We start from the raw sequence: 115343 nt of genomic DNA on the forward strand, positions 1-115343 counted from the left end.
GTCAGCTTTGAACTTTAGTCGGCCCAAAATCAGCTATCCAGACAAAACGATAAAGCGAAATAACATCAACATGTTAGCGCATCGATTTTGCATTGCACCCATGGTGGATTGGACCGGGACAAGCCTCATCAGCATTTAAGCGTGGTCGCCTTGCGCCATGCTGTACCAAATGCTGTACCTCCCGCTGACGCGTTCTCTTAGCGGACAGAATTCGGCCTCTGGCGGCGTTCGGTGGCCCCAGAGAGTCGTAGTCGAATCTGCGAATCTAACGGGTTGGCTCGCAAGTGAACTTCACGCGGAACATTGGAGACGATGTCGACGTGGCATGGTAGCTCCCGCTACCATGCCACGGGATTTTGCACGCCGAACTACGATCTTCCACGATTTCATACGCTCAATGATGGCGCTCGAGAGGGCCAAGGCGCGTGAGCCGCGAACTCAGGCGGAGCGCTTGCGTTCTGATCGAGCCGTCCGAAGCGCCAACGAGCTTCGAGAACGCTCGGCGTCGGGATGTTCGCGTAATGGGCGAGCTTTGATTGCTCTTCACATTTTTTGATAGTGTGCTGTCCGCGACAGCCCAACTGTCAGCGCCCCGCCCGCCGCGCCGGTCATCATTCATACAGTGGTCACTGCAATTCGATCGACGCGTGGTACCCGGCACGAATGGAGGATCCCAATCCGCGAAGCATGACGGCTCTCCGCGACTATGCACGGGTCCTTTTTGGCGAGGCCATCCTGGGCTGAATGTGAAGCCTTGATCGCAGGACGGCGAGAAGCTGAAACCGCCATATGGGTGCTGTTGTGCGCGGAGGGAACGGCACCCTTTGATGGCCTCTGCGAGGATAAGGCAGCGTGCCATCAGTACCGGTTCGATCGTGTTTCCTGCTGTCGGACGCTGCCTTTTTACATCACCGGGCAGCATATTGCTGTGGATGGCGGCTCGCTGTGATCCCTTCGCCTTATCGCGTTCCCGAAGCGGCTGGGCGGTCGTGCAAGGCCCTTTTTGCAGATTAGAAATTCTCATCCTGTCCCGCGGAAGTCGGCCCAAAGGGCTTGATCGAGGCCAGCCCAGATGCTATTGGTTAAACGGTCAGTCGGATTATTATAAAAAGGCCGAGGTTCCCGAGGAGGGGGCGTAAGCGATCCAGGGAGGCAGCAATGAACGTGATGCCGCGCGCGTCGCAATGGGAGGAGTTGATCCGCCCGGACCGGGTGCACGGCTCGCTCTACAGCGATCCGGCGATCTTCGAAGCCGAACTGCAAAACATCTGGTACCGCACCTGGGTCTATGTCGGCCATGAGAGCGAAGTGCCGAAGGCCAACGACTACGTCGTCAAGTCGATCGGCCCGCAATCCGTGATCATGACGCGCGACGAACAGGGCCGGATCAACCTGTTGCTCAACCGCTGCTCGCACCGCGGCAACCAGGTCTGCTCCTATGAAAAGGGCAACGCGCGCTCCTTCACCTGTCCGTTCCACTCCTGGACTTTTGCCAATGACGGCCGGCTGGTCGGCTACGCTTTCCCGGACGGGTACGAAGGCCAGGACAAGTCGCAGCTCGCGCTCGGCCGCGTCAGCCGTATCGAATCCTATCGCGGCTTTGTGTTCGGCTCCTTTGCGGCCGAAGGACCGACATTGAAGGAACATCTCGGCGGCGCTGCCGAGACCATCGACCGCCTGGTGCGGACCTCGCCGGAAGGCGAAGTCGAGATTACCGCAGGCTTCCTCAAGCATCGCGTCAAGGCGAACTGGAAATTCATCCTTGAGAACGAGTGCGATGGTTATCATCCGGCTTTCGTGCACTCGTCGATCTTCGGCGTTGCCGACAGCGCGATCGGAAAACTCTATGGCGGCGCGTCCACCGCGCTGACGCGCGACTATGGTGGCGGCCACACCGAAATCGACCTGCGCCCCGAGTTTCGCAAGCGCGATGCGCCCATGAGCTGGTTCGGCACAACGGCCGAGCGGTTGCCGGACTATGCCGCACGCATGAATGCGGCCTATGGCGACAAGACAGCGCGCGAGATCATGATCGACGGCACGCCGCATGTCATGATCTTCCCGAACCTGTTCATCGCCGAAATCCAGATGTTCGTGATCCAGCCACTCGCCGTCGACGACAGCGTGCAGCATGTCACCGCGCTGCAGTTCAAGGGCGCGGCGGACCTGAACCGCCGCCTGCGGCAGCAGACCATGGGCTCTGTCGGCCCGGCCGGCTTCCTCTTGGCCGACGATTCCGAAATGTACGAGCGCTGCCATCGCGGCGTACTGGCGCGCAACCCGGAATGGATCTACCTCGGCCGCGGCGAGAAGCGCGAGCGCACCGACGAGCTCGGCTACAAGGTCGGCCATGTCACCGACGAGATTCCCTCGCGCGGAATCTGGCGTCACTATCGCGAATTGATGGAGGCGCGCTAATGCTGTCGCGCGAGAGCGACGCCACGCTGTTGAATGCCGTCACCGCCTTCATCTACAGGGAGGCGCGCTTTCAGGACGAGCACCAATATGAGGCCTGGGAAGCGCTGTGGACCGACGACGGGGTCTACTGGGTGCCGGCCAACGGCGTTGACATCGATCCGGAAAAGGAAATGTCGATCATCTACGACAATCGCTCGCGCATCGCCTTGCGCGTCAGGCAGTTGATGACGGGCAAGCATCATACCCAATCGCCGCAATCGCGGCTGCGGAGGCTCGTCTCCAACATCGAACTTCTGGACCGGCAGCCGGGCGGCGACATATCGGTCGCCAGCAACAGCATGATCTTCGAGTCGAGCCTGCGTGACGACACAGTGTGGGCCGCACGTAACGAGTATCGTCTGCGCCCTGTCGATGGCGAGCTGCGGATGGCCTACAAGAAGGTGGTGCTGGTCAACAACGAGAAAGCGCTGTTCACGCTTTCCTTCCTGATCTGATCTCGGGAGAAGCCCGCGATGACCGACAAGGCTCCGGTTCTACTCGATATCAGCGACGGCATCGCTAGGTTGCGGCTTAACCGGCCGGATGTGGCGAACGGCATGAGCGCCGAATTGTTGAGCGCGCTGTGCGACGCCATCATGACCTGCCATGGCCACCCGGATCTGCGCGTGGTGCTGCTGTCGGGTGAGGGCGCCAATTTCTGCGCGGGCGGAGACGTTCGCGCCTTTGCGTCCAAAGGCGACAAGCTGCCGGATTATATTCGTCAGGCGACGGCCTATCTGCAGAACGCGGTGACGGGCCTGCTGCGGCTGGAGGCGCCGGTGATCGCTTCCGTGCAGGGGTTTGCGGCGGGCGGCGGCGGTTTTGGGCTGGTCTGCGCCTCCGACATCGTGATCGCCGCGGAGTCGGCAAAATTTCTTGCCGGCGCGACGCGCGTGGCCATGGCGCCGGATGCCGGCGTGTCGGTGACGCTGTCGCGGCTGGTCGGCCTGCGCCGGGCAATGTCGATCCTCTTGACCAATCCCGTGATCTCAGCGGCGGAAGCCCTGGAAATGGGAATCGTCACGAAGGTCGTGCCCGATGGCGAGCTTGCCGATGCTTCGCTGACGTTGGCCAAAGAGCTGGCCGCCGGCCCGCCAAAGGCGCTGGCCGCGACCAAGCGCCTGATCTGGGCCGGGACCGGCACAAGCGTCGAACAATGTCTTTCGGAGGAAGCGCGTACGGTCGCCGAACTTTCCGGCATGGCCGACGCCCGCGAAGGCCTTGCCGCCGTGATCGAGCGGCGCAAGCCAAAGTTTACGGGACGCTAGCAGGTGACGGCCGGCGGCACATTGCCTTTCGGGCGGCTGGATGGCCGCCGCGCTTTCGTGTCCGGCGGGGCCAACGGCATCGGTGCGGCGATCGTGCGGAGTTTTGCCGGAGCTGGCGCCAAGGTCGTGATCGGCGATCTCGATGTGGCGAATGCGGCCGTACTGGCCGAGCAGGTGGGGGCCGTCGTGGCAAAACTCGACGTCAGCGATGCGGCTGCGGTCGCCGCGGTGGTCTCGCAGCACGGCCCGTTCGACATCGTCGTCAACAATGCCGGCGTCGACCAGCATGCCTTCTTCACCGACACCTCGCCGCAGGACTGGGCAAAGCTGATCGGCATCAATCTCGTCTCGGTTTTTGCCTGTACGCATGCCGCCCTGCCAGCGATGCAATCGGCTCGTTTTGGTCGCATCATCAACGTCACTTCGGAGGCCGCTCGCCTCGGCTCGAAAGGCGGCGCGGTTTATTCCGCGGCCAAGGGCGGCATCATCGCCTTCACCAGGAGCATCGCGCGCGAGAATGCGCGCTTTGGTATCACCGCGAATGCGATCGCGCCGGGCCCTATCCGTACGCCGATGCTGGAGCAGGCGGTCGCCAAAGGCGGCGACAAGCTGCTGGGTGCGATGACGGATGCGACACTGTTGCGCCGGCTCGGCGAGCCCGAGGAGGTTGCCGCCGCAGCATTGTTCCTCGCCTCCGACCAGGCGGCCTACATCACCGGCGAGACGATCGGCGTCTCCGGCGGCATGGGGATCAGCGCATGACGCGGGCCGGTGAACAGATCGCGATGGACCCGGTCGATCGCGCGATCGAACGCATCCGCGCCGTCTATCGGAGCTGGAATCGCGACACGCCGGTCGCGCAGATGCGCCGAGATTGGGACGCGGCCTTCGCCGAGAGTGTGCCTGGCATGTCTTGCGAGCCTGTTTCCATCGGCGGCACTCCCGGTGAGTGGATTGCTCCGGCAGGTGCGCCGCCGGACAAGACGATCCTGTATTTTCACGGCGGCGGATTTCGCATCGGATCGGTGACATCGCATCGCGGCCTGATCGCGCAAGTTGCCGGGGCGAGTGGCTGCCGCGTACTGGCGATCGACTATCGGCTCGCGCCCGAACACCGTTTTCCGGCGGCGCTCGAGGATGCGCTCGGCGCCTGGCGCTGGATGATCGACCATGGCCTCAAGCCGGCCGATATCGCCCTTGCCGGAGATTCTGCCGGCGGCAATCTCGTGCTCGCCGCGATGTGCAGCCTTCGCGACCGGGGTTTGTCGCTGCCGGCTGCAGCGGCGCTGATGTCGCCATGGACCGATCTTGCCGCAACCGGCGCCAGTTACGAAAGCCGTGCCGAAGCCGATCCGATTCACGAGCGCGCGATGATTCTTGCGCTCGCGAAGAACTATCTGGGGGAGCAGGGCGATCCGCGCGATCCGCTGGCCTCGCCGCTATATGCGGATCTCTCGGGGCTGCCGCCGCTCTTCATTCAGGTTGGCGACCGCGAGACGGTGCGCGATGATTCCACGACGCTGGCGGACAAGGCGAAGGCTGCCGGCGTCGATGTCGGGCTTGAAGTCTGGGACGGCATGATCCACGTCTTCCAGATGTTTTCCGAGATCCCGCAGGCAAGGCAGGCGATCGGGTTGGTCGCCAGGTTTTTGCGGCAGCATCTTCAACTCACGGCCGAAAGGACAGCACAATGAACGTCATGGCCGATCCCCGTACTTCGAACGAAGCTGAATTTCATTTCTCGGAGCAGCCCGATCTTTCTGAAGAACTGCGGATGCTGCGCGATCAGGTCCGCCGCTTTGTCGAGAAGGAAGTGGTGCCGCATGGCGAGCAATGGGAACGCGATGGAAAAATCCCGCGCGAGATCTTTCGCCGCATGGGCGCGCTCGGCTTCCTCGGCATGCGCCACGCGGCCGAATATGGCGGCAGTGATATGGGCCCGCTCGCCTCGATGGTGTTCGCCGAAGAACTCGGCCGCTCGAGCTTTGGCGGCTTCACCTCGTCGACCCTGGTCCACACCGACATGTCGGCGGTTCACATCACCCTGCGCGGCACGCCCGAGCAGAAGCAAAAATACCTGCCGGCGATCATCCGCGGCGAGACCATCTGCTCGATCGCCGTGACCGAGCCCGATGCGGGCTCGGACGTGGCTGGCCTGAAGACGCGCGCGCGGCGCGATGGCAATTACTGGGTGATCAACGGCTCAAAGATGTTCATCACCAACGCCGTCTACGGCGACATCATGATCGTCGCCGCGCGCACCGATCCCAACGCCAAGGGCAGCCGCGGCATTTCGCTGTTCATCGTCGAGCGCAACACGCCGGGCATCGCGGTGACGAAGCTCGACAAGCATGGCTGGCTTTGCTCCGACACCGCCGAAATCGCCTTCCAGGACGTCCGCATTCCCGCCGAAAATCTGCTGGGGGAGGAGAACCGCGGCTTCTACGGCATCATGGAGACGTTCCAGAACGAGCGCATCTGCATCGGCGGCATCTGCGCCGGCGAATGCGCCAAGGCAATCGAGCTGACGACAAATTATGTGAAGGCCCGGCAGGCCTTTGGCGGTCCGCTGTGGAACCAGCAGGGCGTGCGCCTGAAGCTGGCAATGCTGGCGACCAAGGCAGCGGCGGCGCGGGCGCTGGCCTATCACGCCGCCGAACTGGCCGAGGCGGGAAAGCCATGTGAGCGCGAAGTCTCGATGGTGAAGGCACTCTCGCCCGAGGTGCTGCATGAGGTCGTGCATGGCTGCCTTCAGCTCCACGGCGGCACCGGCTTCATGCGCGGCACGCCGATCGAGCGCATGGTGCGCGATGCCCGCGTGCTGACCATCGGCGGCGGCGCCACCGAGGTCATGCTCGAAGAGGTCGCCAAGCTGATGTAGCGCCGGAGGATCTTTGGTGATGGAAAGTGAGAAACCTGCTGATTTGGCACGTGCCCTCTACTCGGCACTTGCCACCGGCGACCGTGAGCAACTGGACCGGCTACTCCACCCGGAGTTCGTCGGCCGCACCGCCGAGGGGATGCCCTTCGGCATCGGCGGCCAGCACGATGGCCCGTCCGCGATGCGCAGCAACGGCTGGGGCGCGATCGCCCGCCACTTCGAAGCCCGTGCCGAGCCGGAGCGATTCCTTGATCTCGCCGATAGCCGCTTGCTGGTGACCGGCCGCTACCGCGGTTGCGGCAAGCACAATGGCGCACCTCTTGATGCTGCGTTCGCGCATCTGATCACGGTCGAAGCGGGGCGGATCCGAGCGCTCGAGCAATTCACCGATACGGCGCGCTGGCGTGACGCTGCTGGACCGTTGCGGACCGTGTTGCTCGATATCGCCGATGGCGTCGCTACCTTGCGCTTGAATCGGCCCGACCAGGGCAATGCGATCAATCCCGATATGGCCGACGATCTTCTGGAAGCGGCAACGCTGATTGCTGAAAACGCCAGCGTCCGTGCGGTTCTGATTGCCGGTATTGGACCGAACTTCACCGTTGGCGGCGATCTCGCCGTATTCGCAGGGACCAAGCGAGACGAGCTGCCGAACCGGCTGCGCCGCATGATCGACAGCTATCATCTGGCTATCGAGCGGTTGACCGGCATCGATGCCCCCGTCGTGGCCGCCGTGCGGGGTGGAGCCGGCGGTGGCGGCCTTGGCCTGCTCTATGCTGCCGACATCGTCGTGGCGGCTGACGATGCGCGGTTTGCGCTTGGCTACGGCGCGCTCGGGCTGACGGCCGACGGCGGCAACACGTGGTTCCTGCCTCGCATGGTAGGAATGCGGCGAGCACAAGAACTCTTCCTGCTCAACCGCCGTTTGACCGGGCAGGAGGCGCTCGAATTCGGACTGGTGTCGCGCCTCGTTGCCAGCGATGCCGTCGAAGCGGAGGCGGCCGGGCTTGCAATGCAACTCGCGGCGGGGCCGACGCTTGCCTACGGTGCGGTCCGCCGCATGCTGCGCCAGTCCTTCGAGACCGGCCTTTCGAACCAGCTCGATGCGGAAAAGGAGTCGATTGTCGCCGCGAGTTGCAGCGACGATGCCGGCGAGGGCATTGCCGCTTTTGTGGCGAAGCGGCGCCCGCAGTTTAAGGGCCGATAATCAATCAGGATCGACGGAGCCCCGAGGAAAGCATTGCATCCTTCGCCAGGGCTCCGCCGGTCGCTAGTTCACCGGCTTGAAGCTGAGCGTCGCAGTGTCCGTCTGCATGATCTGCAGCTTCTGGTTCGAGAAGCGCACGCCGGGACCGAAGCTGATCGGCGCCATCACGCCGGTCTCGACGTTTTTGGTCTTCTCGAGTTCGGCGATGGTGCAGGTCCAGGTCGGCTGCTTGCCGCAGCGTTCGATCGCCGCGATCAGCAGCTTTGCCGCGGCATAGCCGGTCATGGTGTAGCGGTTGATGCCCTTGAACTCGTTCTCCGACACCAGCGGCTTTGCCTTCTCCAAAAAGGCCTTGCCGGCAGCACTTGCGAACGGCTCGACATAGTCGACCGCATAGATGCCGTCGCCCGCCGGACCCATCAGCTTCAGCACCGGCTCGACGCGGCCGGGCCAGAAGATACCGGTCACCGGCTTCACGTTGAGCTTTTCCAGTTCCTTCATCATGGCGATGTTCTCGGCGATGATGCCGCCGGCCAGGAAGACGTCCGCGCCGGAGCCTTTCAGTTGCAGCATGTCGGACGAAAAGTCCTGCTGGCCCTTCTTGTAGTTGCCGCTGTAGACGACGTTGAGCTTCTTGGCCTTCACCACGGTGTCAAAACCGTCGCGCACGGTGATGCCGTAATCGTCGTCCTGCGTGATCAGGCCCCATTTCTTGCCGGGGTTCTTGTCGGCGAGATAGTTCACGAGATGGATGATGCCTTCCTCGTAGGACTGGCCGACCACGAACACGTTCTTGCGCGGCGGCTCCCACAGGAATTTCACCGGCGCGACGTCGATCACGGTCGGAATTCCCGCCTTTTCCAGCACCGGCATCACGGCAATGGATTGTCCGGAGCCGGAGATGCCGAGCAGGGCAAAGGCCTTGTCGACGTCGATGACCTTCTTGACGCCCTGGATGGTGCGGGCGGTGACGTAGCCGTCGTCCTCCAGCACATATTTGATCTTGCGGCCGTTGATGCCGCCGGCGTTGTTGGCCTCCGCGATCGCGATCTTGTGGCCGATCGAGGCGGCGACGCCGAGCAGCGCCGGCGGTCCGGTTAAGGGTTCGACGTCGCCGATCACGATCTCGGTGTCCGTTATTCCCTGTTCGGCGGCGAGCGCCCCGCTGCCGAACAATGCCCCGGCGAGCAACAGCGACGCGGTCGTCAGATATGCCTTCATTGTGTCCTCCCTCTGGTTTGTTGATTTTCCGGTCAGTAACGCAGCGGCCAGTGAACCCATGTCCGCCTTATGTCGTGCCAGGCGCCGACCAGGCCGCGCGGCTGGAAGCGCAGGAACAGGATGATGACGAGACCGTAGAGCATGCTCTTCAGTTCCTGTGCGCCGGTCGAGAACATCGCGTCCATCTGCGCGCTGAACAGGCTGAAGATCATGCGCGTGGCTTCCGGCAGCAGCACGATCAGCACGGTGCCGAGCACCGCGCCGAGCGCCGAGCCGAGGCCGCCGACGATCAGGATCGCCAGCGCCTCGATGCTGAGCAGGAACGGAAAGCCTTCGACGCTGACAAAGGAGAGGTAGATGCCGTACAGCGCCCCGGCGATGCCGGTGATGAAGGCGGAGGTGACAAAAGCGAGCAGCTTGTAGGCATGAAGGTTGATGCCCATGACGCGGGCGGCGGTGTCATTGTCGCGGATCGCCACAAAGGCGCGCCCGACACGGCTGCGGCGGATGTTGAGCGCGGCGAACAGCGTGACAAGGGCAAAGCCGAGGCAGAGATGGGTGAAGGCAGCATCACTGTCAAAGCTGATACCGAACAGTTCCGGGCGCTGCACGGCGATGCCGCGTGCGCCGTTGGTAAGCCAGCGTGCCTCCAGGATCACCGTATTGATGATGAAGGAGAACGCCAGCGTGGTGATGGCGAGATAAAGCCCCTTTAGCCGCAGCGACGGCGCGCCGACAATGAGGCTTGCGATTGCCGGCACGAGCCCGGCGCCGAGGAAGCCGGCTAGGGGCGGCATCTGGTATTTCGAGACCAAGATGGCGTAGGCGTAAGCGCCGGTGACGAGAAAGCCGACGTGGCCGAGCGAGATCAGCCCGGTATATCCGGTGAGGATGTTCAGCCCGAGCGCGCCGACGACGGTGATCAGGATGATCGTGACGAAAGAAAGGGCGTAGGAATTCAGAGCGTAGGGCGCGACGATGAGGGCCAGCACCAGCACGGCCGACCACAGCCAGACGGGAGGCGAATCGACCAGCGCGACCAGTTCGCCGTAGGTTTGCTTGTAATCGCCGGTGCGCATCGGCTAAACCCTTTCGATGTCGCGTTCGCCGAAAATGCCGAACGGGCGGATCATCAGCACCACGATGATCATCAGAAACCCCGCGACCTCCTTCATGCCGGAGCCGAGATAACCGCCGGCGAGATTTTCCGTGATGCCGATCAGGAGCCCGCCGATGCCGGATCCGAGCACGGCGTCGAGTCCGCCGAGGATGGTGGCGGGGAACGCCTTCAGGCCAAGTTGGAACATAGCGGGTGAAAGATCGTAGGAGATGGCGAAGAACACGCCGGCGATCCCTGCGATCACCGACGATGCGGCCCAGGCTGCCGCGTGCACGCGCGGCGCGCTGATGCCCATCAGAAGTGCGGTTCGATCATCGGCGGCGACCGCGCGCATGGCGACGCCGAACTTGCTGTAGCGGAAGAACGCCCAGATCGCGACAAGCATCAGGAGCAAGGTCGTGATGACGGCGATCTGGCCGGTGCGGACGCCGATGGTGCCGATGCGGACGATGTCCCGGCCGAAGCCGACATCGAGGCCGTGCGGATAGGCGTCCCAGATGAAATTGATCGATGAGCGCAGGATCACCGCGAGCCCGATCGTGACCATGACGGTGGCAAACACCGGCTCGCCCAGCATGGGGCGCATGACCACGCGCTCGATGACGAGCCCCAGCAGGATGGCGGCGATGATGGCGCCAATGGAAACCAGGAAGAGATTGCCGCCGACCGTGGTCGAGATGGTCCAGGCGATGTAGGCGGTGATCATGGTCATCTCGCCCTGGGCGAAATTGACGAGGCCGGTGGATTTGTAGATCACCGAAAATCCCATGGCGATCAGGCCGTAGATGGCGCCGATGGCAAGGCCGGAGATCAGGAGCTGCATCAGGTACTGCATCAGCCCTCCGCCGGATAAATGATGGCAAGCTCGCGCGCGAACTTCTTCTCGATCATGGCGCGCCGGACTTTTTGCGTCGCCGTGAGCTCGCCGTCGTCGTGGTCGAGCTCCTTTTCCAGGATGGCGAAGCGGCGGATGTTCTCGACCCGCGCAAAGCGCTTGTTGGTCTCGCCCACAATACGCTCGATCAGCGCGTGCACCTCGGGGAGCTGCGACAGCGATTTGTAGTTGGTGTAGGGCAGCGCCCTGTCGCGCGCCCAGCGGCCGATATTGTCGTAGTCGACCTGGACGATCGCGCCGAGATACTTCTTGGCCTCGCCGACCACGATGGCTTCCTTGACGAATTCGCTGTCCTTCAGTGCGTTCTCGATCTCCGACGGCGCGATGTTCTTGCCGCCGGCGGTGATGATGATCGCCTTTTTTCGGTCGATCACGGCGATCTCGCCGTTGTCGAGGACATCGATGATGTCGCCGGTGCGCAGCCAGCCGCCGGGTTCGAGCGAGGCGGTGGATGCCTTCTCGTCGAGGAAATAGCCTTTGAACACACCGGGATTCCTGAGCAGTATCTCGCCGTCGCTGTCCTGCTTCCATTCGGTGTGCGGCAGCGGCAAGCCGCAGCCGCCGAGCCGGTGATGGCTTTCGGTCTGGATGAAGGCGACGCCGCCGGATTCGGTGAGGCCATAGCCCTGCGACACCGGGCGCCCGATGATGTCGAAGAACCGCAGCGTCTCCGGCGAGATCGAAGCGCCGGCGCACAGCCGGTGGCGGCTGCGGGCAAACCCGAGATGGCGCTGGATGTTGCGGAACATCAGGAGGTACAGCGCTGCATAGGTCAAACGGTGCAGCCAGTTTTCCGATCCGTCCTGCCGGCGGTCCGACAGCTTGCGGCCCCAGGCCAGACAGGCATTGGTAAAACGCTGACGCAGCTTGCCGCTTTCGCCGAGCCGGAACAGAAAGCCCTGCTGCAGCTTTTCGTAGATCCGCGGCACGCCGACGAAGAAGGTCGGCGCGATCTCGCGGATATTGAGCGCCACCGTGTCGATCGATTCGGCAAAGCTGACGGTGCCGCCAAGGACAAGCTGCGTCACCGCCCCGTAGCAGCGCTCGGCGACGTGGCAGAGCGGCAGATAGCTCACCGCCTCAAACGGCTTGTCGGCGATGCCGACCGTCTCGGCATAGACATAGGCGGCGTAGATCAGGTTGCGGTGGGTGAGCATCGCGCCCTTGGGCGGACCGGTCGTCCCTGAGGTGTAGACGAGAATGCAGACGTCGTCGGGCGCACCTTGCGCGATCAGCCGGTCGAGCGTCGCATTGGCGTCAGGATTCTCGCGGGCAAAAGTGCGGCCGCGCTCGCAGAGCTGTTCGAACGACATCAGTTGCGATTGGCGGTAGTTGCGCAAGCCCTTGGTGTCGATGCAGACGATGGCTTCGAGTGCGGGCAGGCCGTCCTGATTGGCCAGCGCGTCGAGCACCTTGTCGGTCTGCTCCTGATCGCCGGTTATGACGGCGCGCGAGCCGGAATGGCGGACGATGTATTGCAGCTCGACCCAGGGGTTGGTCGGATAGATGCCGACCGCGACGGCGCCGATCATCTGGGTGCCGAGATCGGCATAGAACCATTCCGGCGTATTCTCGCCGGCGATCGCCACGCGGTCGCCGGGCTTGATGCCGAGCGACATCAGCCCCAGCGCGACCGCGCGCGCGGTCTCGTAATAGTGGTTCCACGAATAGGGATTCCAGATGCCGTATTCCTTTTCCCGCAGCGCCAGCCTGTCGCCGTGCAGGGCGGCGCGCTGGCGCAGCAATTGCGGAATGGTGATGGCGGCTTCCCGGAGTGCCGCGCGGAGCTGGCTGGAGTCGGACGATGGCGCCGCGGTCTTCGTGGCCGCTTGCAGCGATGGGTGCATCGTTCGCATGGTGTCCAGCGTCGACATCAGGCGTTCACCTTGTCCTGCGCCTCGGCGCGGTGGCCGCCGAGATAGGCTTCCGCTACGGCCGGGCTCTGCCTCACTTCGGCGGGCGTGCCCTCGGCGATCTTGCGGCCGAAATTGAGCACGTGGACGCGGTCGGAGATGTCCATCACGATCCGCATTTCGTGCTCGATCATCAGCACGGTGATGTCGAGTTCGTCGCGGATATCGAGCACGAAACGCGCGATATCCTCGGTCTCTTCCTGGTTCATGCCGGAAACCATTTCGTCGAGCAGCAGCAGTTTTGGCTCGCAAGCCAGCGCACGCGCCAGTTCGACGCGCTTCTGCTGGCCGTACGACAGCGTGCCGACCACGGAATCGCGGATGTGCTCGATCTCGAGGAATTCGATGATGTGCTCCACTTTCTGCCGCGCATCGATCTCCTCGCGCCGGGTGCGGCCGAAGTGCAGCACGGCGTCGAGCACGCCGGAGCGCAAATGGGTGTGGCGGCCGGTCAGGACGTTCTCGACCACGGTGCCGTGCTTGAACAGCGCCAGATTCTGGAACGTGCGGCCGATGCCGATGGCGGCGAAGCGCCAGGGCGAGATGGTCGAAAGGTTGATGCCGTCGAACACGATGCGGCCGCCGCTCGGCCGCAGGACGCCCGATATCATGTTGAATAGCGTGGTCTTGCCGGCGCCGTTCGGGCCGATCACGCTGCATATCTCTCCGGCGGCGACATCGAGGCTGACATCGGCGACGGCCTGCAGCCCGCCAAAGCGCTTGCTGAGATTTTCGGCCTTGAGCAGCGAAGTCACGACAGCCACCTCTTGCGCCGCTTGTAGTGTTTGACGTCGCGCAGGCTCTTGCGGCCGGAGGAGGAGACGCCGAGATAGAATTCGCGAACATCTTCGTTGGCGGCAAGCTTTTGCGCCGGGCCATCCAGCACGACGCGCCCGGTTTCCAGGATGTAGGCGTAGTCGGCGATATCGAGCGCACGCTGCGCGTTCTGCTCGACCAGCAGCACCGTCATCTTCATCTCGCTGCGCAGGCGGACGATCACCTCATAGATGCGGTCGATGATGAGCGGCGCGAGCCCCAGCGACGGCTCGTCGAGCGCCAGCAGGACCGGATCGGTCATCAGCGCGCGGCCGATCGCCAGCATCTGCTGCTCGCCGCCGGACATGTAGCCCGCGATCTGGTCGCGGCGTTCGAACAGGCGGGGAAACAGCGCGAACACCTTGTCGCGGCGCTCGCGCGCCTCGGCCTTGGTCCTTGTATAGCCGCCCATCTGCAGGTTTTCCTCGATGGTCAGCGCGGGAAACACGCGCCGCCCCTCGGGCACCTGCACGATGCCGCGCCGCACTAGCTCGTCGGGGGGGAGGCGGTGCACCTCGTCGTTGCGGAAGCGGATCGCGCCGTTCTCGATGGCGCCTTCCTCGGTGTAGAGGATGCCCGACATCGCCTTCAGAAGCGTCGATTTCCCGGCGCCGTTGGAGCCGAGCAGGGCGACGATGCCGCCCTCGGGGACGGCGATCGACACGTCGCGGATCGCCTCGATCGCGTTGTCGTAGACGATGCGGATGTTGCGGAACTCGAGCAGGGCGGATTTCCCGCGTGCTGTTTCGCCGCCCGTCGCGCCGGTCTGCGTCGTAAGGGTCATCGCAGCGGTCTCAACCGGCGAGCGGCACGCGCGGCCGCCGGGCGAGGATCGCATCGGTGACCAGCTTGGCCGTCTCTGCGCAGGCCTGTGTGCCGCCATTGCCGTATTGCTTGACGGCATCGCCGACGCACCAGAGGCCGTCGATCCCGGTCTCGCGCGGAAGATCATAACCAGCGCAGCTTCGTTGCGCCGGCCAGTCGTCGCGCATCACGCGGATCGACAGGATTTTTGCCTTGTCGAAATTCGCAAACTGCTCGCGCAAGTCCTCCAGCGCCAGCGCGGTTTCTGCTTCCGAGTCGAAGTCGCCGAGCGCCGGGACAGGCACGGCATAAGCGACATAAAGATGCCAGCCGGCCGGCGCCAGTTCAGGGCAGGTCGCGGTGAGGTTCGCCATGTTGCAGAGCCGGCGCGTCTTGCCGAAAGTGACGATGCCGGGATGGGCGATCAGCGGTTCGCGGCTGGCGATATTGATGACGATATTGGCCGCAGGGCGCAGATCCCTGCGCACGCGTTCGACATAATCAGGCGGAAACGCCGCCTCGCCGCCGAGCGCGACGGTTGTCTTCGGGCCGGCATTGCTGATGACGAGGTCGGTATCGATCCGGATTTCCCGGCCATCCCGCATCACGCTGACGCCCTCGACACGGCCGCCGCTGCTGTGAATCTTCACCGCCGGCGTCTCGAGCCAGATGTCGCCATTGCGCCTGATCACCGAGGCCAGCGAATTCCAGACTCCGATCGTTCCCTGCGGACAAAAACCGAAGCGCTTGAACGCGCCCTTGCTGGTGAAGTAGGTGAGGAAGGCGCGGGCCGGCAGTTCGGCCGCGTTGCAGGCGAAGATCGCCGCACAGAGGTTGCGGAACAGGGCGTGCACGGTGGCATTGCTGGTGTAGCCCTTCAGCCAGTCCTCGGTCGATTGGCGCCCATCCGGCAGGTTGCCGGAGCGGGCGTCGGCGAATTTTTCCAGGATGCGTGAAGCCTGCTTGGTGAGTTGTCCAAGCAGCAGCGACCAGCCGCCGCGGCCGACATCGATCAGCTTGCCGTCGATCAGGAACGAACTGGCCGGTTCAGGCGCGCGGATATCGAGGGGCGCGCCGACCGTGTGAAATGTTTCCTCGAACACGCCGCCGAATTCGATGGCGATCGCGCCGATATTAACCTTGAAGCCGTCGATTTCTTCCGTGGAGGCGCGGCCGCCGATCCGCGCTCTTGTCGTCGACGACGATGGTGCGCAGCCCCGCATGGACCAGCCGTGCCGCGGCGCAAAGCCCGCCGGCGCCGGCACCGATCACGACAGCATCCGCCCGTTGCTGGGTCACAGAAATTCCCTCCCGAGAGCCGCGGCCGCCGGTTTTCCCGGCGTGTCCGGCTTGTCTGACGGGAAGGCATGATATTATAATCCGACCGGCCGTTCAAATAATTTTTTGAGGCGTCTAGAATGACAGGACTGCCCAGGTCGACCGCGGCGGGCGCCTGGGCGGTATGATAGTGAAGGGCGAGAAGGGGATTCGGACCGCCGTTCCGCGGCGGCCGGTTATGAGAGGCTCGCATGGCGCGGACGCGCTCTGAAAATTACGACGACATCCAGGGCGGCATTCTGAACGCGGCCTGCACGCTGTTTGCGCAGCAGGGATACATGCGCGCCTCGATTGCCGATCTGGCGGATGCCTGCCGGCTCTCGCGCGGCGCGCTGTATCACTACTTCGATTCCAAGGAAGCGATCCTGTTCGCCATCCTGGACGCGCATGTCCGCCAGATGATCGCCGATGTCGAAGAAGCAATGGCACGCCAGTCGACCAATCTCGACCGGTTCCGCGCCGCGATCCGCGCCATCGTCGAACTCAACGCGCGCTCAACCAACGAGCAGCGCCTAATCCTGAACGATCTGGCGTTCCTTGCCGAAGCCGAGCAAAAGGCCATCAAGACGTTAGAGCGGCAACTGGTCGATACGGTTTCGGACTTGCTGATCCGGCTTGATACCGAAGGCAAAATCGTCAAGCGATCGAAGCGCGTCTACACCATGATGCTGTTCGGCATACTCAACTTCAGCCACACCTGGTACGATCCCAAGGGCGACATCGCGCCGCAGGAATTTGCCGACATGGTGGTGGACCAGTTTTTGTACGGCTTCATCGTGCCAGCAGCAAAGACTGCTGCTCAGCGCAGGCAACGAGCCTGAGACTGAGTGGCCTGCCAATCTTCAGCTCGCGCCGAGCGCGCAACTTCCGATCCGCTAGTTCGTCATTTTTCTCGCTGCGCTTCCCAATTATACGACCAGGCATAAGCAAGCCTTTCTCAAACCTGTGTTGTTGGCTGTCGCAAAGGGGCGCAGGACTATCGCGCAGGAAGAGTTGGCTATAGGGACTGTCAAAGCGCCAAAGCCAGCTCGGTTGTCCGCCGATATGAAAACAAAGCTCCTATAATAGTGAGCATCGCGATGTAGCGAACCACCGACTCGAACCCCCGACACTCAAATGAAACCGCTTGAATGGGGCGGGGCTAACTCCCGAGAGTGATGGTTAGGTTGGCGACTTTGCTGACCCGTGATTTACTCGACGCCGGTTATTCATAGCGAGAATGCAAACGTCCGGCCCGCAGCGCGCAAGTTTTCTTACTCTATCATCGCCAGCACTACGACGGTGGTCCTGAAGCACTGGGCTTCGGGAGAGGGGCAAGCTATTTGCGGCCGAACTGGATGGGTTTTGATCAGGAGGGTACGAACTAGCGCGGTACTGCACGGCCTCATTCGGTACTGCAAAGCTGTACCGGGCGAAGCGCAGCATCGCAAAATTGACGAACGCGAATCGGTCTAAGGGCTTGAAATGAAAGGAAAATGCCTCAACTGTCAGCTTGAACTATTTGTCGGCCCAAAAATCAACTGCACCGAATGAGACAATAAAGCGAAATAACATCAACATGTTAGCGCACCGATTTTGCATTGCCCCGATGATGGATTGGACTGACCGGCATTGCCGCGTGTTCCACCGTCTGATGAGCCGGCGCGCGCGGCTTTATACGGAGATGCTGACGACCGGCGCCATTATTCATGGCGACCGGAGGCGGCTGCTCGGCTTCGACCGAAGTGAGCATCCGGTGGCGCTGCAGCTCGGTGGTTCCGTTCCGCATGATCTCGCTACCGCTGCGCGGATCGGCGAGGATTTTGGCTACGACGAAATCAATCTCAATGTCGGCTGTCCGTCCGACCGCGTGAAGGATGGCCGCTTCGGGGCCTGCCTGATGGCGGAGCCGGCGCTGGTCGCTGAGGGCGTGGTTGCCATGAAGCGCGCGGTCAGGATTCCGGTCACAGTGAAATGCCGGATCGGCATCGACGACCAGGACCCGGAAGTGGCGCTCGACGTGCTGGCGCGCGGCGTGGTTGCGGCCGGCGCGGACGCGCTGATCGTCCATGCCCGCAAGGCCTGGCTCAACGGATTGTCGCCGAAGGAAAACCGCGACATCCCGCCGCTCGATTACGACAGGGTTTATCGACTCAAGGCCGCGCTGCCGGGTGTGCCGATTATCATCAATGGCGGCGTCGGCAGTATTGCCGAGGCGAAGCGGCACCTCGACCATGTCGACGGCGTGATGCTGGGGCGGGCGGCCTATCAGGAGCCGTGGCGCCTACTCGACGTCGATCCGGAATTGTTCGGCGAGGCGGCACCTCACGCGACGATGAAGGACGTCTTCGAAGCGATGTTGCCTTATATCGAAGGCCAGTTGGCCCAAGGAGCAAAGCTGCATTCGATGACGCGGCATTTCGTCGGCGCGTTTCACGGCGTGCCCGGCGCGCGCGCCTTTCGTCGCCATCTGGCGGAGAGGGGCACCAGGCCGGGCGCCGGCGTCGACGTGCTGCGCGATGCGGTCGCATTGATCGAGGATCGCGCGGCGGAGCCGGTCGCGGCGTAAAGCTTAGGCGGCGCGCTCGGCGACGCGGCGCGTTTCGGAATCCGCCTTCTGGCCGAAATCGTAGTTCAGCATGTCGACGTCCAGCCCAGAGGGATCATTGGGCGGTTGGTGGGGCGTCGCCGCGCCAGGCGCGCGTGATCAATTCGCGGATCGCCTCTCGCTCGATCGGGCGCGGATTCCAGTACGGATTCTTCACCGCGAGGTCGGCGGCCTGATCGATGCCGCTCTCGGGCATGCCGATCTCGCGCAGCGACAGCGGCGCGGCAAGCTTTCGCGCCAGATCGTGGAGGCCGAGCGCTGGGTCGCTGACGCCAAGCGCTGTGGCGATGCGTGTCATCGCCTCAGGTGCGGCCGGTGCATTGTAGGCGAGGGCATGCGGGAGAATGACCGTGTGGGTCTCCGCGTGCGGCAGATTGAACAGCCCGCCCAGCGTATGGCAGAGCTTGTGGTGCAGCGCCATGCCGACCGCCCCGAGGCAGACGCCGCAGAGCCAGGCGCCATAGAGCGCGTCGGTGCGCGCGACCCTGTCGCTCGGCTCAGCGCAGATTTTCGGCAGCGCCCGCGCCAGCGTGCCGATGCCTTCCTGCGCCATCAGCGATATGATGGGGTTGCGATCGCGCGCGTAGAGCGCCTCGACCGCGTGCGCGATGGCGTTGACGCCCGATGTCGCCGATAGTTTTGCCGGCATCGTCATGGTGAGATCGACGTCGTAGATCACGATCTCGGGGAGGATCTTCGGGCTCGACTGGGTGGTCTTGATCCCGCCGCTGGTCTGGCCGACCACCGGCGTCATCTCCGAGCCGGCGTAACTGGTGGGCAGCACGATCTGCGGCAGATCGGTGCGCAAGGCGATAGCCTTGCCGAGGCCGGTGGTCGAACCGCCGCCGATCGCGATGACGCCATCGGCCTCGATCTCGCGCACGACTTCCATCGCCTGTTCCGTCACCTCGACGGGCGTATGCATGACCGCTCCGGTGAAGACGCCGGCCAAGCGCTCGCCGATCATCTCCCGGATGCCGGCGACCAGATCTTTCTGCCGCGGGGTCGCCAGCACGAGGGCGCGGGTAACGCCGAGGCGGGACAATTCATCAGGCAATTGACGCAGCGTGCCGGTGCCGAACACCACCCGCATCGGTGCGCTCTGGTAGACGAAGTCTTGCATGGTTGCTCCTTGCGGACGAATGACCGGCTCCAGGATCAGGCCACCCCGGAGCCGGACTTCCGGCTCAAGAGGCAGGCTGTGCAACCTTGCGCAAGCCGGCGCCTCTTCAAGGCTGCTTGCGGGTGCGCTCGCCGGCCGCCTGGCCAGCAAGATAATCATCCCGGCGGCAATCGCGGAGACGCCGATCGACAGGAACATCGGTGTCGGGCTCTGGTAATATTGCTGAAGCGCACCAGCCACGAACGGGCCGAGGATGGCGCCGACGCGGGCGACCCCGAGCTCCATTCCGACAGCAGTGGCGCGCACGCCGGTCTCATAGGAAGCCGCAGTGAAATTGTTCAGCACGAACTGTGCGCCGATGATGAAGAAGCCGGCGGCGGCGACCGAGGTGATGTTGACGATGTGGACGTTCAGTACCACGAGCGACAACACGGCGAGGCCGCCAAAGGCCCACCAGGTCGCGATCAGCCCGCGGCTATAGCCGGACCGGTCGACGAGGTGGCCAAGCACAAGGCCGCCGACGAACGACATGATCTGCATCAGCGCGCCGAAGCCGAAGCTTGCGGCAAAGGTTTCTCCACGCTGCATCATCACCGTCGGAATCCATCCCGAAAGGCCGAAGATGCAGAACAGGCTGAGGAAGGCCGAGGCCCAGATCGCAAATGTGGTCCGTCGATATTTCGACTGCAGCAGCACTGCCACTGAATTGACCGGCTTCTCCGCTTGTCCGATGACAATTTCAGCCAACTTGTAGGCGCTGGCGCGCTCGGGCCGAAGCTTCGTCAGCATGTCGCGGATTTCATCGGTACGGCCCTGGAGTGCGAGGAATTTTGGCGATTCCGGCAGCATCATGTGCATGAACGGCAAGAGCAGGAACGACAGCGAGCCGATCCAGTACAGCGACGTCCAACCGAACACCGGGGTTGCAAACACGCCGGCGACACCGGCGAGGGTGCCGCCAAGCGCCCAGCCAAGTGCGACGCCCCACAGCGCAAACGTGTTCGCCACGCGCCGCGGCGCCAGCTCGTTGATGTAGGTGGTCGCGAGCGGCAGCAGCACGCCGAGGCCGATGCCGGTCAGGAGCCGCAGGATGCAGAAGGAGAGGAACGAGTCCGCCGAAGTCGCGGTGAGCAGCGTGAAGATACTGGTGATCCACAAGCCGCCGAGCAGGGTGCCGCGGCGGCCGAGCCGGTCGGCAATGATGCCGTGGATGGCGGCCCCGAGCAGGAATCCAACCAGGCCGCTGGAAATCAACAGTCCCGCCTGGCCGGCCTGCAGCCCCCAAGGCTTTGCGACGTAGTGAATGACGTAAGCCGGGTTGAACGTGTCATATCCGTCAAACAGTGTTAGCAGTCCCATGATGGCGCCGAGGCGCCAGTGAAATTTTCCTACCTTTGCTTCGGCGAGTTCTTCGTGAAGATCGATTGCCTGCGCGGCCATGGCCGTATCCCTCCCAGATGGTGATTATGTCGTTTGAGGCCGCTTATTCCGCGGCTTGATGGATGCCGTGCTCGGCGATGGCCAAGTCGCCGAGATCGAGCTTGAACAGGTCGATGGCGTTGCGCCGGCCGATCTTCAGGCGATCGTTCTCGCTGATGCTGGCGCTGTTGAACCAGTCGGAGGCGTGGTCCACGTTCTCGAACGGCCAGTCGACCGAGAACAGGATGCGGTCGGCTCCGATTTCGAGAATGGAATCGATCAGCGTTTGCGTGCGGAAATTGCCCGACGTGGTCAGGAAGAAGTTGGCGTTGAAGTAGTCGCAGATCTTCTTTTTCGCCTTGTGTTTCGGCGGTGCCTTGACCCAGCCGTTGCGATGATCGACGCGCCACATGCTGTAGGGCAGGCCTTCACCCATATGGCCGAGGATGATCTTCAGGTTTGGATAGGCATCGAACAATCCCGATCCCATCAGCCGCAGCGCATGAACCGCGGTTTCTTGCCCGAATGCCCAGGTCGGGCCCATTAGCCAGGGATGCCCCTGATAGATTGCGCAGTCTTCCGGCAGCGGATTGCGCGGATGCAGGTAGAAGGGCAGGCCGGTCTGCTCGACAGCTTCCCAGAATGGCCAGTATTGCGGCAGGTCGTAATAGATCGGCCGCTTGCCATCGCCGATTTGCGAGAAGCCGTTGACCAGCGCGCCGCGGAAGCCGAGCGTCTTGATGCAGCGCTCGAGTTCGGCGATCGCGAGATCGGGGTCCTGCATCGGCAGTGCGGCAAAGGCCTGGAATCGCGACGGCCGTTTTGCCACCTGTTCGGCGAGGAAATCGTTGGCGTGGATCGCGATCTCGTTGGCGCGGATGATGTCGGGAATCGCCTGCACCGCCGGCGCGTTCAGCGACAGGATCATCATCTCGACGCCGTGGCGGTCCATCTGCACCAGCCGCTTGTCCTGGATATCAAGCAGGCGGTCCTTCAACTCCGGCCAATAGGAGTCCGGAACGAAACCCGCTGAGTCCATCAGCGTGTCCGGGATGGCGAAATGTTCCTCTAGTGCGATCTTGCCCTGCATATTGTCCTCGCTGATGTCTGATGCTGGTTAGTACTGTCCCTTAGTATTGACCTTGGGGCGTCAGCCCGAGCGCGAGCTGGCCGTACATGGTGCCGACGGCGTCCCAGTTCATGCTGATGTGGCGGCCGACGGCATTGGCATCGCGCCAGGCGCGCTGCACCGGATTGGAAAGGTCGAGGCCGAGCCCGCCGGTCGAGGCGTTCAGCGCCTCACTGGCGCGGATGGCCAGCGCAACTGAAAACGCCTGGCCGCGCCGGCTGACGATGCGGTCCTCGGTCGAGACCGGCCTGCCGTCGCGGATCGTCGCCGCACGGTCCCTGAGATCGCGCAGCAGCACTTCACGCGCCGCATCGACGGAGGCGGCCGCTTCCGCAACACGTAACTGGATGGTCGGGAAATCCGCCATGCGGTTGTTATGGCCCGCCACCGCGCCGCGCGTGATTCGCCTCGAGGTAACGGCAAGATAGTCCTCCAACGCGCCGGCGGCGGCGCCGACTGCGCTAGATGCCAGGCAAGAGGGAATGTTCGACAGCATCGGGATTGAGAAGGTGGGGTTGGCGGCATAGAGCGCAGCGCCCGGCGTCTTGCCGGATGTTGTGTCGGCGAACGACAGCAGGCGGTGCGCCGGCACGAACACGTCTGACAGTACGAGCGTCTTGCTGCCGGTGCCGCTGAGGCCGACGACGTTCCAGGTATCGTCGATGACGTAGTCGGAGGCCGGAACCAACAGGAAGGCCGGCGCAAGCTGGCCGGCTTCCGTCTTCGACGGCAACAGCGCCGCACACAACGCCCATTGCGCGTTGTCGCAGCCGCTGGCAAACGACCAGCGCCCGGTGAGGCGATAGCCGCCCTCGACCTCGATCGCCTTGGCGGCCGGCGCATAGGAGCCGCAAGCGAGTGCGTCTGGATTATCATCCCAGACGTCGCGCTGCGCGATTTCCGGAAATCCCGCGATCAGCCATTGATGCGCCGCCAGCAGGCCGCCGACCCACGCCGTCGAGGCGCAGCTTTTCGCAAGCTCGATGTTCAATTCGACCAGCACGTCGAAATCGTGCTCGTAGCCGCCGAACATCGCCGGCTTGACGATATCGAAATAGCCGATCATGCGCAGCGCCGTGATGTTCTCTTCCGGCACGCGGCCCGTCTTTTCCGTGGTGTGGGCGCGCGCCTTGATCTGCGGCGCGATCTGCGCCACGCGGCTCCGCAACTCGCTAATGTCGGGGCGAGCGGCCGGCGGCGCAGATACATCCTTCAACTGGGCGACTGATACCATTGGTTTGCTCCGTATCTTGGATGGGCTGGAAGGCGGCGGCTTGGCGGATCACGCAGCCTGGCTGTCGTGCGGCACCGAGAAGCAGTAGGTCGCGTCCTGGTAGATCAGGGGCTCGATCGGATCGCGCACGTTCACGGTCTCAGCTTCGCCGATGAAAATCGTATGCGTGCCGTAGGGGACGGCGGCGGCCTTCTTGCAGAAGATGTTGATCTGGGCGTCGGCGAGGTAGGTGACGCCCTCGGGCGAGGTCATCCAGTCGCCAAGCCCGAACCGTTCGTCGGCCGGCACCGCGCCGCTGAAGGCGGATGAAAGTGTGGTCTGGTCACGGCGCAGAACGTTGACGCAAAACCGGCGTGCCAGCAGCATGATGTCGTGCAGCAGCGTTTGTTGGTTGACGCAGACGATCAGCGAAGGAGGGTCGAGCGACAGCGATGTCACCGCGGTCGCCGTCATCCCGTGGCGGCGGTTCTGGTCCGCAGACGTGATCACCGACACGGCGGCAGGAAATCGCCGCAACGCGCGCTTGAACGTTTCACGCAATTCGTCGGATGCCGAATCCAGCGACATGGTTTCCTCCACTGAACAATCCGCTCTTGATCGGCGGCTTAATTTTCGTGAACAATAATTGCATTTGCAAATGACAAGTCAACCAGAAATTTTCAAATGCAACAATTGCCTTGAAAAATGATCGGCGCCCGGCTATTGAAGAGTGCAAAAGTTGCACCAAGGCGGAATGCAAGATCTTGTACCGGCTGACGAATTCCTTGCCCTACATGCTCAACCGCGTCGGCGTGCGGATGGGCGACCTGTTTTCCCGGCGCATCGCGGGTTATGGCGTGACATTACCGATGTACCGCGTGATGGCCGCGCTCTGGGAGAAAGGCGATCAGCGCCTCGGCGATCTCGCCGACATGACGACGATCGAGATATCGACGCTGTCGCGCCTGATCGGGGAGATGAAGCGGCGAGGCCTCGTAACGCGCACGCGGCTGAAGGACAACGCGCGTACGGTCGCGATCAACCTCACGCCGAAGGGACGGACACTGGTGGAAGAATTGATCCCGATCGCCATCCATTTCGAGGAGGTGGCGGTCCGCAATTTTCCGTCGAAGAACGTTTCGGACCTGAAGACGGTGCTCGCAGAAATCTACGAGAGCCTGAATTCGATCGAGCCCGAGATCGCGGAAGTCAACAAGGCGCGCAAGGCGGCGAAGGCGAAAGCGTGACTCTTGCGGCCGACTGGCGGGCGCCTGATGGCAGATCGGCCCGGCCGGCGTCTCTGCCAGCCTTTAGCCGCGCATGACGGCGCGAAAGCCGACGAAGCTCAACGCGCCAGCCACGATGACCGCAATCCAGCTCGGCCAGAACGGAACATCGACGCCATTCAAGGTGACGGACCATCCCATCACGATCCGGATCAACTGCAGAAGTGCGATCAGGGCAAAGATGGCGGCGGCAAGTGTGCAAAAGCTCCTTATGGTCATTGCCGATCTCCGATGGCGCATGACGTGCCCCCGCACCAAAATGGGAGGGATCGGCGCGGCGGCCATTCCCCTTACGCAGGAAATGGCTTCACAAAGCTATTTTCGATGTGTCGTACAATCGCAGTTTCGCGACGTCGCAAGTCGGAATCACTTCCGCCTTGGCGCATTCGAGAACGTCCCGACGGAGACTTGAGGTGCCTGTTTGCCGGAGCAGACCAGAAGTGATCGGTACGCCGTTAAAGCGACGCGAGTGCCCGTTGCAGACACGACAGTTCACGTGGAAATAGCTGCGAAGCTGCGCTAGCATTGGCCCGCTTGGTCGAGATAAGATTGAGGTGCAATGGCAAGGCTGATCGCATTGGCTGGCTTGCCGGGGGTTGGCAAGTCGAGCATAGCGCGGCGTCTGGCGGGGCGTTCCGGTGCCATCTGGCTACGCATCGACTCGATGGATCAGGCAATCTGGGCATCCGGTACGGCGCCGAGCGATCTCTTCGATTGGAGCTATCGAGCGGCTCAGTCGATCGCTGCCGACAATCTAGCCCTCGGCCTAGATATTGTCGCGGATTGTGTAAACGATTGCCAAGAGGCACGGGACGGTTGGGAAGCGGCGGGGCGGCGTGCCGCAGCCGAGGTTATCTGGCTAGAAGTCGTGTGCAGCGATCTTGTCGAGCACCGTCGGAGAATTGAGACAAGATCAAGCGACGTCATGGGGCTGAACTTACCCAATTGGGACGCAGTTGCAGCCCGTGCCTACGACAAATGGAATCGAGATCGTATCATTATCGATACAGCACATCGTAGCTTGGAAGAGTGCGTGGAGGAGGCGTTCGATCTCCTAAGCAGATGATGGCAGCTATTGGCCCGGTGCGTCGATATCGGCACGCCCGCCTTTGTGTCGCTATTAGATGCCAACAAGCGGACATCGTCAGTTTATGAGTCCTCGCCCTAATTCGCAGCCGAGCGGGTGCGTTTGCGGTTGGACGCCGCCACTTCGGGATAGCCGTGCAGCTTCAGCTTGTCGGCCTGCACGCCCCAGCTTTCCAGCCGGTCGAGAAAGCTCATGCCGAGCAGGTTGGTCTTCATCAATCCGCGCGGCACCACCAGCGCCGGGACCGATTTCTCGACGAGGCCGCCGACCGCGAGACGATCGAGGGTCAGCCGCGCCGCCTTGGTATGGCCGCCGGCGGTTTCGACATCGACATTGTATTCGAGCATCTCGATCGGCAGGCCGATCGCCTTCGCCGTCTCCCAGGTCAGCACCACCGAAGTGGCGCCGGTGTCGATCACCATCGGCGCCTTGACGCCGTTGATCTTGGCGTGCAGCGCGAATTCGCCGGCTTTGCCGCGCGCGATCTCCACGGCGGGCGCCGGCTGCAGGCTGCGTTGCCACAGCATTTTCGATACCGAGTTGCTGGCGCGCGCGATCTGGTTCGGATCGCCATAGGCGACCACGGCGCCTGCGGTGGCGGCGAGCATTGCCAGAACGAGCATGATGCGGATCACTGGGCGCCTCCGCCGTTTCCTCCGGTGATCAGCCGCGTTCGGCGCGCGGCGGCATCGGAACCAGGCCCGCATCCACCATGCGCGCCGCAAGCCCTTCCATCACGGCCAATCGCTCCGCCGTTTCCATGCGGTGCCAGCGCGCGATCTCCGGCAACGTTCGTCCGCAGCCGAAGCAGAGTTTGGTTTTGGGATCCATCATACAGACTGCGATACACGGCGTTTCTTTGCTCATTCCTGGATAGTGAAACGGTTTGAGTCCTCGGCGCAAGCGCTCCAACTACAGGCCGGTGCCGGCACTCATGATCGGCTTGTGACGCGGCCGCCGCTTGTCGTCGGCGGATGCGGTGGGTTCCGGCTGCAGCGGCGGTGCTTCCTCTTCGACCATCGGCGCCAGCGCGCTCATCACGCGCTCCGGCGGGAAGGTAACGATGACTTCGGTGCCGATGCGCAGTTTCGATTTCAGCGTGAAGGTGCCGCCATGCATGTCGATCAGGCTCTTGGCGATCGGCAAGCCCAGGCCCGCGCCCTGTTCGGCCGATTTGATCGAGTTGGAGCCCTGGCCAAACGAAGCCAGCACGATCGGGATTTCATCCTCGGCAATGCCGGAGCCGGTGTCCTTGACGCTGAGATATTGTCCACCGGACGCAGTCCAGCCGACCTTAAGCCAGATATCGCCGCCCGGCGGAGTGAACTTGATCGAGTTGGATATGAGATTGAGCACGACCTGGCGCGTGGCGCGCTCGTCGCCCCAGATCCTGGGCATGCCGTGCTCGAACACCTCATGAATGGTGATGCCGCGGCTGCTCGCGCGCAGCTTCAACAGATGGTGGCAATCGGAAACGACATGGACGAGCGAAACCGCTTCCTCGTTGAGTTCGTAGCGGCCGGCCTCGATCCGCGACAGATCGAGAATCTCGTTGATGAGATTGAGCAGGTGGACGCCCGAATTGTGGATGTCGGCGGAATATTCCTTGTAGACCGGCACCGCATGCGCGCCGAAGATTTCGCTCTTCATCACCTCGGAGAATCCGAGGATCGCGTTCAGCGGCGTGCGCAGCTCGTGGCTCATCTGCGCCAGAAAGCGCGACTTGGCGACGTTGGCGGATTCGGCGCGGTGCCGCGCTTCGTCCGAAATCGCCTTGGCCTGTTCGAGCTCGCCGATCAGCGCGTCCTTCTCGGCGCGTGCTTCCAGGGTTTGCAGCGTCGTCGAATGGAGCTGATGGGCGAGTAGCGCAAAATAGCTTTCAGCGGCGACCGCCAGCAGCGCGAGCGCGTAGTTGTCGAAGGTTCCGCCCATCACGAAGTTGAGCGCGATCGCCGCCGTCACCGGCACGGTTGCCGCCACCGCCGCAATGGGCAGCGTCGCTGCCAGCATGCTCGACACCGCGATCACCAGCAGCATCAGGAACATCATCATCGTGTTCGAGACGACGTCGAGGCCGGCCGGGTGGAGCAGGATCGCCGTCCAGCTCAGGCCGTAGAGCAAGTCGAGCAGCACGAAGCGGGTTTGCCATTTGCGCGTGGCGGCGAGCGTAGGCGGCTCGCCTAGGAAGCGCTTGCAGTTGCGAATGATGGCGGCATGGACGCAGAGCATGCCGACGGTCCAGACCGCGGCCGGCACAGCGTACTTCCACAGGCCGAACAACACGCCGGTCGCAACCACCAGCAGCATGACCACGAAGGAAGCCGATACCCGGGTCTGGGCGTATTGTCGGAGCAATTCGGTATCGAAGGCGGGGCGGGTCCCGCTGGTCGACGTTAACCGATCCCGCGCCTCGCGCACCCGCTGCGCCGCCACGCGCCGGGTGCTGACCGCTGGTGCGACCGGCGCTTCTGCCGGAAGCTGGACAACCTCGGGCTTCTCTGCGGGGTTACTCATTGAACAACACAAAATCCTGCCCGCGAACTGCGCGGGCTTTTGCATTGTCTATCTGTGCCGCTAAATCATTAAGCGATGACTTAAAGAGCTAAAAATTCTCGTAAACAGGAAGTTAAAATTAACCTGTCGGGCAGACGGAACCCCCGCTTCTGACTGGATAAGAAGCGGGGGCTTTGCTCGTTGCCTTAACCTCTTTCTTTAACTCACCGCTCCAGCCGGGCCAAAAGGCTCGACGTATCCCAGCGTTTGCCGCCCATCTTCTCGACCTCGGCGTAGAACTGATCGACGAGGGCGGTCACCGGCAGGTTGGCGCCGTTGCGGCGGGCCTCACTGATGCAGATCGAGAGGTCCTTGCGCATCCATTCGACGGCAAAGCCGAAGTCGAACTTGCCGTCGTTCATGGTCTTGTAGCGGTTCTCCATCTGCCAGGACTGCGCCGCGCCCTTGGAGATGGTCTCGATCACGGACGCGACGTCGAGTCCTGACTTCTTGGCGAAATGAATGCCCTCGGACAGTCCCTGGACGAGACCTGCGATGCAGATCTGATTGACCATCTTGGTGAGCTGTCCGGCGCCGGCGGGCCCGAGCAGTTTGCACATCCTTGCGTAAGCGCCGGAAATGATCGGCTCGGCAGCGGCATAGGCGTCTTCCTTGCCGCCGCACATCACCGTCAGCACGCCGTTTTCCGCCCCCGCCTGGCCACCGGACACCGGCGCGTCGATGAACTTGAAGCCGGCCTTGACGGCGGCAGCATCGAGCTCGCGGGCGACTTCGGCGGAGGCGGTGGTGTGATCGACGAATACCGCACCCTTCTTCATGCCGGCGAAGGCGCCATCGGTGCCGATCGTGACCGCGCGCAGGTCATTGTCGTTGCCGACGCAGCACATCACGAAATCCTGACCTTCCGCCGCGGCCTTCGGCGTCGGCGCGGTGCGCCCGCCGAACTTGTCCGCCCACTCCTTCGCCTTGGCCCCGGTCCGGTTGTACACGGTCACCTCGTGGCCGCCTTTTTTCGCCAGATGTCCTGCCATGGGGAAGCCCATTACGCCGAGACCGAGAAAAGCGACTTTAGCCATGTGTGTTACCTTGGAGTTTTCGCCGGCGACGTTGGGCCGGCCGGACGGTGTTTTTGGAGGAGCCGCACCATAACCGCTGCGCAGGGGAGGGCAACGCCTTCGTTGGTGGGCGGGGCCGGATTCGTGCTAGGATAGTTCCTCAAGAACCTCACAAAAAAGGGAGTGACATCGCATGGGCGTCAGCGTGGGCGTGCTCGACCATTTCAACATCCGGACCCGCAACCTTGCCGATACGGTCCGGTTCTATGAGGACATTCTGGGCCTGGAAAAGGGCGCGCGGCCGAACTTCGCATTTCCCGGGGCGTGGATGTACAGCGAGGGCAAGGCGGTGGTGCACCTCGTCGATATCTCCAAGACCGACGAGCCGCAAAAGCCCGATTCCGGCGTTGTCCACCATGTCGCGTTTGCCAGCTACGGCTTTGACGGCATGAAACGGCGGCTGGAACAGAAGGGCATGGCGTACGACTCCCGGCAGGTTCCGGGCGGTGATCTCTGGCAGATCTTCGTCAATGACCCCAATGGCGTGATGATCGAGCTGAATTACGAGGCGGCCAAGGAGCAGGCGGCTGCCGCCCCCGCGGAGCGGCGGGATGACGTCGGAGCGAGATAGCCTTTTGCGCTGAACCGCTCTATGGGTCGCATCAGACTGGCATAGCGTCTTGGAACGCGGCTCCGCTTTCGGACTTGGTCCGGAGCGGGTCGGGTTCGCGTCAAGAATGCGCGTCAAAACAAGCGAGTGGGGCCCGGTTCTCACTCGGAACCGCAAGGGCTTCAGGAGATGCGCGAGTGAGCGTAACACAGCAACAGGTTCTCGATGCCCTTCGCCGGGTGGCCTCGCCGCGCGGCGTGACACTGACCAATGCCAACGTACTGTCGGCGATCTCGGTCACCGACGGCAAGGTGTTCTTCTCCATCAATGTCGACGCCGCAGAGGCTCAAGCCTGGGAAAGCGTGCGCGCGCAGGCCGAAGCCGCGGTGCGCGCGATCCCCGGTGTCAGCACCGCAATGATCGCGCTCACGGCCGAGCGCAAGCCAGGATCGCCGCAGGCCGCGCCCGCGGCGCATCGGCATGCGCATGGCGTGCAACCCGCTTCTGCCCACCGCCCGCCGCAGGGCGCGGCGTCGCCGATGTCGAAGCAGGCGGAGATTCCTGGCGTTGCCGCCATCATCGCCGTGGCCTCGGGCAAGGGCGGTGTCGGCAAGTCGACCACAGCGCTCAATTTGGCGCTTGGCCTACGCGACCTCGGCCTGCGCGTCGGGCTGCTCGATGCCGACATTTACGGCCCCTCGGTGCCGCGGCTCACCGGCATCAGCGAAAAGCCGCAGCTCAACGACGACCGCAAGATGATTCCGATCAAGCGTTTCGGGCTTTCGATCATGTCGATCGGCTTCCTGGTCGAGGAAGACACCGCGATGATCTGGCGCGGGCCGATGGTGATGTCGGCGATCACCCAGATGTTGCGTGACGTGGCGTGGGGCACGCTCGATATTCTCGTCGTCGATATGCCGCCCGGTACGGGAGACGCGCAATTGACCCTGGCGCAGAACGTGCCGCTGAAGGGAGCGGTGATTATCTCAACCCCGCAGGACCTCTCCCTGATCGACGCGCGGCGGGGGCTTGCGATGTTCAGGAAGGTCAACGTGCCGGTGCTCGGCATCGTCGAGAACATGAGCTACTTCCAGTGTCCCGAGTGCGGCACGCGCTCGGACATTTTCGGCCATGGCGGCGCGCGCCATGAGGCGGAGCGGCTGGGTGTCCCATTCTTGGGCGAAATTCCACTGCACATGTCGATCCGGACCACCTCGGATGAAGGTAATCCGGTGGTGGCTAGCGAGCCTGATGGCCCGCATGCCGCGGTCTACCGGGCCATCGGGACCAAGGTTCGCGACCAGCTTCAGGGCGCGATTGCCGCGGCCTGAGGTTGCATTGTCCGCGCCCATACGACTTTCGTTTAATCAGTGCAGTCATGCCTTTGTCGCGTTTTCGAACGCGAACTTCCGTGTTAAAGCGCCCCCGCCAGAGCGCCCCGGATGCCGTGGAATTCGTCCCGCCGGAGGAACGCTCGAGGAAATTTGGGGAACGACCCGAAGGAGAGCTTGAATGAAGCGTCGTGATTTTTTGAAGGTTTCAGCGGCCGGTGCTGCCGCGACAGCCGTTGCCTCGCCGGCGATCGCGCAATCGTCGCCTGAGATCAAATGGCGCCTGACGTCGAGCTTCCCGAAGTCGCTCGACACTATCTACGGCGGTGCCGAGCACCTGGCGAAGCAGGTCGCCGAAATGACCGATAACAAATTCCAGATCCAGGTCTTCCAGGCCGGCGAGCTGGTTCCGGGTCTGCAGGCGCTCGACGCGACTTCCAAGAATACCGTCGAGATGTGCCACACCGTTTCGTATTATTACGTCGGCAAGGATCCGACCTTTGCGATCTTTTCGGCGGTGCCGTTCGGTCTCAATGCGCGCCAGCAGAACTCTTGGTTGGCGCAAGGCGGCGGTAACGAACTCGCCAACGAGTTCTTCAAGAAGTCCGGCGTGATCGGCTTCCCCTGCGGCAATACCGGCACCCAGATGGGCGGCTGGTTCCGCAAGGAGATCAAGACCGTTGCTGATCTGTCGGGCCTCAAGATGCGCATCGGCGGCATCGCCGGCCAGGTCCTGCAGAAGGTTGGCGTGGTGCCGCAGCAGATCGCCGGCGGCGATATCTATCCGGCGCTGGAAAAGGGCACCATCGACGCTGCCGAGTGGGTCGGCCCGTATGACGACGAGAAGCTCGGCTTCCAGAAGGTCGCGAAGTTCTACTACTACCCCGGCTTCTGGGAGGGCGGCCCGACGGTCCACGCCTTCGCCAATCTGGAGAAGTGGAATGAATTGCCGAAGAGCTACCAGGGCATTCTCACCAACGCGGCGGCGAACACCAATGCCTGGATGAATCAGCGCTACGACATGCTGAACCCCGCGGCACTGAAGCGTCTGGTCGCTAGTGGCACGCAGCTTCGTCCGTTCACCAACGAAGTGCTGGAAGCTTGCCTGAAGTCGACCAACGAATTGTGGGGCGAAATCTCCGGCAAGAACGCGGACTTCAAGAAGGCAATCGACGCGATGCAGGCCTATCGCTCCGACCAGTATCTGTGGTGGCAGGTCGCCGAGTATACCTATGACAGTTTCATGATCCGTTCGCGCACGCGCGGCTGATCGGAGCCGGATACCTATCCCAAAGCGCTTACGAGAAAGCCCGGCCTTCGCAGGAAGGTCGGGCTTTTTCGCGTTTCCATCCAATTACTTATGGAAATCGGTGGCCGGATGTTCCATGCTTGATTCCAAGCCTCGACACGAAGGCTGACCGGCACAACCAAAAGGGATGGAATATGAAGCGAAGAGATTTTCTCAAAGTAACCGGCTTGGGTGCGGCAGGTGCTGCAACGATCGCAGCGCCCGCGATTGCGCAGGGCTTGCCCGAAATCAAGTGGCGCATGCCGACGAGCTGGCCGAAGTCCTTGGACACGCTCTATGGCGGTGCCGAATTGATGGCCAAGATGGTCGGCGAAGCCACCGACAACAAGTTTCAGATCCAGACCTTTGCAGGCGGTGAGATCGTGCCGGGTCTGCAGGTTCTGGATGCTGTGCAAAACGGCACCTGCGAGATCGGACATACTGCCTCGTACTACTATTTCGGCAAGGATCCGACCTTCACCTTTGGCTCCGCGGTGCCGTTCGGCCCGAACCAGCGCCTGAACCAGGCCTGGTACATGTTGGGCGGCGGCAAGGAACTGCTCAACGAGTTCTACAAGAAGTACAACGTCACCTCGCTGCTGGCCGGCAACACCGGCTGCCAGATGGGCGGCTGGTTCCGGAAGGAGATCAAGACGGTCGACGATCTCAAGGGCCTCAAATTCCGTATCGGCGGCTTCTCGGGGAAGGTTTTGCAGAAGCTAGGCGCGGTGCCTCAGCAAATCGCCGGCGGCGATATCTATCCGGCGCTGGAGAAGGGTACCATCGACGGCGCGGAATGGGTTGGTCCCTACGATGACGAGAAGCTCGGCTTCTACAAGGTCGCGCCCCACTATTACTATCCCGGCTGGTGGGAAGGCGGACCGATGCTGCTGGCGTTCGTCAACCTCGACAAGTGGAATGCGCTGCCGAAATTCTACCAGAGCGTTCTCGAGCAGGCCGGTCATCAGGCCAATAACTGGATGATGGCGAAATACGACCAAGCCAATCCTCTCGCGCTCCGCAAGCTGATTGCGGGCGGCGCCAAGCTGCAGGCATTCCCGGCGCCAGTCATGGAAGCCTGCTACAAGGCCGCGAAGGAATTGCACAGCGAAGTCTCCGCCGGCAACGCGGACTTCAAGAAGGTCAACGAGTCGCTGAGCAGCTTTACGAACAACGGATATCAGTGGTTCCAGGTCGCCGAACTCGGTTACGACTACTTCATGGCTCGCCGTTCGCAGAGTTGATTGCCGCCGAGAGAGAAATCGGCAGCAAAAACCCCGGAGCGAAAGCTCCGGGGTTCTTTATTTGGGTGAAGCGGATGACGTGAGCGAGGGCGCTACTGTTTGGGCTGCCCGAAATCCAGCGGCGGCAATTCGATCTGCGGCACCTCGATCTTGATCGAGTTCGGATCGATCGTCGACGCCGCGCCCTTGTAGTGCATCACCATCGCCGGGAACATGATGACCAATATCACCATGATGACCTGGATCACGACGAACGGCACCGCGCCCCAATAGATCTGGCCGGTTGTCACCGGGTCCATGCGCTTGCCGGTGACGCGGTCGATATAGGATTCCTTCGGCGCCACCGAGCGCAGATAGAACAGCGCGAAGCCGAACGGCGGGTGCATGAACGACGTCTGCATGTTGACGCCGAGAATGACGCCGAACCAGATCAGGTCGATGCCGAGCTTTTCAGCCGCGGGTCCGAGCAACGGAATAATGATGAAGGCCAGTTCGAAGAAGTCGAGGAAGAAGGCCAGGACGAAGACGAGGGCGTTGACGAAAAGGAGGAAGCCGATCTGGCCGCCGGGCAGGGAGGTCAAGAGATGCTCGACCCAGATGTGGCCGTTCACGCCGTAGAACGTCAGCGAGAAAACGCGCGCGCCGATCAGGATGAAGATCACGAAGGCCGACAGCTTGGCCGTCGATTCCGTCGCTTGCCGGATCAGATCCCAGCTCAGCCGGCGCTTGGCGGCGCCGAGAATGAGTGCACCGGCCGCGCCCATCGCGCCGCCTTCGGTCGGCGTGGCAATGCCGACGAAGATCGTGCCGAGCACCAGGAAGATCAGGAATAGCGGCGGCACCATCACGAAGGTCGTCTGCTGCGCCATCGCCGACAGGAAACGGAAGCCGGTGAACTTATGAATGAGCCAGTTCGCCACCGCCACGAAGAAGGCGAACAGGATGCCGTAGAACATGCTGAGCACGACGTAGTCGGCTCCGCGCGCCTCCGAATGGCGCATCATGAACCAGCCGAAAACGCAACTGACGATGAAGAGGACGCCGAGCGACCAAAGTCCGCGGCTGCCATCAGGCTCGCGAAAACCGACCGCATCCGCTGGCAGACCCGGAGCAGCCTTGGGAAAGATCATGCTTACCAGGAACGCGTAGCCGGCATACAGGCCAGCAAGCACGATTCCCGGGACGAACGCGCCCTCGTACATGTCGCCGACCGACTTGCCGAGCTGGTCGGCCATCACGATCAGGACGAGAGAGGGAGGAATGATCTGCGCCAGCGTACCGGAAGCGGCGATGACGCCGGACGCCATCCTTCGGTCGTAGCCATAGCGCAACATGATCGGCAGCGAGATAAGGCCCATCGAGATGACGGAAGCGGCAACGACACCTGTGGTCGCCGCGAGCAACGCGCCGACGAAAATGACGGCATAGGCGAGGCCGCCGCGGATCGTGCCGAACAATTGTCCGATCGTATCGAGCAGATCCTCGGCCATGCCCGACCGTTCGAGCACCAGTCCCATGAACGTGAAGAACGGAATGGCGAGCAGCGTGTCGTTGTTCATCACGCCGTAGACGCGCTCAGGCAGCGCTTGCAGGAAGTCTGGGCGGAACTCGCCAAGCTCGATGCCGACAAAGGCGAAGATCAGTCCAACCGCGCCGAGCGAAAATGCCGCCGGATAGCCCAGCAGCAGGATAATCACCAGTGACGCGAACATGATCGGCGCCATGTTGGCGATGAGAAAAGCAGTCATCTAGTCCCCCTGAGATCGCGCCGACGATCAGCGTTTTTCGATCGCCTCGACGAGGTGTTCGACCTCGGCTTCGAGAGCATGTATCTGCGATGCGTGTGGATCCGGAATCAGGCCGCGCATCACGGCGATTCGCTTGATCAGTTCGGAAATGCCCTGAGCGAACAGGAACACGAACCCGATGATGATCAGCGATTTGGCCGGCCATTGCGGCAGACCACCGGCATTGCCGGACTGTTCGTTGATTTCAACCGAGCGCATGAAGAACGGACCGCCGGTGACGATCATCACGATGCAGAGTGGCATCAGGAAAAATACATGGCCGATGATGTCGACGATATCCCGCCAGCGCTTGGAAAACATGTTGTTTACGATATCGATGCGGATGTGCTCGTTGTCGAGCATCGTCCATGGCGAGCACAGCAGAAAGACAACGCCGAACAGCACCCACTGCAGCTCCAGCCAGGAATTCGACGACACGTCGAAAGTCTTGCGCACGACCGCGTTGGTGGCCGAGATGAGCACGGCTATCAGAATGAGCCACGCCAGGCGCTTGCCCGTCCACCGCGTGAACGCGTCGATTCCCCGGCTCAATTTCAAAAGCGATTGCAACGATGACCCTCCCAGACTGACGCCTCTGCCGTCTTGACCGCGCGGTTAGGCGCAGCCGGCTTATCCTGCCGAGCTAGCATGAAGCCGATGCACCAAACCAGCGCTCGCTGCTGCCGTCAATCGGAAGTTTGTTGATATTGAAGGGGAATATTTCGTCTGCGGAATACCATTGCGCCTTGGCCTGGGCGGCAGGCTGTGGGCACAATTTCGTCAACGAGTCATTGTTTGCCGGATCAGTTTCTACTGCTGCTTGAGCGGACCTAAATCCAGCGGCGGCAATTCGATCTGCGGAACCTCAATTCTGATCTTGCTGAGATCCTCCGCGCTCACCGGCTTGTCCAGCAACGCGGTAACGGTCCAGGGGAAAGCGATCACCAGCACGACCATGATGACCTGCAGGCCGATCCAGGGGATCGCCCCCCAATAAATGTCGGAACTCTTGACTTCCTTGGGCGCCACGCCGCGCAGGTAAAACAGCGCAAAGCCGAACGGCGGATGCAGGAACGACGTCTGCATGTTGACGCACAACATCACGCCGAACCAGATCAAAGCCGCATCCGCGCCGACCACTGGCGCCAGCACCTTTTGCGCAATCGGCGCAACCATCGGCAGGATGATGAAGGCGATCTCGAAGAAGTCGAGGAAGAACGCCAGGAAGAAGATGAACAGGTTGATGAAGATCAGGAAGCCCCAGACCCCGCCGGGTACCGAGGTCAGCATGTGCTCCAGCCAGACGCCGCCGGAGACGCCGAGGAACACCACGGAAAAGCAGGTCGAACCGATCAGGATGAACACCACCATCGAGGTGAGGCGCATCGTCGACTGATAGCCCTGACGGATGAGGTCGCGGAGGTCGGGAATGCGCACGGCTTCCAGACAAATCCAGATCACGGCGAGATAGGTGATTGCGAAGGCGATCTTGAAGAGAAAGCTGCCCGTGTAGAGGATTCCGAGAATCGTTCCGACGCCTGCGGCGACGATGCCGATCAGCAGAATCCTGTTGCCGGCCGCGCTGAATTCCTTGTGATGTATTGCAGCAAGCACGACGGCGCCAACGGCGCCCATCGCGCCGGCTTCGGTCGGCGTCGCCAGGCCCAGCATCATGGTGCCGAGCACGACGAAGATCAGCACCGCCGAGGGGATGATTCCCATCAGGCATTTTCGCCACAGCGGCCAGCCGGTCAGCGTCAACGCCGACCTCGGCACCGGCGGCACGTGGTCCGGCTTGATGATGCCGAGCACAAAGGTGTAGCCGGCGAACAGCGCGATCTGGAATAATGATGGTCCCCAAGCGCCGAGATACATATCGCCGACCGACTTGCCAAGCTGGTCGGCCAATACGATCAGCACCAGCGACGGCGGCACCAGTTGGGTGATGGTGCCCGAGGCCGCCAGCACGCCGGTGATGTAGCGCATGTTGTAGCCATAGCGGATCATCACCGGCATTGAGATCAGTGCCATGGCGATAACCTGAGCCGCCACCGTGCCGGTAATCGCGCCGAGAATGAAGCCGACGATGATGACGGAGTAGCCTAGTCCGCCGCGCACCGGGCCGAACAACTGGCCCATCGAATCCAGCATGTCTTCGGCCAGGCCGCATCGTTCGAGGACGGCGCCCATGAACGTGAAGAAAGGGATCGCCAGCAGCAATTCGTTGGCCAGCACGCTGCCGAAGATGCGGCCCGGAATCGCCTGCATGAAGCTGAAGTCGAAAAAGCCTAGATGGATCGCGAGAAAGCCGAACGAGAATCCGACCGCCGCCAGCGTGAATGCGACGGGAAAGCCGATCAGCATCGCCAGAATAAGTCCGCCGAACATCAGCGGCGGCATCATTTCCAGCGTGATCATTGCACCGGTCTTTCGTACCTGGCATCGATGGTCACGAGATTCTGCAGCGCGGCGACGCGCTTGATGACCTCCGAGACGCCCTGCAGTGCGAGCATCACGAAACCTGCGGGCACGACGAGCTTGATCGGCCAGCGCAACAGGCCTCCGGCGTTGCTGGATTCCTCGCCGACGGCGTAGGCCTGCAGGAAGAACGGCCAGGACAGCCAGGTCAGCAGCAGGCAGGCCGGGATCAGGAAGCACAGTGTTCCGATCAGGTCGAGCCAGAGCTGGCCGCGTTCGGAGAGCATCAAATAGAAGATTTCGACGCGAACATGCTCATTGCGCTTGAAGGTGTAGGAGGCGCCGAACATCACGAAGATGGCGAACATGTACCACTGCAGTTCGAGCCAGCCGTTGGAGCTATAGCCGAACGCGTAGCGGATCATCGCATTGCCGGCGCTGACCGTGCACGCTGCGAGGACCAGAAGGTTGCAGAGATTGCCGATCTTTTCGTTGAGCAGATCGATGCCGGCACTGAGCGCTAACAACGGCCGCATCATACCTGCCCGGGCGGCGGCCACGACGCCATCGCCGATGTCGCGATCGATTGCATCGATCGTCCTCCCATTTTGCGCTTCCGCCGTCTTTGCCGCTCCGTTTAGGTGCGGTGGCCTGTCCAGCCATGCTGGCGTGAAGCAGCCGCACCATTCCAGCGCGCTGCAACAGCGTCAATCGGAAAATGCGTCGGACGATATGGGGCTGCGGTTACTAGCCGCCCGTCACGCTCATGTGGCGCGAGACGCTCGGGCGATTATGCCGACGGTCGATGATGAAGTCGTGGCCCTTCGGCTTCAGCCCGATGGCGCGATCAATCGCTGCCGAGAGCAGGTCGTCCTCCGCGGAAGCCCGCAACGGCTTGCGCAAATCGGAGGCATCCTCATGGCCGAGGCAGGTGTGCAACGTGCCGGTGCAGGTGATCCGTACGCGGTTGCAGGACTCGCAGAAATTATGCGTCATCGGCGTGATGAAGCCGAGTTTGCCGCCGGTCTCAGTGACGCGGACGTAGCGAGCGGGGCCGCCGGTGTCGTCGTCGAGATCGGTCAGCGTGTAGTGCTGCGCAAGGCGGGCACGGAGCAGCGACAGCGGCACATACTGGTCGATCCGCCCTTCGCCGATGTCGCCCATCGGCATGACTTCGATCAGCGTCAACGCCATGCCCTTGCGGTGCGCCCAATCCATCAGCGAGGGGATCTCTTCCTCGTTCACGTTCTTCAGCGCCACCGCATTGATCTTGACCGCAAGCCCTGCGTTCCGCGCGGCCTCTATGCCGGCCAGAACCTGGTCGAGATCGCCCCAGCGCGTGATGGTGCGGAACTTTGCGGGATCGAGCGTGTCGAGCGAGACGTTGACGCGGCGGACGCCGCAGTCGCGCAGTTCGGCCGCAAAGCGCGCCAGTTGCGAGCCGTTGGTGGTCAGCGTCAGCTCATCGAGTGCGCCGGTTCCGAGATGCCGCGACAGCGAGCGCACCAGCGACATCACGTTGCGTCGGACCAGCGGCTCACCGCCGGTGAGGCGGATCTTGCGCACGCCCTTGGCGATGAAGGCCGAGCACAGTCGGTCGAGTTCCTCCAGCGTCAGGAGATCCTTCTTCGGCAGGAACGTCATGTCCTCGGACATGCAGTAGAAGCAGCGCAGGTCGCAGCGATCGGTCACCGACACGCGCAGATACCGGATGGTCCGGCCGAAGGGATCGACCATCGGACGTATCAGATGATCGGGTGACGGGGAGCCGCTCATTCAAACTGCCTCTAAAGGGGCCGCGTACTGGTTCGCTAGCATAATCTAGGCACCTTGTAAGGCGCCTACAATCGCAACCTCTGAAAGGGGGCCGCGGGGGCAGGCGGGGGGCCTATGGCGATCAAATAATAACTGTAAGATCAAACAGTTAAATCCGTAAAGCGGCCGCTGAGCCCATCCACGGCGGCCGGTAATTCGCGCATATGCCCGATCAGCCGGTCGGGCCTAAGCTGGGCGATCGGAACGTCGGTGTAGCCGAATTCGACGCCAATCACGGGAACGCCGGCCCGCCTGGCGACGCCGACGTCAGGTCCCGCGTCACCCACCATGATGGTCGCGCCAATATCCCCGCCAGCGCGCGCCACCGTTTGCCGCAGGATCACGGGGTCGGGCTTGGCGACGCCGAACGTGTCGGCGCCGCAGATCGCGGCGAACCGTCCGCTCAGGCCCAGTTCGTCGAGCAGCCGCTTCGACAGCCATTCCAGCTTGTTGGTGCAGACCGCAAAACGACAGCCCTGCGCCTCGAGATCGTCGAGCGCGGCCTCCAGCCCCTCGAAGGGGCGCGATTCGACGGCGATATGGGCGCCGTAATAATCGACAAAATCCCTGGTGAGCCGGTCGATGTCGCCAGCGCTTATCGCACGGCCTGCCAGTTCCAGCCCCCGTTCGATCATCTTGCGGGCGCCTGCGCCGATCATGTTGCGCGCGGCACGCAGCGGCAGCGGCGGCAATCCTTCGCGATCGAGCACGAAATTGAGGGCGGCGATCAAGTCGGGCGCGGTGTCGACCAGCGTGCCGTCGAGGTCGAAGACAACAGTGCGGGGAAGGCTCATCCGGAATTCGCTATCCGCAGGCGGGCCTTCATGCAAGTGCAGCCCCGACACAGCGGACAACCTATTTCTGGCAATTTAGACGGGCCACGGCGCTGTTCCCAAGGCCAAAACGACGCTAGACATGCGCCCGCGGATCGGCGGATTCTGGGGAGCATCGTCAACGTGGATATGGACCAACTTAAGCGGCAAGCGGCGGCACGGGCGCTGGAGCATGTGCAGGATGGCATGAAGCTCGGGCTCGGCACCGGCTCGACCGCCAAGCATTTTGTCGAACTGCTCGGCGAGAGGATTGCCGGCGGGATGAAGGTGATCGGCGTGCCGACCTCGGAAGCGACCCGCGCCCAGGCCGAGGCCTGCAAAATTCCGCTGACCACGCTCGATGAAGTCGACCGGCTCGACCTCACCGTCGATGGTGCCGACGAGCTAGATCCCGCCCTCAACCTGATCAAGGGCGGCGGTGGGGCGCTGCTCCGGGAGAAGATCGTGGCGGCGGCGTCCGATCGCATGATCGTGATTGCCGACGATACCAAATGGGTCGATGTTCTCGGCCGCTTCCCCCTACCTGTAGAGGTGATTCCGTTCGGGCTGGCCGCCACCCAGCGGGCCATGGCCGCGGCATTTGCCCAAAGCGGCGTTTCCGGGCAAATGAGGCTCCGCAAGGGCAAGGACGGCCACGTTTTTGTCACCGATGGCGGCCACTGGATTGTCGATGCCCATCTCGGGCGCATCGCCGATGCGCCGCGTCTGGCGGGCCTGTTGAGCCTGATCCCGGGTGTCGTCGAACACGGGTTGTTCATTGGCTTGGCCAGCACCGCCGTCCTGGCAGGTGCCCAGGGAATTCGCGTAGTTGAGCGGCGGTAACGCCGGTAATCGAGGAGAATTGGAATGAAGAGGCTTTCACGGATTTTGTCGGCGGCCGGCCTTGCGGTAGGTCTGGCCCTGACCGGCGCTCCGGCCGGCGCGCAGCAGAAGAACGCGCCCGCGGCGCCTGCGACCGCGCCACTCAAGCCCGGCTCACCGGCGGCGATCGCCGCCGCCAAGGAAATCCTGGCGATGAAGAACGCGGCGGCGATGTATGCCAACGCCGTTCCCAATCTCGTCGAGCAGACCAAGAACGTGCTGATGCAGAGCAATCTGAACTATCAGAAGGATCTCAACGAGGTCGCCGTGATCGTGGCCAAGAATCTCGCCGGCCGCGAAAAGGAGATCGGCGAAGGCATGGCGCAGGTCTACGCCAATGAGTTCACCGAGCAGGAGTTGAAGGACCTCGTGACCTTCTACAAGTCGCCGCTCGGCCAGAAGCTGCTCGCGAACGAGCCCCGCGCCATTCAGTTCAGCATGTCCTATATGAACCAGTGGGCGCAGCAATTTGCTGAAGTCATCAATGGCCAGTTCCGCGCCGAGATGAAGAAGCGCGGCAAGGATATCTGATCTTCAAGCGAAGCATGCCCTCGGACCTTGATCCGAGGGTGGACTTCCGGTTCGCATGAAGAAAACGCGTCAAATACAGATATAAGAGAGCAAACGGGCGACTTCGGGCGGGTTAAGATGGCAAAGTTCGACGTCGATCTGTTCGTCGTCGGTGGTGGTTCGGGCGGCGTTCGCGCCGCCCGCATCGCTGCCGGCCATGGCGCAAAGGTCATGGTTGCCGAAGAATACCGGATGGGCGGCACCTGCGTGATCCGCGGCTGCGTGCCGAAAAAGCTGTTCGTGCTCGGCTCGCATGTCCGCCACGAGATCGAGGACGCAAAAGGCTTCGGCTGGACCATTCCCGAATTCTCCTTTGATTGGCCGACGCTGGTCGCCAACAAGGATAAGGAGATCGCCCGCCTCGAAGGCATCTACGCCGCCAATGTCGAGAAATCAGGCGCGAGCATCGTCAAGACGCGCGCGGTGCTGGAAGACGCCCACACGCTGCGCCTGTTGACCGGCGAAACGGTCACCGCAAAATACATCCTGATCGCGACCGGCGGCGCGCCCAACCATGGGCGGGAGATCCCCGGAATCGAGCACGTGATTTCCTCCAACGAGGCGTTTCACCTCACGGAATTGCCGAAGCGCATCGTGATCCAGGGCGGCGGATATATCGCGCTGGAATTCGCCGGCATCTTTGCCGGCTTCGGCTCCGACGTGACCGTGATCTATCGCGGCGACAATATTCTGCGCGGTTTCGATGAGGACGTCCGCAAGCACGTGCGCGCCGAGATGGAGAAGCAGGGGATTACGATCATCACCGGCTGTACCATCGATAAAGTGGACAAGCACGGCAACGAATACACCACGCATCTGTCCAGCGGTTCGAGCATCGCCTCGGAGAAGGTGATGTTCGCGATCGGCCGGCACCCGAACGTCGCCAATCTCGGGCTCGAAAAGGCCGGAGTCGTCATCAATCCCGCCAATGGCGGCATTGCCGTCGATGAGTGGTCGAAGACGTCGGTCGACAACATCTATGCGATCGGCGACGTCACCCATCGCCTCAATCTGACGCCGGTTGCGATCCGAGAGGGCCATGCCTTCGCCGACACCGTGTTCGGCAAGCGGCCGGTAGCAGTCGACCACGCCACCATTCCGACGGCGGTGTTCTCGCAGCCCGAGGTCGGCACCGTCGGCCTGACCGAAGCGCAGGCCCGTGCGCAAGTAAGCCATGTCGACATCTACAAGGCCGATTTCCGCCCGATCAAGGCGACGATGTCCGGCCGCGACACCCGCGTGCTGATGAAGCTCGTGGTCGACGGCACGACGGACCGCGTGCTGGGCTGTCACATCGTCGGCGACACCGCCGCCGAGATCGTCCAGGCGGTCGCCATCGCCGTGAAGATGAAGGCCACCAAGGCCGATTTCGACGCGACGATTGCGCTGCACCCGACGGCGGCCGAGGAACTGGTGACCATGCGGACGCCGACGGCACGGTATGTGCGGCAGGCGGCGGAGTAAAATCCGTAGGATGGGGTGGAGCGAAGCGATACCCATCGCCTTTCGTGAAGCGCTATAGATGGGTATTAATTCGCTCCTCCATCCAACTCGCTGGCAATTGACCTAGGTTAGAGTCCTGTGTCGCGCGAGCCCGAAATTTTTGCCGTAACGAGTCGGCTCGCAGCGGACATGGCATCGCTTCATCCGCAGCATCGGGCGGCACTCGAAGGCGCGCTGATCCGTCCACGTACAGCCGGCGTGAGTGACTGCCCCGGAGAATTCGTTGTTGTGGTGGCGGTTCTCGACGACAAGCTGCTTTATTGGTCGGACGTCGAGGAGGGGTGGGAGCTCGAGGTGCCCGATGCTCGCGGCAACATTGCCTCTCGCGGTTGCAACCAGTTTGAACTCCGGCATGTGCTCTATCAGGTTTTCGGCGACCCCGATGCGTCCTAGAGGCGGCCGAGTAGGCGTGCCAAGGGCTACCGATGGCTGCGGCACTCTGATAACGGTGCAGGCAACCATTCAATATTCAATAGCGGAGCTATCTCCATGATCGAATCAATCGGTATCGTAGGCGCGGGCACCATGGGTAACGGCATTGCTCAGGTTTGTGCCGCAGCCGGTCTTCCCGTCGTTATGACCGACATCTCCGATGCCGCCCTCACGCGCGGCATGTCGGTCGTCGCCAACAGCCTGGAGCGCCTCGTCAACAAGCAGAAGATGACTGACGCCGACCGGCAGGCGGCGCTGGCGCGCATTACGACGACCACGGACACGGCGAAGTTTTCCACCTGCGATCTCGTGATCGAGGCGGCGACCGAGAATGAGGACCTGAAGATGAAAATCCTGAAGGACCTCTGTCCAAAACTGCGGCCACAGGCGCTGCTCGCCACCAACACATCGTCGATCTCGATCACGAAACTCGCGGCGGCGACCGACCGGCCGGACCGCTTCATCGGCATGCACTTCTTCAATCCGGTGCCGCTGATGGCGCTGTTGGAATTGATCCGGGGCTTGCAAACCTCCGACGATACCCATGCCAAGGCGGAAGCCTTTGCAAAGCGGATCGGCAAGGTCTCGATCACGGCAAAGAACAGCCCGGGTTTTGCGGTCAACCGCATCCTCTGCCCGATGATCAACGAGGCGATCTTTGCGCTGCAGGAGGGACTGGCGACCGCGGAAGACCTCGACGCCGGCATGAAGCTCGGCTGCAATCACCCGATCGGCCCGCTGGCGCTCGCCGACATGATCGGCCTCGACACCATGCTGTCGGTGATGGAGGTGTTCTACCAGGGCTTCAACGATCCGAAATACCGCCCCGCGCCGCTCTTGAAGGAAATGGTCGCCGCCGGTCATCTCGGCCGCAAGACCGGGCAGGGGTTTTATAGTTACGGGAAGTAGGGGAGCGACAGCATCTAGGATGGGTATCGCTTCCGCCTTCGCTGGCGACCTACGGCGGACAAGTCGCTCCACCGATCCTACGAAGTCATTTCGGATTCGGATCGGCAAGACCCCTCGCCGGATTCTCGAATTTGCCTTCACGCGCCAGCCTCACCGCATTTCCCAGCGCGCGTGCCGCGTTGCGCACCTCCTCCTGAAATTCCCGGTCCTCGTCGAGTGCCTGGTGCGAGGTGGCGTAGGGCTCCATGTAGCCGATGTAGCCCTCGGCTTCGGCGGTGCGGCCAGCCGAGATTAACGACATGTCGGTTAGCCAGTCTGAAAGCGAGCGGCGCAGCGTCTCCGTGCCCGCGCTGTCACCGTGCACGACGAGGCCGAAATGCCGGCCGGCCAGATGGCGCGGATAGGACCATCCCTTCAGTTCGAGCGCCTTGGCCTGGTCGGCATGCTTGCCGTGCGTCGAGGTCGGATCGGGATTGCCGCCATCGGCGCAGACCAGGCGATCCATCATCGCCTTCAGCGGCGTCGGCGCGTGATACCAGTTCACCGGCGCCACGATCAGGATGCCGTGCGCGGCCACCCAGAGCGGATAGATTTCGTTCATCCAGTCGTCGGTCTGGCCGAGCGAATAGTTCGGATAGCAACTGCAGGGCCAGTGGCAGAGCGGCATCGCGGTGGCGACGCAGGATTTGCAGGGATGAATCTGCCGTCCATATTCCGACGTTAGCCGCGACAGATCCAGAATGTCGACCGCAAATCCCATTTCGACCAGCACCGGCTCGGCGAGCTTGACCAGCCGCCACGTCTTGGACGCCTCGCCGGGGCAGGTATGCTCGCTTCGCGCCGAGCCGTTGATGACGAGGATGCGCGGCTGCGCTGCAGCATCGTCGTGGCGCCGCTGCGCTTCGAGAATAGCCTCGCGTGCGGCCAGCCAGTCCACCGCGATTTCGTACTCGGGATCGACGAAGCCCGCGCCCGCCTTGCGCGTCAGCGGGGCTTTGCGGGAATGACTATAGGCGTCCCATGCCGCCGCGACGACGGCGTCGAGCTCGCGATGCAGCGGCTGGAAGACCGGATCGACAAAGCGGCCGCGATAGCGCCTCTCGAATTCCTCGCGCGGCAATTTGACGGGCGGCATTTCCTTGCGAACGTCCGGCGCCGCCATGGATCGATCCTTTCGCGCGATGATGGCTGCCGTGTCAACGTTGGAGCCGGAGCGGCGGTTCCGGGGGCTGGCCGGAGATCTAGTCCGGACGCCACATGTCGAACAGTTCCGCGGCGCTGACCAGCTCGATCTGCTCGTTGAACCGCGTCCGGTACATGGTCATCAGCGCATCATGGCCGGTGTCCGAGGAACTACACAGCGCATCCTGCACGATGACGACGCGAAAGCCGAGATCGACCGCGCCGAGCACCGTAGCAAGCACGCAGACATCGGTCTCCGCGCCTGACACCACCACTGTGCCGACATGCCGCTCGACCAGCAGATGACCGAGCCGCGATCCGAAGAACGCCGAATAGGCGGGCTTGTCGACGACCAGAGCCGGCGGTGAATATCGTGCTAGCGCCGGCACGATGTCGAGCGCGCCGGGCGCGAGATCGCTGCGCGTCGCGCGCTGCCATTTGGTGAAGTAGACGCGCCACTGGCCGCGACGGTCTTCCGGCCGCTCGGGTGTAATGAAGCGCGTGAATACCGTCCGCTCCCGATATCGTGCGGCGATTTGCGCGATCACCGGCAATACCTTTTCCATCCATGGCGTTTCCCATACGCCGCCCCTGGCGAAGATGTTCTGCATGTCGATGCACAGATGTGCGGCGTCGCGAAATCCTTCCATGAGTGGCCTCTCGCCTCATTGAGAAGGCTAATTCGGAAAATGGGAGCTGGTTTCAACAGCTGGCCGGGAACGTCCGGCCGTGCCAGGTGCGCGTAACGTCGCGACCGAGGCTCGGCGGCCGAGAGTGAACGGAACTCCCGCCTTTGTGCCACGTTGCATTCATGGTTGATGATGCGTGGATGGAAAGGCCATGGCTTACTTTTCCAGAGGACAGGACGCGATCGAGCGGAGCGGCAAGATCCTGGCGGATGTCGTATGTGCGCTGCTCCTGTTGGGCTTCGCAATTGCGTATTTCGGCTGGCTAGGCGGCGCGGTTGCGTTTCTCATCGTCGAAGGCGGGCTGCTGGCGGTCGAATACGTCTTGCCCGGCGACGACGGTGACGCGGCCGCCGTTGTGAGGTGAACGCGGACCGCCAGGCGAACCATATGCGTGGTCTCACTGCCCGATGGTCAACCTCGCGCAGAGAAGGGACTGTTCATGCCCGTGAAGGTCGATGCCGACGATCTGACAGCAACGGTGCGCTACGCGTTGGAGACCACACGCGCCACGGCAGCATGCCCTTTCCATTGGGATGTGATTGTTCGCGTCGGCGATGACGCCGCCGAGAGCCATGCTTTCGAGCGCGCAAGAAAAATTGTCAGGAGCGATGGCACCCATTGGCCGGTGCAAGCTGTCAGGAGCGAGTTCGCGCGTCAGCTTGGCGAGGCCGCGGACGGCCAATGTCCCCGGTGCGCGGGCTGATCGCAAGTTACGCGCGGACCTCCGCCTGGATCCATTCCGCGGCCCCGCGCCACAGCGTGTCGCGATGCTCGGGCCGGAAAAATCCCATATGCCCGATCTTGCTCACGCCAGTATCCGCAGGCCTCACCGTGATGATCTCAGGCGCAGTCGAGGTAAATCCCGAACACAACAATTCGACCGCCGGCGGCGTTGCCCAGGGATCGTCGGACATGCAGAGGGCACGCAACGCGCCCTGGTATTTCGGGAAATTCTGCACGGCTTCGAGCCTGGCATCGTCGAACAGATAGCGCGGGCTCATCACCCAGCCGACCCATTGCAAAAATGCATCCTTCGGCAGATCCATGCCGAGGCCGGCCTTGCCGGGCATGTAGCCGAGCGCGCGGGTCAACGGAGCGCCGACAAAATTGAGCAGGGCATAGACGCGGTAGCGCTCCGGCGCCGTCATCAGTTTCCAGTAGCCGGCTTGTGCGGCGATCAGGAGTGCACGCGAAATCTCCGAATTGTTCGGCAACAGGCCGAGCGCCTGGCCGCCGAACGAATGCCCGACATAGGCGAAGGGCAGCGCCTTGTAACGCTCCCGCATCCAGGCGACCGCCGCGGTGATGTCCTGGGCTGCCCAGTCCGACATCGAGGCCTTGAAGCCGACCAGCGATTTCGGCCTGATGGAGCCGGTTAGCGCCTGCGGCCTCGAGTCGCCGGTGCCGCGATAGTCGTAGGTCAGAACCGCGCAGCCGCGGTGGGCGAGGTAACTGGCAAAGCCCCGGTAGAGCTTGCGGGGAACGGCGGTCGCTGAATTGACCAGGACCGCATGGCGTTTGGCCCCGCGGGGCAGAAACAGCGTCGCGGCAAGGGGATATCCATCCGTCGCGGGCATCGTGATGTCGTCGCTAAATATGTCGTCCAGCCCCGGCTCGGCCACCGTGTTCTCCTGCCAGCTTTGCGAGCGGCCATAACAAATGCGAATTCGGATTTCGCCGCAAGAGCTTGTCAGGACTACCGGAAATCTAACTGGCGGTCGGCCCGCGGCCTGTGTATAACCCGGCCTTCGTAACCTTCGACCCGGCTCAGCCGCGAGGCTTCGCCTTGGTCTTCCCGACTTTGGTCGCGCCGAAGTTTTAACGAAGGCGGATAAGTTGCGGTTTTTGCTCAGGAGTTAACGTCATGTCCGAGCGGTGGACGCCCGATAGCTGGCGCACCAAGCCGGTGCTGCAGGTCCCCGATTATCCCGATGCCAAGGCATTGGCCGACGTCGAGGCGCAGCTCGCGACGTTTCCGCCGCTGGTGTTCGCCGGCGAGGCCCGTAACCTGAGGAAGGCGCTCGCCCGCGTCGCGGCCGGCGAGGCCTTCCTGCTGCAGGGCGGCGATTGCGCTGAGAGCTTTGCCGAGCACGGCGCCAACAACATCCGCGACTTCTTCCGCGTGCTGCTGCAGATGGCCGTGGTCCTGACCTATGCCGGCGCGCTGCCGGTAGTGAAGGTCGGCCGCATCGCCGGGCAGTTCGCAAAGCCGCGCTCGTCGAACATGGAAAAGGTTGGCGGCGTCGAGCTACCGAGCTACCGCGGCGACATCATCAACGATATCGCCTTCACCCCGGAAGCGCGCATCCCCGATCCGCAGCGCCAGTTGATGGCGTACCGGCAGTCGGCGGCGACGCTGAACCTGCTCCGCGCATTCGCGACCGGCGGCTTCGCCAATCTCGGCAGCGTGCACCAGTGGATGCTGGGCTTCCTCAACGACTCCCCGCAGTCACGCCGGTACAAGGAACTGGCGGATCGAATTTCCGACGCGCTGAACTTTATGCGCGCCTGTGGGCTGGATCTCGAAAGCCATCCCGAACTGCGCGCCACCGATTTCTACACGAGCCACGAGGCGCTGCTGCTCGGCTACGAGCAGGCGCTGACCCGGGTGGATTCCACCACCGGCGACTGGTACGCGACGTCAGGCCACATGATCTGGATCGGCGACCGCACCCGCCAGCTCGACCACGGCCATGTCGAATATTTCCGCGGCATCAAGAACCCGATCGGCCTGAAATGCGGCCCCTCGCTGAAGCCGGATGAGTTGCTCAAGCTGATCGACATCCTCAATCCCGACAACGAGCCGGGACGGCTGACGCTGATCAACCGTTTCGGCTCCGACAAGGTCGGCGATCATCTCGCGCCGCTGATCCGCGCCGTGCAGCGGGAAGGGCGGGTTGTGGTCTGGTCTTGCGATCCCATGCACGGCAACACCATTACCTCGACATCAGGCTACAAGACCCGTCCGTTTGACCGGGTGCTCTCGGAGGTGAAGTCGTTCTTCGCGATCCACGCCGCCGAAGGCACCCATGCCGGCGGCGTGCATCTGGAGATGACCGGACAGGACGTCACCGAATGCATCGGCGGCGCGCGCGCCATCACCGACGAGGACCTCAACGACCGCTACCACACGGTCTGCGATCCCCGCCTCAACGCCGAACAGTCGATCGATATGGCTTTCCTGATTGCCGAACTGCTGAAGCAGGAACGCGCCGGGAAAGCTCAGCCGATGCCGGCCGCAGCGGGACTTTGATTTGCTGCGACTCTGGCGGGCCACGATCAACACGCGTAACGGCCTCGCTTTTGCGATCCGCTCGGAGCAGGCCGTCCGCGAGGAACTGTTCGCATTGGCGCTGTCGGTACCGCTGGCCTGGCTGATCGGTGCGACCACGATGCGCCGCGTGGAACTGGTCGCGGCCGTCGCCTTTGTCCTGGTGGTCGAGCTGCTCAACACCGCGATCGAAAAGCTCGCCGACCGCCTGACCACCGATCACGATCCGAAGATCGGGCAGGTCAAGGATATGGGGTCGGCGGCGGTCGGCGTGGCGCTGTTGATGGCCGGCCTGTTCTGGCTGTTCGCCCTCGCGGAACGCATGGGCGCTATTTAGATATGCGGTTCTGATCAGGATCAGAACTGCATATCTAAGTTTTTGTTTTGACGCGTTTTCTTCGCGCGAACCGGTATCCCCTTCGCTCGACAACGCTATCAAAGCGAGCAATTGCAGTTTGCTCTTGTGCAAGGCACCATCGCTCCCATGACCGACACCTTTACGATCACGCTGGCGCAGTTGAACCCGACGGTCGGCGACGTGCCAGGCAATGCCGCCAAGGCCCGCGCGGCGCGCGACAAGGCTGCGGCCGATGGCGCCGACCTCCTGCTGCTGCCCGAATTGTTCATCTGCGGTTATCCGCCGGAAGACCTGGTACTGAAGCCAGCCTTTCAGGCCGCCTGCCGCGCCGCGGTCGAAGAGCTGGCGCGCGAAACCGCGGGCGGGGGACCGGCTGTTCTAATCGGCACGCCGTGGGTCGAGGACGGCAAGCTCTATAACGCCTGCGCGCTGCTCGATCAGGGCCGCATCGCCGCGTTGCGCTTCAAGGCGAACCTGCCGAACTACGGCGTGTTCGATGAAAAGCGGCTGTTCGCGCGCGGTCCGGCCGCCGGGCCGGTGACGGTCCGCGGCATCCGCGTCGGCGTCCCCATCTGCGAGGACATCTGGCTCGAAGAGTCCGAGGAATACGAGAACGTCGTCGAGTGCCTCGCCGAGACCGGCGCGGAAATTCTCGTGGTGCCTAACGGCTCGCCCTACGCGCGCGACAAGAACGACCTCCGGCTGTCGATTGCGGTCGCCCGCGTCACCGAGAGCGGGCTGCCGCTGGTCTATCTCAATCAGATCGGCGGGCAGGACGAACTGGTGTTCGATGGCGCGTCGTTCGCGCTCAACGCCGATCTGTCGGTGGCGGCGCAACTGCCCGCGTTCGAAGAAAGCATCACCACGCTGCGCTGGACCAAGGGCGCCGACGGCTGGCGCTGCTCGGGCCCCGTAATGCCCCTGCTCGAGGGCGACAAGGGCGATTACGCCGCCTGCGTGCTGGGCCTGCGCGACTACGTCCGCAAGAACGGCTTTCCGGGCGTTTTGCTCGGCATCTCCGGCGGCATCGATTCCGCGCTGTGCGCGGCCATCGCTGTCGATGCGCTCGGCGCCGATCAGGTCCGCGGCGTGATGCTGCCGTTCCGCTTCACCGCGCAGGTGTCGCTCGACGATGCCGCGAAACTCGCCAAAGCACTCGGCATCCGCTACGAGGTGCTGCCGATTGCCGATGCGGTGAACGGTTTCGAGAAAATCCTCTCCGGACCATTTGCCGGGCTGCCGCGCGATATCACCGAAGAGAATTTGCAGGCGCGCACCCGCGGCACGCTCTTGATGGCGATTTCCAACAAGACCGGCGCGATGGTGGTGACGACAGGCAACAAGTCGGAAATGTCGGTCGGTTACGCCACGCTCTATGGCGACATGAACGGCGGCTTCAATCCGATCAAGGACATCTACAAGACCGAAGTGTTCCGGCTATCGAGTCTGCGCAACGAGTGGAAGCCGGACGGCGCGCTCGGGCCGTCGGGCGAGGTGATCCCGGTCAACATCATCACGCGCCCGCCGACGGCGGAGCTGCGCGAGAACCAGACCGACCAGGATTCACTGCCGCCCTACGAGATGCTGGACGGCATACTGGAGCGTCTGGTCGAGCGCGAGGAGCCGCTGGCCACGATCATCGCGGCCGGTTTCCCGGCTGATATGGTGACGCGGATCGATCGCCTGCTCAACATCGCCGAATACAAGCGGCGGCAGGCTGCGCCCGGCGTCAAGGTGACCGAAAAGAACTTTGGCCGCGACCGCCGCTATCCCATCACCAACCGCTTCCGCGACAACGGCAAGGCGCTGCCCGCGCCCGACGAAAAGCTGGTCGCCCGCGCCGGCCGCGCCTCGGCGGATGCATTCGAAGGGTAGGGCGTTTCGCCTACTGCTTCGGCGGGATGAAGGTCGGGCCGACGGTGCGGATCGGCTTGTCCTTGTCGTTGGTCGGGGCCGCCGTGTCAGCCGGAGCCGTCGCCGGTGCAGGCGCGGCGGCGGTGGTGCCTGCGGGCGCGGCACCCTTCTTGGGCGGCGGCGCGCCTTTCGACTGCCCGCGCTGCTGCATCCGCCTCGCACTTTCCTCGGTGACGATGATGTCGCCCTGCTGTTCGACCGCCGCCCTGTCATCGACGGACTTCAGCGCTTCGGACCAGGTCTGGCCCGCAGGCTTGCACGAGCAGGATGCGTTGAACTCGGTGCGGAATTTGAACGCGTTGGGCAGCGATGAATATGGCTGGCCGTTGATCGAGACCGCCTGGTTGATGTCTTCGCCGGGATTGCGGTAGGCGAACAGGTTCGCCTCCGCCGCCGGGCACAGCGCTTTGCAGGTCCGCTCATCGTCCTGGAATCGGGCCTGCACGGTGGCGAACGAGACCGGGAAATAGGCGCCGTCGCAGGTGCGGACGCAGACGGTACGGTAGGTGCCGGATGGCGCGCCGAGATCGGCGCTCGGCGGCGGCAGCGTGTTGTTGTTGTTGCCGAACAGGCTGTCGATGAAGTTGCCGGGGCCGCGCGCGGCAGCGGCATATTGCGGGCCGCAATTGTTCTGCGCGAGCGCCACCAGCACCGAGCGGCGCTGGTTTTCGCGGTCAGCGCCGCCGATGCCGCCGCTGCGCAGGCGCTCCAGGCTGGTGGTGATCTGGTCGAGATTGGCGCGCATCTGCTGAATCTGGTTGTTCACCGGGCCGCACTGGGCGGAACGACCGTTGAACAGCGAGAAGAAGCCCGAGCTGTCGCAGCCCATGCGCTTGGCTTGCAGCGTGACCCGGTCGAACTCGGCCTGCTGCTTGGACTCGGCTTCCTGATAGCGGCGGATCTGTTCATCCTTGGCGGGGTCACCGGTGCCCGCGCCGCGGTCGATCGTCGCCAATTGTCCTTCGAGCCGGATGCAGATCGGATTGGCCTGCGCGCCCTGTTGGGGCGGGGCATCCTGGTTCATCTGCGCCATGGCGTCTTGGTTCGTCTGCGCCAAAGCGGGTGCGTCCGGGGCGGCGATGCCGAGCAGGATGGCGCAGGTCAAAATTCGAAGGGAGAGGGAAGCGTTGCGAATTTTCAGCATATCCGGCCATTGAGAGCTGATCCGCGCGGCTCAAAAAGCCTGATGACGCGGCCAAGGCGGCGTTCTGCGGCCAAGGCCGCATCCAATAGCTGCTTCTCGGGGCAGCGTCACGTCGTTTCCGGGGCGCGGGTGTGGCAAACCGGCCCTTAAAATCGCAGGATTAGGTCTGTTTAGCGCTGGCAGGTAATGGCGACGTATTCGCCGCACGCCGGGCCTGAGCACTTGTTGCCGCCGCCGATCGGAACCGCGCTGGTGACCTCGTCGGGCTCGACGCGACGATAGGCGGTGGCCTGCGCAAATTCCCGTGACTGACAATAGGAGCGGGCGGCGTGGGCGCCACATTTGTCGCCTCTGGCGAGGCACTCGTCCACGCCGTAACCATCGGCCTGGTTGGCCACGATGAAGACGCGGCTGTCGGCGGCAGCGGCCGAGGCGGCGAGCAGGAAGGCACAGACAATGAGTGCGGAGTAAAGTCGCATGGATGGCACCGGCGGCGGGAAGAGACCGCCCTCAGAAATAGGCCCAAAGTGTTAATAATGATTAACCATGAGGGCCGAGGGCGGCTGCGAATGGCGGGGTTCGGCGGCCTGATCGCCCCCAAATCGGGCACAAGCAAGGCCTTGACGCCGTGCTTGCGATACCGCAATGGTTGGAACCATGAACGGTCTCCTCGCCATCTGCGCCATTTGCCGCGAGATTATTAGCTAGCGATTCGCTGGCTGAGGCCGTCTTTTCTCAAAAATGAGATCACTGGACGCCCGGCCGCAAGGGATGGGTACGCCATGGAATTGCGTCTCTACGATACGTTGACCAAGGAGAAGCGGCCGTTCGTGCCGCTCGATCCGAAGAACGTCCGCATGTATGTCTGCGGACCAACCGTCTATGACTTTGCCCATATCGGCAACGCGCGTCCGGTCATCGTGTTCGATGTCCTGTTCCGCCTGCTGCGCCATCTCTACGGCGAGGCGCACGTCAAATATGTCCGCAACATCACCGACGTCGATGACAAGATCAACGACCGCGCCGCGCGGGATTTTCCGGGCCTGCCGCTGAACGAGGCGATCCGCAAGGTCACCGAACTTACGGAAAAGCAGTTTCACGAGGATGTCGATGCCCTCGGGTCTCTGCGCCCGACGGTCGAGCCGCGCGCGACCGAGCACATTGCTGAGATGCGCGCGATCATCGAGAGACTCGTCGCCGGCGGCTTTGCCTACGTCGCCGAAGACCACGTGCTGTTTTCGCCGCAGGCGATGAACGCCGCGAATGCGGTGCTGCCGCGCTACGGCGCGCTCGCCAACCGCTCGCTCGACGAGATGATCGCTGGCGCCCGTGTCGACGTCGCGCCCTACAAGCGCGACAATACCGATTTCGTGCTGTGGAAGCCGGCAAAGCCAGGCGAGCCGTCATGGCCGTCGCCGTCGGGGATTGCGACGCCGGGCCGTCCGGGTTGGCACATCGAATGCTCGGCAATGGCCTGGACGCATCTCGGCGAGCAGTTCGACATTCATGGTGGCGGTATCGATCTGGTGTTCCCGCACCATGAGAACGAACTCGCCCAAAGCTGCTGCGCGTTTCACGCCAATCGCATGGCGAACACCTGGATGCACAACGGCTTCCTACAGGTCGAAAGCGAGAAGATGTCGAAATCGCTCGGCAACTTCATCACGATCAGGGAACTGCTGGCGGATTGGCCGGGCGAAGTGCTGCGTCTCAATATGCTGAAGACGCATTATCGCTCCCCAATCGACTGGACCGTAGCTGGTTTAAGAGAATCGCAAACTGTGCTCGATCGTTGGCGAAGGACGGTTTCAGACAATGGGGTCAGTTCCGACGATGTGGACGGAGATTTTTGCGCTGCTCTCAAGGATGATTTGAATACGTCCAAGGCAATAGCTCGGTTACACGAACTCCACGCGATGATAAAAGGCCCTTCGTCTGGATTGGCGCAGATAGAGCTACAGAGAAAACTCAAAGCTTCGGCTAACTTGATTGGACTAATCGAAGCTCCTTTCAAGGATTGGCATCGCCAGTTGCTAGCTAAGCAAACGAAATTTGATCTGACCTGGGACGAGACCTTAGAGCCGTTCATAGAGACCAAAATCTATGAGCGGACTGCTGCTCGCGCTCGAAAGGATTTCAAGGAGTCTGACCGCATCCGCGACGAACTCGCCGCTATGGGAATCGTGCTGAAGGACGGCAAGGATGCCGACGGCAACCCAATAACAACTTGGGAGATTGCGCGATGACCCGTCCCGATACGCCGTTCCCAAAACATTGGCGCTACTACATCTTCATCAAATGGGCGCTGATCGTTGCCGCGGTCCTGCTGGTCCTGAGATTGTTCGGAGTGCTTTGACGCGATGGGACAGGCATTGCCAAAACCCGGCTTGCGGCCGTTTTTGCCGGCGGATGTTCCAATGCTGGCGGCGATCTTCGTTGCCGCCATCGAGGGGCTGACCGGCGACGATTATAGCGAGGCGCAGCAGGAAGCCTGGGCACAGGCGGCCGACGACGAAGACGCGTTCGGCAAGAAGCTCGCCGGGCAGTTGACGCTGATCGCGACCATCCAGAACGCGCCGGTCGGCTTCGCCTCGCTGAGGGGCGCTGACCATATCGATATGCTCTACGTGCATCCGAGCGTAGCCGGGCAGGGCGTGGCCTCGATGCTGGTCGATGCGCTGGAAAAACTGGCGGGCGCGCGCGGCGCGAAAACCCTGACGGTCGATGCCAGCGATACGGCCGAGCCGTTGTTCAGAAAGCGCGGCTATACCGCCAAGCAGCGCAATACCGTCTCGCTCAACGGCGAATGGCTCGCCAACACCACGATGCAGAAGACGCTGGCGACAAGCGCCGCGCCGGGAGCGCCGACATGAGCCGCGAACGCCTCTATCTGTTCGACACCACGCTGCGCGACGGCGCGCAGACCAACGGCGTGGATTTCACGCTGCACGACAAGCAGATCATCGCGCAGATGCTCGATGAACTCGGCATCGACTACGTTGAAGGCGGTTATCCCGGCGCCAATCCGACCGACACCGAATTCTTCGCCGAAAAGCCGCAACTCGAACATGCCAAATTCACCGCGTTCGGCATGACGCGCCGTCCCGGCCGTTCCGCCTCGAACGATCCGGGGCTGGCCGCGCTGATCGAGGCCAAGGCCGATGCGATCTGCTTCGTCGCAAAGTCCTCGGCCTATCAGGTGCGGGTGGCGCTCGAGACCACCAACGAGGAAAACCTCGCCTCGATCTGCGACAGCGTGGCTGCTGCGAAGGCCGCCGGGCGCGAGGTGATGGTCGACTGCGAGCACTTCTTCGACGGCTACAAGGAGAATGCCGATTTCGCGCTCGCCTGCGCCAAGGCAGCCTATGATTCCGGGGCGCGCTGGGTGGTGCTGTGCGATACCAATGGCGGCACCATGCCGCACGAGATCGAGACCATCGTCGGCGCTGTCACCAAGCACATCCCGGGCAGCCATGTCGGCATCCACGCCCATAACGACACCGAGCAGGCGGTGGCCAATTCGTTGGCCGCGGTGCGCGCGGGTGCGCGGCAGATCCAGGGCACGCTGAACGGGCTCGGCGAACGCTGCGGCAATGCCAACCTCTGCTCGCTGATCCCAACGCTGCGGCTGAAGAACGAGTTCTCCGACGCGTTGGAAATCGGCGTCACGGACGAGAAGATGGCGACGCTGATGAAGGTGTCGCGCACGTTGGATGACATGCTCAACCGCGCCCCGAACCGCCACGCGGCATATGTCGGCGAAAGCGCCTTCGTGACCAAGGCCGGCATCCACGCCTCTGCGATGATGAAGGATCCGCACAGTTATGAGCACGTTTTGCCGGAAGCGGTCGGTAACCATCGCAAGGTGCTGGTGTCCGACCAAGCCGGCCGCTCGAACGTCATGGCCGAACTCGACCGCGCCGGCATCGCCTATGACAAGAGCGATCCGAAGCTGGCGCGCCTGGTCGATGAACTGAAGGAGCGGGAAGCGGCCGGCTATGCCTATGAGTCCGCCGATGCTTCGTTCGATCTGCTGGCGCGGCGCACGCTCGGCCGGGTGCCGGAATATTTCAAGGTCGAGCAGTTCGACGTCAATGTCGAGCAGCGCTACAATGCCAACGGCCAGCGCGTCACGGTGGCGCTCGCGGTGGTGAAGGTCGATGTCGCCGGTGAACGCCTGATCTCGGCGGCGGAAGGCAACGGCCCCGTCAACGCGCTCGATGTCGCCTTGCGCAAGGATCTCGGCAAGTACCAGAAGTACATCGAGGGGCTGAAGCTGATCGACTACCGCGTGCGTATCCTCAATGGCGGCACGGAAGCGGTGACGCGAGTTTTGATCGAGAGCGAGGATGAAAACGGCGATAGCTGGATCACAGTCGGCGTCTCGCCCAATATCATCGACGCCTCATTCCAGGCGCTGATGGATTCGGTGGTCTACAAGCTGGTGAAGTCAGGCGCGCCGGCGTGAGGTGCGCGATGACGGTGTAACCGCCGTCATTGCGAGGAGCGCAGCGACGAAGCAATCCATCCCGCCGCGAAGAAAGTATGGATTGCTTCGCTTGCGCTCGCAATGACGGGGAGAGAGCAGGAGCCATTCCATGATCGATCATATCTCCGTCGGCGTCAGCGACCTCGAACGTTCAGCGCGCTTCTATGAAGCAACCCTCGCAGCCCTCGGCCTCTCACGGCTCGTCACCCGTCCCGCAACCATCGGCTTCGGCAAAACCTACCCCGAATTCTGGATCAACCTGCGCGCCGGCATGGCGTCGGTCGCGCCCGAAAGCGGCACCCATATTTGCCTTCGCGCGAAAACAACTGCCGATGTCGATGCGTTTCACGCAGAAGCGCTGAAGTCCGGCGGCCGTTCCGACGGCGCGCCGGGCATTCGGCCGCATGATCGCGTCAAATATTACGCCGCCTTTGCCATCGACCCCGATGGCAACCGCATCGAAGCGGTAACGTTTCCGAGCGAGTGAGCCGAGGAGGCCTAAAGCCTCCGCGCCACTTCCGGCGCAAGCTTCTTTGTCGCCGCCGGCGTACGGGCGGCGTGGGCACTCAGGCGCGGCAGGATGTCTTCCACGCGGTCGGCTATCAGCACGTCAATTGGGAACGCCGGGCGGATAAATTCGGTCGCGCGCATATGCGCGAGCAGCGAGAGCAGCGGTTCCCAGAAGCCGTCGATGTTGGCGAGCAGCACCGGCTTGGAGTGGCGGCCTAGTTGCTGCCAGGTCATCTGCTCGACCAGTTCTTCCAGCGTGCCGATGCCGCCGGGCAGCGCCACGAAGGCGTCCGAGCGTTCGAACATCAGCCGTTTGCGCTCGTGCATGTCAGGCGTGACGATCATCTCCTGGACACGCGACAGCGCAAGTTCACGCGATTTCAAAAAATCCGGGATGATGCCGGTGACGAGGCCGCCATGATCCAGGGTGGACTTGGCGATCTCGCCCATCAGCCCGACCGATCCGCCGCCATAGACGAGGCGGATACTGTTCTCGGCAAAAGTTTTTCCCAGGGCTTGGGCAGCTTCGACAAAACGGGGATTGGAGCCGGCGCCGGAGCCGCAATAGACACAGACAGTTTTGATTTGATCCATGGAGACCATGTGGCACTGCACCCAGAAAACCTCAAGTCTGATTGATTTCGCTGATGCAGCAGAAATAGGCCCGAAATCAAACCAAACGGGGGAAAGATTTATCTTTCAAGGCTGTACGGGAGAGTTAAACGCTTTATATGACGGGCCTATGCAGATCATCAGAAACCATCTGACGGCGGTCGGTGCGCCATCTTGCGTTGGGCGCGACAGCGATGGCTGATTCTGATTCGCACACCGATATCGCCCAACTGCCGGCCGACAACGCTCCCGAAAAGGCGACCCTGATCGGGACGCTGGTTCACCTGTGGCCCTATATCTGGCCCGGCGACCGCGCGGACCTGAAAATGCGCGTCATCTGGTCGATGGTGCTGTTGCTCGCGGCGAAGCTCGCGACGCTGACGGTGCCGTTCACCTTCAAATGGGCGATCGATGCGCTCAACGGCATGGGCACGGCACCGGTCGAGGCCTCGAACTGGATGCTGTGGCTGATCGCCTCGCCACTGCTAATGACCGCGAGCTACGGCGCGGTGCGGGTGCTTATGGCGGTGCTGACGCAGTTTCGCGACGGCATCTTCGCCCGCGTCGCCATGCATGCGGTACGCAAACTCGCCTACATCACCTTCGTTCACATGCACGAATTGTCGCTGCGCTTTCATCTGGAGCGCAAGACCGGCGGCCTGACGCGCGTCCTGGAGCGCGGCCGCACCGGCATCGAGGTGATCGTGCGGATGGTGATCCTGCAGCTCATCCCGACCATCGTCGAGGTCTCGCTCTTGATGGCGGTGCTGCTGTGGCAGTTCGACTGGCGCTATGTGCTGGTCACCGCGATCACGGTCGTGATCTACATGTACTACACCTACATCGCGACCGAATGGCGGATCGAAATCCGCCGCAAGATGAACGATTCCGACACCGAAGCGAACACCAAGGCGATCGACTCGCTGCTCAACTACGAGACGGTGAAGTATTTCAGCGCCGAGACGCGCGAAGCCGAACGCTACGACCGTTCGATGGAGCGCTACGAGCATAACAGCGTCAAGACCTATACCTCGCTCGCGGTGCTCAACACCGGGCAGGCGGTCATCTTCACCATCGGCCTCACCGCGACCATGCTGATGTGCGCGCTGGGCGTGCGCAACGGCACCAACACGGTCGGCGATTTCGTCATGGTCAACGCCATGATGATCCAGCTCTACCAGCCCCTGAACTTCATGGGCATGGTCTATCGCGAGATCAAGCAGGCGATCATCGACATCGAGAAGATGTTCAACGTGCTGTCGCGCAATCCGGAGATCAAGGACATCGAGGGCGCCGCGCCGCTCGTGGTCAGCGCCGGCAATGTGCGCTTCGAGGACGTGCGCTTTGCCTATGATCCGGAGCGGTTGATCCTCAAAGGCCTCAGCTTCGAGGTGCCCGCCGGCAAGACGGTCGCGATCGTCGGTCCCTCAGGCGCCGGCAAGTCGACGATTTCACGGCTGCTGTTCCGCCTCTACGACGTCTCCAGCGGCAAAATCCTGATCGACGGCCAGGATATCAGAAACGTCACGCAGGCGAGCCTGCGCGCCTCGATCGGCATGGTTCCGCAGGATACCGTGCTGTTCAACGACACCATCCGCTACAACATCCGCTACGGCCGCTGGGACGCCGGCGATACCGAGGTGGAAGAGGCGGCGCAACTGGCGCAGATCGACAGCTTCATTCGCAACTCGCCCAAGGGTTACGAAACCCAGGTCGGCGAACGCGGCCTGAAACTGTCGGGCGGCGAGAAGCAGCGCGTGGCGATCGCGCGCACGGTGTTGAAGGCGCCGCCGATCCTTGTCCTTGATGAGGCCACTTCCGCGCTCGACAGCCACACCGAGCACGAAATCCAGGAAGCGCTGGAGCGCGTCTCGCGCGGCCGCACCTCGCTGGTGATTGCCCACCGGCTGTCGACGATCGTTGGCGCCGATGAAATTATCGTGCTGGATCAAGGGCGCATCGCCGAGCGCGGCACCCATGTCGGGCTTTTGGCAGCCGGCGGGCTTTATGCCAGCATGTGGAATAGGCAGCGCGAAGCCGAGGCGGCGCGGGAGAAGCTCGCGCAGATCGACGACGGCAACGAAGCGCCGAACCGCGCCCCGCCGCCGGTCGATGATCCGCTCAATGAGCCGGCCGGCGATCAGCCAAAATCCAAAGATCCCTTGGCAACCGCCGCGGAATAATCCAAATACGCCGCTACTTCCAAAGGCAGGAAGCTGGCCAGACAACAGTGAGCCTCAATGTCGATTGCGAACTCCATCCGCGCGCAGATCCCACCGATCCACTCGGAGGGCTATCCGTTCATCGGCGGCTTTGCGCTGGCCAGCCTGATCCTGTTCTGGCTCTGGACGCCGCTGGGTTGGATCGGCACCATCCTGACCGTCTGGTGCGCGCTGTTCTTCCGCGATCCGGTCCGCGTGACGCCGGTGCGCGACGGCATCGTGGTGTCGCCGGCCGATGGTCGCGTCTCGATGGTTGCTCAGGTGCTGCCGCCGGCCGAACTCGGCCTCGGCGATAGGCCCTTGCCGCGCATTTCGATCTTCATGAGCGTGTTCAACTGCCACGTGAACCGCAGCCCGGTGACCGGCCGGATTGACCGTATCGCCTACCGGCCCGGCACCTTCATCAATGCCGAGCTCGACAAGGCCAGCGAAGACAATGAGCGCAATTCGCTGGTGATCTCGACCACGAACGGCCGGATCGGCGTGGTCCAGATCGCCGGATTGGTAGCGCGGCGGATTGTCTCATTCGTGCGCGAAGGCCAGTCGATCGGCGCCGGCGAGCGGTTCGGCCTGATCCGTTTCGGCTCGCGTCTGGACGTCTATCTGCCCGAAGGCACGAGATCGCTGGTTTCGGAAGGCCAGACGGCGATTGCCGGCGAGACGATTTTGGCCGATTTCGGCTCGACCGAGCAGGGCCGGACTTTTCGCGCCGATTAACCAATTCGGCGCCTAAATGGCTAGGCGGCTGCCAATGGCAAACCGGGCCGGCGCTTGCTATATAATGGCTGGCATGCTGATCCCGGACCCCAAATACCCTGAACTGCGCCGCCGCCGGTTTCGCCCGATCCCGGTGCGGATGCTGGTGCCCAACGTCATCACCTTGCTCGCGATCTGCGCCGGGCTGACGGCGATCCGCCTGTCGATCGAAGGGCGCATGGAGCTCGCGGTCGCGGCGATCGTATTCGCGGCGGTGCTTGACGGGGTCGACGGGCGCGTGGCGCGCATGATCAAGGGCCAGTCGAAATTCGGCGCCGAGCTCGACAGCCTGGCGGATTTCGTCAATTTCGGCGTCGCGCCCGGCCTGATGCTGTATTTCTGGCAGCTCCAGGAATTGAACAATGGCGGCTGGATCGCCGCGATGGTGTTTGCGATCGCGGGCGGCCTGCGGCTTGCGCGCTTCAACGCCAGCATCGACGATCCGAACAAGCCTGCCTTTGCTGCGAACTATTTCACCGGCGTGCCGGCGCCGGCCGGCGCGATCCTTGCGATGCTGCCGTTCTATCTGGCGTTTCTCGGCGTCCCCAAGCCGCCGGCAATGCTGACCGCGGCCTATACGTTGCTGATCGCGTTCCTGATGGTGTCGCGGCTGCCGGTATTTTCCGGCAAGACGGTGAAGATGCGCGTGCCGCCGGAAATGGTGTTGCCGGTCTTCGTCTCCGTGGTGTTCTTCGTCGCGCTTCTTATCGGCTACCCCTGGCACATCCTCTCGATCGGCTCGGTGCTCTACCTCGTGAGCCTGCCCTGGGGCTGGAAATCCTATCGCGATCATGAGCGCAACGCCGCCCTTGCCGCACAGCCGGCTCCGACGGCTGAAACCACGGCGTCATCTCCGGCGACATTCTCGCCGACCCCCAGCGAAACCGAGGACGAACGGCCGGCGCGGCTGAACTGAGCGTCCTCGCCACTCTCCGATATGGCTGCCATGAGCGCTGCCGAGTTGGGTTCTCCTCCAATCTCGGCTATAGGGCTTAGCGAACTACGGCCTCAAAGAGCCGGGCCGAAAAAATCAGGAGAGAACGCCGTGAACAAAGCCGTTACCGCCCCGCTGCCTGCTTCCGTCCTCGAGGCGCTGGCGCGCTACGACACCCCGACGATCTGCAATGCGATGGAGATCGTGGCGCCGGAGCGCCGCCTGATCGGCTACACCACCAAGCCGCTGGTCTGTCCGTTCCCCGATCTGCCGCCGATGGTCGGCTACGCCCGCACGGTGACGATCCGCTCGGTGCTCAAATCCACGCTTCCCGCCGATGAGCAGGCGAAGCGCCGCATCGCCTATTACGAATATGTCGGCACCGGCTTCGGCCCGCGCATCACCGTGATCCAGGATATCGATGGCGCCGATGTCGGCTATGGCGCGTTCTGGGGCGAGGTGCAGAGCAACGTGCACAAGGCGCTCGGCTGCCTAGGCGTTATCACCGACGGCTCGATCCGCGATATCCCGCAATGGGCGCCGGGCTTCCAGGCTTTGGCCGGTTCGATCGGACCGTCGCATGCCTGGGTCCATGCCGAACATTGGGGCGGCGAGGTGCGCGTCGCCGGCATGACGGTGCATTCGGACGATCTGATCCACGCTGACCAGCACGGCGCCATCGTGATCCCCATCGACATCGCGGCAAAGGTTCCGGAGGCCGCCGAACTCTGCGGCCGGCGCGAGACGCCGATCCTGGAGATCGCGCGCAGCCCGGACTTCACGCTGGAAAAACTGAAAGAGGCGCTGAAGCGCTCGGCGGAGATTCACTGACGAAAAGTCGGATCTAACAAACGGGCGAGGGGGAGCGCTATGAGACGGTTCTGGGCGGCACTGTCATTATCGTTCCTTCTCGGTGTCGCAGCCGTGCAGGCACAAACCTATCCCTCGCGGCCGATCACGCTGATCGTGCCGTTCCCGCCGGGCGGATCGACCGATACCGCCGCGCGGATCATGGGCGAGCGGATGCGGGCAACGCTCGGCCAGTCGGTCGTGATCGAAAATGTCGGCGGCGCCGGCGGTAGCATTGGCGTCGGTCGCGTCGCCCGCGCTGCGCCTGACGGCTATACCTTCGACATCGGCCAGTGGGACACCCACGTCGGCAGCATCATCTACAAGCTCGACTACGATCTCGAAAAGGATTTTGAGCCGATCGCGCTGGTCTCGAACAACCCGCAGCTCATGGTCGCCAAGAAGGACCTGCCGGCGAACACGCTGGCCGAACTCGTCGCGTGGATGAAGGAAAACCCCGGCAAGATCAATTTCGTCAACCAGAATGCGGCGGCGAACGTCACCGGCGTTTTGTTCGAGAACCTGACCAAGCAGAAGGTGCAGTTCATTCCCTATCGCGGCGCCGGGCCTGCGATGACCGATCTCGTCTCGGGCACGGTCGATCTCTTGGTGGTGCAGGGCGCGGTGGCGCTGCCGCAAATCCGCGCCGGCAAGATCAAGGCGCTCGCCAACCTTTCGCCGACGCGCTCGGCCTCGATGCCGGACATTCCGACCGCGGACGAGAGTGGCGTACCCGGTCTCTACATGTCCGGCTGGTTCGGCTTCTGGGCGCCGAAGGGCACACCGAGAGAGATCATCGCCAAGCTCAATGCGGCGACAACAGAGGCGCTGGCCGATCCCGCGATCCAGAAGCGTTTTACCGAACTCGGACTCGACGTCGCTCCGCGCGCGCAGCAGACGCCGGAAGCATTGGCCGCCTTCCAGAAGGCCGAGATCGAAAAATGGTGGCCGATCATCAAGTCAGCCGGCATGGGCACCCAGGCGCAGTGACGACGAGGGAATGCCAGCCGCGTGCCGGCGCATTATGGTTAGCGAATCCTTGCGACCGTGTGGCCGCCGCCCCGCATTTTTACGATCCCTGTTCGAGTTTAACCTTTACGGCTCTTTAATTGCGCGGTCGTAGGGTTCCTCTGCGCCAGCTCCGAATGGAGCGCGCGACCGGTCAGGATGGCCGGTAATTTGCGTACGCGTTGGAGTTCAGAATGGATATCACCACGCTCGTTGGCCTGATCGTCGGCATTATTGTACTGTCGACGCTGATCTTGATGGGCGGTGACTTCCGGATGTTCTACGACATCCATGCCGTCATCATCATCTTCGGCGGTTCGTTCGCCGCAACCCTGATCCGCTTTCCGCTCAGCGCAATCCTGCACGGCATGCCGCTCGGCGCGAAATTCGCCTTCACCATGAGCCGGCTCTCGGCGCGCGACCTGGTCGACGAACTGGCACGCATCGCGGAAATCGCACGCAAGCAGGGCCCGGTCGGACTGGAAAAGGTCGAGACCGACGAGCCGTTTCTCGCCAAGGGCATCCGCTACGTCGCCGACGGCTACGACCTCGAGTTCATCCGCGACAACATGGAGCGCGATCGCGACAACTTTCTGATGCATCTGAACGAGGGTTCGAAGATCTATCGGGCCATCGGCGACTGCGCGCCGGCATTCGGCATGATCGGCACGCTGCTCGGCATGGTGCAGATGTTCTCGAACATGTCGGATCCCTCGAAGCTCGGTCCCTTTATGGCAGTGGCCTTGCTGGCAACACTTTACGGTGCGCTGGTGGCGAACCTGATCTGCCTGCCGATCGCCGACAAGCTGCATGGCAAGCTGATCGACGAGGAAACCAACCGCACGCTGATCATCGACGGCATCCTGATGATCCGCGATTCCAAGAGCCCGGCCTTGGTGCGTGAAATGCTGTTGGCCTATCTGCCCGAAAAGCACCGCCACGAGGAAGGCGAACTGGTTCCGGCCTGATCGGCTGATAGCATCAAGGCGCGGACATAAAGCATGGCCAAGAAAAAACGCGAAGAGGCGCATGGCGGTCACGGCTGGTTCGTGACGTTCGCCGATCTGATGGCGTTGTTGCTGTCGTTCTTCGTGATGCTGGTTGCGTTCTCCAGCCAGGACCAGCAAAAGCTCAAGATCGTCGCCGGCTCGATGCGCGAGGCGTTTGGCGTGCAGACCGAGTCCCGGCATTCGGGAATCGTCGAATCCGACGGCCTGCCGACGCGGCCGAAGCTGAAGAACGTCGAGCATATTCCGCCCGAGGATGCCTCCAATACCCCGACGCCCGACGACAAGGACCGTCAGCGCGAAAACGGCGCCCGCTTGAAAGTCGATCGCGAGTTCGCGCTCGCTGCGGCTTCGTTGCGCCAGGCGCTGCAGGACATGCCGGAATTGACCGAAATGTCCAAGAACATCATGTTCGAGGAAACCAAAGAGGGGCTCAATCTGGAAATCGTCGACCAGGATGGCCGCTCGATGTTCGCCGACGGCTCCAAGGTGCCGTACGACCGCACCCGCCGGCTGATCCAGAAACTGGCCGTGCCGCTGAAGGCGACGCCGCTGCGGCTCAACATTGTCGGCCACACCTCTGCCGGCTTCCTGCCGTCACGCGGCGAATATGGCGCCTTCGATCTGTCGGCGGACCGCGCCAATGCCGTGCGCCAGATCCTCGAACGCGAAGGACTGCCCGCATCCCACATCTACGCCGTCGGCGGCAAGGCCGACAGCCAGCCGCTGTTTCCCGACGATCCGACGCTGCCGGCAAACCGTCGCGTTACCATCACGTTGATGCGCGAAAATCCACCGCTTCCGCCTAACCTGAAGCCGTAATACGGTTCGACTACCATAATACCAGCGTGGCGCTGTGGCTACTTTGCGCCAGTCCCGGATCGCGCGTGGTGCTATGGTCGCGCGATGATTGACAGGCAACGCGGAAGCGCCGATAGCCGCCCGGATCAAATCAACGACGAGAACGTTCCTTCTCCATCATGACTGTCAGCGTCACATCTACCGAAGCAGCCCATGATGGGCATGCCACCTCCGGCTTTTGGGCCCTGACGCTGGGCAGTATCGGCGTGGTGTTCGGCGATATCGGCACTTCGCCGCTGTATGCGTTCCGCGAGGCCGCCACCCACGCGGCCGAAGGCCAGTCGGTATCGCGCATCATTGTACTCGGCGTGCTCTCGCTGATCCTGTGGTCACTGTTGATCGTGGTGACAGCCAAATATGTGCTGCTGCTGTTGCGCGCCGACAACAACGGCGAGGGCGGTACGCTGTCCCTGATGGCGTTGGGTCAGCGGGCGCTGGGCCGGCGGAGCTTGCCGCTATTGGCGCTCGGCGTGGTCGGCGCGTCGATGTTCATCGGCGATTCCATGATCACGCCGGCGATTTCGGTTTTGTCGGCGGTCGAAGGTCTCAAACTGGTCACGCCCGCGCTCGAACACTATGTGGTGCCGCTGACGATCTTCATCCTCGTCGTGCTGTTCTCGGTGCAGAGCAGCGGCACCGCGCGCGTCGCCTCGGCCTTCGGCCCGGTCACGGTGGTCTGGTTCGTGACGCTGGCGGTGATGGGCCTCGTCCATATCTCTGACGATCCCACGGTGCTCTACGCGATCAATCCCTGGTATGGGATCCAGTTCATGCTGTCCCATGGCGTCATCGGTCTGGTGACGATGGGCCTGGTGTTTCTGGCGGTGACCGGCGGCGAGGCGCTTTACGCCGACCTCGGGCATTTCGGGCGCAAGCCGATCCGGGCCGCATGGCTCTTTTTCGTGTTGCCGTCGTTGCTGATCAATTATTTCGGACAGGGCGCGCTGGTCTTGTCCGATCCGTCGGCGATCGAAAACTCATTCTACCGGATGGTCCCGGAGATGTTGTTGATCCCGCTCGTGGTGCTGGCGACCGCCGCCACCGTGATCGCGAGTCAGGCGGTGATAACGGGCGCCTTTTCCCTGATCCGCCAGGCGGTGCAGCTCGGCCTGTTGCCGCGCTTCGAGGTTCGCTACACCTCCGAGGCCCATGCCGGCCAGATCTACCTGCCGCGGGTCAACCGGATGCTGCTGATCGGAGTGGTTCTGCTGGTGCTGCTGTTCCGCACCTCCAGCGGTCTTGCCTCGGCCTATGGCATTGCAGTCTCCACGACCATGGTGGTCGACGGCATCATGGGCTTTGTCGTGATCTGGAAGCTGTGGAACTGGCGCGCGGCGACAGCGGCGGCCGTGATACTGCCCCTCGTCGTCGTCGACATGAGCTTCTTTGCCGCAAACCTCCTGAAGCTGTTGGAAGGCGCCTGGGTGCCGCTGCTGTTCGGCGTTGCGGTCGCCGTGATGATCTGGACCTGGCGCCGCGGCGCCGCGATCCTGACTGCCAAGACGCGGCGCATCGAGGTGCCCTTGATGGACCTGATCAAGAGCCTGGAAAAGCGCCCGCCGCATATCGTCAAGGGCACGGCGGTGTTCCTGACTTCGGATCCGAGCTTCGTGCCGACCGCGCTGATGCACAATCTCAAACACAACAAGGTGCTGCACGAGCACAACGTGATCCTGACCATCGAAACCGCACAAACGCCGCGGGTCGATGTTTCAGAGCGCGTCAAGATGGAAACCATCAGCGAGAAGTTTTCTACCGTCCGGCTGCGGTTCGGCTTCATGGAATCCCCGAACGTGCCCAAGGCGCTGGTGATCGCGCGCAAGCTCGGCTGGCAGTTCGACATCATGGCGACCTCGTTCTTTGTGTCGCGGCGGTCGCTCAAGCCCTCGGCGCAGTCGGGCATGCCGCTCTGGCAGGATCATGTCTTCATCGCGATGAGCCGGTCGGCGAACGATGCCACCGACTACTTCCAGATCCCGACCGGGCGGGTCGTAGAAGTGGGTACCCAAGTAACCATCTGATTTCAGATGGAAAATTGGCCGCAGCCTTCGCCGCCATCTATGCGGAAAGCGCATACCGGAGGCCTGGATTCCGGCTAACCTGCCCATCCGTCCCGGGAGTATAGGGCTGCGCTTCTGCACTTGTGCAGTGCGGTAAGGAACCGAGGCCCCCATCTCATGTCAGTCCAGTTTGCGATCCCCGCGGCGGAAACGCCCGCGGCCAACGGTCATGGCGAAGCGCATTCCACCGCCACCTTCAAGGCGCTGATGCTCGGCAGCATCGGCGTCGTCTATGGCGACATCGGCACCAGCCCCCTGTACGCGCTGCGCGAAGCGGTGGTCGCCGCCAGCGAGACTGCGGCCGGTGCCACGCCACAGGCCGTGCTCGGCGTGCTCTCGCTGATCCTGTGGGCGCTGATCGTGGTGGTGACGCTGAAATATGTCGTCATCCTCTTGCGCGCCGACAACAATGGCGAGGGCGGAACGCTGGCACTGATGGCGCTGGCGCAGCGCGCGGTCGGCAAGGGCGGGGCGGCGATCGTGCTGCTCGGCATCATCTCCGGCGCGCTGTTTTATGGCGACGCGGTTCTTACGCCGGCGCTGTCGGTGTTGTCGGCAATCGAGGGCATCAAGCTCGTCACCGTTACCTTCGAACACTATGTCGTGCCGCTGACGGTCATCATTCTGGTGGCGCTGTTTGCCGTGCAATCCCGCGGCACCGCGCGCGTCGCCGCGTTCTTCGGACCGGTGATGTGCGTCTGGTTCGCTGTCATCGCGGTCGCAGCCGTGCCGCAGATCATGCGGCACCCCGAGGTGCTGCACGCACTCAATCCGCTCTACGCCGTTTCCTTCATGCTCCATCACGGAATGATCGGTTTCATCACGCTCGGCGCGGTGTTTCTTGCCGTCACCGGTGCGGAAGCGCTCTATGCCGATCTCGGCCATTTCGGCAAGCGGCCGATCCAGACCGCCTGGCTCTTCATCGTGCTGCCGTCGCTGGCGATCAATTACCTGGGGCAGGGCGCGCTGTTGATCGCCGACCCCAAGGCGATCGAAAACCCCTTCTTCCTCATGTTCCCGGACTGGGCGCTGATCCCGATGGTGGCGCTTGCGACAGCGGCGACCGTGATCGCGAGCCAGGCCGTCATCACCGGCGCCTACTCGCTGACGCGCCAGGCGATCCAGCTCGGGCTGCTGCCGCGGTTCGAAATCCGCCATACCTCGGAAGCGCATTCCGGGCAGATCTACATTCCCCGCATCAATCTGCTGCTGTTCGTTGCGGTGATTTTGCTGGTGGTCCTGTTCCGCTCCTCGAGCGGGCTGGCTTCGGCTTACGGAATCTCCGTGACCGGCACCATGGTGGTTACGGCCATGATGGGCTTTGTCGTGATCTGGCGGGTCTGGAAATGGTCGCCGATCGCGGCCGCAGCCCTGATCGCTCCGTTCCTGTTCCTCGATGTCACCTTCCTCGCCGCCAATCTGTTGAAGGTGTTCGAGGGCGGCTGGGTGCCGCTCGCGCTCGGCGGCATCGTGATGCTCTTGATGTACACTTGGCGCCGCGGCAGCCGGCTACTGTTCGAGAAGTCGCGCAAGCTGGAATTCCCGCTGGCCGAACTGGTCGCGATGCTGGAGAAGCGTCCGCCGCAGCGGGTCCCGGGCACGGCCGTGTTTCTGACCTCCGATCCCGAATGCGCGCCCACAGCGCTGATGCACAGCCTGAAGCATTACAAGGTGCTGCATGAGAAGAACGTCATCCTCACCATCGAGACTGCGCCGACGCCGCGGATCGACGATGCCGAGCGGGTGCGGATGGAGCAGCTCAGCGAGACCTTCTCCCGGGTGACGCTTCGGTTCGGCTTCATGGAATCGCCCAACGTGCCGAAGACGCTGGCCATCGCCCGCAAGCTCGGCTGGCAGTTCGACATCATGTCGACGTCGTTCTTCCTGTCCCGCCGCGCGCTCAAACCTGCCGCGCATTCGGGCATGCCGCGCTGGCAGGATTTGCTGTTCATCCGCCTCAGCCGCGCTGCCAACGACGCCACCGACTATTTCCAGATTCCGACCGGACGCGTGGTGGAAGTCGGAACGCAGGTCACGATCTAGGGAAGACCTCAATTCGGATTCGAGGAGCTTTTCTTACTTTGTTGTTCCCGGTTAGGCTGCTGGTTTGCCGGGAAGCCGACAGACATCCGGATGCAGCAGCGGCGCCTCCTTCGTCCAGATTTTCGCACCTTGCGAACCAACTCTCGCGTTCAAGTCGACGCCGGCGGGCAGGCGGCCCCAGCTCTGCGGCTCCAGCGCTTCGCTCCCGATCGTTAGTCCCCCCGATAGAACGAAAAACTCCAACCCGCGCGTGTTCGCAACGCTGATGGTTTTACTTGGCTCCCATTCTTCCAGACGCACCTCCTCATGCCCATCTTCGAACAGGACGGTTGCTTTCATTGCGCCAGGCCGCGGCTCGACCTGTTCTCCCTGACCTGGTCGACGCACGATCTGAATCTGGTCCCCGTCACGGAACTGCCACAGCCTGACGAAAATGGTGCAGCCATCCTTCGAGGCGGGGACGTGCGACGTGCCCGGAGGATTACGAAAATAGGTGCCCGCGGGGTAATCGCCATGCTCGTCCTGAAAGGTGCCTTCCAGGACGACAATTTCTTCTCCACCGCTATGCGTATGACGCGGGAAAGCGCTGCCGGGAGCATAACGCACAACCGATGTGGCGCGCGCGACTTCCCCGCCAATGCGGAACAGCATGCGCCGATCAACGCCGGCCGACGGACTGGCTATCCAGTCCATTTTTGCGGCATGAACGAAAACTGGCTTTGATAGGTCATCGTTAATGCGCATCGCTGCTCTCCCTCATGGTAGCACTATCCAAAACTTGGCGCTTCACTACCTCGGCTCTAGCTGCAGTGTGCCCGCTTTAGATTCCGGCGAGCGGAAGTCCGCTCGCCGCATTCTGAGGTCGTCGTAACGCGATCAGGCGCCGCGCTTCGTCGGCGCGACCACTGCGTAGCAAGGCGCAGGTCACGGAATATTCCAAGAGGTCGCGCTGCGCGCGACTACCTCCGACCCTTTCATGGGCCTGCAAAACCGGCTTTAGTTCATCGACGACCCGTGTCCAGTCACCCCTCGCTAAACCGTCGAAGCCGCGCGCAATCGGTACCAGAATGTCCGCAGCGGGTCCCTTTGGGTTCTCGATCATCCTCGCAAGTGCCTCCGCATCGCCAGCCATTGCAAAGGCAAGTGCACTGTGCATATCGGCAAAGATGATCCCTGAATTTGGAAACCACTTCGCCGCATACTGGCTGATTTCTCTCCACAATTCCGGAGATCGCGGCTCACCTGCCATCTCGGCCCGTGCAAGGAACGAAGCGCAGTCGGTGAGAACATTTATCTGTGGGCCCCACGAACCGCCCGGATGCAGCGCTTCGCGATAGATATTCCATGCCTGATCGCGCCTGCCGGTCTCCAACGACCAGAGGGCAAGATGCCAGCTTATATGGCAATGCAGTTGTCCCTCTCGCGGGTAGGCGGCGTTCCATTGGTCGAGATAGGCGAGCCCTTCTTCGCGCTGCCCCTTCTCGTAGAACAGGTGGGCCTTGATATGCGCCGCGTGTGCGTTGCGAGGAAAGCCGCGAAGTGCGGCCTCGATATTCTTGAAACCACTGTCGAGCTTATGCAGCTCGATTTCGGCAAACGCGAGCACCGTTCGAAACCACCAGTCATCGTCATAGTGCGTGGCCAGCGGCTCCAGCAGTGCTAGCTGCTCGACCTCGCGCCCGGACCTACCGGAGAAGCCGATCAGACCGAAAACACCGGTGGCCGGCGCCAGCACCATGGCGTCGCGGGGCCAGTCCTTGATGTGTTCGGTTATCATCGAAACAGCTTCAGCGCCCCGACCGCCCAGGATTTTGGCAAAGATCGCAATATGACTTTGCTCGCGCGCTGTCGTGGCTGGGGCGAGCGTCAACGCGCGTTCGAGCGGAGCTTTTGCTTCGTGGCCCCGACCGAGAACCTGCAAGCTCCGCGCAAGCGCGATGTGTGCAAGGGCAAAGTTTTCATCGGCCGCGATCGCCTCACGGAACGCTTGATCAATGCCCCAGCCGGCCGATAACAGCTTGTCAACGCCGACGATATAAGCGTCGCGGGCATTGCTGGAGCTTGTGCTCAACGTGTTCCCGTATCGGTCTTCAAAAGCGCTCACGAAATTTCTCATCGAGTTCGCAGTCATTCGGATGATTCTCGATTGGCAGCCGCCTGCTTGGATTGCGCCTGCTTACGGCGCCGCTCATCGCCTAGTTTGAGCAGTCGCTCTCGATCTGCGGGCGTGACCCGACCGTATCGAGCCCGCCAGACGGCCCCTTCTTCGTTCCAGGCAAACGGCGCCTTGACAGTTGTTCGCAGCGTCTTCGATGTCTCAAAAAGGGCGAGCGCCTGGCGCACGATCTCGCGCTGCATGTCGGATCGCCAAGGATGCCCGCACGGATTGCCCAGCGGAAAATCCGTGAAGTAGAACCGTGGAACGCCGCAATGCTCGACAACGTCCAGCGCCGAACCGATAATGACGGTCGGAATTCCATTCGCTTCGAGATGACGAGCCACCAGGCTCACGGTCTGGTGACAAACGGGGCAAAGGGGGCAAAGGATTGCAGCATCCGCTCCATCTTGTCGAACGCGCGCCAGGATTTCGGGCGAATCCTTGGTCACCGTTTTTCGCTGGCTGTATTCTGTCGGAACACCGTGAAAGCGCGGCGTCAGTCCGGCGATGACTCCTTCAGCGACTAATTCGAAAACGGCTTCTATCGGCAAGAAGCTGGCCCGGTCATTGGTGTGGGTCGACTCCTTGTCCCACGCAACATTGTCGGTAAACAGCTTCTCCGGCGGCGGCGAAACGACGCCTGACCACACCCGCTTCACCCCATCAAAATCCAGCGGACTAGCCGTGGTAATCAGTGCGATGCGTAGCTCCGACAGTGGCTTGGCAGGCCGGGTGAAGGGGACATCATCAAAGCTCGCCCAGACATAGTCGTTGGCGTAACCGAGAGCACGGTAGAAGTGGCGCGTGCGCTCAATATATTGCACTGGGGCGTCTGTTTCGTTCATGTCGCATCTCCTCGAAACGTTTCTTACGCAAGCCGGCTGGCTTGAACACTTTGTATCGGCAAGGCGGCAAGCGCCGTGCTGGTCAGGTTTGCTGTAGGTTGCCTCGATACGAAAACCCAATTAGCGCCAACAACGCGATCAGCAGTGGTACGAACGACAGAACCAAGACGGTCGACCAGCCGAAGGACGATAGCAGCCCGCCGGAGAGGAATGAACCGACCGTCATCGTGCCAAAGACGACGAAGTCATTGAGCGACTGGACTCGCGCCTTTTCCTCGGGACGATGACATTCCAGCACCATGGCCGAAGCACCGATGAAGCCGAAATTCCAACCGATCCCGAGCAAGATCAACGTCGCCCAGAAATGCGCGACGTCGATGCCGAGCAGACTCACCGACGATGAGGCAGCGATGAGCGCCAGCCCGACGGCGACGACAGCGGATGAACCGAACCGCGTGATAAGGCGTCCTGTCCAAAAGCTGGGGGCGTACATCGCGATGACGTGCCACTGCAGACCAAGATTGGCTGACTCCTGGGACAACCCGCAGAATTTCATCGCCAGCGGGGCTGCCGTCATGATGAAGTTCATGAGCAGGTAGGAAACGACCCCACAGATCACTGCCAGGATGAAACGCGGCTGGTAGGCGATCACAGCGAGCGGCCTTCCAGCGCCTCGCTCAGTTGCAGTCGGCGGAGGAAGCTGAACGCCCGCCAGGATGACTGCGGAGAAAGCCGCAAGCGCCGCTTGGCCAATAAACGTCGCAGCGAAGAGGTAAGGCCCCCACAAGTTCATGGTGTGCGTCACAAGTTGTGGACCTATCACACCAGCGAATACACCGCCGGCCATCACAGCGGAAAGAGCACGGGGCCGCCGTTCCGGCGCTGCGCAATCGGCCGCGGCAAAGCGGAAGGAGAGCACCACGGCGGCGTAGGCGCCCCCGAAAAAGGTCGACGTGCAGAACAGCGGAAACGACCCCTGGAGGACCGCAAGAAACGCGATCAAGCCCGCGAGGATGCCGCTGCCCGCACCGAGCAGGAATGTTGTACGCCGACCATACCGTTCGGCGACGGCGCCCGCCGGCAGTGTGCAGAGTGCCATGCCGACGACAAAAACGGAAACCGGCAGCGTCGCCAGCGTCCTGCTGGGCGCCAGCATGTCGCCAACGACAGCCCCGGTTGCGTAGACGACCGTAGAATTGGCGCCCGCGAGAGCCTGAGCGACAGCAAGCCTTACGACATTGCTGCGCTCTCGGCGAACGGCTATCGCCGCCTCATGGTTGAGCGCGGGAAAATTGAAGTTCATGCTGCGACTGCTCCGCCAGTCTATGAGATGTCCCGCGATCAAGCTCGGCATCGGCGTAGATCCGGCTATTTGCAATCCGCCTTGCATTTCAAGTCCTCGGTGTCGGGTCGCCCATCGGCAATGAAGCCTTCCGCGTTGGGCATCTTCACCTTCTTCAATTCCTGCGCATCCATGACCGCCTGCCGCGGGACGATGTCGTTGACGTAGAGCAGGTAGGCCACGACCGAATAGACTTCGTCCGCCGTCAACGAGTTCGGCGCGGTGAACGGCATGGCTCGATTGACGTAGTCGAAGATCGTTGTTGCGTAGGGCCAGTAACTGCCGACCGTCTGAACGGGCTTTGGCGTCGCCAGCGTACCCTTGCCGCCCACGAGGCGGTCGAAGCCTTTCGCCGGGTTCTGTCCCTTCTCGCCATGACAGGCGGCGCATTGCTCGGCATAAACCTTCTCGCCTTGCTCGACGGTACCCTTGCCTGGCGGCAACCCGGCGCCGTCCGGCCGCACGTCGATGTCCCACCCGCGGATCTGTTCCGAAGTGGCCGGCGTGCCGAGGCCGAGCCGCGCTTGCTGCGCGAGCGCAGAACCGGCGACGAAGAGCAGGGCAACAACGGAGGCGCTAAGTGCTCGCATTGGTGACGACTCCATCAGCAGCGACCTTCCAGCCTTGAATTGCATTGAAGTGGTACCGGGGATTTGTTCCCCGCGCGGCAATCAGGCTCGAACGGGTGGGCTGCATCCAGCCCTTGTCGTCGTAAGCTCTGCTTTGGATCTCCAGAGGCTGGCCCTGCCAGTTGAATGGCAGTCGGAAACGGGTCAGGCATTTGTCGAGAACCGGCTCCTGGAGCCTGGTCCGCCGCCATGTGGTACCGCCGTCAACGGAAACGTCGACACACGTGACGTGGCCGCGTCCGGACCAAGCGATTCCAGAGATTTCGTAGAACCCCGGGGCGTTGAAGCTGCGATCGGCATTCGGGAAGGTCACCACGGACTTTACGTCGAATGCGAATTGATACGCCTTGCCGTTCGCAAGCAGGTTGGTGTAGCGCGCGGTCTCTTCTCGCGTATGCCACGGACGATCGCCGATCTTCAGGCGACGCAGCCATTTCACCGACATGTTTCCCTCGAAGCCCGGAAGGAATAGCCGGACGGGATAGTCTTGCTCCGGTCTCAGCATCTCGCCGTTCTGGGCATAGACAAGGAGCGCATCGTCGAGCGCCTTTTCAATCGGCACACTGCGCGTCATGGCGGCCGCATCGGCGCCCTCGGCCAAGATCCATTTGGCGTCTGACTTCAGTCCGACCTCTCCCAAGATTGTCGAGAGCGGCACCCCGGTCCATTCGCAGCAGGACAACAGCCCGTGCGTGCGCTGGACAGAATGGTAGCCGGACTTTCTCCATTCGGTGGAGCTGTTACCGGAGCACTCCAGGAAGTGAATACGGGTGACCGCAGGAAACCGAAGGAGATCGTCCATCGTCAGGATCAGCGGCCGGTCTACCAGGCCGTGGACAAGCAAGCGATGCTGATCGGGTGCGATTTCGGGCACGCCGGCGTGATGACGTTCGAAGACCAACCCATTTGGGGTAATGATGCCGTGCAGGTTCTGCAACGGCGTAACGCTAAAGGCCTCGGTGTCGGTGGCGCGGGGCTCCCGAATGCGGCGCACGACATCCTTCTCGAATTTCGACGGCAGTCCGTAGGCCGGCGACAGAATCGGTCTACCCTGTTCATGCATCCATTCGGGAACGTTCGGAGGAACGGTGCCGGCTTGGGCCTCGCGGGAATTGGAGGACAAGCCGCCGATTGCGATCGCCGCCCCCGATGCCAGGATTCTTCGTCGGCTTACGCTCATTGCGCTTTCCCTCCCTAGGTCTCGGTAGCGCCTGCGTAGCGCGCTGGACTGAACGGCACTTGCACTGGCCCGCCAGCAGCGGGCTGCCTTCACTCCCCTCAGCCTAAGAACAAACCACTGGTGTTTCCCTCTACAAAATGCCAATTTATATCGATGAAACGTCACAAATCGCGCAAAAACGTTGGATGGAAGCCACTCGATAGCCCGCGAGGTCTTGGATCACCCGAGCCTCTGATCGTCCGGGTCCAGTCGCTTCCTGCGAGAAGCTACTTTGCCGAGCACAGCCACACCTGGAATCAACTCGTCTACGCGATTTCCGGCGCGCTCACCGTCAACGCCGACGGAAGAAGTCTCGTCATTTCCCCAGAACAGGCCGTCTGGCTGCCGACCGGTACCAAACACTCGGTCGGCTCCCTCATGGGCGCGGAATTCCGAAGCCTCTGGGTAGCCGATGACGCAAGCCAAGGAATGACCTCCGGGACGGCGGTCATTCATGTATCCGCGCTTCTGCGGGCACTCATCATAGAGGCCGTATCGCTCAAACAAGAAGATCGTCACTACGCCGACCGCGTTACCGCACTCATCCTCGAGCAGTTGCGACGGGCAACGCCCATCTCGGGAGCCCTCCCATGGCCTACCCACCCGGCCTTGCTTGCACTTTGTGAGAACCTTTATGCCGATCCCGCCAATCCCCGTCACAGTGACAAGTGGGGGCTTGAGATCGGGATGTCGCCGCGAACGCTGACCCGACGCTTTGAGAGCGAAGTCGGCATGAGCTTGCGCACCTGGCGTCAGCGTCTGCGCCTTTTCAAGGCGATAGAAATGTTGGGCAGCGACCTTCCGATCACGGAGATCGCACTACGCCTTGGTTATTCCTCGGCGTCAGCATTCATATTCATGTTTCGCTCGGAAATGAGAGTTAGTCCTCTTCAATATAGACGCAATCTAAGCCACGTAGCTGGTAGTGGGGCCGCATGAAGCGCAGGGTCGAACTCGGCGTCAGAAGTCGGGTGCTTCCTCACGCGCGGTTCGCGCCTGGTGACGCAGGTGCTGCCAGACAGCCAGGGCGACCGATAGCGCCGCACAGAACAGTAGCGCGCCGGAAATCGGCCGCGTGAAGAACAGCAGCGGGTTGTCGTCCGTCATGATCGCCCGAATAAGGTTGATCTCGATCTGATCGCCGAGGATGAGGCCGAGGATGAGCGGAGCCAACGGAAATCCGCCCTTCACCAGCGCATAGCCGAACACACCAAAGATGAGCAGGACATACACGCTCTGCATCGTGTTGTTGAGCGCGTAAGCACCGATCACGCAAAGCACCAGCACGATGGGCGCAAGCACCGCGAGCCTGACCCGGGTGATCTGAAGCATGAATAGCGCGCCCGCGGCCAGGATCAGCACCATAAGCAGGTGTGCCAAAATGTATGCGGCGTAGATACCGTAGGCGAGGGCGGGTTGCTGGGAGACGAACAGCGGCCCCGACTGGATGCCGTGGATCGTCATGGCGCCCAGCATGACGGCGGTCACGGCGTCGCCCGGGATGCCGAACGCCATGATGGTCACCAGCGAGCCGCCGACATTGGCATTGTTGGACGACTCAGAGGCGATGATGCCCTCGGGGATGCCTGTGCCGAAACGCTCGGGGTGGCGCGAGAACTTCTTCGCCTGGTCGTAGGCCAGCATATTGGCGGCGCTGCCGCCGATCGCCGGCAATACGCCGATCAGGATGCCGACGACCGTCGACCACAAGAGCAGGAACGGACGGCCGAGGATTTCGCCGATCACCTTGAGGTGGGAAACCCCAAGGGAAACCCCAAGACTCGGTTGCGCGGCCAGAACGGCCTCGGGCGTCTTTGGCGCTCTTGTCTTCTCGATGTCGGACATGATCTGTGCGAAGGCAAAGATCCCGATCAGCACCGGCAGGAACGGGAAGCCGCCGCTGATGAACTCGGACCCGAAGGTGAAGCGCGGCACGCTGCCGATCGGGTCCGTGCCGATGACGGTGATCAGGAGGCCAATGGCGGTCGACAGCAGGCCCTTGATGAACGAGGACTCGGCCAGACCCGCCACCATCGCCATGGCCAGCACGAACAGCGAGAAATACTCCCACGGTCCGAACTGAAGTGCGATGGCCGCGAGCGGCCCGGTCACCAGGATCAGGAACAGCCCGCCGAGCAGCCCGCCGAAGAACGACGACCACACGCCGAGCCAGATCGCCCGGCCGGGCGCGCCACCCCGCGCCATCGGAAAGCCGTCGAAGGTCGTGGCGATCGCCGAAGGCGTGCCCGGAATTCCGAGCAGACACGCGGTGACCAGGCCGCCGGCGGAGCCGCCGACATAGACGCCGGTCATCGCGGCCAGCCCCTGCAGAGGATCGAGACCATAGGTGAACGGCAGGATGACGATGATCGTCATCGTGATGGTGACGCCCGGCAGTGCACCGCCGATGACGCCAATGAGCGTGCCCGCGAACAGCGGAACGAGATAATTCCACTGCAGCACCGTCAGCAGCCCATGTCCCAAAAGCTCGAACATGGCCTACCAGTTTGTCCAGCTACCGCGAGGAAGCAGCACCGTGAGATACCGCTCGAAGACCAGATACGTCACCGCCGACGTGCCAATCGCTATTGCCGCGAGGACCGCCCATTGGCGCCAGGTCGTAGGCCTCTCGAGTGTCGCTTGCAACGCGGCGACGAACAGGACGGTGGCGATGCGATAGCCGAGCAGAGGCAGAAGTACCAGGTAGAGCGCGACAATGACGAAGGCGAGCGCGACCAGGCCATAGGCCCGTTGCGGCTGCGCCGGAACTGGGACGTCGGCCGGCTCAGCGCGCGGTGCGACCAGATCCTGCACGATCAGCGCCGCGCTGGTCACGGCCATGAAGATCAGAACGATGCGCGGATAGAAGCCGGGACCGACCGGCACCAGCGGCAGTTGCGGAAGTCCAAACGATTGCACGAGCAGAGCCAGACTGACCGCGAGGAAGATCAATCCGGCAAGGCTATCGCGGCCAAGTCTCATTGCTTGGCAAGACCGAGCTCGGTCATGATCACCTTGCTCTCCCGGTCGAGCTTGTCGAGGAATGGACCGTATTCGGCGGCGTTGAGATAGGAGACGCGCGTGCCTTGCTTCTTCATCGCGTCCGCAAACTCCGCCTCCTTGGCGGCTTTTCCGCAGGCCTCGTCCAGCTTGGCGCGTACCGCGGCCGGCGTGCCCTTCGGTACTATCAGGCCGCGCAAAACCGCGTAGACGATGTCCATGCCGAGCTCCTTCAGCGTCGGCACGTCAGGGGCTTCGGGATCGCGCTTTTCGGCAGCAATGGCAAGAAACTTGAGCTGCCCTGCATCGACCTTGCCCTTCTGCGTCAGGTTGGAATCCGTCAAATCGACATGGCCGCCGAGAATGGCATTCATGCGCGGCGCGAGGCCTTCATAGGAGACGTACTTGAACTTGACGCCGGCCGCCTTTTCGATGAGCGCCGGGAATATGTGGCTGGTCGATCCGAGGGTCGCCCCCACGGTGATCTGGCCCGGACGCTTCTTGGCGTCTTCGGCAAGCTCGGCCCAGGTCTTCCAGGGCGTCTTGGGGCTCGCCGTCAGGACCGATGGCGTCGCAGAGAGCAGGCAGATCGGCTCAAAGTCGCTGTATTTGACGTCTGTGACGCCGGCATAGTGCACAAGGTGGATGTAGTCGTGCACCGCATAAAGCGTATAGCCGTCCGGCGGCGAGCCCTTGGCTTCGCGCGCCCCGACGGTGCCGGAGGCGCCCGTGACGTTGGCGATCACGATTGGCTGACCGATATGCTTCTGTAGAAGCGGCGCAAATGGACGAAAGATGTTGTCCGTATCGCCGCCTGCCGCCCACGGCACGATCATCTTGATCGGGCGCTCAGGATAGTTTTGAGCCGCGGCCGGCATGGCCATCGCGGCCAAGGCTGCTGTCAACGCCAAACTGCGGAGCACTGCCCTCATGACGCATCTCCCTATCGCCGTTGATTGTTTTTCTTTCGATCATAGCAAGACGCCAGCACTTCGCAAACAATGATGCGACAAGGATGGTCCGGCGGCGTGTGCAGCGCACCGCCAATCCAAATTCGGGCTGAGTCCACCGGTGCCCTGAGACGCCTCGCGGAGTATCCTAAGCGGCTGCTTGTGCGTCACGCCGCGTGCGGATTTTGGGAATGTCGCCCCGGAGGGACAACACTCACGAGCTTAAGCGGTCCCGGCAGATCCGGGACCGCTTTTTGTTTGGGCCCCCGTTACAACTCATTCAGCGGGTGGCTCACGCCTTTCCCTGAACGGGTCGGCGGCGTCATCGTGACCGCTACGGCTGCTGAAGAACATCAAGGCCATCAGCCCGCAGCCGATCAGGAGTGAAAAGAACGTTCCGAGTCCAAGGGCGATCCAGCCGTGCTTATCCATTACGGCGTCGCTCGTGGCATTCCACACCGATACAGCCCATACGCCAGTGAGGCCAAGCAGGGCTAGCAAGATCACGAGAAGACCAACCTGTCCGAAGCTAAGATTCCGCATGAGGGGACCCTTTCCAGCACACTGGGGAACGTGGGCAGTCAGAATCTAATCCTAGCCAAGACTGATGCTTGGCGCGCCATTTCGGGCCGGGGCCGCGCATGTAGTGCAGCTCGGGCCGGTAGCTATTGCGTATATCCATAACCAGGTTGTGAATGATGCTGGCGAAGTCAGAGACTGTCTCAGCCGCCTTGCGAGCAGAATCAGATATTGCGGACCAGCGCGCAGAATCGGGTGCAATCGCACGGGGTCCGACGATGCTTTTCCAGATCATCTTTTTTCTCCGTCCGGTTCGATGTGGGTACCGTGATGATCTAGCGGATCGGAGCTGTGGCTGCGCCAGAGCGATTGCCCTGCCTGTAGAGCGATTGCTGCTAGCGCCTGCGCCCTCGCGTGCTCTTTGCGCGTCCGCCCTGCAAGACCGCTGCGAGAGACTCGGCCTCATCATTTGCAGACTTGCAGTTAGTTCTCGCAGCAGGGTTCGAAGCCGCTATAATGGGGGCGGTTGCGACATGATTTGGCGAATGGGCCATGGTGGCAACGAACGATCAGATCGTCACCGTGTTCGGCGGAACCGGCTTTCTGGGCCGCCGCATCGTTCGACAACTGCGCTCACGCGGATTTCCTGTTCGGACCGCGTCAAGGCATCCCGATCACGGCTACACCTTGCCTGGCGCCGAAGACCCGCAACTTCAATCCGTAGAGGCGAACATTCACGACGAGCGGTCGGTCGCGGAGGCGCTTGCCGGCGCTTACGGCGTCGTGAATGCGGTCAGTCTTTACATCGAGCGCGGAGCGGAGACTTTTCAATCCGTTCACGTCGAGGCCGCCCGGCGGGTAGCCATTCAAGCGCACAGGGCTGGCGTCAAAAGGCTGGTCCACATTTCGGGAATCGGCTCCGATGCCACCTCCCAATCGCGCTACATCCGGAAGCGTGGCGAGGGCGAACTGGCGGTCCGGACGGCGTTCGCCGAGGCAACTTTGATCCGTCCGGCGGTGATGTTCGGACCGGACGACGCGTTTCTCGTCGTCATCCTCAAGCTGCTCCGCCAGCTTCCCGTCTATCCGATGTTCGGCCGCGGCGTGACCAGACTGCAGCCGGCCTGTGTGGATGATGTTGCTGACGCGATTGGCCGGATCATGCAGCGCGCCGAGACGACTGACATCTTCGAGTTCGGCGGCCCCCGCGTCTATTCTTACGAGGAGTTGCTGAGAGCCGTGGCGCACCAAGCCGGACTCGCACCTCGACTGATTCCAGTCCCGTTTGTCGCTTGGCATGCACTGGCATGGGCCTCCGAAACGCTCCGGATTCCATTCCTCACGCGCAATCAAGTGGAGCTGATGGAAATCGACACGGTGTCATCGCCAGATATGCCTGGATTTGCCGAGCTTGGGATATCGCCGCACTCGGTCGAGGCAATACTCCAGAAGATGCTGTCTGATTCCGGAGCATGAGACGCCTCGACCAATCCGCGTCAACGGACGCCGGGTTGGTCGATGTTGCGCTCAAGATGAGGAACCAACCTTTGGAGACCCCGTTATTGAATTTAATCAATGCGAGGGCGACCGCGTCATAAGTGAAGGCGGACATCATGGCTACATGTGAAACCTGCGGCAATGACTATGACAAGTCCTTTCAGGTCACAATGAACGGCAAGGCGCACACCTTCGATAGTTTCGAGTGCGCCATTCATGCGCTCGCGCCGACCTGCGATCATTGCGGCATCCGCATCGTCGGGCACGGATTGGAGAAGTCCGGCACGTTCTTCTGCTGCGAGCATTGCGCCGAAAGGGAAGGCGTCAAAGGGCTGCGTGATCGAATCTAGGCCCGGGCAATTGGCGCGGGCTGGATCCCTCCATCCGTCCGCGAAGGACGATGCTTCATGCGCATCAGATGCTTCATGCGCGTCATAAGTCTGCAGGCGCTTTGTGCTCGCTCGGGCAAGCCTGCCAACCGCAATGGGTGCTTTGGGACAGCATGACTGCCGGATAACTTTGCTTGCGCCATTGGAAATTTGAGCATTGAATTCGGCGAAGATGCGCCACTACCGTAAGTAGTTTTCACGTGTGTCTATACCCTCACAGGATGACGTGATGAAGAGACTCGGCTTCGGCATGAGGCGAGTGCGATGGCCTCATGCGGTTGAAGGGAGGTATGCCTATCTCGTCCACCTGACTGATCGGGAGTGGCCAAGCGCGGGAAGCTGATGCGCGCACGACCAGCGCCGTCGTAGCCCAACGAAACAGGGAGGAGAACAATGAGCACCTGGCTTAGCGAGCGAGAGCAGCGTCTTGTCGCGGGCGCGGAGGCGGCATCGGCGGCAACGCCGATTCCCACGCAGATTGTTTCCAACGGCGAGTATCTGCCGCCCCCGCAGAGCGCCGTGCAAAAGAAGGTCGAGGCCCGGATCAACGAGCTCGCCGATGTGAACGGCAAGCACCTCGGCTTGAGCCGCAGGCAGTTCCTGCACACGGGTTGCGGCATGGCGGCAGCATTCCTCGCCATGAACGACGTCTACGGCAATGTTTTCCAGGTCGCGACTGCGGAGGCGCGAGAGCCCGAATTGATGCGGGCACGCGCGCAAGGCCTCGCCGACCAGTTCATATTCGACGTTCAGACCCACTTCGTGCGCGACGACTTCGATCACAAGGAGCTGTTGGGGCTGGCGGACTTTGCGAGCCAGCACTGGAACCCGAAGATGAAGGAGGAGGGCGTCTCCTCGCTCGGCCGCTACAAGTTCCAGAATTATGTGAAAGAGATCTACTACGACAGCGACACCAACATGGCGCTGTTGAGCGGCGCGCCGTTCGATGATCCGAGTTGGTGGCTTCTTTCCAACGAGCAGATCGTCAAGGCCCGCGAACTCATCAACGACTTCGCCGGCTCGCGCCGGCTGCTGGCGCACAGCGTCATCACCCCAAAGCAGCCCGGCTGGATGGAGGAGGTCGACAAGGCGATCGAGGTCTACAAGCCGGATTCCTGGAAGTCCTACACGATCGGCGATCCGCTGGCGCCCTCCAAGTTCCCTTGGCGGCTCGACGACGAGCAGGTGATGTATCCGTTTTACGAAAAAGCCGTGAAGTCCGGCATCAACACGCTGTGCATCCACAAGGGACTGCTGCCGCCCGATTACGAAAAATCGTTCGCCGGCGTGTGGGAATACGCAACCGCATGGGATGTCGGAAAGGCGGCGAAGGACTGGCCGCAGATGAACTTCGTGATCTATCACTCGGCGCTACGGGCGTTCCTCGAGCTGCCGGACAAGGCGTGGGCGGAGTTCGAGCAGACCGGCCGCATCCAGTGGGCCACGGATCTTTCGGAAATCCCGCAGAAGTTCGGCGTCAACAATGTCTATGCCGAACTCGGCACGTCCTTTGCCAACTCGGCAGTGGCGCATCCGAAATTCTGTGCCGCGCTGGTCGGCACGTTGATCAAGGGCATGGGGGTAGACCACGTGATGTGGGGCACCGACTCGGTCTGGTACGGTTCACCGCAGTGGCAGATCGAGGCGCTGCGCCGGCTCGAAATCCCGGAGGACATGCAGAAGAAATACGGCTTTGCACCACTCGGCGACGCCAATAGCGCCACCAAGCAACTGATCTTCGCAGGCAACGCCACCAGGCTCTACAAGATCAAGCTGAGAGCGGCTGACAACACCAGGATGCCGGCCTATTCCGAGGACCGTCTCGCCTCGCTCAAGAACGAATATACGCAGGCAGCTAAGGCGCCCTCGAACCTGCGCTACGGCTACGTTCGCGCCGCGTAAACGTTAGACGGCCGCGCCGGTGGACCGAGCAAGCTTCACGGGCGCGGTCGACGTGCGGCTCCAGTGAAGGGTGTAGATCGACAGAGGCAATTTTGGTTTCGGATGAAAACCAAACGCTTCGTGCGATGTTTGCTTTTCGGCCCAGTAGCTCACATCCCGGGACGCCCGTTGTGTCCCCACAACCGGCATAGGATGATTGCGCCGCAACATGCGCCAACACAATTGGTCGCATCCGGGACTGCCAAACCGGGCTTGTAGGACTTTCGATCAATTGTATTCTCAAGGGAAGCATGCGGAACTCGCATGGCTGCTGCCTAAAGTGCGCAGATCACCATAAGCAGGCGCGAACCAACGTGCCGGTTTTTGGGTGGAGACCGACATGGCCGATGGCGGATCGTTTGACACGTTCCCCAAGTTGCTACTGCGAAACGCCGCGAAATTTGGCAACCGTCCGGCGTTTCGGCACAAGGATCTTGGCATCTGGCAGACATGGACTTGGACCGAGGTCGCTGGGATCGTACGTGCCTATGCCGCGGGTTTGCAGCGGATTGGATTGCAGCCAGGCGACACTTTCGCCATCGTCGGCTCCAACCGGCCGAAGCTCTATTGGACCATGATGGCAGCGCAGGCGCTGCGTGCGATTCCGGTTCCGGTCTATTCGGATGCGGTGGCTGACGAGCTTGCCTACGTCCTTGCCCACGCCGACGTGAAGCTTGTTGCAGCGCAGGATCAGGAGCAGGTCGACAAGATTTTGTCCGTATCCGACCGGGTGCGGCATCTCCGGAAGATTGTCTACGATGAACCGCGTGGACTCCGCGACTACGATCACAGCCGGCTGATCGCAATCCATGATGTCATCGAAGACGGCCGAGCCGCGCTTGCGGTTAATGCTGCGCTTGGCGAGCAGATCGATGAGATCATCCGTCAGGGTGAAGGTTCTGACATCTCGATCATCCTCTATACCTCGGGAACAACCGGCGCGTCGAAGGGCGTCATGCTGTCGGCGCGACGGTGCATCGACGCTGTAACTGATACTGTCAGGTTCGACAGGTTGACCGAGAACGACGTGGCGCTTGCTTATCTGCCGCTCGCCTGGGTGGGAGATCATTACCTCAACTATGCGCAGGGCCTTGCCGCCGGTTTCTGCATGGCGTGTCCCGAGAGCGGTGAGACGGTCGAGCAGGATTTGCGCGAGATCGGACCAACCTTCTATTTCGCTCCACCGCGCGTTTTCGAGAACATGCTGACGCGAGTGATGATCCGCATGGAGGATGCTGCGCCAATCAAGCGGCGTATGTTCGACTACTTCCTCCGCATTGCGCGACGACATGGCGAATCGATTTTGACCGGAAAGCCGGTGCCGGTGTCAGGCCGGCTACTCTATGCGCTTGGACGCTTGATACTCTACGAGCCCCTTAAAAACGTTCTCGGGCTGTCTCGCGTGCGCGTTGCCTATACTGCAGGTGAGGCCATTGGTCCGGATCTTTTCGCGTTTTACCGCTCGATCGGATTGAACCTGAAGCAGCTCTACGGTCAGACTGAAGCATTCCTCTACGTCACTTGTCAGCCTGACGGGGAGATCTACTCCGATACTGTCGGGCCGGCGGCGCCGAACGTCGACATTCGCATTGCGGAATCAGGCGAGGTGCAATTCCGTTCACCCGGCATGTTTGTTCGATATTTCAAGGATCAGGCGAAAACTGCGGAGACCCTGACGCCTGATGGTTACGTCAAGACCGGTGATGCCGGCTTCTTCGACGAGAAGACGGGACATCTGAAGATCATCGATCGCGCAAAGGATGTGGGCCGGCTGGCCGACGGAACGATATTTGCGCCGAAGTATCTTGAGAACAAGTTGAAGTTCTTTCCAAGCATCAAGGAAGCGGTCGCCTTCGGCGATTCCAGGGAGTTCGTTTGCGCCATTCTCAATATCGACCTGACTGCGGTCGGGAGCTGGGCCGAACGCAACAACATTGCCTACGGCTCCTATCAGGAACTGGCGGGCCATCCACTGGTCTACGATCTGGTGGCGAAAAGCGTTGCCGAAGCGAACCGCTCCCTCGCGGAGGAAAAGGTGATGGCTGGCGCACAGATTCGGCGCTTTCTGATTCTGCATAAGGAGCTCGACGCCGACGATGGCGAATTGACACGCACGCAGAAAGTTCGCCGCGGAATCATCGCCGAGCGCTATGCGCCATTGGTCACAGCGCTCTACGACGGTTCGCATGAAGCCGACATTTCCACCGAAGTCACTTTTGAGGATGGCCGCAAGGGCGTGATCGCGGCGCAGGTCAAGATCCGCGACGTGCCGGCAATTGGCGCGACGGAACCCTTGGGGAGGGCCGCATGAGGACGCCGGACACGAGCGAAATCCTGCTTCAGGTCGAGGGGGTATCGCTGGCGTTTGGCGGCGTGAAAGCGCTGAGGGATGTTTCGCTTGACATCAGGAAAGGTGAAATTCGCGCCATCATCGGACCGAATGGCGCCGGAAAGACTTCGATGCTCAACGTCATCAACGGATTCTATCATCCCAATCGTGGTGCCATCACCTTCAAGGGACGAACCCGCGCCCAGATGCAGCCCTTCGAGGCGTCCCGTGGCGGCATTGCGCGCACCTTTCAAAACGTCGCGCTATTCAAGGGAATGAGCGCGCTCGACAATATCATGGCTGGGCGCACATTGAAGATGCGGCGGGGCCTGCTGTGGCAGATGCTGCGCTACGGCCCTGCGCTGGCGGAGGAGATCGAGCATCGGCACCGGGTCGAAGAGATCATCGATTTTCTGGAGATCGAACCGATCCGCAAGGTGCTGGTCGCGCGCTTGCCATACGGCCTGCAGAAACGGGTCGAACTCGGCCGCGCCCTTGCGATGGAGCCCGATCTCCTTCTCCTTGACGAACCGATGGCAGGCATGAACCTCGAAGAGAAGAAGGACATGTCGCGGTTCATCCTCGACGTGAACGATTATTACGGCACGACCATCGCGCTGATCGAGCATGACATGGCTGTGGTGATGGATCTCTCCCATCGCGTGGTGGTGCTCGATCATGGCGTGAAGATCGCCGACGGAACGCCGGATGAGGTCAAGAAGAATCAGGACGTCATCGACGCCTATCTCGGCATCGCGCACCAGGGAGCATAGTGTGATCGCATTGGGTCAATTTCTCGAGGTGTTGATCGGCGGATTGATGTCTGGCGTCCTGTATTCGCTGGTCGCGCTCGGCTTCGTGTTGATCTTCAAGGCATCCGGCGTGTTTAATTTTGCGCAAGGCGCAATGGTGTTGCTCGCCGGGCTGGCGCTGGTTCGTTCGCTCGATCTCCTCGTGGCCAACGGCTTCCCGCTTTGGATTGCGATCGTCGTCGGCATCGGCTTTGCCGCCGTGATCATGGCGATAACGGCCTGGCTGATCGAGCGGTTCGTGATTGGACCTCTTGTCAATCAGAACGCTCTCACGCTGTTCATGTCCACCATTGGCGTGACATTCGTCCTCGAGGGTGCGGCGCAGATGATCTTCGGTTCCGATGTTTACCCGTTGCGGCTGTTCCCGACCGACATCTGGCTGCTGTTCGAAAGTCACTTTCCGGGTGGGATTCTGGTCAACCAGCTTGATGTCTGCGGCGGCTTTATCGCCGGCATTCTGGTCGCGGGTCTCGCGATCTTCTTCCAGCAAACCAAGACTGGTCGCGCACTCAGGGCGGTTGCCGACGATCACATGGCAGCGCAGTCGGTCGGGATTCCGATCGGCTGGATCTGGTTTGTGGTCTGGCTTGTTGCCGGTCTCGTTGCGCTCGTTGCGGCGACCGTGTGGGGTACCAAGCTGGGTGTGCAGTTCTCGATCACGTTTCTCGCGCTGAAGGCCCTGCCGGTTCTGATCATTGGGGGCCTTACCTCGGTCCCAGGAGCGATCGTCGGCGGGCTTATTGTAGGTGCGAGCGAGAAGCTCGCCGAGGTGTTCCTGGGGTCGCATATTGGCGGCGGTATCGAATATTGGTTCGCCTATGTGCTGGCGCTGGCCGTGCTGCTGGTGCGGCCGCAGGGGCTGTTCGGCGAGCGCATCATCGAGCGCATCTGAGATGAGGAGTTAGTTGTGCTTTATCGCGAGGCAGGCCAATTCAAGACGACCTACGCGGAGGACATGGCGATTTTCCCGATCCGCCAGGACCGTATGGCGCTCGCGGTCTTGCTTGGTATCGCCTTCATTGGCGTTCCGCTGCTGGCCGACTTCGACATTTGGCCGTTCGGCAGCGACTATCTGCTTCGCGCCATTCTGCTGCCCTTCCTGATCCTCGCGCTCGCCGCTATCGGCGTAAACATCCTGGTCGGCTATTGCGGCCAGATCTCGCTCGGCAGCGGCGCGTTCATGGCCATCGGCGCTTACTCCGCCTACAAGTTGGGGACCGGCGTTCATATTCCGCTCGCCTGGCTTGGCTTCGCGATTTCGATCCCGCCGTTGCCCGTACTGCTATCCATTTTGCTCGGCGGGCTGGCGGCGGCGGTTGTCGGCATCCTCTTCGGTATTCCCAGTCTGCGGATCAAGGGCCTCTATCTGGCGGTCGCAACACTCGCAGCGCAGTTCTTCTTTGACTGGGTGTTCCTGCGGGTGTCGTGGTTCACCAATTATGCGCCGTCGGGGTCGGTCAGTGCACCGACACTGGATTTCTTCGGTCTGAACGTAGGCACGCCGATCGAGCGATATATGCTGTGCCTGATCTTCGTAACGGTGTTCGCCTTTCTGGCGAAGAATCTCGTTCGTGGCAACCTCGGCAGACAATGGATGGCAATCCGTGACATGGACATAGCCGCGGAGCTCATCGGCATCCGGCCACTCTACGCGAAGCTTACAGCTTTCGCGGTCTCTTCATTTATCATCGGCGTGGCGGGCGCACTTTGGGCGTTCGTCTATCTGGGCTCGTGGGAGCCGCTCGCCTTCTCGATCGAACGTTCGCTGCAGCTTCTGTTCATGGTGATCATCGGCGGGTTGGGTTCGATCATGGGGTCATTCATCGGTGCCGCTTTTATCCTGATCCTGCCCATCATGCTGAACCTGCTTCCAACCCAGCTCGGTGTGCCGCTGTCGACAGAGACGATTACTCATCTGGAATTCATCATCTTTGGATCGCTGATCTGTTATCTTCTCATCAAGGAGCCACATGGGTTTGCCCGGCTCATATCGATTGGCAAGGAGAAGCTCAGACTGTGGCCGTTTCCCTACTGAAGGGGCGGGCAGTGCGAAGCAAGCCGAAGATCGCAAATGCGGAGCGGCGGTCGTTGGTAATAGGAGGCAAGGAAGCCCGCGAGAACAAGACCCGGTAAGAAAAAAACGGGCTGAACGAGGAGGAGACTCATATGGTACGCAACAAACTATTAATTGCTGCAGCCATACTTTCAGGCGGGGCGTTTGCCTCTCCTGCTGCAGCGCAGAGCGAGCAGTTCATCCCGATACTATCCTACCGAACGGGCGCGTACGCCGTGAATGGCGTGCCGTACGCAAACGGCGTGGCCGACTATTACAACCTTGTCAACGAGCGCGACGGCGGCATCAACGGCGTCAAGCTCTTGGTCGAGGAATGCGAAACCGGCTACGCCACCGACAAGGGCGTTGAATGTTACGAGCGCCTCAAGGGGAAGGGCCCTACCGGCGCGGCCTTCGTCAATCCGCTGTCGACCGGCATTACATTCGCCCTCACCGAGAAGACCACGACTGACAAGATCCCGATTATCACCATGGGCTACGGCCGCGCCGATTCCAAGAACGGCGCCGTGTTCGCCTACAATTTCCCGCTGCTCGGCACGTACTGGTCCGCGGCCGATATCGCGATCCAGCACGTCGCCAAGGAGGTGGGCGGCTTCGACAAGCTGAAGGGCAAGAAGATTTCGCTGCTCTATCACGATAGCCCATACGGCAAGGAGCCGATCCCGATGCTGCAGGTGCTGGCCAAGAAGTACGGCTTTGAGTTCACGCCGATCCCGGTTACGCATCCCGGTGTCGAACAGAAGTCGCAATGGCTGGGGATCCGCCAGAACCGGCCGGACTATGTCTTGGTCTGGGGCTGGGGCGTCATGAACGGGACCGCAGTCAAGGAAGCTGCGGCCGTTGCCTATCCGCGCGACAAGATGATCGGTGTTTGGTGGTCGGGCGCAGAGCCGGATGTGCAGCCCGCAGGCGATCAAGCCGTCGGCTACAAGGCGCTGATGCTTCAGCATGGCGCGGGCAAATTCCCCGTGCATGCCGAGATCGAGAAGCACGTCTATGCAAAGGGCAAGGGCGCGTCGGAGCCCGGCAAGGTCGGCGAGGTTCTCTACAACCGCGGTATGGTGAACGCCATGCTGGGGGTGGAGGGGATCCGCAAGGCGCAGGAAAAGTTCGGCAAGAAGCCGCTGACGGGCGAGCAGGTTCGTTGGGGTCTTGAGAACCTCAATCTCTCTGAAGCTCGTCTCAAGGAACTCGGCTTCGAGGGCATGTTGAAGCCGGTCAAGATTTCCTGCTCTGATCACGAGGGCGCGCGGGACGGCCGCGTACAGCAGTGGGACGGCAAGGGTTGGAAGATCATATCCGACTGGTATACGGCCAACCAATCCGAGACCGAACCGCTCGTTGACGAAGTTTCCGCGAAGTATGCCGCGGACAAGAAGATTCAGCCTCGCGACTGCTCGAAAGAGAGCTGAGAACATCTCGGAGATCCGGAAGGAGGGTTCGCTTCCTTCCGGGGATTCCGAAGCCGTAACAGTTTGGAGGGAGCAGCGTGTCAATTCCCAAGGCCGCCACAACGACAGAAGCGGCGGCGCCGTTCCTGTCGGTCAACAACATCGAGGTCGTGTACGATCACGTCATCCTGGTATTGAAGGGCGTATCGCTGGATGTGCCGCGGGGCGGAATCGTCGCGCTTCTCGGCGCCAATGGTGCGGGCAAGACAACGACTCTGAAGGCGATTTCCAGTCTGCTGCATTCAGAGCGCGGCGAGGTCACCAAGGGCTCAATCCTGTTTGACGGTGTCGAAGTGCAGTCGCTGTCGCCAAACGATCTAGTGCGGCGCGGCTGCATTCAGGTGATGGAGGGACGGCGCTGCTTCGCCCACCTCACTGTCGAAGAAAATCTCCTGACCGGCGCATTCACGCGCGTGGACGGCAAGTCCGCGATCGCGGATGATCTCGAGCGGGTCTATGCCTATTTTCCCCGTCTCAGGGAGCGGCGCGGTTCCACCGCCGGCTATACGTCGGGTGGCGAACAGCAGATGTGCGCAATCGGCCGTGCGCTGATGTCGCGCCCGAAGATGATCCTGCTCGACGAGCCATCAATGGGCCTCGCTCCGCAGATCGTCGAAGAGATCTTCGAGATCGTCAAGGATCTAAACGTCAGGGAAAATGTCACGTTCCTGCTCGCCGAGCAGAACACGAATATGGCGCTCAAATACGCCAGGCACGGATACATCCTCGAAAATGGGCGCGTAGTTATGGATGGCGAGGCGCGGGCGCTCGCCACAAATGAGGATGTCAAGGAATTCTATCTCGGCATCGCCGGGGACAAGCGCAAATCATTCCGCGATGTGAAGCACTACAAGCGACGCAAGCGCTGGCTCGCTTAGGTCATGGGGATAAAAAGCCATACTGCTGCGCCCGCGGCAGCTCTTGCTCTCGGAATCTTCTTCATTGCGCCGGGTTCCGTTGCCTCCAATGCTATCGTCGGCACGGTCACCTCGCTCGTGGCGGCCGCCATCGGCAATCTCAGCTTCATGTCGCCTGCGATGGGCGAGCCGGCCTCACTCACCAGAAAACAATCGGATGCGCTCAATACATACAATAATGCACGGAGCAATTTTGAGTCGATCCTGGGCCAGCGGCGCGCGCAGATCAATTCGAACCAGCGACTACCGAACTTGCCAGGACAAGCCCTCTACCTTGCACGCAACAACATGATCAGCGCGTACAAGGATCTCACCGACGCTCTTCCGTCCAAGATAGGCGGGCCCAACAAATACGGAATCCCCCCGGCGTATTTTAGCGCCGACAATGAGCCGCTGCTCGACGAGTACAGGAGACTTTTCGACCTGATGCAGGCGCCGCCCGCCAACGCGCAAAACTCGGATACTCCATTCAAGGACGTTGTCGATCTGGGCGCGGCCATTGCGCGAGCCAAGGGCCTTGATGCGGCCAATGCCGAAGCAGCAGGCCGTATCAGCCTGGGCCTGTTCTTTGCCGAGACAAATGGCAATCAGAACATCGGGAATGCGCGCTCGAACAAATATAAGGGCAGCTTGCAAACAGGCGTACCCGAAGATCAAAACGGGCGAAGGAAATGGGCCGCGATAAAGAAGTCGATCGCAGCCTTTGATCCCGCACTAAACGCCCGCGACGACAAGGAAGAGGCACGGGCCGGCAATCTGGACTATCGGTATAACCACTGGACTGCGGTGCGGGATGGCCTCATGAACGCACACGCGGATATTTTCCCGCAAGTACCGGCGATCGTGAAAACGCTGCCGGATCCGATCGATCAAATGAAGCTGTTTGAACTGATCCAGATTATCCCGAGCCCGACCAGGTCTGCGCTCGGCTCGCGCAACCTGGTCGACCACAGAATTTCCGACCCGAAGATCATGGCCTATCTGCGAAATAACAGCGTTTTCACCTTCGGACGGGCTGACCGGGCCAAAACATCCGCGACCTATCGCGAAATTCTCGATGCGATGTGGCTGTTCAACGAAAAATTTGAACGAGCGCTTTCCACATTCGACGAAATCAAGAAGCAGTCAAAGGGTTGAAGCCGGCAGGCGGGGTTCAGATGCGACGCTACCGCGCCGTCAGAGCGGACCGAGCATGGCCCATCGGGGCTCGCAAAATTGCTTCACCGCCGCCGTGACACCGCTGCTGATGATGTCCCGCCGTTCAGGCGAACTCATCTTGAGCTCCTCGTCCCGGTTGATGATCGAGCCCGCTTCCAGCAGGACGGCAGCCATCCGGGTTTTTCTCAGCACGATGAGCTCATCGTAGCGATAGACGCCGGTCTCCTTGTTCAGTAGCTCGCGCTGGTACCTGCCCATGATGGACTGGGAATATTGCTTGGCATAGTCGAGGCCCTGGGCCTTCATTTCCTTGGCGATCAGTTCGGCGAAGGCGAAACTCGTCTTGAAGTCCGGGTTGCTGCGGGAGACGAAGACGGAATATCCGCTGAAGCGGTCGCTGAAATGGCTTTTCTTTCCCTCGAACTCCCAGTCCTCGAGGAATTTGTTGGGCACGGAGTCATGGTGGATCGACAGCAAGAGATCCGCGGGAAGATTGTTGGCGGCGGCGACGCGTTTGAAGAGGCTGTGCCTCGCCTTGCCCTCGGTCACGAGCAACCTGGTTTCAGTAAAGCCCTCGGCCTTCAACTTTTCCTCGATCCGCTTCGCAAGGTGCAGATTGAAGACAAACTCGGGAACGTTGCGGGCGCTGATCGCGCCTTCCGATTCGCCGGTGTGTCCCACATCCAGAACGATCCGGAACTTGGAGGGATCGCACAGGGGGGCGACCGGTTTGAAAGCTGCAGAGGGCAAGGCGACCGGCCCCAGGGCGGCAAGCTTCACGGTGCGGCGCTTTGGCGAGGCGGCTCGCTTCGCCAAAGTGGCTGGCTTGCGCGAAGTGACGTGCTTTGACGGCTTGCCTTGTTTTGGCGATTTGGCCTGTTTTGACGAGCCTTTGAAGACGTCCGACAGCCAACCCGCGTCGCTGACCTCGATCGGCAGAAGCACCATTGCGGCCATCACGGCAATGACGATGCGGCCGCGGCGCCAAAATCGCGAAGCGATACCGCCGAGAACACAAATGAACGCGCGGCGCTTCATGCTCGCCCGGAGACCGAACCCGAAGGCGCGCTAATGCGAATGAGGCTTGCGTTGATGTCGACGAACGAAGTCCTGGCACAGCCGATGGAAAACATATCGTACCCCACCTATCGAATTCGACACGCAAGGGTCGCAATCCAATGAGGGCGGATACAAGTCGGATGAGAGCGATTACGGCATACAATCGCGCGATTTCATATCAGTGTTGTCATTGAGCCACATAACTATGCACTGAAACAGGCTTTCGGCCATTTCTTGGAAACCGTCAAAAGCGATTGTTGGTCTCACTCTAGCGGCGTTGCTTTTTCGGCTTCAGCGATGCCGCCGGCGCCCGTGCGTTGGCATCGAGCGATGTTGATGCCACTGGCGTCTCACCCTTGGCCCCTTCGATTTCACGTCGTGGCCAGGCAAAATCGTCGGCGCGACCGGCTGGCGCCGACAAAGGCTCCCCTGTGATCAAGACCCGCGCCGCCTGCGCATCCATTGTCACCGTCCGCGCCCCCGGACCGCCGAGCAATTGATTCGTGCCGACAGAGGAGGCCGTCAAGGGAACGATCGGCCCGGCCAGCGGACGTGGCGCCGGCTGATCCGGCCGCGCACTGGCGTCGGGCGTGGCCGGCTCAGTGGGCAGCACAACCGGTGCGGAACGCGCAGCCAACAGGCGGTTGATCTCGCGCTCGGCGTAATGCGCGAGCTTGAGCGCGCCGGCCTTGGTGAAGTACACGCCATCGGAAGAGCGCAGCCGGCGGATCTGCCCTTCGAAGTCGGGGCCGTGCTGCAAGAAGCGGCCGGTTTCATCGACAAATCCGTCCCAGACATCGACATAGGTGATACCGGCTTTGCCGGCCGCATCGCGATAGAGCGTATTCAGAAACGCCGTGTCGGCGGTCGACTTGGCGCCACGTACCACCGGCAGACCCACCCACAGCACAGGCACACCCTTGGACTTGAGTACGCCGATCATCTCCTCGATCTTTGCCATGTAGAGTTCGACCCAGCGTTTCTCGCGAAACTCATGGATGTCGTTCGGCGAATGCGCGCTCCTCTCCGGTTCAACCACCGCCCGCGCGCCACTGTTTTCGGCGGCATCGTCCGGCGGCAATTCGGGATCCGGCACCTTGGCTGCGCCATCGGGCTTCGCCTCGGGCTTTGCGCTCGAAGCCTTGCCATCAGGTTTCGCCTTGGCGTCCTTCTTGTTCCCAGCCTTATTGTCGGATTTGTCGACCGCCGGCTCGCGGATTGTGACGCGATCATCGAGCCCGAGCATGACGACAATGGCGTCCGCCTTTTCGGTGGCGAGAATGCCTTTGGCAGCGGCGGCCCAATCGGCGGGATCGCCCTTCGGCTGGTACTTGATCAGGCCGGAAACTGTCTTGTGTTTGCGGATCACGCCCATCTCAGGCTGATCGGCATAGATGTTCTCAAGCCCATAGGCGAGCCAGTCCGCCATGGCGTCACCGAGCACAAGAATGTGGCGCTCCGGTACACCATTGCGTTTTTCGGGCGGCGGCGCCTTTGAAAAATCCTCGCGCACCGGCGGAGGCGCTTGCCGCCCACTCCAACGGGGCTGCGGCGCTTGCTCCTGGTACGGCGCAAACGTATCGTTACCGTACCAGCCGCCGCCACCGCGTTCGTTGCCAAACCAGCCGCCGCCGCGTTGCGGTTGCGGCCGCTGCTGATATCCGCCGAAATTAAAGAACTGTGCAGAGGTTGGGCCGGCCAGGCCGAGCAACATTCCCACCGCCACGGCCAGCGCAATCAGCCAACCACGCTCGGTAAAGATGCATTGCCTTTTTGGTTCCCTTGGCATGCTTCTGGACCGCACACACGCAGAACCTACGTCCGCCAGACTAGCACAAAGGCCCTGTGGCCGGTCTCAGTTTACCGTGAAGCGTGTCATCTCGGTGCGGAACACGCAAGCACGGCCCATATGCGTCGTGCGCACGTCCCATAACAATACACCAATCCGATAGCCTCACTGCGGAGGCCGCAGCTCGATGCCATAGCGAGCATAGATCCGCGCGATGCTGCCATCGGCCAGGAGCGCCTCGATCGCCGCATCGACACGCTGTTGCAGCTTGTCGTCGGGGCGGAGCAGCCCCGCCGCAATATTCCAGTTCAAATCAGAATCGTTGTCGAACGCCGGAATCAGGCGCAGCGGCTTGTCGGCATGCTGCAGGTTGAACCAGCCGACCGTCATCGGTGTGACGGCGGCGGCCTCGATCTCGCGATTGGCCAATGCCGCGACAATGTCGTCCTCATACACGAATGGAGACGTGGCGGTGCCGCCCTTGGCGAGCATCATGGAGACCTGGCGTTCGGTCAGGGTTTACAAGACCGAAACGGGTGCGGATCCCGTGAAACTACGCTAGACTGCAGCAAAGCCCGTGTAAGCCGGGAAGGAATTGGACGTGGTGCTGCGAATGCTCCACGCGCGCGGAGGGTAGGCCGACAGCCGATGGTGCGATGCATCAATTGCGGTATCGGCAATGTCGCTGTCAGCATCAATGTCGCCCACAAAGGGAACACGATCGTGTCGGACAGTTGTTCAAGGAAGCGGCTGCTGAGATGCGAGCCGACCGCTGCCTGGAAACCGTTGGCTTGCGCTACGGATGGAGCCTGAGCGGAATGGGGCGTCTCATGAAAACGGAAATCGGAATTGTCCGGCGCGCGGCACAAAACGATCGCCTCGGGAGACGATCAGGTGCGGCGGGCCGGACAGTGTAGTGACCAGCGCAAGAGCAAGACCAAGGGGAGGAAATACGGATGAAGAAGCATTTGGGTTATTTTTCTCTACCCGTTGCAGTTGCGATCGGTGCGACGCTTGTCGCATCGTCAGCCTTTGCACAAACGGTTGATACCGCACGGATCGAGGCCGCCGGCCAGAATGACTGGCTGACCTATCACGGTTCCTACAAGTCGCATCACTACAGCCCGCTCGCTCAGATCAACACCAGCAACGTCGGAAACTTGGGTGTCGCCTGGATGCATATTCCGGGAAAATCCACCCGCGGGGTGCAGTCGATGCCGCTGGTGGCCGATGGCGTGCTTTACTACACCGGCTCGTACAGCCGAACCTTCGCGCTGAACGGCGCCACCGGCGAGTTGATCTGGCACTATTTCCCGGAACTGGACGAGGCGTTGATCAAGCGGCAGACGCACTCGCCTTACAATCGCGGTGTCGCCCTCGGAGAGGGCAAAGTCTACGTCGGCACAGTGGACGGTCGGCTCATCGCGTTGGACGCGAAGACCGGCAGGGTGGCGTGGGACACCAAGCTGATCGATTCCCAGAAGCTGACGGTCGGCTTCACCGGTGCGCCTCTCTATGCCAAGGGCTTGGTGATCATCGGCGCGCAGGGCGGTGAGTGGCCCGGCCGCGGCCCGATCTTCGCCATCGATGCCGCCACGGGGAAAAAGAAATGGGAGTTCCTGACGGTTGCCGGCACCGACGAAGCCATGAAGACCTGGGGCGGTGACTCCTGGCGCACCGGTGGAGGCGGCGGCTGGATGCCCGGCACCTACGATTCCGAGACCAACACCCTCTTGTGGGGCACTGCCAACCCGGCGCCGCTCTACGATTGGTCGGGAGCGGACTATAAGACGCAAGGCGCGCGTCCCGGTGACAATCTCTACACAAGCTCAGTGATCGGTCTCGACATCGATACCGGCAAATTGAAATTCTACCATCAGGAGCTGCCGCACGATGCCTGGGACTTTGACAGCGCCGTCGGCGAGTTCGTGATGCTCGAGCGCGACGGCCAGAAGCTCATCGTCCATCCGAACAAGGGCGGCTTCATCTTTGTTTACGACCGCAATCTCGCCGTGAAGAACGTCTGGCGGCTCGTTCAGAACATCAATTTCGTCAAGGACATCGATCCCAAGACGGGCGCGCTGATCGGGCGTCGCGACTTCACTGCGGGGAAGGTCACCGACCCGCCGCTGTGCCCATTCATTGGTGGCGGCATAAGCTGGAACGCCGGGTCGTACAGTCCAAAAACGGGCCTCTATTACAAGATCGGCCAGGAATGGTGCATGACGCTCGACGTCCAGAAGACGACGCCGGTGACGAGTCCACAGGTACAGCTTAACATCGGCGCCGATTTCAAGATGGCGCCTCCTCCGGGCGGCGAGATCTATGGTCATCTCGACGCGCGCGACCCCGTGACCGGGGTTAAGAAATGGGAGGTTCGCTACCCCGAGCCGCCGCTTGGCAGTGTGCTATCGACCGCAGGCAATCTCGTGTTCGTGCCTGATTCGCGCGGCACCATTCACGCCTACGATGCCGAAACAGGGACCGAGCTGTGGAATCACAACAACGGCACCGGCCATCAGGGTGGCATCGTCAGCTACTCTGTCGGCGGCAAGCAATACATTGCCGTGACAGCGGGCTTCGGCGGCATGTTGGCGGACGAATATGGGCCAAACTTCGGCGGCATCTACAAGAGCATGCCGCGCGACGACGGCATGCTCGTCGTCTTCAGCCTCAAATAGGCGATCGCAAACGATCTGCCGGGGGGGCGGGCGCAAGCCTGCTCCCCGTGCGTTGAAGCGGCTGGGTGGCTTTCAGGGAAATGGAGCCGGACGTTTTGAAATTGCACTTGAAGAACATCGCACTGCTATCGGCGGTGCTGGGCGCGTCATTGGCGTGTGCCGGGTCGGTCCGGACGCAGCCTGCGAGCCCTGCGCCCGACAACGGGACGTTCGACGTCGAGCAGTTGTTCGCAGGGACATGCGGCTTTTGTCACTCCAGTGGCGGCCGAGCTGCCGGCAAGGGGCCACAACTGATGAATTCACCACGAGACGACGATTTTTTGCGTGACCGCATAAAGAACGGCAAGGAAGGCGCAATGCCTGGATTCGCTGGGGCCTTCACCGACGCGCAGATCGAACAGATGGTCAAGTACATCCGGGCCTTGAAGCCGCGCGAGGGCTGAGCTGCCGAGACCCGCTCCATCCACACGGGGACACGGAATGAAGACAATTCTCCCGTTCATGGTCGGCGCCGTCATCGGGCTGATCGGCTCGGCTCAGGCGCGACCCCTCGACGCCATCCGCTCGACCGGCGTGCTCGGATTATGTGCTCATCCCAACTCGCTTCCATTCGCGAACAAGGCCGGCGATCCGCCAGGATTTCAGGTCGAATTGGGACAGGCGCTGGCACGTGAGCTCGGAGTCTCGCTGGAGCTCGACTGGATTATCACCCGGTACCAGATGCGCAGCGCCGGTTGCGACATTCTTCTGGATGTGATTGCCGATCGCGAGGCGCAAGGCGAGACCAACTTGAGGATTTCAAAACCCTACTATCGCACGGGCGTTGTCCTGGCCGTGCCGCCGGCCAGCAAGCTCACGTCGTTCAAGAGTCTCGACGGGCACACGAAGGTCGGGGTCCTGGTCGGATCCTTCGCGGCGATGGTCATTAGTCAGCGGCGTGTACCGACATCGACCTTCGGGTTTGAGATCGACAGCCTTGAGGCCGTGGCCAACCATGAGATCGACGCGGCGGCGGTCACGCCGACGGCGGCGAGCTATTTCAACCTGACGCATCCGGACAAAGCGCTCCGCATATTGGATCGCGACGAGAGCGAGGCGAACCTCAACTGGAATGTCGCTGTTGGCATGGTCCGGCCGGATGACAGCTTGCGCGATGCGATTGATGGGGCTCTGGAGCGGCTGCGCGCCGACGGCACGGTCGAGCGAATCTACCGGCGCTACGGCGTCATCCTGCAATCGCCGAAATAGTTGCGCGCCGGTGCGCGTCGTCGTGGCGACCTTTGCAGTGTTCTGATGTCAACGCTTGATCGGGCCGGGAGCGCGCAAGCCCGTCGAGCACAGAAGCCCCGATTGGCCAGCATTCTCGATACCGAGCATTGGCGGACTCAAGGCGGATATAGCGCACGTAACAGCCCTGCTATCCGCGGATCGCCGCATTGGCCTTCTCGGCGGCGTTGGTCATCGCAATCTTCGCCGATCTCGCTCCGGTGACCACTTCATTCACGCCGATCATGAATGCGTCCAGGATGGGTCTCGAGAGCGCATGGAAAAGAATCGCCTTGGCGCGGTCAACATCGGCATTCTGCAAGTTGGTCAGCGCTGCCTCCGCGGCTTGTGCGCCGAACGCCTTCTTGAAGTCCTCGCTCGACCAGGCCGACACGCGTGTCGTCGCCAGCCCCGCTGCGGCGGTCCGCAGCGAGGTTGGCTTGCTTGTCGCCCACATCAGAAACAAGAACGCCGCCCGCTTGTTTCGGGAATGGGAATTGATGCAGGCCTGCCAGTGCGACATGAAGGGCACGGACGTGCGGCCGGCGACATGTGGAAAGGCGGCGAACACAGTCCGCCCGGCAACTTGGCTTTTGGCTGGATTGGAGATGTCGGTGGCGAAGTTGCTGCTGTCGATCGCCATCGCCGTCTTGCGCTGCAGGAAATCGTCCAGCACGTGGTACCATTCATAGCCGCTCACACCGCTGGGTCCGGCTTGGCTGAGCAGTCGACCGTACATCTCGACGGCCGCGATCGCCTCCGGGCCCGCGAAAGCGGCCTTGTTGTCCTTGACCATGTCCCCGCCATAGGAGAACACGAAGCTCATGGCCGGCACGGACGAATTGCCGCCGGCCTGCGCCCGCATGGCGATGCCCGACATCTCACTGGTCTTGGCCGCGTTGGCGGTGGCGAGCAGCTCATCGAAAGTCTGGGGAACGCGCAGATTCCTGGCTGCCATCGCGTCGCCGTTGATGAACAAGGTCACCGCCTCGGATGTGATCGGGCAGGCGTAGCGTTCGCCGTCCGGCCACAACGGAAAGGCTCGGGCTGTCTGGAGAAGATCATTCTCGTCATACCAGCCGAGATCGGTCAGCGACCTGTCGGAATAATAGGCGTTCAGCGGCTCGAGCCATCCTTTTGAGATGCCCTGGCCATAGGCCGTAAACATGAAGACGTCGGGTGTGCTGCTGCCGCGGGCGAGCTGGATCGGGAGCGCGCCCATATACGCGGTCTCCAATCGGAAGTCGGTAACGACGCTGATGCCGGTGAGCTTGGTGAAATCCCACAAAAGCGGTGTGATCGCGTTCGACCAGGGATGGATCGCGCCTGCGAGCGTGATCGTCTGCCCGGCAAATTGCCTCCAATCTATCGCAGCGTGCGCATAGACACCGGCGACATCCTCTGCGAAACCCCACCGTGGCAGGATGGCGAGGGCCGGCAGGGCGACGCCGGCTGCGCCCAATCCCTTGACGAAGCTGCGCCGGCTGGCCGACCCCGGACGGCCCGGAAGCTTTTCACCCTGCACCATTTCATTTGGAGCCATGTGAATGCTCCCGGCGGGCAGTGGCCTTCACGACAGCCGAGCGACCCCACCCGTGACGTTCTGGCCCCTTGCGAGGGGACTGACGGGCTTCTAAGCCGGTGCAATCTGCAGGGTTGGCGCGTGCCGGTTCCTATCTAAACTACGCAGACCGCGGCTGTATTTTTACTATACTGGCAATACTCTTCATCGGCATCAGAAAAGAGCCGCTCACGCGAGCATCGAAGACTTAAGGCTAATGTCAATCCCTCTGACCCAGTCCTTTCGGTGGTTTGCTCGTCCGCTGACGCTGGTGGTTGTCGCGGTGGTTCTAGCTGTCGTGGTCTCGACCGGGTTTCTCGGCCTTCGATATTGGCAGGAGCGACAAGCGGCAAGTCTTGCACACGAGAAGAGTCGACAGGTGCTCGACACGCTGGATCGGCTGCGGGCGGTCATCGCCGACGTGGAGGCCCAAAGACGCGAGTATCTGCTGACTCTCGACCCCTCATATCTCAAGGCTTACGGCGTCTCCGACGAAAGCGTACGACGAGACACGCAGGCGCTCCAGGCTCTGGTCGCGAACGATCCCTTGCAGAACCATCGTGCCGGACATCTGGCGCTGACAGTTGCAGCAAAGCTGCGTGAGATCGATGACATCGTCAAGACGGCCAGCACCTCCGGGCTGGCGGCGCTGACCATGATCCGCAGCCTGGACGAGATAAGGTCGCAGATCGACCAGATGGTGGACCACGAGCGTCTCCTGCTCGTAGATCAGGAGAAGCGCGCCGAGGCACTCGAACAACGCAAAGCCAGGCTGATCGCGACCGCGATCGTCATTGTCGCAGTCCTGGCGGTGGTGGCGTTGGCGCTTGCACGGCTCGAAGCGATAAGGCGGCGTAAGGCGATCGCGGAGAACGTCGCGCTTCACGGCGATCTCCTGGCGCGCGACAAGAAGATCCGGCGCCTGGTCGACGCCAATATCGTTGGCATCATCATTTGGGATCTCGAAGGTCGCATTCTCGAGGCCAACGACGCGTTTCTCCGTATGTTGGGTTACAGCCGGGACGATCTTGCCTCGGGTTACCTGAGCCGAACCGACCTGACGCCAGCGGAATGGCGCGACCGCGATTCACGCACGGTGGCGGAGCTGAAGCGGTTGGGGACCGTCCAGCCATTCGAGAAGGAATATTTTCGGAAGGATGGCAGTCGCGTGCCCGTGCTGCTCGGCGGGGTGATGTTCGAGCAAAGCCCAGATCAAGGTGTTAGTTTTGTCCTCGATTTGACCGAGCGCAAGCGAGCGGAAGAGGCGCTGCGGCAGAGCGAGGAGCGCTTTCGCACCCTCGTGCAGTTCTCCTTCGACGTGTACTGGGAGACTGATGCGCAACATCGGTTCACTCACCAGGAGTTCGCGGATAGCCTTGCCGACGCGCCGGCGCCGGGCGCCGAGATCGGCAAGACCCGTTGGGAAGTACCTTACCTGGAGCCGGATGAAGAGGCCTGGCGCAAGCACCGGGAGACGCTCGATGCCCACCTGCCGTTTCGCGATTTTGAGCTTGCGCGAGCTGGCCCCGACGGCAGCAAGCGTTACGTGTCCGTCTCCGGGCTGCCGGTGTTTGACAAGACGGGGCGCTTCGTCGGCTACCGCGGCGTCGGGCGGCACATCACCGAACGCAGGCGGGCCGAGGAATCCTTGCGCGCCATGCAGGCGGAGCTCGCGCACGCCAATCGCGTCACCACGATGGGTCAATTGACGGCCTCGATTGCCCATGAGGTCAACCAGCCGATCGCGGCGACGGTTACCAATGCCGGGGCTGCCCTGCGCTGGCTCAGCGCTCAACCGCCCAATCTCGGCGAGGTTCGCGATTCCCTTCGCCGTATCGTCGAGGACGGCAAGCGCGCCGGCAACGTCATCAGCGGGATCCGGGCCCTCATCAACAAGGTGCCGCCGCGGAACGATCGGTTCGACCTCAATGAAGCCATCCTCGAAATGGTCGTGCTGACCCGGAGCGAAATGCTCAAGCACGGCATCTTGCTGCAGACCGACCTCGCGCCGGGCTTGCCTATGGTGAAGGGCGATCGCACCCAACTGCAGCAGGTGATTCTGAACCTGATCCTTAATGCCATTGAAGCCATGGAGGGCGTCGACCAGCGGGCAGGCGCACTGCGGATCAACAGCGAGAGGGAGGCCGCAGGCGGCGTGCTCGTCACGGTTCGCGATTCCGGCCCGGGCCTGGACCCGGCGGATGTCGAGCGCGTGTTCGAGGCCTTCTATACGACGAAGGCCAAGGGCATGGGCATGGGCCTCGCGATCTGCCGGTCGATGGTCGAGGCTCACGGGGGACGGATGTGGGCGAGCGCGAACGAACCACGGGGCGCCGTGTTTCAATTTTCGCTGCCGCTGGAACAAGACGAGAGCGTTCAAGCCCGGCAGATCCGGTCCAATCCGGCCGCGTGAGGTTGCGGGTTGCGAGAAGCAAAGTGAGGAGCCGTTCGCGGTTGGAGCAAATGTCCCTGCGCTATGCTCGGGCCGGCCACAATGAGGCAAACGCGGACATGTGCGTGCCCGAGACATTGCTTCCGGTCTCAAGTAGCTGCAGAATGGCGCGCCAGAACAGGTCTGCGGGAGGGATATCATGATCTCACGTCGTCTTGTCATCCGACTGCTTGCGGCCGCAGTAATAGCTTTCGCGCTCAGCCCCATCCCGGTGGCCCTGGCTTTTTCGCCCGAGGCGCGCAACGCCAAGCTCGATGAAGTCCTTCGGGGCTTGGTGGAAGGCCGCAGCACTCCGGGTATCGTGGTGCTGATCCTCCAGGACGGCCGCCCGGTCTACAGCCGCAGCGTCGGCGTTCGCGAGGTTGGAAGTACCGCGCCGATCGGCGCAAACGACATGTTCCGAGTTGCCTCAATGACGAAGACTGTCACCTCGGTGGCGGCGATGATCCTTGTCGAGCAGGGCAAGATTGGCCTGGATGATCCGGTTAGCCGCTTCCTCCCCGAGTTCACCAAGCTTCGGGTGCGAGGGCCCGACGGCGCCGAGGGGCCGGCCAACAGGCCCCCGACCATCCGCGAATTGCTGACCCATACCGCCGGGCTCTCCTATAACTTCATCAATAATGCTCGGCTTGTGGATGCATATCGCGACGCGCGCGTGACCGACGGGCTAGATCAGCCCGAAGTAACCACCGCTGAAGCAATGCAGCGTCTCGCCTCCGTTCCGCTTGGCTATCAGCCTGGTACGGGCTGGGAATACTCGCTTGCGACGGACGTGCTCGGCGCCGTCATCGAGAAGGTGACGGGAAACAGCCTGCAATCTTTTGTCACCGAGCGCATTGCAAAGCCCTTGCGCATCGAGAGCTTTGTGTTCAACGCGCCCGATACCGTTCGCTCACGCTTCGTGCAGGTGACGCGACCCGCACAGGTCACGGGCGCACTCGGCACAGGCTACGTTCCCGTGATGGGACCTGAGGCAGTGCCGTTCCCACCTACCAAGGGCACTGCCAGCCTCGACCCGAACCGCGCCTTCTCTCCGACTGCGTACAATTCCGGCGGCGCCGGCATGAGTGCCACTATCGGTGACTACGTGCGGTTCTTGCAGATGCTGCTGAACGAGGGCGAGCTTGACGGCGTGCGGGTGCTCCGCGCCGAGACGGTCCGGCAGATGACGCAGAACGCGACCGGCAACATGCCGACGATTCGCGGACCCGGTTGGGGCTTCACGCTGGGCTTTGGAATCCTGACCGATCCCGCCGCAGCCAAGAGCCGTCTTCCGGCCGGTAGCTATGGATGGGGCGGCATCTATGGCACGCAGTTTTGGATCGATCCGACAAACCGCGTCATCGGCGTAGTCATGACCCAGACGGCGATCATTGGCTCCGGTCCCATTTCGAATCCCGTCCGGGAGGCGTTCTACGCGGCCGATTGAAGGTTTGATGACCAGCCTGGGGATCGGTCTGCTCCCGCAAGGCTGGTGACGTTCCGCTCAAACGGTGCTCTCGGTCTACCTCCAGGAGCGGGAGTATATTTATCGATGGCTATCAGCTCCCCCGATCTGAAAGCGTTCTTGCTCGCCACACCTTTCTTCGGTGGCCTTTCAGATGCGGGCCTCGATCTGCTGATCTCGATGCTGGTCGAGCGCCGCTTCAACGCCGGTGCCACGGTCGTCGCGGAAGGAGAACCGGGGCGCTCCATGTTCATTGTTCACTCTGGCCAGCTCGTGGTGAGCAAGCGGGCGGATGCCGGACGCGTCATTCGCATGGCGGATCTCGGGCCCGGTGATTTCTTCGGCGAAATGACGCTTATCGAAATGCAGAACCGATCAGCCACCGTCGTCGCGGAGAGCCCAACCATGCTGTACGAGCTCACAGCCCAAAAACTCTACATGTGCTACAAAGCCGACATCCATGCGTATGTGATGGTTATGCAGAATATCAACCGCGAGCTTTGCCGGCGGCTCCGCCGCGCCGACGACCGCATTGCCAGGCTGCAGATGCTTCACGCGAGGCAATGACGCAGGTTTCGCGCGCGGCGCGGGTGGGACGAAAAACTGCGAACGGCGAACGCTCCCTAACCCAATATGAAATTGGATTTGATTTGGACCACGAAGAAAGTGCGCTCCCTCTCCCGCTTGCGGGGGAGGGTTGGGGTGGGGGTGTCTCCACGGGCGACACTGCCTGAGTGGAGAGAGCCCCCACCCGGCGCTTCGCCATGGCCGAGGCTTTGCCTCGGCGTCTCAGAGGACGGCCACCGAAGGTGGCCTACGCCTCCCCCGCAAGCGGGAGAGGTAAAGCGCGTCCGCGGCCAAAAAAACATCACGCTCTAGCTCGCTACGCGCTCCGGCCCGGCGGGAGGACGACGACGATCGCGCCGAGCTTCACCCGATTGACGAGATCGATAACATCTTCGTTGGTCATGCGGATGCAGCCGGACGAAATGGCCTGACCGATATATTCCGGCTGGTTGGTGCCGTGGATGCGGTACAGCGTGTCCTTGTTGCCCTCGTAAAGATAGATCGCCCGCGCGCCCAGCGGATTGGCCGGACCTCCGGCAACGCGCTTCGGGTAGGGCCCGAGCCGGGCCTGGATCTCCGCCGTCGGGATCCAATCCGGCCATTCCGCCATGCGGCCAACCGTAGCGACGCCGGACCAGGCCAGCGCTTCCTCTCCCACCGTCACGCCGTAGCGGATCGCCTTGCCCCCAGGCAAGACGTAGTACAGATACTTGGCGTTGGTATCGACCAGGATCGTTCCCGGCTGCTCCTTGCGCGTGTAGTCGACAATATGCCGGCGATAAGTCTCGGGAATGCTGGCCTGCGCGTAAGGCGTGCGGGCGAGCAACTGCCGGTCCCTTGGGGTCAAACTGGCATTCGACGATGGTGCAAGCGTCGCTTGCATACAGCCGCCCAGCAGCCCTACCAGTAACAACGCGAGCCCACGCCCCATCATCGCGTGTCCTCCAAGAGTCCACATGGACGTAATTTGTTTGCTCAAAAAGTGTGGAAATCAAGGCGTCGCTCCCGGATCGGGTCAGGCCGGGGCATCACGACCTAGCCAGGTGACGTGCTGCGGCAAGCCGCAGCACGCCGCCCGATTACCGAGTGCCTTGAGATGGCGCCGAAACATGCGTCGGCTTCACGTAGTAGTTTGCCACCAGATGGTCGGCGATCTTGCGACCCATCGCTTCTCCGACCTCCAGCGAATTGCGGAAATGAATGCCGCCCCAGATGCGCACTTCTTTGTGCTCCTGGGTCATCTGCGCAAAGCTGGTGAATTGGCGCGAAAGGCGCGCGTCGGAAGTATCGGTCGCGGTGAAGCTTTCTGTCCCGGCGCCGAAAACAGCTTCCAGAACGCCTTGTGCCGCACCCGCGTTGATCCCGGCCTGCGACGGGTATTCGGGATGCATCGGCGTAGTGTTCAGAGGCTGCCAGCCTGCCTCGCGCTCCGTCGCATCGTTGCCGTCCTGGTCGCCGTTGCGGATCGCGGTAATCGGCCGCCAGAAATTGTATTGGAATTTGGCGTCCCAATCGACGATGAAGCAGTTGGCGAGAGCCATGGACATCAGTGCAAACACTCGCGCGCTTTCTGCCACCGGGAGGCCATGACGAGCGGAAGCCTGCCGAGCCGCCTGGAACCATGCGGGCCCGAGGTTGGCTTGCGTCCAGAAGCGCACGGCGTCGGACTGCGCGTCGGTCCGCTTCGCGCTTTTTACCCCACCCATTTCCTTGGTTTCATTGTAATCGCGCGCATAAAGAGCGCTGTTGAGGGCCGGGGGCGCACCCGGGCGGAACTGACTTGCACTCTCCAAGCCCCACGGCTTGGCTGTCGCATATTGAGGGAAGAGCGGCGGCGTGGTCGGCACCCATATGCCAGCCGTGGTGAACGGGCGGTATGTGTCGGGCGCGTTTGTCGCGTCGCTCTGACGTTCGGCGAAAACGGCGTCCGCAACTTTTGCGCCTAAATCAATACCCGCGGCCCGAGCGGGGTTGTCCGGAATGATTTTCATCGTCTCCGCGAAGGCTGCATCGATCCGCTCCTTCTGGCCGGGATACTGGCGCATGAGAATTTCGCGGGCAGCCGCCGCAGCGGCGGCCTCGGCTGAAGCGTTCGGGTCAATTGGAAGCTCCTGTATGTAACGCGAATATCGGTTCTGCACCGAGTTGACCGCGTCAGACATGGACACGTTTACGAGGGCCATGCTGCGCGTCCACGGATTACCGCCAACGTTGACCGCCTTCATCACGGCCATTGCGGTGTTGTTCCAATCGGCGATGACGTCCGCGTGGACCGCTGTATTGGCTGAAATTAGTCCCAGGCCGACGATTGCAGCTTTCAGTACGTTCATCGTTGCCTCCTTCGAAAAAGGTGGACTTTCAAATGACTGTCGATGTCGTGTGTACGTACCTCCGTATTCATCTTGTCGTGCGCGCAGCCGCATCTGTGCTCCGTCACGCGAAGGCGTCGCCCAACTGCCAAGGGTCCATTGCAACTTTCGCCAAGTCGGCCGATCGCGGCGGCACTTAGCGAACGGCGAGCCTATTGCTCGGGCGTGTCCGTTGTCGAAGAAGACATCGCGGACCAGCGCTCGTCAAAACTCGCAGTTGGGAGTTCGTTCGCGTCAACCGTGCGGCCATTCGACATGGTCGTACCGGCGGAGACGGCAATGCTCTCCGTCGAAGGCGAGTGCGACCTCATGGTGGCGGCGGATGCGGCAACAGCAAGCAGAGCGACAGCCACGAACCCAGTTATCGTTCGATGCTTCGTCATCAGAACCTCCTGTGGTCCCGAGAGCCCCTTAGGGTGGGTCAGGGGAACGTCGCGAAGGTTCAACGGCAAAGCGAAAAGTGTGGATTGTGTGTTTCCACAGATCGGACAACTAAGTTGTCCCGAATTCAAACTGCTCACGCGACATTCGTGCATAGGCGAATGCCCCGGATTTTCATCCGGGGCTTTCGCGTGATCAACTCGAGAGCTCAAGGCGCCCGCTTGAGCGTGTTCTCGATCATGTAGGCCGCGACCTTTCGGCCCACGTCCTCGCTGGTGCGGATCGCGAATCGATAGTGCACACCGCCCCACACGCGGACATTCTTCTGCTCCTCCGCCATATCGGCCAGGCTGGCGAATTGCCGCGTTCGCTTCGCATCTCGCACATCGGTTGCCGTGAAAGGAATCGCCTTCACGGGACCGAACACCGATTCCAGAACCGCCGTCGCGATCGTTGCGTTGATGGTCGCCTGCGAGGGATATTCTGGATGCATCGGCGTTGGGTTGAACGAGGTCCAGCCGGCATCGCGCTCGGTCGCATCGTTGCCGTCCTGGTCGCCATTGCGGATCGCGGTGACCGGTCGCCAGAAATTGTAGGTGTACTTCGCGTCCCAATTGACGATGTAGGCGTTCGCCAGACTCATGTTGAGCAGGGCGAACAGGCGGGCACATTCGGCGAGTGGCATCTCCTGCTTCATCGCGAGCTCGCGTGCCGCCGCCTGCCATGCCGGGCCGAAATTAGTGTTTTCCCAGAATTTAACCGCCTCGGTCTGCTCGGCGGTACGCGCCGTGCTCTTGGTGCCGCCGAGGCTCTTGACCTCGTTGTAGTCCCGCGCCCACTCGTCGCTTGACAGTGCCGGCGGCGGGCCGGGCCGGAACTGGTCGGCACTCCCAAACACCCATGGTTTCGCGCGCGCGTATTGCTCCTGCATCGGCGGTGTGGTCGGCACCCATACCCCTGGGGCAGTGTGCGGCCGATAGGTGTCCGCAGCGTTGGTGCCGTCGTTTGCGCGGTCGGCCCGTACCGCGTCGGCGACCGCCATACCCAGTTTGATGCCTTCGGTCTTGGCTGGCCCCTCGGGGATCGCCTTGAGCGATGCCGCGTAGGCCTCTTCGATCTTGTCTTTCTTTGCCGGGTAGATCTGAACAAGGATCTGCCGCGCGGCCGTCGCGGCCGCGGCTTCGGCCGACGCGCCAGGCGCAGCCGGAACCGTCGCGACCACGCGGGTGTAGCGGTTATGCACGGTATTGATCGCATCCGACATCGCAACATGCACCATGGCCAAGGTGCGCAGTTTGGGATTGTTGCCGAGGTCATTGGCCACCAGGGTACCGGTGGTCACGTTCCAGTCAGTGACGACATCGGCGCGCGCCGGCGCGCCCAACAGCGCGGCAGCGATGATGCCCGGCAGCAGAGTAGCTGCCGACATTCCTAAAACGGATTTCATCGGAAGACTCCTTTTTGCCGCCCACGCGATGGAGTGTTGGTTCACGCCAGGTGGGCATGGGCACCTTAGTCCTCCGCATTTCATCTTGGTGTGAACCACTTCACCTGTGGCGCGAGACATCCGAGCGGGACTATCGGCTTTTGCGGCACTAGCCATCGCGTCTCTCTGAATTTTTGCTGAGGCGGGCGCCGACCGACAATCTCGTTGATCCCACGGTGAGCTCAGGCCTAGACTGGGGAAGCTGAGCTATCCATGTCGTTCCAGGAGGATTCCATGAAGGTAGTTTCGCGATTCCTGCTCGCCGTGACCGTTCTCGCATTCGCCGCCGGCGGAGGCTATGCGCAGGACGGTGGCATGAAGAAGTGGTCAAAAGGAAAAGGATGGGGCTGGGTCTGGGGACCTCAGGACGAGGTCGGAAACCTCAACGAGATGACTGATGCATCACGTTTGGCTGCCTTGAAGCTCGTGACACAGGGTAGGGTCTACGATCTCGGCCTTCCGTACGACCGCTATTCATACAAATGGCCCGGCCACAGCCCGGGAGAAATCATGAGCTTCCGGTCGCCCGCGGGCGTGAGGAGCCAGAAGGATCTGTCGTTCACCACGCCGGAGGGCGGCAATACGGGCATCACCGCCTGGCATAGCAACGCGATCTTCATGAACGACAACGTGGCGACCCAGATTGATGGGCTCGGCCACGTCACGCATGGACCGAAGAACGAGTTTTACAACGGTTTCACGTCCGACGAGTGGGGCGGCGACTTCGGCGTTCGCAAGGCTGACGTGACCACGATCCCGCCGATCGTCGCGCGGGGCGTCTTGGTCGACGTTGCGGGCTTCAAGAACGTGGAGGCCCTTCCGTCTTCCTATGAAATCACTGTCGCTGATATCGAGGGCGCGTTGAAGGCGCAGAATGTCGACGTCACCCCGGGCACGGTCGTTCTGCTGCGCACGGGAACTGCGCGCTACTGGGGCGAGAACGGCCGCGACCATGCCAAAATCGGCCAGCACGACTCGGCGGGCATCGGCCTGACAGCCGCGAAGTGGCTCGTCGAGGAGAAGGGCGCGCTTATGCTCGGTTCCGATACATCCGGGCTCGAATATGGGCCGCCGAAGCCGGCCGACTCTCAGGCCGTTGGCGGCAGCTTCATCCCGGTCCACGTCTATCTGCTGGTCCAGCAGGGCGTCCACATCCTGGAGTTCAATAACCTTGAGCGGCTTGCTGCAGATCGTGTCTACGAGTTCGCCTATATCCTGACCACAAACGCCATCCGCGGTACCGTGGCCGGCACGACGCTGCGGCCGCTCGCCCTCCGTTGAGAAGTTGCGTCCGTTAGGGCCACATTCAGAGCGGACACGCTCTGCCTATCTTCCAACCGCCGGTTTGTGCCAATAGCAGAGGTGCGCACCAGATAAGCCACTGCCCCTTACCTATTCTTAAGGTTGTCCGGATCGGCTTCCGATCACCGCGCAACTGCGCCTCTCTTGAGAGCATTTTGCGCGAGAAAAGCATCAATGAGCGGCGGACCTGCGCCATTGCTAAGGGGAAACGTCCCTGTATAGTGTGAGTGATAACGAGCGCAACTTAACCGCGACAACGCGGTGATGTGGAGAATGCTCGATGAACAAAGTGCTCGCAGTTCTGTTGGGGGCGTCATTCCTCAGTTTGGCTGAGTTGCTTCCTCCCGTCATTCCCAACGCAGTTGCGCAAAGCGTTACTATCGATCGCGACGGTGTTCGCATCGATCGCAGAGGACGCATTGATCGGCAGGACGCAACACGAATCGCGCGACGCAATGGCGTCCATCGCATCCGGAACATCGACAGGCGCGGCAGATACTGGGTCGTCACAGGTGAGACGCGCCGGGGGCGCGACATCTTAAGGCTAACGATTGATGCAAGAAGCGGCCGAGTGATTGGACGTCGCTACATGCATCGCTGAAAACTTAAGCGCTCTGGTTCGCACTGCGCGGCAATGTTGTTGTCATGAATACACCTTGGCGATCCGCTGCTCGTGAGGGTCAAATGGTTTCCGCGCATTTCTGCCGTTTGGTTGCGCTACAGATCTGTGCGCTGGCGCTCCCGATGGACGTGGCGCCAGCCCAGCAAGTAAACCACGCGACAACGCTCTTCAACAATGTCAGGGTCTTCGATGGCAAGGGCCAGACGTTATCCGAACCGACAAACGTTCTTGTTCGAGGTAATCTGATCGAAACAATTTCCCAGACACCGATTTCGGTTGATCGAAGCGCCACTACGACGATTATCGACGGAGGTGGGCGAACGCTGATGCCCGGCCTGATCGACGTGCATTGGCACGCGATGTTGATCCGGGTGACGCCGGCACAGTCGCTCGGCGACGTCGGCTACCTTAATCTCGTGGCTGGCAACGAGGCGACTGACACTCTGATGCGCGGCTTCACCACCGTACGCGACGTGGGCGGTCCGGTGTTCGGTCTCAAGAGCGCCATCGACGAGGGTATCGTCAAAGGCCCGCGCATTTATCCGTCCGGTGCCGTGATTACTGTCACGAGCGGGCATGGGGATTTCCGTCAGCTAACTGATCTGCCGCGGACGATCGGCGGCATGCTGACGCGTATGGAGCAGACTGGCGGCGCGATGGTTGCGGACAGTCCCGACGAGGTGCGATTGCGCGTCCGCGAACAGTTCATGCAGGGAGCCTCCCAAGTCAAATTGACGGCAGGCGGCGGGGTGTCGTCACCCTTCAGTCCGATTGATGTGACCACATTTACCGCGACCGAAATGCGCGCCGCCGTTGAGGCAGCCGAGAATTGGGGCACCTACGTTACCGCGCATGCCTTTACGCCACATGCGATCCAGGTGGCTATTGCGGCTGGCGTGAAGTGTATCGAACATGGCATGCTGATGGACGACGCAACCGCCAAACTGTTCGCCGAAAAAGGGATTTGGCTAAGCATGCAGCCACTCCCCGAGGACTTGCGGCTGGGCTTTCCAGTGGGTTCAGTTCAGCGAGCCAAGGCGGATGAGGTCTGGCCCGGCATAGGTCGGACTTACGAACTGGCGAAGAAGTACAAGATCAAGACGGCGTGGGGCACTGACGTCCTATTCTCTGCTGCGCTGGCGCGCCAACAAGGGGCAATTCTGGCCTCGCTCACTCGCTGGTACACACCCGCCGAAGCGCTAATCATGGCAACCTCGACTAACGCCCAACTGCTGGAACTCTCCGGAAAACGAAATCCCTATCCGGGAAAGCTCGGCGTCGTGGAGCGGGGAGCGCTCGCCGATCTCTTGCTCGTCGATGGCAATCCGCTGGACAACATCAGCCTCATTGCCGATCCTGCCAACAGCTTCAAGGTCATCATGAAGGACGGTACGATTCACAAAAATACTCTGGCCAAGTGAGGACGTGCTGAGCCTGCTTTTCGGAATTGCATCCTCGCCTCTCGGCTGGGCGGTCGCGGCAATCGGCTTTCTTTGCCGAGTTATTCTCATCGCGTGGCATCAACGCGCCTGCGCAGGCGGCCGAGGGCCAAGCCGATTTCTCGCAGCGGATTCGTGCATCCTTGCCGACAATACTTCTGCCTGAATGGATGCCGGCAGTTTCATGGCGAACCATCGCGGACGAGCGGCATCTTCCCTTTGTCAGTCCGCGTCCGCTATGGATCCATCCTCAGACGTCGGCGTACGCGGCCATCAAGTCCGCTCACCTCTCGATAGCTGATATTGTCGCGCTGGTTCGGCAGTTCGTTTAACTCGAGGCAGGTTACGATGGAGACCGTTTACCGTCGGGCGACGCGTAAGGACGCAAGCGGTCTCCACGACATTCGACGGCGATCTATCCTTGGACTCGCGCCGCCAAAAATGCCCGTTGCCGAAGCGCAGGCGTGGGCTGCGAAGCTCACGCGCGCCGGAATGGAGCAAAAGCTGCGTGAGCTGGAAGTCTGGGTGGCCGAGCTGGATGGCATCGTAGCCGGGTGGGGGGCCATTCGCGGCGACTGGCTGGAGGGACTCTATACCGACCCGGAATTTGCCCGCCGGGGCGTTGGCGCGGGGTTACTGGAGATGTTCGAGCGGCTGATGTGCGAGCAAGGCATTCGGGCGGTGCGGGCCGAAGCCAGTTCGAACGCGATGGCATTCTACCTTCGTCGAGGTTACCGGGCGAATGGTCCTCAGTCGCCGAATGGCGCTTGGCCCATTGCGAAGGAGCTTCTATAGCCGCCTCCGCCGAAGCTGAGGCCGGAGGTTCGAACGGCGCTTTAAACCGTTCGC

At 62.0% G+C, this 115343-nt stretch carries 103 protein-coding genes and 3 pseudogenes; 59 read left to right on the top strand and 47 right to left on the bottom strand.

The genetic code is table 11. From position 1 onward, the window contains the following. The first annotated feature begins 1158 nt into the window (after positions 1 to 1158). From V1273_RS13765 to V1273_RS13795, 7 genes are read left to right on the top strand one after another with little or no spacing between them, the layout of a single operon-like run. Entirely contained in the window at positions 1159 to 2418 is a 1260-nt protein-coding gene (locus V1273_RS13765) for an aromatic ring-hydroxylating oxygenase subunit alpha (protein WP_334409939.1), read from the top strand. Beyond that, the gene (locus V1273_RS13770; protein ID WP_334409940.1) at positions 2418 to 2912 is read left to right on the top strand and encodes an aromatic-ring-hydroxylating dioxygenase subunit beta; all 495 of its coding nucleotides are present in this window, start codon (positions 2418 to 2420) and stop codon (positions 2910 to 2912) included. The genes V1273_RS13765 and V1273_RS13770 overlap by 1 nt, the downstream gene beginning before the upstream one ends. A gap of 18 nt (positions 2913 to 2930) precedes the next feature. Continuing rightward, complete coding sequence (locus V1273_RS13775) at positions 2931 to 3725, top strand: enoyl-CoA hydratase/isomerase family protein (protein ID WP_334409941.1); 795 nt, start codon at positions 2931 to 2933, stop codon at positions 3723 to 3725. Positions 3726 to 3728: 3 nt separating this feature from the next. Continuing rightward, on the top strand, positions 3729 to 4487 hold the full coding sequence (locus V1273_RS13780; RefSeq protein ID WP_334409942.1) for an SDR family NAD(P)-dependent oxidoreductase: 759 nt from the start codon (positions 3729 to 3731) through the stop codon (positions 4485 to 4487). After that, positions 4484 to 5419: an alpha/beta hydrolase gene (locus V1273_RS13785; protein WP_334409943.1), complete on the top strand. Its 936-nt coding sequence runs from the start codon at positions 4484 to 4486 to the stop codon at positions 5417 to 5419. The genes V1273_RS13780 and V1273_RS13785 overlap by 4 nt, the downstream gene beginning before the upstream one ends. After that, entirely contained in the window at positions 5416 to 6606 is a 1191-nt protein-coding gene (locus V1273_RS13790; RefSeq protein WP_334382728.1) for an acyl-CoA dehydrogenase family protein, read from the top strand. The genes V1273_RS13785 and V1273_RS13790 overlap by 4 nt, the downstream gene beginning before the upstream one ends. A 19-nt stretch (positions 6607 to 6625) precedes the next feature. Next, positions 6626 to 7813, top strand: coding sequence for an enoyl-CoA hydratase-related protein (locus tag V1273_RS13795; protein WP_334409944.1), 1188 nt, complete (start codon positions 6626 to 6628; stop codon positions 7811 to 7813). 63 nt (positions 7814 to 7876) lie between these two features. Here V1273_RS13795 and V1273_RS13800 read toward each other — a convergent pair whose 3' ends face one another. The 8 genes and pseudogenes from V1273_RS13800 to V1273_RS34025 form a co-directional block, all read right to left on the bottom strand. Beyond that, positions 7877 to 9034, bottom strand: coding sequence for an ABC transporter substrate-binding protein (locus V1273_RS13800; RefSeq protein ID WP_334409945.1), 1158 nt, complete (start codon positions 9032 to 9034; stop codon positions 7877 to 7879). A gap of 32 nt (positions 9035 to 9066) precedes the next feature. After that, positions 9067 to 10113, bottom strand: a complete 1047-nt coding sequence (locus tag V1273_RS13805; RefSeq protein ID WP_334409946.1) for a branched-chain amino acid ABC transporter permease — start codon at positions 10111 to 10113, stop codon at positions 9067 to 9069. A gap of 3 nt (positions 10114 to 10116) precedes the next feature. Next, positions 10117 to 10989 (bottom strand): branched-chain amino acid ABC transporter permease, encoded by an 873-nt coding sequence (locus V1273_RS13810; RefSeq protein WP_334409948.1) that lies wholly within the window; start codon positions 10987 to 10989, stop codon positions 10117 to 10119. Beyond that, the gene (locus tag V1273_RS13815; protein WP_334409950.1) at positions 10989 to 12923 is read right to left on the bottom strand and encodes an AMP-dependent synthetase/ligase; all 1935 of its coding nucleotides are present in this window, start codon (positions 12921 to 12923) and stop codon (positions 10989 to 10991) included. The genes V1273_RS13810 and V1273_RS13815 overlap by 1 nt, the downstream gene beginning before the upstream one ends. Then, positions 12923 to 13717: an ABC transporter ATP-binding protein gene (locus V1273_RS13820; protein ID WP_334382721.1), complete on the bottom strand. Its 795-nt coding sequence runs from the start codon at positions 13715 to 13717 to the stop codon at positions 12923 to 12925. The genes V1273_RS13815 and V1273_RS13820 overlap by 1 nt, the downstream gene beginning before the upstream one ends. Then, positions 13714 to 14562, bottom strand: a complete 849-nt coding sequence (locus V1273_RS13825) for an ABC transporter ATP-binding protein (protein ID WP_334409951.1) — start codon at positions 14560 to 14562, stop codon at positions 13714 to 13716. Before V1273_RS13825 ends, V1273_RS13820 begins: the two co-directional genes overlap by 4 nt. 10 nt (positions 14563 to 14572) lie before the next feature. Then, on the bottom strand, positions 14573 to 15805 hold the full coding sequence (locus V1273_RS13830; RefSeq protein WP_334409952.1) for a phytoene desaturase family protein: 1233 nt from the start codon (positions 15803 to 15805) through the stop codon (positions 14573 to 14575). A 4-nt stretch (positions 15806 to 15809) separates the two neighbouring features. Then, positions 15810 to 15881: pseudogene (locus tag V1273_RS34025) on the bottom strand (hypothetical protein); the annotation flags it as partial. Positions 15882 to 16111: 230 nt separating this feature from the next. Between V1273_RS34025 and V1273_RS13835 the strand changes: the two are divergent. Then, positions 16112 to 16741, top strand: a complete 630-nt coding sequence (locus V1273_RS13835) for a TetR/AcrR family transcriptional regulator (RefSeq protein ID WP_334409953.1) — start codon at positions 16112 to 16114, stop codon at positions 16739 to 16741. A gap of 737 nt (positions 16742 to 17478) precedes the next feature. Beyond that, complete coding sequence (gene dusA / locus V1273_RS13840) at positions 17479 to 18468, top strand: tRNA dihydrouridine(20/20a) synthase DusA (protein WP_334368164.1); 990 nt, start codon at positions 17479 to 17481, stop codon at positions 18466 to 18468. Between the two features lie 94 nt (positions 18469 to 18562). Here the strand turns inward: dusA and V1273_RS13845 are convergent, their stop codons facing one another. From V1273_RS13845 to V1273_RS13865, 5 genes and pseudogenes are all read right to left on the bottom strand, one after another. Next, on the bottom strand, positions 18563 to 19630 hold the full coding sequence (locus tag V1273_RS13845) for a maleylacetate reductase (protein WP_334412209.1): 1068 nt from the start codon (positions 19628 to 19630) through the stop codon (positions 18563 to 18565). Between the two features lie 201 nt (positions 19631 to 19831). Beyond that, positions 19832 to 21070, bottom strand: a pseudogene (locus V1273_RS13850) (MFS transporter); the annotation flags it as partial. A 43-nt stretch (positions 21071 to 21113) separates the two neighbouring features. Next, positions 21114 to 22139 (bottom strand): amidohydrolase family protein, encoded by a 1026-nt coding sequence (locus V1273_RS13855; protein WP_334409954.1) that lies wholly within the window; start codon positions 22137 to 22139, stop codon positions 21114 to 21116. A gap of 40 nt (positions 22140 to 22179) precedes the next feature. Next, complete coding sequence (locus V1273_RS13860) at positions 22180 to 23412, bottom strand: acyl-CoA dehydrogenase family protein (RefSeq protein ID WP_334409955.1); 1233 nt, start codon at positions 23410 to 23412, stop codon at positions 22180 to 22182. Between the two features lie 48 nt (positions 23413 to 23460). Beyond that, positions 23461 to 23979, bottom strand: coding sequence for a flavin reductase family protein (locus V1273_RS13865; protein WP_334409957.1), 519 nt, complete (start codon positions 23977 to 23979; stop codon positions 23461 to 23463). 176 nt (positions 23980 to 24155) lie between these two features. Between V1273_RS13865 and V1273_RS13870 the strand changes: the two genes are divergently transcribed. Next, positions 24156 to 24638: a MarR family winged helix-turn-helix transcriptional regulator gene (locus tag V1273_RS13870; RefSeq protein WP_334368170.1), complete on the top strand. Its 483-nt coding sequence runs from the start codon at positions 24156 to 24158 to the stop codon at positions 24636 to 24638. A 63-nt stretch (positions 24639 to 24701) separates the two neighbouring features. Here the strand turns inward: V1273_RS13870 and V1273_RS13875 are convergent, their stop codons facing one another. Then, a complete protein-coding gene (locus tag V1273_RS13875; protein WP_334409958.1) occupies positions 24702 to 24896 on the bottom strand; it encodes a hypothetical protein in 195 nt (64 codons plus the stop codon). 340 nt (positions 24897 to 25236) lie between these two features. On the opposite strand from V1273_RS13875, the gene V1273_RS13880 reads away from it, so the two are divergent. Beyond that, the gene (locus V1273_RS13880; protein ID WP_334368172.1) at positions 25237 to 25743 is read left to right on the top strand and encodes an AAA family ATPase; all 507 of its coding nucleotides are present in this window, start codon (positions 25237 to 25239) and stop codon (positions 25741 to 25743) included. Between the two features lie 98 nt (positions 25744 to 25841). Here the strand turns inward: V1273_RS13880 and V1273_RS13885 are convergent, their stop codons facing one another. From V1273_RS13885 to V1273_RS13900, 4 genes and pseudogenes are all read right to left on the bottom strand, one after another. Further along, complete coding sequence (locus V1273_RS13885) at positions 25842 to 26399, bottom strand: TIGR02281 family clan AA aspartic protease (RefSeq protein ID WP_334368173.1); 558 nt, start codon at positions 26397 to 26399, stop codon at positions 25842 to 25844. 28 nt (positions 26400 to 26427) lie between these two features. Further along, complete coding sequence (locus tag V1273_RS13890; RefSeq protein WP_334368174.1) at positions 26428 to 26631, bottom strand: DUF1289 domain-containing protein; 204 nt, start codon at positions 26629 to 26631, stop codon at positions 26428 to 26430. A 45-nt stretch (positions 26632 to 26676) separates the two neighbouring features. Next, positions 26677 to 28278, bottom strand: coding sequence for a sensor histidine kinase (locus V1273_RS13895; RefSeq protein ID WP_334368175.1), 1602 nt, complete (start codon positions 28276 to 28278; stop codon positions 26677 to 26679). A gap of 203 nt (positions 28279 to 28481) precedes the next feature. Continuing rightward, positions 28482 to 29360 (bottom strand): annotated as a pseudogene (locus tag V1273_RS13900) (NAD(P)-dependent oxidoreductase); the annotation flags it as partial. A 166-nt stretch (positions 29361 to 29526) separates the two neighbouring features. Here V1273_RS13900 and V1273_RS13905 point away from each other — a divergent pair. From V1273_RS13905 to V1273_RS13920, 4 genes are all read left to right on the top strand, one after another. Then, positions 29527 to 29964 carry a VOC family protein gene (locus V1273_RS13905; protein ID WP_065728480.1) on the top strand — a complete coding sequence of 146 codons (438 nt, stop codon included), beginning with the start codon at positions 29527 to 29529 and terminating at the stop codon, positions 29962 to 29964. 176 nt (positions 29965 to 30140) lie between these two features. Further along, positions 30141 to 31274 (top strand): Mrp/NBP35 family ATP-binding protein, encoded by a 1134-nt coding sequence (locus tag V1273_RS13910; protein WP_334409959.1) that lies wholly within the window; start codon positions 30141 to 30143, stop codon positions 31272 to 31274. A 181-nt stretch (positions 31275 to 31455) separates the two neighbouring features. Further along, complete coding sequence (locus V1273_RS13915; RefSeq protein WP_334368177.1) at positions 31456 to 32544, top strand: TRAP transporter substrate-binding protein; 1089 nt, start codon at positions 31456 to 31458, stop codon at positions 32542 to 32544. A 173-nt stretch (positions 32545 to 32717) separates the two neighbouring features. Then, positions 32718 to 33806: a TRAP transporter substrate-binding protein gene (locus tag V1273_RS13920; RefSeq protein ID WP_334368178.1), complete on the top strand. Its 1089-nt coding sequence runs from the start codon at positions 32718 to 32720 to the stop codon at positions 33804 to 33806. A gap of 92 nt (positions 33807 to 33898) precedes the next feature. Here the strand turns inward: V1273_RS13920 and V1273_RS13925 are convergent, their stop codons facing one another. The 6 genes from V1273_RS13925 to V1273_RS13950 all read right to left on the bottom strand — a co-directional run bounded on the left by V1273_RS13925 (position 33899) and on the right by V1273_RS13950 (position 40620). Then, the gene (locus V1273_RS13925) at positions 33899 to 35554 is read right to left on the bottom strand and encodes a TRAP transporter large permease (protein ID WP_334368179.1); all 1656 of its coding nucleotides are present in this window, start codon (positions 35552 to 35554) and stop codon (positions 33899 to 33901) included. A 27-nt stretch (positions 35555 to 35581) separates the two neighbouring features. Then, positions 35582 to 36163 (bottom strand): TRAP transporter small permease subunit, encoded by a 582-nt coding sequence (locus tag V1273_RS13930; RefSeq protein WP_334368180.1) that lies wholly within the window; start codon positions 36161 to 36163, stop codon positions 35582 to 35584. A gap of 240 nt (positions 36164 to 36403) precedes the next feature. Beyond that, positions 36404 to 38011, bottom strand: a complete 1608-nt coding sequence (locus V1273_RS13935; protein WP_334409960.1) for a TRAP transporter large permease — start codon at positions 38009 to 38011, stop codon at positions 36404 to 36406. Beyond that, positions 38008 to 38547, bottom strand: coding sequence for a TRAP transporter small permease subunit (locus tag V1273_RS13940; RefSeq protein WP_334409961.1), 540 nt, complete (start codon positions 38545 to 38547; stop codon positions 38008 to 38010). The genes V1273_RS13935 and V1273_RS13940 overlap by 4 nt, the downstream gene beginning before the upstream one ends. Positions 38548 to 38758: 211 nt before the next feature. Beyond that, positions 38759 to 39787: a GTP 3',8-cyclase MoaA gene (gene moaA, locus V1273_RS13945; protein WP_334409963.1), complete on the bottom strand. Its 1029-nt coding sequence runs from the start codon at positions 39785 to 39787 to the stop codon at positions 38759 to 38761. Positions 39788 to 39927: 140 nt separating this feature from the next. After that, entirely contained in the window at positions 39928 to 40620 is a 693-nt protein-coding gene (locus tag V1273_RS13950) for an HAD hydrolase-like protein (RefSeq protein ID WP_334409965.1), read from the bottom strand. A gap of 162 nt (positions 40621 to 40782) precedes the next feature. Between V1273_RS13950 and rpiA the strand changes: the two genes are divergently transcribed. The 5 genes from rpiA (at position 40783) to V1273_RS13975 (ending at position 44934) form a co-directional block, all read left to right on the top strand. Next, complete coding sequence (rpiA, locus tag V1273_RS13955; RefSeq protein WP_334412210.1) at positions 40783 to 41481, top strand: ribose-5-phosphate isomerase RpiA; 699 nt, start codon at positions 40783 to 40785, stop codon at positions 41479 to 41481. A gap of 24 nt (positions 41482 to 41505) precedes the next feature. Then, positions 41506 to 42051 carry a DUF2059 domain-containing protein gene (locus V1273_RS13960; RefSeq protein ID WP_028349790.1) on the top strand — a complete coding sequence of 182 codons (546 nt, stop codon included), beginning with the start codon at positions 41506 to 41508 and terminating at the stop codon, positions 42049 to 42051. 117 nt (positions 42052 to 42168) lie between these two features. After that, positions 42169 to 43554 (top strand): glutathione-disulfide reductase, encoded by a 1386-nt coding sequence (gene gor, locus V1273_RS13965; RefSeq protein ID WP_334409966.1) that lies wholly within the window; start codon positions 42169 to 42171, stop codon positions 43552 to 43554. 168 nt (positions 43555 to 43722) lie between these two features. Further along, on the top strand, positions 43723 to 43986 hold the full coding sequence (locus V1273_RS13970; protein ID WP_334409967.1) for a hypothetical protein: 264 nt from the start codon (positions 43723 to 43725) through the stop codon (positions 43984 to 43986). Positions 43987 to 44082: 96 nt separating this feature from the next. Next, positions 44083 to 44934 (top strand): 3-hydroxybutyryl-CoA dehydrogenase, encoded by an 852-nt coding sequence (locus V1273_RS13975; RefSeq protein WP_334409969.1) that lies wholly within the window; start codon positions 44083 to 44085, stop codon positions 44932 to 44934. Between the two features lie 85 nt (positions 44935 to 45019). Here the strand turns inward: V1273_RS13975 and V1273_RS13980 are convergent, their stop codons facing one another. Both V1273_RS13980 and V1273_RS13985 read right to left on the bottom strand, forming a co-directional pair. Next, on the bottom strand, positions 45020 to 46096 hold the full coding sequence (locus tag V1273_RS13980; protein WP_334409970.1) for a flavodoxin family protein: 1077 nt from the start codon (positions 46094 to 46096) through the stop codon (positions 45020 to 45022). Positions 46097 to 46175: 79 nt separating this feature from the next. After that, a complete protein-coding gene (locus tag V1273_RS13985) occupies positions 46176 to 46766 on the bottom strand; it encodes a cysteine hydrolase family protein (protein WP_334409971.1) in 591 nt (196 codons plus the stop codon). A 190-nt stretch (positions 46767 to 46956) separates the two neighbouring features. On the opposite strand from V1273_RS13985, the gene V1273_RS13990 reads away from it, so the two are divergent. Both V1273_RS13990 and V1273_RS13995 read left to right on the top strand, forming a co-directional pair. After that, complete coding sequence (locus V1273_RS13990) at positions 46957 to 47169, top strand: hypothetical protein (protein ID WP_065745295.1); 213 nt, start codon at positions 46957 to 46959, stop codon at positions 47167 to 47169. A gap of 75 nt (positions 47170 to 47244) precedes the next feature. Next, entirely contained in the window at positions 47245 to 47508 is a 264-nt protein-coding gene (locus V1273_RS13995; RefSeq protein WP_334368192.1) for a hypothetical protein, read from the top strand. Positions 47509 to 47515: 7 nt separating this feature from the next. Here V1273_RS13995 and V1273_RS14000 read toward each other — a convergent pair whose 3' ends face one another. Beyond that, positions 47516 to 48382: an alpha/beta hydrolase family protein gene (locus V1273_RS14000; RefSeq protein ID WP_334412211.1), complete on the bottom strand. Its 867-nt coding sequence runs from the start codon at positions 48380 to 48382 to the stop codon at positions 47516 to 47518. Between the two features lie 287 nt (positions 48383 to 48669). On the opposite strand from V1273_RS14000, the gene V1273_RS14005 reads away from it, so the two are divergent. From V1273_RS14005 to V1273_RS14015, 3 genes are all read left to right on the top strand, one after another. Next, positions 48670 to 50058, top strand: coding sequence for a class II 3-deoxy-7-phosphoheptulonate synthase (locus V1273_RS14005; RefSeq protein ID WP_334409974.1), 1389 nt, complete (start codon positions 48670 to 48672; stop codon positions 50056 to 50058). A gap of 1 nt (position 50059) precedes the next feature. Then, on the top strand, positions 50060 to 50413 hold the full coding sequence (locus V1273_RS14010) for a diacylglycerol kinase (RefSeq protein ID WP_334368194.1): 354 nt from the start codon (positions 50060 to 50062) through the stop codon (positions 50411 to 50413). Between the two features lie 147 nt (positions 50414 to 50560). Next, entirely contained in the window at positions 50561 to 52309 is a 1749-nt protein-coding gene (locus V1273_RS14015; RefSeq protein WP_334409975.1) for an NAD+ synthase, read from the top strand. Positions 52310 to 52319: 10 nt separating this feature from the next. On the opposite strand, the gene V1273_RS14020 is transcribed toward V1273_RS14015, so the two are convergent. Both V1273_RS14020 and V1273_RS14025 read right to left on the bottom strand, forming a co-directional pair. Beyond that, entirely contained in the window at positions 52320 to 53492 is a 1173-nt protein-coding gene (locus tag V1273_RS14020; RefSeq protein WP_334409976.1) for a DUF2865 domain-containing protein, read from the bottom strand. A gap of 170 nt (positions 53493 to 53662) precedes the next feature. Continuing rightward, positions 53663 to 53971: a hypothetical protein gene (locus V1273_RS14025; protein WP_334409977.1), complete on the bottom strand. Its 309-nt coding sequence runs from the start codon at positions 53969 to 53971 to the stop codon at positions 53663 to 53665. A gap of 303 nt (positions 53972 to 54274) precedes the next feature. Here V1273_RS14025 and cysS point away from each other — a divergent pair, with 303 nt between their 5' ends. The 4 genes from cysS (at position 54275) to V1273_RS14045 (ending at position 58468) form a co-directional block, all read left to right on the top strand. Beyond that, complete coding sequence (gene cysS, locus V1273_RS14030; protein ID WP_334409978.1) at positions 54275 to 55738, top strand: cysteine--tRNA ligase; 1464 nt, start codon at positions 54275 to 54277, stop codon at positions 55736 to 55738. Positions 55739 to 55852: 114 nt separating this feature from the next. Continuing rightward, positions 55853 to 56365, top strand: a complete 513-nt coding sequence (locus V1273_RS14035) for a GNAT family N-acetyltransferase (RefSeq protein ID WP_334409979.1) — start codon at positions 55853 to 55855, stop codon at positions 56363 to 56365. After that, positions 56362 to 57960: a citramalate synthase gene (gene cimA, locus V1273_RS14040; protein ID WP_334409980.1), complete on the top strand. Its 1599-nt coding sequence runs from the start codon at positions 56362 to 56364 to the stop codon at positions 57958 to 57960. The genes V1273_RS14035 and cimA overlap by 4 nt, the downstream gene beginning before the upstream one ends. A gap of 130 nt (positions 57961 to 58090) precedes the next feature. Next, entirely contained in the window at positions 58091 to 58468 is a 378-nt protein-coding gene (locus V1273_RS14045) for a VOC family protein (RefSeq protein WP_334409981.1), read from the top strand. A gap of 11 nt (positions 58469 to 58479) precedes the next feature. Here the strand turns inward: V1273_RS14045 and V1273_RS14050 are convergent, their stop codons facing one another. Next, positions 58480 to 59085: a TIGR00730 family Rossman fold protein gene (locus V1273_RS14050; RefSeq protein ID WP_334368202.1), complete on the bottom strand. Its 606-nt coding sequence runs from the start codon at positions 59083 to 59085 to the stop codon at positions 58480 to 58482. 212 nt (positions 59086 to 59297) lie between these two features. On the opposite strand from V1273_RS14050, the gene V1273_RS14055 reads away from it, so the two are divergent. The 9 genes from V1273_RS14055 (at position 59298) to V1273_RS14095 (ending at position 70843) form a co-directional block, all read left to right on the top strand. Continuing rightward, positions 59298 to 61286, top strand: a complete 1989-nt coding sequence (locus V1273_RS14055) for an ABCB family ABC transporter ATP-binding protein/permease (RefSeq protein WP_334409983.1) — start codon at positions 59298 to 59300, stop codon at positions 61284 to 61286. A gap of 57 nt (positions 61287 to 61343) precedes the next feature. Continuing rightward, positions 61344 to 62042, top strand: coding sequence for a phosphatidylserine decarboxylase (locus V1273_RS14060; protein ID WP_028349771.1), 699 nt, complete (start codon positions 61344 to 61346; stop codon positions 62040 to 62042). Positions 62043 to 62115: 73 nt separating this feature from the next. Then, on the top strand, positions 62116 to 62997 hold the full coding sequence (locus V1273_RS14065; protein WP_334384261.1) for a CDP-alcohol phosphatidyltransferase family protein: 882 nt from the start codon (positions 62116 to 62118) through the stop codon (positions 62995 to 62997). A 129-nt stretch (positions 62998 to 63126) separates the two neighbouring features. Then, positions 63127 to 63846, top strand: a complete 720-nt coding sequence (locus V1273_RS14070; protein ID WP_334382703.1) for an RraA family protein — start codon at positions 63127 to 63129, stop codon at positions 63844 to 63846. Positions 63847 to 63885: 39 nt separating this feature from the next. Beyond that, complete coding sequence (locus tag V1273_RS14075; RefSeq protein ID WP_334382702.1) at positions 63886 to 64854, top strand: Bug family tripartite tricarboxylate transporter substrate binding protein; 969 nt, start codon at positions 63886 to 63888, stop codon at positions 64852 to 64854. A gap of 212 nt (positions 64855 to 65066) precedes the next feature. Next, positions 65067 to 65840, top strand: coding sequence for a motility protein A (locus tag V1273_RS14080; protein ID WP_065745280.1), 774 nt, complete (start codon positions 65067 to 65069; stop codon positions 65838 to 65840). Positions 65841 to 65873: 33 nt separating this feature from the next. Next, a complete protein-coding gene (locus tag V1273_RS14085) occupies positions 65874 to 66701 on the top strand; it encodes an OmpA/MotB family protein (protein ID WP_028349766.1) in 828 nt (275 codons plus the stop codon). A gap of 158 nt (positions 66702 to 66859) precedes the next feature. Beyond that, positions 66860 to 68761 carry a potassium transporter Kup gene (locus tag V1273_RS14090; RefSeq protein WP_334409984.1) on the top strand — a complete coding sequence of 634 codons (1902 nt, stop codon included), beginning with the start codon at positions 66860 to 66862 and terminating at the stop codon, positions 68759 to 68761. A 156-nt stretch (positions 68762 to 68917) separates the two neighbouring features. After that, positions 68918 to 70843 carry a potassium transporter Kup gene (locus V1273_RS14095; RefSeq protein WP_334409985.1) on the top strand — a complete coding sequence of 642 codons (1926 nt, stop codon included), beginning with the start codon at positions 68918 to 68920 and terminating at the stop codon, positions 70841 to 70843. Positions 70844 to 70894: 51 nt separating this feature from the next. On the opposite strand, the gene V1273_RS14100 is transcribed toward V1273_RS14095, so the two are convergent. The 6 genes from V1273_RS14100 to soxC all read right to left on the bottom strand — a co-directional run bounded on the left by V1273_RS14100 (position 70895) and on the right by soxC (position 76997). Then, positions 70895 to 71587 (bottom strand): cupin domain-containing protein, encoded by a 693-nt coding sequence (locus tag V1273_RS14100; protein WP_334409987.1) that lies wholly within the window; start codon positions 71585 to 71587, stop codon positions 70895 to 70897. Between the two features lie 76 nt (positions 71588 to 71663). Beyond that, complete coding sequence (locus V1273_RS14105) at positions 71664 to 72947, bottom strand: tetratricopeptide repeat protein (RefSeq protein ID WP_334409988.1); 1284 nt, start codon at positions 72945 to 72947, stop codon at positions 71664 to 71666. A gap of 23 nt (positions 72948 to 72970) precedes the next feature. Continuing rightward, on the bottom strand, positions 72971 to 73846 hold the full coding sequence (locus V1273_RS14110) for a glycine reductase (protein WP_334409990.1): 876 nt from the start codon (positions 73844 to 73846) through the stop codon (positions 72971 to 72973). A gap of 82 nt (positions 73847 to 73928) precedes the next feature. Continuing rightward, a complete protein-coding gene (locus V1273_RS14115; protein WP_334409991.1) occupies positions 73929 to 75149 on the bottom strand; it encodes an MFS transporter in 1221 nt (406 codons plus the stop codon). 65 nt (positions 75150 to 75214) lie between these two features. After that, positions 75215 to 75778 (bottom strand): c-type cytochrome, encoded by a 564-nt coding sequence (locus tag V1273_RS14120; protein WP_334368215.1) that lies wholly within the window; start codon positions 75776 to 75778, stop codon positions 75215 to 75217. After that, positions 75765 to 76997 carry a sulfite dehydrogenase gene (gene soxC / locus V1273_RS14125; protein WP_334409992.1) on the bottom strand — a complete coding sequence of 411 codons (1233 nt, stop codon included), beginning with the start codon at positions 76995 to 76997 and terminating at the stop codon, positions 75765 to 75767. Before soxC ends, V1273_RS14120 begins: the two co-directional genes overlap by 14 nt. Positions 76998 to 77150: 153 nt before the next feature. Here soxC and V1273_RS14130 point away from each other — a divergent pair, with 153 nt between their 5' ends. Continuing rightward, on the top strand, positions 77151 to 77975 hold the full coding sequence (locus V1273_RS14130) for an AraC family transcriptional regulator (protein ID WP_334409993.1): 825 nt from the start codon (positions 77151 to 77153) through the stop codon (positions 77973 to 77975). Between the two features lie 21 nt (positions 77976 to 77996). On the opposite strand, the gene V1273_RS14135 is transcribed toward V1273_RS14130, so the two are convergent. From V1273_RS14135 to V1273_RS14150, 4 genes are all read right to left on the bottom strand, one after another. Further along, a complete protein-coding gene (locus V1273_RS14135; RefSeq protein WP_334409995.1) occupies positions 77997 to 79532 on the bottom strand; it encodes a tripartite tricarboxylate transporter permease in 1536 nt (511 codons plus the stop codon). A 3-nt stretch (positions 79533 to 79535) separates the two neighbouring features. Beyond that, complete coding sequence (locus V1273_RS14140) at positions 79536 to 80018, bottom strand: tripartite tricarboxylate transporter TctB family protein (protein ID WP_334382690.1); 483 nt, start codon at positions 80016 to 80018, stop codon at positions 79536 to 79538. After that, positions 80015 to 80968, bottom strand: a complete 954-nt coding sequence (locus V1273_RS14145; protein WP_334409996.1) for a tripartite tricarboxylate transporter substrate binding protein — start codon at positions 80966 to 80968, stop codon at positions 80015 to 80017. Before V1273_RS14145 ends, V1273_RS14140 begins: the two co-directional genes overlap by 4 nt. A 294-nt stretch (positions 80969 to 81262) precedes the next feature. Then, complete coding sequence (locus V1273_RS14150) at positions 81263 to 81529, bottom strand: hypothetical protein (protein ID WP_334368220.1); 267 nt, start codon at positions 81527 to 81529, stop codon at positions 81263 to 81265. A 528-nt stretch (positions 81530 to 82057) separates the two neighbouring features. On the opposite strand from V1273_RS14150, the gene V1273_RS14155 reads away from it, so the two are divergent. The 10 genes from V1273_RS14155 (at position 82058) to V1273_RS14200 (ending at position 94052) form a co-directional block, all read left to right on the top strand. Further along, positions 82058 to 82981: a complex I NDUFA9 subunit family protein gene (locus V1273_RS14155; RefSeq protein ID WP_442894089.1), complete on the top strand. Its 924-nt coding sequence runs from the start codon at positions 82058 to 82060 to the stop codon at positions 82979 to 82981. A 122-nt stretch (positions 82982 to 83103) separates the two neighbouring features. After that, positions 83104 to 83352 carry a hypothetical protein gene (locus V1273_RS14160; RefSeq protein WP_334382686.1) on the top strand — a complete coding sequence of 83 codons (249 nt, stop codon included), beginning with the start codon at positions 83104 to 83106 and terminating at the stop codon, positions 83350 to 83352. A 432-nt stretch (positions 83353 to 83784) separates the two neighbouring features. Then, positions 83785 to 85293, top strand: a complete 1509-nt coding sequence (locus tag V1273_RS14165) for an amidohydrolase family protein (protein ID WP_334409997.1) — start codon at positions 83785 to 83787, stop codon at positions 85291 to 85293. Between the two features lie 379 nt (positions 85294 to 85672). Continuing rightward, positions 85673 to 87643, top strand: a complete 1971-nt coding sequence (locus V1273_RS14170; protein ID WP_334409998.1) for an AMP-binding protein — start codon at positions 85673 to 85675, stop codon at positions 87641 to 87643. Then, positions 87640 to 88434, top strand: coding sequence for an ABC transporter ATP-binding protein (locus V1273_RS14175; protein ID WP_334368225.1), 795 nt, complete (start codon positions 87640 to 87642; stop codon positions 88432 to 88434). Before V1273_RS14170 ends, V1273_RS14175 begins: the two co-directional genes overlap by 4 nt. Before the next feature lie 46 nt (positions 88435 to 88480). Beyond that, on the top strand, positions 88481 to 89365 hold the full coding sequence (locus V1273_RS14180; RefSeq protein WP_442894154.1) for a branched-chain amino acid ABC transporter permease: 885 nt from the start codon (positions 88481 to 88483) through the stop codon (positions 89363 to 89365). A 15-nt stretch (positions 89366 to 89380) separates the two neighbouring features. Further along, positions 89381 to 90508, top strand: a complete 1128-nt coding sequence (locus V1273_RS14185) for a branched-chain amino acid ABC transporter permease (RefSeq protein ID WP_334368227.1) — start codon at positions 89381 to 89383, stop codon at positions 90506 to 90508. Between the two features lie 131 nt (positions 90509 to 90639). Then, complete coding sequence (locus V1273_RS14190; RefSeq protein ID WP_334410000.1) at positions 90640 to 91959, top strand: ABC transporter substrate-binding protein; 1320 nt, start codon at positions 90640 to 90642, stop codon at positions 91957 to 91959. Between the two features lie 77 nt (positions 91960 to 92036). Continuing rightward, positions 92037 to 92876 (top strand): ABC transporter ATP-binding protein, encoded by an 840-nt coding sequence (locus V1273_RS14195; protein ID WP_334410001.1) that lies wholly within the window; start codon positions 92037 to 92039, stop codon positions 92874 to 92876. Between the two features lie 147 nt (positions 92877 to 93023). Further along, positions 93024 to 94052, top strand: coding sequence for a hypothetical protein (locus V1273_RS14200; protein WP_442894155.1), 1029 nt, complete (start codon positions 93024 to 93026; stop codon positions 94050 to 94052). Between the two features lie 39 nt (positions 94053 to 94091). Here the strand turns inward: V1273_RS14200 and V1273_RS14205 are convergent, their stop codons facing one another. The 3 genes from V1273_RS14205 to V1273_RS14215 all read right to left on the bottom strand — a co-directional run bounded on the left by V1273_RS14205 (position 94092) and on the right by V1273_RS14215 (position 97416). Then, complete coding sequence (locus tag V1273_RS14205) at positions 94092 to 95111, bottom strand: N-acetylmuramoyl-L-alanine amidase family protein (RefSeq protein ID WP_334410003.1); 1020 nt, start codon at positions 95109 to 95111, stop codon at positions 94092 to 94094. Positions 95112 to 95400: 289 nt separating this feature from the next. Next, complete coding sequence (locus tag V1273_RS14210; RefSeq protein WP_334410005.1) at positions 95401 to 96921, bottom strand: SGNH/GDSL hydrolase family protein; 1521 nt, start codon at positions 96919 to 96921, stop codon at positions 95401 to 95403. Positions 96922 to 97086: 165 nt separating this feature from the next. Continuing rightward, entirely contained in the window at positions 97087 to 97416 is a 330-nt protein-coding gene (locus tag V1273_RS14215) for a transporter substrate-binding domain-containing protein (RefSeq protein ID WP_334368234.1), read from the bottom strand. A gap of 461 nt (positions 97417 to 97877) precedes the next feature. On the opposite strand from V1273_RS14215, the gene V1273_RS14220 reads away from it, so the two are divergent. The 3 genes from V1273_RS14220 to V1273_RS14230 all read left to right on the top strand — a co-directional run bounded on the left by V1273_RS14220 (position 97878) and on the right by V1273_RS14230 (position 100850). Next, the gene (locus tag V1273_RS14220; protein ID WP_334368235.1) at positions 97878 to 99602 is read left to right on the top strand and encodes a pyrroloquinoline quinone-dependent dehydrogenase; all 1725 of its coding nucleotides are present in this window, start codon (positions 97878 to 97880) and stop codon (positions 99600 to 99602) included. 80 nt (positions 99603 to 99682) lie between these two features. Further along, entirely contained in the window at positions 99683 to 100045 is a 363-nt protein-coding gene (locus V1273_RS14225; RefSeq protein WP_334412212.1) for a c-type cytochrome, read from the top strand. 37 nt (positions 100046 to 100082) lie between these two features. Further along, positions 100083 to 100850: a substrate-binding periplasmic protein gene (locus tag V1273_RS14230; protein WP_334410006.1), complete on the top strand. Its 768-nt coding sequence runs from the start codon at positions 100083 to 100085 to the stop codon at positions 100848 to 100850. Between the two features lie 169 nt (positions 100851 to 101019). Here V1273_RS14230 and V1273_RS14235 read toward each other — a convergent pair whose 3' ends face one another. Next, entirely contained in the window at positions 101020 to 102411 is a 1392-nt protein-coding gene (locus V1273_RS14235) for an ABC transporter substrate-binding protein (RefSeq protein ID WP_334410008.1), read from the bottom strand. Between the two features lie 235 nt (positions 102412 to 102646). Here V1273_RS14235 and V1273_RS14240 point away from each other — a divergent pair, with 235 nt between their 5' ends. The 3 genes from V1273_RS14240 to V1273_RS14250 all read left to right on the top strand — a co-directional run bounded on the left by V1273_RS14240 (position 102647) and on the right by V1273_RS14250 (position 106895). Then, a complete protein-coding gene (locus V1273_RS14240; protein ID WP_334410009.1) occupies positions 102647 to 104842 on the top strand; it encodes an ATP-binding protein in 2196 nt (731 codons plus the stop codon). A gap of 178 nt (positions 104843 to 105020) precedes the next feature. Further along, the gene (locus V1273_RS14245) at positions 105021 to 106310 is read left to right on the top strand and encodes a serine hydrolase domain-containing protein (RefSeq protein WP_334410010.1); all 1290 of its coding nucleotides are present in this window, start codon (positions 105021 to 105023) and stop codon (positions 106308 to 106310) included. A gap of 105 nt (positions 106311 to 106415) precedes the next feature. After that, complete coding sequence (locus V1273_RS14250) at positions 106416 to 106895, top strand: Crp/Fnr family transcriptional regulator (RefSeq protein WP_334382670.1); 480 nt, start codon at positions 106416 to 106418, stop codon at positions 106893 to 106895. 316 nt (positions 106896 to 107211) lie between these two features. Here the strand turns inward: V1273_RS14250 and V1273_RS14255 are convergent, their stop codons facing one another. From V1273_RS14255 to V1273_RS14265, 3 genes are all read right to left on the bottom strand, one after another. Further along, positions 107212 to 107829 carry a L,D-transpeptidase gene (locus V1273_RS14255; RefSeq protein ID WP_334368242.1) on the bottom strand — a complete coding sequence of 206 codons (618 nt, stop codon included), beginning with the start codon at positions 107827 to 107829 and terminating at the stop codon, positions 107212 to 107214. A gap of 145 nt (positions 107830 to 107974) precedes the next feature. Then, a complete protein-coding gene (locus V1273_RS14260; RefSeq protein WP_334368243.1) occupies positions 107975 to 109225 on the bottom strand; it encodes a vanadium-dependent haloperoxidase in 1251 nt (416 codons plus the stop codon). Between the two features lie 628 nt (positions 109226 to 109853). After that, complete coding sequence (locus tag V1273_RS14265; RefSeq protein ID WP_334410011.1) at positions 109854 to 111092, bottom strand: vanadium-dependent haloperoxidase; 1239 nt, start codon at positions 111090 to 111092, stop codon at positions 109854 to 109856. 273 nt (positions 111093 to 111365) lie between these two features. Between V1273_RS14265 and V1273_RS14270 the strand changes: the two genes are divergently transcribed. The 4 genes from V1273_RS14270 to V1273_RS14285 all read left to right on the top strand — a co-directional run bounded on the left by V1273_RS14270 (position 111366) and on the right by V1273_RS14285 (position 115289). Continuing rightward, a complete protein-coding gene (locus V1273_RS14270; RefSeq protein WP_334382666.1) occupies positions 111366 to 112412 on the top strand; it encodes a cyclase family protein in 1047 nt (348 codons plus the stop codon). A 301-nt stretch (positions 112413 to 112713) separates the two neighbouring features. Further along, complete coding sequence (locus V1273_RS14275) at positions 112714 to 113034, top strand: hypothetical protein (protein ID WP_334368246.1); 321 nt, start codon at positions 112714 to 112716, stop codon at positions 113032 to 113034. Positions 113035 to 113117: 83 nt separating this feature from the next. Further along, positions 113118 to 114476 (top strand): amidohydrolase family protein, encoded by a 1359-nt coding sequence (locus tag V1273_RS14280; RefSeq protein WP_442893735.1) that lies wholly within the window; start codon positions 113118 to 113120, stop codon positions 114474 to 114476. 459 nt (positions 114477 to 114935) lie between these two features. Continuing rightward, a complete protein-coding gene (locus tag V1273_RS14285) occupies positions 114936 to 115289 on the top strand; it encodes a GNAT family N-acetyltransferase (protein WP_334410012.1) in 354 nt (117 codons plus the stop codon). Positions 115290 to 115343: the final 54 nt, after the last annotated feature.

Source organism: Bradyrhizobium sp. AZCC 1721 (genome assembly GCF_036924715.1).
Taxonomy (GTDB): domain Bacteria; phylum Pseudomonadota; class Alphaproteobacteria; order Rhizobiales; family Xanthobacteraceae; genus Bradyrhizobium.

Coding starts and splice junctions, on each gene's coding strand:
- V1273_RS13765 (WP_334409939.1), top strand. CDS start 1,159: ATGAACGTGATGCCGCGCGCGTCGCAATGGGAGGAGTTGATCCGCCCG.
- V1273_RS13770 (WP_334409940.1), top strand. CDS start 2,418: ATGCTGTCGCGCGAGAGCGACGCCACGCTGTTGAATGCCGTCACCGCC.
- V1273_RS13775 (WP_334409941.1), top strand. CDS start 2,931: ATGACCGACAAGGCTCCGGTTCTACTCGATATCAGCGACGGCATCGCT.
- V1273_RS13785 (WP_334409943.1), top strand. CDS start 4,484: ATGACGCGGGCCGGTGAACAGATCGCGATGGACCCGGTCGATCGCGCG.
- V1273_RS13790 (WP_334382728.1), top strand. CDS start 5,416: ATGAACGTCATGGCCGATCCCCGTACTTCGAACGAAGCTGAATTTCAT.
- V1273_RS13795 (WP_334409944.1), top strand. CDS start 6,626: ATGGAAAGTGAGAAACCTGCTGATTTGGCACGTGCCCTCTACTCGGCA.
- V1273_RS13800 (WP_334409945.1), bottom strand. CDS start 9,034: ATGAAGGCATATCTGACGACCGCGTCGCTGTTGCTCGCCGGGGCATTG.
- V1273_RS13805 (WP_334409946.1), bottom strand. CDS start 10,113: ATGCGCACCGGCGATTACAAGCAAACCTACGGCGAACTGGTCGCGCTG.
- V1273_RS13810 (WP_334409948.1), bottom strand. CDS start 10,989: ATGCAGTACCTGATGCAGCTCCTGATCTCCGGCCTTGCCATCGGCGCC.
- V1273_RS13815 (WP_334409950.1), bottom strand. CDS start 12,923: ATGTCGACGCTGGACACCATGCGAACGATGCACCCATCGCTGCAAGCG.
- V1273_RS13825 (WP_334409951.1), bottom strand. CDS start 14,562: ATGACCCTTACGACGCAGACCGGCGCGACGGGCGGCGAAACAGCACGC.
- V1273_RS13830 (WP_334409952.1), bottom strand. CDS start 15,805: ATGCGGGGCTGCGCACCATCGTCGTCGACGACAAGAGCGCGGATCGGC.
- V1273_RS13835 (WP_334409953.1), top strand. CDS start 16,112: ATGGCGCGGACGCGCTCTGAAAATTACGACGACATCCAGGGCGGCATT.
- dusA (WP_334368164.1), top strand. CDS start 17,479: ATGTTAGCGCACCGATTTTGCATTGCCCCGATGATGGATTGGACTGAC.
- V1273_RS13845 (WP_334412209.1), bottom strand. CDS start 19,630: ATGCAAGACTTCGTCTACCAGAGCGCACCGATGCGGGTGGTGTTCGGC.
- V1273_RS13855 (WP_334409954.1), bottom strand. CDS start 22,139: ATGCAGGGCAAGATCGCACTAGAGGAACATTTCGCCATCCCGGACACG.
- V1273_RS13860 (WP_334409955.1), bottom strand. CDS start 23,412: ATGGTATCAGTCGCCCAGTTGAAGGATGTATCTGCGCCGCCGGCCGCT.
- V1273_RS13865 (WP_334409957.1), bottom strand. CDS start 23,979: ATGTCGCTGGATTCGGCATCCGACGAATTGCGTGAAACGTTCAAGCGC.
- V1273_RS13875 (WP_334409958.1), bottom strand. CDS start 24,896: ATGACCATAAGGAGCTTTTGCACACTTGCCGCCGCCATCTTTGCCCTG.
- V1273_RS13880 (WP_334368172.1), top strand. CDS start 25,237: ATGGCAAGGCTGATCGCATTGGCTGGCTTGCCGGGGGTTGGCAAGTCG.
- V1273_RS13890 (WP_334368174.1), bottom strand. CDS start 26,631: ATGAGCAAAGAAACGCCGTGTATCGCAGTCTGTATGATGGATCCCAAA.
- V1273_RS13895 (WP_334368175.1), bottom strand. CDS start 28,278: ATGAGTAACCCCGCAGAGAAGCCCGAGGTTGTCCAGCTTCCGGCAGAA.
- V1273_RS13905 (WP_065728480.1), top strand. CDS start 29,527: ATGGGCGTCAGCGTGGGCGTGCTCGACCATTTCAACATCCGGACCCGC.
- V1273_RS13915 (WP_334368177.1), top strand. CDS start 31,456: ATGAAGCGTCGTGATTTTTTGAAGGTTTCAGCGGCCGGTGCTGCCGCG.
- V1273_RS13920 (WP_334368178.1), top strand. CDS start 32,718: ATGAAGCGAAGAGATTTTCTCAAAGTAACCGGCTTGGGTGCGGCAGGT.
- V1273_RS13925 (WP_334368179.1), bottom strand. CDS start 35,554: ATGACTGCTTTTCTCATCGCCAACATGGCGCCGATCATGTTCGCGTCA.
- V1273_RS13935 (WP_334409960.1), bottom strand. CDS start 38,011: ATGATCACGCTGGAAATGATGCCGCCGCTGATGTTCGGCGGACTTATT.
- V1273_RS13940 (WP_334409961.1), bottom strand. CDS start 38,547: ATGCGGCCGTTGTTAGCGCTCAGTGCCGGCATCGATCTGCTCAACGAA.
- moaA (WP_334409963.1), bottom strand. CDS start 39,787: ATGAGCGGCTCCCCGTCACCCGATCATCTGATACGTCCGATGGTCGAT.
- V1273_RS13950 (WP_334409965.1), bottom strand. CDS start 40,620: ATGAGCCTTCCCCGCACTGTTGTCTTCGACCTCGACGGCACGCTGGTC.
- V1273_RS13960 (WP_028349790.1), top strand. CDS start 41,506: ATGAAGAGGCTTTCACGGATTTTGTCGGCGGCCGGCCTTGCGGTAGGT.
- gor (WP_334409966.1), top strand. CDS start 42,169: ATGGCAAAGTTCGACGTCGATCTGTTCGTCGTCGGTGGTGGTTCGGGC.
- V1273_RS13970 (WP_334409967.1), top strand. CDS start 43,723: ATGGCATCGCTTCATCCGCAGCATCGGGCGGCACTCGAAGGCGCGCTG.
- V1273_RS13975 (WP_334409969.1), top strand. CDS start 44,083: ATGATCGAATCAATCGGTATCGTAGGCGCGGGCACCATGGGTAACGGC.
- V1273_RS13980 (WP_334409970.1), bottom strand. CDS start 46,096: ATGGCGGCGCCGGACGTTCGCAAGGAAATGCCGCCCGTCAAATTGCCG.
- V1273_RS13985 (WP_334409971.1), bottom strand. CDS start 46,766: ATGGAAGGATTTCGCGACGCCGCACATCTGTGCATCGACATGCAGAAC.
- V1273_RS13990 (WP_065745295.1), top strand. CDS start 46,957: ATGGCTTACTTTTCCAGAGGACAGGACGCGATCGAGCGGAGCGGCAAG.
- V1273_RS13995 (WP_334368192.1), top strand. CDS start 47,245: ATGCCCGTGAAGGTCGATGCCGACGATCTGACAGCAACGGTGCGCTAC.
- V1273_RS14000 (WP_334412211.1), bottom strand. CDS start 48,382: ATGCCCGCGACGGATGGATATCCCCTTGCCGCGACGCTGTTTCTGCCC.
- V1273_RS14005 (WP_334409974.1), top strand. CDS start 48,670: ATGTCCGAGCGGTGGACGCCCGATAGCTGGCGCACCAAGCCGGTGCTG.
- V1273_RS14015 (WP_334409975.1), top strand. CDS start 50,561: ATGACCGACACCTTTACGATCACGCTGGCGCAGTTGAACCCGACGGTC.
- V1273_RS14020 (WP_334409976.1), bottom strand. CDS start 53,492: ATGCTGAAAATTCGCAACGCTTCCCTCTCCCTTCGAATTTTGACCTGC.
- V1273_RS14025 (WP_334409977.1), bottom strand. CDS start 53,971: ATGCGACTTTACTCCGCACTCATTGTCTGTGCCTTCCTGCTCGCCGCC.
- cysS (WP_334409978.1), top strand. CDS start 54,275: ATGGAATTGCGTCTCTACGATACGTTGACCAAGGAGAAGCGGCCGTTC.
- V1273_RS14035 (WP_334409979.1), top strand. CDS start 55,853: ATGGGACAGGCATTGCCAAAACCCGGCTTGCGGCCGTTTTTGCCGGCG.
- cimA (WP_334409980.1), top strand. CDS start 56,362: ATGAGCCGCGAACGCCTCTATCTGTTCGACACCACGCTGCGCGACGGC.
- V1273_RS14045 (WP_334409981.1), top strand. CDS start 58,091: ATGATCGATCATATCTCCGTCGGCGTCAGCGACCTCGAACGTTCAGCG.
- V1273_RS14050 (WP_334368202.1), bottom strand. CDS start 59,085: ATGGATCAAATCAAAACTGTCTGTGTCTATTGCGGCTCCGGCGCCGGC.
- V1273_RS14055 (WP_334409983.1), top strand. CDS start 59,298: ATGGCTGATTCTGATTCGCACACCGATATCGCCCAACTGCCGGCCGAC.
- V1273_RS14060 (WP_028349771.1), top strand. CDS start 61,344: ATGTCGATTGCGAACTCCATCCGCGCGCAGATCCCACCGATCCACTCG.
- V1273_RS14065 (WP_334384261.1), top strand. CDS start 62,116: ATGCTGATCCCGGACCCCAAATACCCTGAACTGCGCCGCCGCCGGTTT.
- V1273_RS14075 (WP_334382702.1), top strand. CDS start 63,886: ATGAGACGGTTCTGGGCGGCACTGTCATTATCGTTCCTTCTCGGTGTC.
- V1273_RS14080 (WP_065745280.1), top strand. CDS start 65,067: ATGGATATCACCACGCTCGTTGGCCTGATCGTCGGCATTATTGTACTG.
- V1273_RS14085 (WP_028349766.1), top strand. CDS start 65,874: ATGGCCAAGAAAAAACGCGAAGAGGCGCATGGCGGTCACGGCTGGTTC.
- V1273_RS14090 (WP_334409984.1), top strand. CDS start 66,860: ATGACTGTCAGCGTCACATCTACCGAAGCAGCCCATGATGGGCATGCC.
- V1273_RS14095 (WP_334409985.1), top strand. CDS start 68,918: ATGTCAGTCCAGTTTGCGATCCCCGCGGCGGAAACGCCCGCGGCCAAC.
- V1273_RS14100 (WP_334409987.1), bottom strand. CDS start 71,587: ATGCGCATTAACGATGACCTATCAAAGCCAGTTTTCGTTCATGCCGCA.
- V1273_RS14110 (WP_334409990.1), bottom strand. CDS start 73,846: ATGAACGAAACAGACGCCCCAGTGCAATATATTGAGCGCACGCGCCAC.
- V1273_RS14115 (WP_334409991.1), bottom strand. CDS start 75,149: ATGAACTTCAATTTTCCCGCGCTCAACCATGAGGCGGCGATAGCCGTT.
- V1273_RS14120 (WP_334368215.1), bottom strand. CDS start 75,778: ATGCGAGCACTTAGCGCCTCCGTTGTTGCCCTGCTCTTCGTCGCCGGT.
- soxC (WP_334409992.1), bottom strand. CDS start 76,997: ATGAGCGTAAGCCGACGAAGAATCCTGGCATCGGGGGCGGCGATCGCA.
- V1273_RS14130 (WP_334409993.1), top strand. CDS start 77,151: ATGAAACGTCACAAATCGCGCAAAAACGTTGGATGGAAGCCACTCGAT.
- V1273_RS14135 (WP_334409995.1), bottom strand. CDS start 79,532: ATGTTCGAGCTTTTGGGACATGGGCTGCTGACGGTGCTGCAGTGGAAT.
- V1273_RS14140 (WP_334382690.1), bottom strand. CDS start 80,018: ATGAGACTTGGCCGCGATAGCCTTGCCGGATTGATCTTCCTCGCGGTC.
- V1273_RS14145 (WP_334409996.1), bottom strand. CDS start 80,968: ATGAGGGCAGTGCTCCGCAGTTTGGCGTTGACAGCAGCCTTGGCCGCG.
- V1273_RS14150 (WP_334368220.1), bottom strand. CDS start 81,529: ATGCGGAATCTTAGCTTCGGACAGGTTGGTCTTCTCGTGATCTTGCTA.
- V1273_RS14155 (WP_442894089.1), top strand. CDS start 82,058: ATGGTGGCAACGAACGATCAGATCGTCACCGTGTTCGGCGGAACCGGC.
- V1273_RS14165 (WP_334409997.1), top strand. CDS start 83,785: ATGAGCACCTGGCTTAGCGAGCGAGAGCAGCGTCTTGTCGCGGGCGCG.
- V1273_RS14170 (WP_334409998.1), top strand. CDS start 85,673: ATGGCCGATGGCGGATCGTTTGACACGTTCCCCAAGTTGCTACTGCGA.
- V1273_RS14175 (WP_334368225.1), top strand. CDS start 87,640: ATGAGGACGCCGGACACGAGCGAAATCCTGCTTCAGGTCGAGGGGGTA.
- V1273_RS14180 (WP_442894154.1), top strand. CDS start 88,481: ATGTCTGGCGTCCTGTATTCGCTGGTCGCGCTCGGCTTCGTGTTGATC.
- V1273_RS14190 (WP_334410000.1), top strand. CDS start 90,640: ATGGTACGCAACAAACTATTAATTGCTGCAGCCATACTTTCAGGCGGG.
- V1273_RS14200 (WP_442894155.1), top strand. CDS start 93,024: ATGTCGCCTGCGATGGGCGAGCCGGCCTCACTCACCAGAAAACAATCG.
- V1273_RS14205 (WP_334410003.1), bottom strand. CDS start 95,111: ATGAAGCGCCGCGCGTTCATTTGTGTTCTCGGCGGTATCGCTTCGCGA.
- V1273_RS14210 (WP_334410005.1), bottom strand. CDS start 96,921: ATGCCAAGGGAACCAAAAAGGCAATGCATCTTTACCGAGCGTGGTTGG.
- V1273_RS14215 (WP_334368234.1), bottom strand. CDS start 97,416: ATGATGCTCGCCAAGGGCGGCACCGCCACGTCTCCATTCGTGTATGAG.
- V1273_RS14220 (WP_334368235.1), top strand. CDS start 97,878: ATGAAGAAGCATTTGGGTTATTTTTCTCTACCCGTTGCAGTTGCGATC.
- V1273_RS14225 (WP_334412212.1), top strand. CDS start 99,683: ATGGAGCCGGACGTTTTGAAATTGCACTTGAAGAACATCGCACTGCTA.
- V1273_RS14230 (WP_334410006.1), top strand. CDS start 100,083: ATGAAGACAATTCTCCCGTTCATGGTCGGCGCCGTCATCGGGCTGATC.
- V1273_RS14235 (WP_334410008.1), bottom strand. CDS start 102,411: ATGGCTCCAAATGAAATGGTGCAGGGTGAAAAGCTTCCGGGCCGTCCG.
- V1273_RS14240 (WP_334410009.1), top strand. CDS start 102,647: ATGTCAATCCCTCTGACCCAGTCCTTTCGGTGGTTTGCTCGTCCGCTG.
- V1273_RS14245 (WP_334410010.1), top strand. CDS start 105,021: ATGATCTCACGTCGTCTTGTCATCCGACTGCTTGCGGCCGCAGTAATA.
- V1273_RS14250 (WP_334382670.1), top strand. CDS start 106,416: ATGGCTATCAGCTCCCCCGATCTGAAAGCGTTCTTGCTCGCCACACCT.
- V1273_RS14255 (WP_334368242.1), bottom strand. CDS start 107,829: ATGATGGGGCGTGGGCTCGCGTTGTTACTGGTAGGGCTGCTGGGCGGC.
- V1273_RS14260 (WP_334368243.1), bottom strand. CDS start 109,225: ATGAACGTACTGAAAGCTGCAATCGTCGGCCTGGGACTAATTTCAGCC.
- V1273_RS14265 (WP_334410011.1), bottom strand. CDS start 111,092: ATGAAATCCGTTTTAGGAATGTCGGCAGCTACTCTGCTGCCGGGCATC.
- V1273_RS14270 (WP_334382666.1), top strand. CDS start 111,366: ATGAAGGTAGTTTCGCGATTCCTGCTCGCCGTGACCGTTCTCGCATTC.
- V1273_RS14275 (WP_334368246.1), top strand. CDS start 112,714: ATGAACAAAGTGCTCGCAGTTCTGTTGGGGGCGTCATTCCTCAGTTTG.
- V1273_RS14280 (WP_442893735.1), top strand. CDS start 113,118: ATGGTTTCCGCGCATTTCTGCCGTTTGGTTGCGCTACAGATCTGTGCG.
- V1273_RS14285 (WP_334410012.1), top strand. CDS start 114,936: ATGCCCGTTGCCGAAGCGCAGGCGTGGGCTGCGAAGCTCACGCGCGCC.